Source organism: Micromonospora sediminimaris (genome assembly GCF_016863575.1).
Lineage (GTDB): Bacteria > Actinomycetota > Actinomycetes > Mycobacteriales > Micromonosporaceae > Micromonospora > Micromonospora sediminimaris.
In genome coordinates this window covers 1-91017 of sequence record NZ_BOPD01000029.1, presented here as the reverse complement: position 1 = coordinate 91017, position 91017 = coordinate 1, and the positions used below count along the sequence as shown (strand labels likewise).

Sequence of the window (91017 nt, the reverse complement as noted above, 5' to 3'; positions counted from 1 at the left end):
GGTGTCCACGGTCGCCGCCGCCGCGGGCGCCGCGTTCACCGCCACGAGCGCGCTCGCCGCCAGGGCCGCGGCGGCCGCCGCGGCCAGCCCCGACCGCCAACCGCGTCTGGGTGGAGAGGCGGGACGAGCCTCACCGATGGCCTTCATGGTCCACTCCTTCGATCGGGGTCACCCACGCGCAGCCGTGGATGCCCTGGGGATGTGCCGGCGTCAGGTGGTGGCGTCAGCACGTGGGGTGGTGCGAAAGGTCTGGTCACCGGCGCCACCGGTCAGCACGACGACGCGCCCACGGTCGCGGCTGGCCGGCGCGGGACCACGGCGGAGAATCCGGCTCCCGGCAGCCACAACACCCGCCCGTGAAGCGAAGTTAGCGTTAACGACGTCATACGTCAAACGACAGAGGTCTATCCCTTGCCAAGTGTTCGTGCCCCCGGTCCGGATCCGCGCAGAGCCGCGGAACGCCCCCGCCCACCGGGCCCGGTGGCGACTCCCGGGCCCGGACGACGGTCACGGCGTCCAGTACACGTGCGGGTTCACCCGCCCCGACCAGTCGAAGACGGCCATGTTGTCCCAGCCGTTGCCGGTTCCGTTGATGTCCGCCGGATCCCAGCCGTTGCCGCGTACGGCGTGCCAGGTCGGCTCCCAGTAGAAGACGCCTACCGCACCGGCGTTGCGTGCGGTGTTCTGCACCCAACTGAACTGCTGCGCCTGCCCGGACCAGGTGGCCGGGATGTTGTCGCAGCGCGCGGTGCCGGGGATCACGTTCGGCTGGTGGTCGGCGTCGGCAGTGGTGAACGGGTACGCGGTCTCGGCGATCACCACCGGTTTGCCGTAGCGGGCCTTCACGTCGGCGATGACGTTGTACAGGTTGGCCAGCGTGCCGTGCCACATGCAGTAGTAGGACAAGGCGGTGACGTCCCAGGTGACGCCCTGCGCCCGGATCCCGTCGTAGAACCAGCGGGCGTTGGCGTTGCTGTCCGCGTTCGCCGTGTGGATCCACACCTGGGTGCCGCCGTGGCACGCCTTGGTGGCCTGGTAGCCCCGTTTGAGCAGGCTCGCCAGCGGGGCGAAGTCATTGTTGACCACCTGCCCGGCGGGCCAGAGCATCCCCACGTTGATCTCGTTGCCGATCTGCACCGCGTCCGGCGTGGTGCCCTGCGCCTTCAGCGCGCTGCACACGTCGTAGGTGTAGTTGTAGACGTCGGCCTGCAACTGACTCAGCGAGTGGTTGGCCCATGCCGCCGGCGGATACTGCTTGCCCGGATCCGCCCAGGTGTCCGAGTAGTGGAAGTCGATCAGCAGCTTGAAGCCCTTGGCCTTGATCACCCTGGCCTGCTGAAGCACCTTGGCCTTGTTGTTGTAGCCACTGGCCGGGTTGTTCCAGATGCGCAGCCGCAGGTAGTTGACCCCCTTCGAGGCGAGGATGTCGTAGGGGTCGGCCTGAGCGCCGGAGGCGTTGTAGTAGCGGGCCCCGAGATCGAGGCTGCGTTGCAGCGAGGAGACGTCGGCACCGCGCATGGCGAGTGTGTTGGCCGCCTGCGCGGGAGCGGTCAGGGCCAGCGGGGCCGCGAGGACGACCACCGCCGCGAGGACCCGGAGGGACGGTTTCATGGTGCTCCTTCACATCCAGGGATGCGGTGCCCGACGGGTTCGGGCACGTCCGGCGGGACTGCCGGACGGTCTCGGTACCAGGTGAGGTGGTGATGGGTGTCGATGCATCAAGCCTGACCGTAAGAGTGACCCACGCCGGTGCCGCCGCACCAGCCCTGACCGTCGAGGCGTGATGGCGGCGCGGCGGTCAGGCGAGGAAGTGGCACAGGGCGGCGGTGAGGTCGTCGGGGTTCTCCTCGGCGACGTGGTGCCCGGACTCGATCGGGTGGCCGCGCAGATCGTCGGCCCAGGAACGCCAGACGGCGAGCGGGTCGCCGTAGAGATCCTCCAGATCGTCCCGGGTCGACCAGAGCAGCAGGGTGGGGCACCGGACCGTACGACCGGCCCGCCGGTCGGCCTCCTCGTGCGCCCGATCGACCCCGAGGCCGGCGCGGTAGTCCTCCAACATCGCCCGTACCGTCGCCGGGTCGTGGATGGCCTGCCGGAACTCTCGGTGGTTGTCGACTCCCATCCGGTCCGGTCGCGCCTTGTCGCCGTACCAGGCGTCGGGATCGGCGCCGATGGCCCGTTCCGGCTTGTCCGGCTGGGCGAAGAAGAACCAGTGATACCAGTTCCGGGCGAACGTCGCGTCGCACCTGGCGAGGGCCTCGCTGATGGGTACGCCGTCGATGACCACCAGTCGGCTGACGGTGTCGGGATGGTCGAGCGCCAGGCGCAGCGCCACGTAACAACCGCGATCGTGCCCGACGGCGGCGAACGTCGAGTGGCCGAGTGTGTGCATGAGTCGGACCATGTCCGCCGCGACCGCGCGCTTGGACTGCTGGGAGTGATCCGGCAGGATCCGCGCCTTGCCGGACTGGCCGTAGCCCCGCATGTCGGGGCAGACCACGGCGAACCCGCGATCCACCAGCCTCGGGGCGACCCGGTGCCAGGTCGATCCGGTACGCGGATGTCCGTGGACGAGTAGGACGGCGGGGCCGCGTCCGGCATGCCGGACGCGCAGTTCCACCTCGCCCACGTCGACCCGCTCGTCGGTGAAGCCGTCGAACATGTGCCTCCAGTACCCAGGTCGGCTCCGCGTCAACAGACGGACCGAGAGGCGGTATTACCCATTGATTATCTTGCATATATCGATCAGCTTCGGTATGAAAGCTTAGGAATCGTTCAGGTTCCGCTTCCTGGGAGGAGCGACGATGAAACCTGCCCTGCGCCGCCTACGTACGGTGACCGTCACACTCGCCACCTGCACACTCGGCCTGAGCCTGCTGTCGGCCCCCGCCGCGGCAGGCCCGGTACAGCCGGTCACGCCACTCTCGGACCGGGCACCCGAATCGGACCAGTTCTCGGCCGAGGGTGTGACGACCGTCGGTGAGCTGCGCACCGTCGACGGTTCGTTGTCGTACGCCCGCGCCGGCCGGACCCAGATCATTCAGCACCCCGGCGCCACGTACATCAAGGTGCACTTCAGCTCGCTGCGGCTGGCTCCCGGGGAGTACGTCACCGTGTCGAGCCCGGACGGCCGGGAAAGCTACCGGTACGACCGTCACCTGAACCGGGCGACCGGCGCGGACTACACCACCGACGGACGGCCGGGCTTCTGGGCGATGTCGGTGGAAGGCGACACGGCGGTGGTCACCTTGCACAGCAACCGCTCCTCCCGGGGCAGCGCCGCGACCATCGACCGGTTCTGGCGCGGCTACGACCGCACGGAGATCAGCCAGTACAACTTCTCCATCCAGTCGGTGTGCAGCACCGACGCCCGCCGCGACGTGGTCTGCTACCGGAGCAGCCACCCCACCGAGTACGCGCGCGGCAACGCGGTGGCCCGGCTGCTGATCAGCGGCGGCGGCATGTGCACCACCTGGCGGGTCGGCAACACCAACCGCATGCTCACCAACAAGCACTGCTTCTCGACCCAGGCCGCGGTCAGCGGGAGCGAGATGCAGTTCAACTACCAGTGCGCCACCTGCGGCGGCGCGAACCCCGGGCCCGGCACCAAGGTCAGTGGTGCAACGCTCTACCGGGTGAGCAGTGGTGGCTCCAGCCAGCTCGACTACGCCCTGTTCTCGGTGAACAACTTCGCTGCCATCCAGGGCTTCGGCACGCTCTACCTGGCGACGTCCGCCACCACCACCGGGACGCAGATGTACATCCCGGGGCACGGTGACGGCAGCCCGAAGCGTCTGTCCATCTTCGAGAACGCCCAGAACGGGGCGCGCTGCACCGTCCGCAACGCCAACTACAACACCTGGAACATCAGCTACAGCTGCGACACCTCCGGCGGCAACTCGGGCTCACCGGTGCTGAACAGCAGCCACCGGGTGATCGCCCTGCACCACCTCGGCGGCTGTCCGTCCAACCAGGGCGCCAAGGCGCACCTCATCTACAACGAGATCGCGAGTCTGATCGACAACGGCTGACCACGGCCGGTGGCGGCCCGGTGGCGGACCACGCGACCCCGGGCCGCCACCGGTCGCGCCAACCCTCGTGGGCCGCGTACCCGAGGCCGCCGTACCATCCGGTACATGACGATTGCCGTCGAACAGCACGTGGACGCCGAGGTCGCCACCTTCTGGCGGACAGTGAGCGACGTCGACCGCTGGGCCGAGTTGCTGCCCACCATCGACGAGATCAGGCGAATCGACGACGCCGGGCCGGTGGCGGTCGGCAGCCGCTTCCGGATCCGCCAGCCGGGGCTGAGCGCCGCCACGTACGAGATCACCGACTGGCGGCCCGGGGCCGGCTTCACCTGGGTGGCCCGTACGCCGGGGGTCCGGACCAGGGCGAGCCACGAGCTGCTGCCGGAGGGCTCCGCCACCCGCCTGCGGCTGAGCATCGACTGGGCCGGCCCGGCCGCCCGCCTGGTGGAGCTGCTGTACGGCAAGCGGACCCAGCGGCTCCTCACGCAGGAGGCGACGACCTTCGCCAGCCTCGCCGCAGGCAACGGGGGTGCCCGATGAATCCGGTCGAGCGCGTACCCACCCGCTGGGACGTCCTGGACGAGCGGTTCCGGACGGTGAGCGGTGACCACGTGGTGCAGCGGCTGTTCGACGGCGGACGGTGGCTGGAGGGGCCGGCGTACTCCCCCGCGTGGCGCTGCCTGCTGTTCAGCGACATCCCGAACGACCGGGTGCTGCGGTGGGACGAGATCACCGGGCGGTGCGACGTCTTCCAGACGCCCGCCGGTTACGCCAACGGCCGTACGATCGACCGCCTCGGCCGTGTCGTGACGTGCGAGCACGGCCACCGCCGGGTCACCCGTACCGAGCCGGACGGGTCGCTGACCGTGGTGGCGGACCGTTGGCAGGGCAAGCGGTTCAACAGCCCGAACGACGTCGTGGAGACCAGCGACGGTTCGTTGTGGTTCACCGACCCGAGCTACGGCATCGACAGCGACTACGAGGGGCACCGGGCGGATCCGGAGCTGGACGGCTGCCACGTCTACCGCTGCTCGCCCGACGGTCGGGTGGAACGGGTCGCCGACGACTTCCTGCGTCCCAACGGTCTGGCGTTTTCGGCCGACGAGCGTCGGCTGTTCATCGTCGACACCCGGCGTCGGCACCTCCGCCACTTCGACGTGGGCCCCGACGGGACGCTGCGGGACCGTGGCGTGCTCGCCGAATGCGACGCCGGGTCGTTCGACGGGATCCGACTCGACCGGGAGGGTCGGCTGTGGGTCGCCGCCCACGACGGGCTGCACTGCTTCGACCAGGACGGCACCCTGCTCGGAAAGCTCCGGCTACCCGAGATCTGCTCGAACCTCACCTTCGGTGGCCGTAAGCGCAACGTGCTGATCGTGACGGCCACCACCTCGGTCTACTCGCTCGTCCTCAATGTCACCGGCGCAGGCCCGACGACCGGTCCGGCCACCAGGTAGGCACACCGACGTCCGCTGGTCGGACCACCCGGACACCAGCCACCGGTGCGCTGCCGGCGGGGCCGGGAGGGTTCGGTGGCCACCGACCCGGGTATGGCACACCTGTTCGAGAGAGAGGGTGCCGACATGAGCGAAAAGCATGATCCGCAGGCCGCGGTGAAGGACCCGGACGAGTGGGTGACCGGCGACGAGCCGACGACGGCGGCGCAGGAGTCGTATCTGCGGACCCTGGCCCGCGAGGCGGGCGAGAGCGTGCCGGACGGCCTCAGCAAGGCCGAGGCGGCGAAGCTGATCGACCGGTTGCAGCAGCAGACCGGGCGGGGTGACCAGGGCTGATCCCCTGAGGCCACTTCCATCTTATCGACGGGTCAAGTCGCGCAAATCACCCTGGATGCCGATTTTGCGGTTCTGGCCGGTACATATTCTCGACCAGTCCCCGTGCAGCAGCCTCTGGCAGACCAGGGAGCGGTGTGTCCGAAACAGTGCGGCAGCTCGCCATTGAGCAGCAGGTGGTCGACAGGGTGTACGAGCGACTGGAGGTCATGCGTACGCAGGCGAGGGAACTGGAGTCCGAGGGTCGCGGTCGCGCCACGGCCGGCCCGCTGACCGGGCTGGTCGAGCGCGACGCGATGGTGCTGAGCGCGGCGGCCAGACTGTCCGACCTGGACGGTCAGGAGGAGGGCCTGGTCTTCGGCCGGCTGGACTTCGACGACGGCGACACCTACCGCATCGGCCGGCTGGGCGTACGCGACGAGAACCGGGAGCCGCTGGTGGTCGACTGGCGTGCGCCGGCCGCCGCGCCGTTCTACCGAGCCACCCCCGGTGAGCCACTGGGCGTGGTCCGCCGCCGGATCATCACCTGCGAAGGCCCCACGGTCGTCGGTGTGGACGACGAGGTGCTGTCCGGCGGCGAGGTCGACGGTGTGGTGGGCGAGGGTGCCCTGCTCGCGTCGCTCAGCCGGGAACGCGGTCCGCACATGCGCGATCTCGTCAGCACCATCCAGCGCGAGCAGGACGAGGCGATCCGCGCCCCGGCGCACGGCGTCACCGTCATCACCGGCGGCCCCGGCACCGGCAAGACCCAGGTCGCCCTGCACCGTGCCGCCTATCTGCTCTACACCGACCGGGGGAAGTTCGCCGACGGCCGGGTGCTGGTGGTCGGTCCGTCGACCGTGTTCACCGAGTACATCGGCCGGGTGCTGCCCGGTCTCGGTGAGGACAGCGTCCACCTGCGGGCGATCGGGGAGCTGTTCGACGGTGTGGTGGCGACCCGGCGTGACCGCGCCGAGGTCGCCAGGTCCAAGGGCGACCTGAAGATGGTGCGGGTGCTCACCGAACTGGCCTGGGACACTCCGCCGAACGCGCCACAACGGTTGGGCAGGCTCGACGCCGACGACCTGACGAAGGCCCGCCTGGAGGTGCGTCGACGGTGCGAGGCTCGGGGCATCAAGCCCAACCTCGCCCGTGCCGAGGCGGCGCAGGTGCTCTCGGACCTGCTCGGCGGCAGGGAGATCCCGGACGCCTTCCTGACGGCCTGGTGGCCGATGCTGACCCCGCAGGACGTGCTGCCCGCGCAGCACGGGCAGTGGTCGGTGGACGACGTCCCACTGCTCGACGAGCTAGCCGAGATCCTGGGCCCGCCGGTCACCACGGCGCCGACCAGGAGCGAGTGGCAGGTGCGGGAGTTGAGCAGTGGTCCCCGGCTGGCGGAGACCTTCGTGCTCAGCCTGAGCCTCAACGACGGTTGGCAGCTCTTCGCACCCGGACTGGCCACCCCGATCGCCGTCTCCGGCCAGTCCCTGGACAGCGGCAACGCCTGGGCGGCGCAGCGCTGGGCGGCGGCGATCATCCTGCGTGAGGGCCACACGGTGGTGGGCTGGGCAGACGGCTTCGACCCGTACGGCGAGGAGGGGCACGTGCCGGAGCTTGCCGAGCCGCTGCCGGTGGCCGTGCCCACCGAGCCCGTCGAGGACGTGTACCTGCATGTCATCCTCGACGAGGCCCAGGACCTGTCGCCGATGGAGTGTCGGATGATCGCCCGCCGAGCCGCGCACGCCTCGATGACGATCGTGGGCGACCTCGGTCAGGCGACCCATCCGCTGGCCGCCGGAAGCTGGCCTGAGCTGGTGCAGCAGCTCGGCAAACGCGAGGCTCGAATGCTCGATCTACCCACCGGCTATCGGGTGCCGCAGGTCATCGCCGACTTCGCCGCCCGGACGCTGGCGCCCGGGATCGCGCCGACCCGCTCCTTCCGACCCGGCGGCACCCTCACGATCCGCCAGGTGGACGACCTGCGGGCGGCCCTCGCGCAGGAAACCGGTGCGATCATCGCTCCGGACGCGATCGCCGACCAGCTCGGGGCGATCCCGGTCAGCCAGGTCAAGGGGCTGGAGTACGACCGGGTCGTGCTGGTGGAGCCCGCGGACATCGTCGCCGCCGAGCCGCGCGGCATGAACCGGCTCTACGTCGCCCTGACCCGGGCCGTCGCCGAACTGGTCATCCTGCACACCAAGCCACTGCCGGAGGCGCTCCGGTCGTGAGCGCCCGGTCGGCGTCGGTCACCCGTCGTGAGACGCCGCCGGTGGTCGCTGGACCGCCTCGGCGACGACCCGCCAGACCTGGGTGGCGAGCCAGTCGTTGAGCTGGTCCGGCCCGACCTCGTCCCGGTGGTCGAACCACCAGATGATGCCGGCGTCGACCATGCCCACAACGCTGGCCACCACGTACGCGGGCAGGTGCGCCGCGTACCCGGCGGCACGCAGGTTGGCGACGGCGGCTTCGGTGATTTCGGGAACGGCGTGCGCGGTGCCGAGACGGGCCCGGAACCGGTAGAGGTTGGGGTGGGCCACCGCCCAGCTCAGCACCTGGCCGACGATGCCGTGCACCACCTCCGGCGGGGTGCCCGGGGCGGTCAGCGACGGACGGATCCAGGCGCTCACCAGGCGGGCGGCGTGCCGGGCGACGGCCTGGTCGAGGTCGTCCTTGCTGGCGAAATGGCGGTAGACGTGCGGTCTGGGCAGCCCGGCCCGGTCGGCCACCGTGCCCAGCCCGATGTCGGTGCCGTGCTCCTCGATGACGCGGACCGCGGCCTCCACGATCGCCTGCCGTCGCCGGGCCCGCTCCTGCGGAATGCCGCCGGCACGGCGGGCGGCGATGGTGTCCCGTTTCACCGCCGCGTTACCCACCGGATCACTGTAGCGGGTCGGTAGCCTTGGTTGGGTACGAGCTGTACCCAACCAGCATCCTGCGAGGTAGCCATGCCCAGTCAAGCGCCCGGCCCCGTCGACCTCGCCCGCCTTCAGCAGGTGCTCGACGGACCGTGGGCCGAGGTCCGCAACGCGCACCGTCGGCATCTCGACGAACGCTTCCTCCCGGTGTACGGCGAGACCGGTGACCAGGCGCGTGAGCGGATCACCCGACTGCTCGGCGAGCTGCCCGTCAAGCTGGGTATCGCGTCGGCCTTTCCCACCCAGTACGGTGGCGGATCCGACGTCGGCGGCTCGATCATCGCCACCGAGATGCTGGCGCAGGTCGACCTCTCGCTGATGGTCAAGGCCGGCGTGCAGTGGGGTCTGTTCGGCGGCGCGGTCGCGGCTCTGGGCACCAGGCGTCACCACGACGCCTACCTTCGGGACATCATCTCCGGCCGGATCCTGGGCTGCTTCGCGATGACCGAGACCGGGCACGGCTCCGACGTCCAGCAGCTGCGCACCACCTGCACGTACGATCCCCGGACCCAGAGCTTCGACCTGCACACCCCGCACGAGGCGGCCCGCAAGGACTACATCGGCAACGCGGCCCGGGACGGGCGGATGGCGGTGGTCTTCGCGCAGCTGGTCACCAACGGGCGGCGGCACGGCGTACACGCGTGGCTGGTGCCGATCCGTGACGAGCGGGGCAACCCGCTGCCCGGCGTGACCATCGGCGACGCGGGGGCCAAGGCCGGCCTGCTCGGCGTGGACAACGGGCGACTCAGCTTCGACCACGTGACGGTGCCCCGCGACATGCTGCTGGACCGGTACGGCCAGGTCGCCGAGGACGGCACCTACTCCAGCCCGATCGAGAACGACTCCCGACGCTTCTTCACAATGCTGGGCACCCTGGTCCGTGGCCGGGTCAGCGTGGGTGGCGCCGCGTCGTCGGCCACCAAGTCGGCGTTGACCATCGCGGTCCGCTACGGCGACATCCGCCGCCAGTTCAGCACCCCCGACGCTGAGCGGGAGGTGCTGCTCAACGACTACCTGGCCCACCAGCGCAAGCTGCTACCCGCCCTGGCCACCTCGTACGCGCTGCACTTCGCCCAGGCCGAGCTGGTCGCCGCGGTGCACGAGGTGCAGGGCGGCGACGGCCCGGTCGACGAGCGCCGGCAGCGGGAGCTGGAATCCCGCGCCGCCGGGCTCAAGGCCGCGCAGACCTGGCACGCCGCCCGCACCATCCAGCTGTGTCGCGAGGCGTGTGGCGGCGCAGGTTACCTGGCCGAGAACCGGTTGCCGGGCCTGCGGGCCGACACCGACGTCTTCACCACCTTCGAGGGCGACAACACGGTCCTGCTGCAACTTGTCGCCAAGGGGCTGCTGACCGGCTACCGGGACGAGTTCGGCTCGCTGGACGGCTGGGGTCGCGCCTCCTTCGTCGCCGAGCAGGTCCGGGAGATGGTGCTCGAACGCACCGCCGCACGGTCGCTGATCCAGCAGCTGATCAGCGCCGTGCCGGGCCGCGACGAGGAGGTCGCCGTCACCGACCGGGGCTGGCAGCTGAAAATCTTCGACGACCGCGAGAAGCATCTGCTCGAAGGGGCGATCCGCCGCTTGCGTAACGGCGCTTCCAGCAAGCAGGACCGCCCGTTCGACATCTTCAACGACGTCCAGGACCACGTCCTCACCGCCGCCGCCGCGCACATCGACCGGATCACCCTGGAGGCGTTCGTCGCCGGCATCGAGGACACGGCGGACCCGGCGGTCCGGGCGCTGCTCTCCCGCGTCTGCGACCTGTACGCCCTCACCGTCATCGAGGCCCACAAGGGGTGGCTGCTGGAGCACGGCCGGCTCACACCGGCCCGCTCGAAGGCGATCACCGCCGTGGTGAACGGCCTGCTCAAGGAGCTGCGCCCACAGATGCGGACACTGGTGGACGGATTCGCCATCCCGGACATCTGGCTGCACGCCGCCATCCTGAGGGAGGAACCCGGTCGCCAGGAGACGATGACCGCCCACGACACCGCCTCCGCCTGAGGCGTGGCTGCTTAGATTTTGCGGGTAATCTATAACCCGACAGTTCGGTGGCCACGGTGAAGGTGGGCAGATGAGTCGGGCATCCAAGGCTGACGCACAGGCCAATCGGGCAGCGGCGGTGAAGGCCGCCTCGCGACTCTTCCGCGAACAGGGCGTACCGAACGTCAGCGTGGGCGACGTGATGCGGTCCGTCGGCCTGACCCAGGGCGGCTTCTACAAGCAGTTCGCATCGAAGGCGGCGCTCGTCGACGAGGCCGTACACCTGGGCTTCATCGACATGCTGCGCTATCTGTCGGACCTGCAGGACGGCTCCGCGGACCACGCGGCGGCATGGTCGTCGCTGCTGGACACGTACCTGTCGGTCGAGCACCGGGACGACCCGGGCGCGGGTTGCCCAGCGGCCGGATTCGCCGGTGATGTCGCGCACGACCCGAGGCCTCGTGAGACGTACGCGGCCGGCGTCCGGGAGATGGCCGGCTGGATCGCGCCGGGGAACGCCGGTCTGGCCGCACTGTCCACCATCGTCGGCGGCCTGCTCCTGGCCCGGGCCACGGCGGGCACGGAGGTGTCGGAGGAAATCCTGGGCGCGGTGCGCGAGGCCGCCTCTCCGCCGGCCGACTGAACACGCGAAGGCGGAGCCGTGGCAGTCGCCACGACTCCGCCCCGCACCGCTCAGCTGTCGGGACCGGTTGCCGCGGCGATCGCGGCGCGCACCTGCTGTGCGAAGCCCCGGACGGTGTAGTCGGCCGGAAGGCACTCAATTGCCCGAGGATCCTCGCGGTCGCGCCTCGACGCATCGCAGGCACACGTCAGGGTGAGACATCTCCCATTCAGTTCAAGCTTGAATCGAGTCTGGCTATCGTCGGATTCAAGCTTGAACCTCAGACTCATGGGAGTTGTCGTGACCCTGTTCCGACTGGATGCCAGCATCCGCACCCACGGCTCGGCGAGCCGCGAGATCGCGGACATCGTCGAGGCGGAGTGGCTCGCCACGCGCCCCGGTGACACGATCGAACGTCGCCACCTCGGCGTCGATCCCCTGCCCGCGACCGCCTGGGCCGCAGCGGTCACCGCCGGGACGACCGCGCCGGAGGAGCACACCACCGAGCAGCGCGAGGCCGTCGCCCTCGCCGCGACACTTGTGGACGAACTGCTCGCCGCCGACGCCATCCTGTTCGCCGTGCCGCTCTACAACTACGGCGTCTCACAGCACTTCAAGGCGTACGTCGACCTGGTGAGCACCGACCAGCGAGCGTTCGCCCAGCCGTTCCTGGCGGGCAAGCGGGTCGTGCTCGCGACGGTGCGTGGTGGGGCGTACGGCGGTGGCACGCCCCGGGAGGGTTGGGACCACGCGACGCCGTACCTGCGCCGCATCCTCGCCGACTGCTGGGGCGCCGACCTCACAGTGGTCGAGCGCGAGTTCACCCTCGTCGGCGTCAACCCCGCCCTTGACTCGTTCACCGACCAGGCCGCGCAGATGCACGCCGAGGCCCTGAAGGCCGCTCGGGAGGCCGGCCGCGCGCTCGGCGACCTGCCGGTCCCGGCCTGAGGGGGCGGGTGAGACAGGCCGGCGCGGGACGCCCCGCGCCGGTCCCCACCTCGCCCTCAACCATCCACGCGGCAGGAGGCGTTTACTTCTGCCGAGGGGGTGGCGATGAGCCAGACGTTCCACGAGTTCGTGGTGCACCGTTCACCGGCGCTGTCCCGGACCGCCTACCTGCTCACCGGCGACCACCAACTGGCCGAAGATCTTCTCCAGAGCGCACTCGCCCGAACGTACCGGCACTGGCGGCGGATCCGCGACGGTGACCCGGAGGCGTACGTGCGCCGGGTCATGTACCACCAGCAGGTCTCCTGGTGGCGGCGGCGTCGGTTCACCGAACGGCTGGAGGCCGACCCGGCGCCTGCGCAGGCCGGTCACCCGGACCCCAGCGACGCCGCCGCCCTCCGGGTGACGCTGGCCGCCGCGTTACGCCAGCTCACCCCCAGGCAGCGGGCCGTGCTCGTGCTGCGCTTCTACGAGGACCTGACCGAGGCGCAGGTGGCTGCCGTACTCGGCTGCTCGGTCGGGACGGTGAAACGGCATGGGCACGACGCGCTGGTCCGGCTTCGCGCGGTGGCTCCGGAACTTGTCGACCCGGTGCCGGAGAGGAGCGCGCGATGACCACGCGGCTACGGGACGTGCTGCACACCACGGCGGCGCAGGCTCCCGCGTACCAGGTGGAGCAGCGCGCTCTGGCGACGGCGCGCCGCACGCGACGGCGTCGAGCCACGGCGGTGGCCGCCGCGCTCGTGCTGGTGGTGCTCGGCGGGCTCGTACTGCCGGCAGCCCGTACCTCGCCGGTGGATCCGGCCGGACGAGACGAGCCAGGAGCGTTGCCGGACCGGATCGGCCTGCCGCCCGTCGGGAGCCTGCACGCCACGGACCGGCCCCGGACCGGTCCCGCCTCGGTGATCTTCACCGGGGAGGCCGGACGCCTGACCTACGACGACGAGTGCAGTCTCGTCACCGTGGTGGACGGCGACACCGACGCCTACCGGGTCGTCCGCAGCGGCTGGGAGATGACCGCCGGCACGGACGTGGTGCTCTCCCCACGGGGCCGGTGGATCGCCCACGACCCGCAGCGCGGCGATCCCCGGGTCGACATCATCGACCTGGTCACCGGTGCGACCCGTCAGCTGCGCAGCGGTGTGGCCGGGACGGTCGGCACGGAACCGGCCGCCTGGTCGCCGGACGGGATGTCACTCGTGGTCCGTGACTCGGTGCCGATCCACCTCGACCGCAGTGATCACCGGCGCCAGCTCAATCTGATCCGGCTGGACGACGGCAGCTCGGTCCGACTGGCCGAGGCGCCATCTGGCACGGTGCCGGGCGTGGTCGTCGCCTTCGCGCCCGGTGGGGACCGTCTCGCCTGGCAGACCGGGCGCGTGGTCACGGTCGCGCACATCGACGGCAGCGTGATCGCCTCGTTTCCGCTCGCGCCCGGTACCGAGCTGGCCGGCAAGGGGGCCTGGACGCCGGACGGGCGGTGGCTCACGGTGGCGCGGCGCGATGACGCGAGGTGGACGCTGCGCCGGATCGAGCCGGCCACGGGAGCCGACGGCGGGGCGTTGGGCACCGCCGGTGTCGACGACGTGGTCGGCCTCCAACTCCTCGGCTGGACGGCGACCGGCGTGCCCTGGGTGGTGTCCTACCTTCCCCATCCGCCCGAGGCAGCGACCTACACCAGGCCCTTCCCCAACGACGACCGCCCGGTGTACGGCAATATCGGCAGTGTTGAGGTGCTGTCGCTGCCGCCGGACGGTCAGCCGCCGACCCTCCTGCTCACCGCACCGCAGGAGGTCGTCTCCCTCGACATAGCGGCGGAGGTGATCCGCGCCGGCCGTACCCGTGCGGCGGATCCGCCGGGCGGCGTCGGCGGCCGGTTCTGGATCTGGACCGCCCTGATCGTCTTCGCGGTGGGCGGGATCGCGGCGTACCGGAGCCGCAAGCAGCTAGCCCTCTGGTGGGAGAACCGCCAGCTACGGCGGTGACGGAGGTGGCCGGCTCGCCCCGGCGAACCGGCCACCTCCGTCCCGATCGGTCAGAACAGCCAGGTCGGCAGCGCCGGGTCACTGCGCAGCGGCACCGGCGGCTGCGCGGCGGGGCCGGAGTCCTGGCTCGGCGCCCGGCCACGGGCCGACGTCGTGCCCGGCGGCGGGGCTGCGGCGCAACGGGTACCCTCCGCCGGCACCACCTGATCGATCAGGTACGCCTCGATGGCCTCGTCCGCGCAGCTCACGCGGCCGTACACGATGTGCCCCCAACCCTCGTAGGTAAGCAGTTCGGCATGGTCTGCGAACTGCTCGGCGGCACCGAGCGCCCAGTTGTAACCGGTCGCCGGGTCGTGCAGCGAGTTGACGAGCAGCAGTTGCGAATCGTTTGTCGGGTCGATCCGCCGCTGCGGGTTGTCCGCCGGAGTCGGCCAGCCCAGGCAGATCGCGCCGACCGACGCCCGGGGCGGGTCCGGTAGATCCGGCGCGACGCGCTGCGCATCGGCGAGAATCGACCGCCACCTGGTGACATCAGGTGCCTTCAGGTTCCAGTCCTGGCAGAGCACCGCCTGATACGCGAAGGCCACCACGGTCGGCGGCTCCTCGGCCGACTGCCGCGCCGCCGACGACGTCCCCGACGGCCGACCCGCGTCGACCCGCTCCAACTCGGCGGCGATCTCAAGCCAGTACGGCTGGTAGTTGAGGTTGCCCAGCACGAAGTTGACCAGATCCCGCTGGGTGATCTTGTAGGTGTGATCGTCCGGGTCCGGCAGCTCACCCCGGGCTGCGCGGTCGAGCAGCCGCTGCCAGAACTGGCGGATGTCCCGGCCGTAGAGGGCGCACTGCGGCAACCGGGCGCAGCCGGCCACGAACTCGTCGAACGAATCCTGCCCGGTGGCCGCCTGGGTGACGGCGAAACCACGCGCGTCCTGACTGTGATCCATCACGCTGTCGGCCACAATGGCGCGTACCCGGCTCGGATACATTTCCGCGTACTGCTGGGCCATCAGCGTGCCGTACGACATCCCGAGAAAATTCAGCTGGGCGTCACCGACCGCGGCGCGTATCGCATCGATGTCCTGGATCACCTGTAGCGTGTCCACGTGGTCGAATACCGGCCCGCTGTTGGCGCGGCAGTCATCGGCCAACGCGCGACTCGCGGACACCATCCGGGCAAATGCGCTGGACGTTTTGATCGGCTCGACCGGCAAATCGTTGATCTTGTCCAGCGTACACATGATCGGTGAACTGCGGGCCACCCCGCGCGGGTCGAATCCGACGATGTCGAAATGGCGGCGCAGCTCGTCACCGTAGGTGGCCCAGAGCGCCGAGTCGACGCCGGAGCCACCGGGCCCACCCGGATTCACGATCAGCGACCCGCGGCGCACCGTCGGGTCCGTTGCCGGCCGCTTGGCCAGCGCCAACTCGATTGTCGGCCCGTTCGGATCGGCCCAGTCGACCGGTACCTCCAGGGTGCCGCACAGGGCGCTGGCGTCCTGCTCACACGGCGTCCACTGCACGTCCCCGATCGGGGCCGCGGACGCGGACGACGCGGCAAGCGGTGCCAGCACCACCCCCACCGTGACCCCGGCGAGCAATCGCCGGATCAGTTTTCTGCGCATGCTCCCTCTCCCAGATCATTTTCCGGCTTTCCGCCGGCCGATGCTGAACGTAGCGACCGGGCCACGGTCCGGGGTTACCGAGAAATGTCGCCGGCAATACCATTTGGAACGCGACATGATTGATCGGAATGACCAGCTACGGCACCGTTGCCGTACGGCGCACGTGAATGGCGAGGTCACCGGCGAGACGGCGGTTGTCACAGGTCGCGAATCGGCAACCGGTCGACGGATGTCAACATGGTAGAGGTCACAAGCAGCCGCCGTGTTAGCGCTAACCCAGGAGGCATCCGACCGCAACGTCCGGTCAAATTGCGTGATGAATTGGAAACCCCGGATTCATGTGTCCAACCGCTGGGCGGCCGCACGGCCCCGAGCGCCGCGGCGTACGGTCGGCGTGGGCGCGGCAGAGCCGGCACCGGGGCCGGCTGGCCGATCGGCTCGGGAGGAACGAGTGATCCGGATTCTTCTCGCAGAGGACGTACGCATCCTGCGGGACACCCTGGCCGCGGTGCTGCGGCTTGAGGACGACCTGGCCGTGGTCACGACGGTCGCCAGGGGCGACGAGATCGTCCCGGCCGCGCTACAGCACCGCCCGGACGTCGCCGTGGTCGACATCGACCTACCCGGCGTCGACGGCCTGACTGCGGCGGCCGAACTGCACCAGCGCCTCCCGCAGTGCCGTACGTTGATCCTGACCGGGCTGGGCCGGCCCGGCAATCTCCGCCGGGCGGTCGCCGCCGGGGTGAGCGGCTTCATGGTCAAGGACGCCCCGGCGGAGCAGCTGATCGACGCGGTCCGGCGGGTGGCCGGCGGAGAACGGGTGGTGGAGTCACAGCTGGCGTTGGCGGCGCTGGAGGCGGCGGACAACCCGTTGACCGCCCGGGAGGCCGAGATCCTCACCCGGCACGCGGCCGGCGCGTCGGCGGCCGAGATCGCCGCCGACCTGCACCTGTCCCGTGGCACGGTGCGCAACTACCTGGCCTCGGCCGTCACCAAGCTGGGCGCGCGTAACCGGGTGGACGCCGCCCGCATCGCCACCGAGGCCGGCTGGCTGTAGCGGAACGGATCCGCACGTCAGGTCTCCGGCTCTGGAACGGACCCGCCGACAACAGGCGGCCGGTGGGCGGAGTCGCCAACGACGGGTGCCCGTTCACCGCGCTGCCGTGGTGGGACGCGCGGCAGCGGCAGCCAGGCCGTCAGCTCGAAGCGACCGCCGTGGACCCGAACGGAGAGCCGCCCGGCAAGGTCAGCGACCCGACCGGCCAGGTTGGACAGCCCGTGCCCGCCGGTGTCCGGTGGCGCGTCCGGCCCAGGTGGCCGCAGTTGCCCACGCTCGCCAGCGGTGCCCGGGAGGCCGTCGTTGGTGACCCGGAGGCGGACCGTGTCCCCGCTTACCTCGACCGTGATCTCGCACCCCCGTGCCGGTGCGTGCCGCACCACGTTGGTGACCGCTTCCCGCAGGAGCGTCGCAAGGACGGTGTCCAGTTGCTCGGGCAGCTGAGCCACCGACGGCTCGGCGCGCACGACGGCGTCCACACCGGCGGCGGCGAGCACCTCAGCCGCCGCAGCCAGTTCGACGCTGAGCGAGAGGACACGTTCGTCGGCGGTCACGGTCCGCAGGTCCGCCCGTGCCTGCCGGGCCAGCCGGGTCAACGCCTGCAACTCCGCGCGCGCCGCGGCGTCGTCGCGGCCGATCAGCCGCCGGGCCAGGTCACACTTGAGCGCGACCGCTGACAGGCCCATCCCCAGCAGGTCGTGGGTGTCCTGCGCGACCCGTATCCGCTCCCGCACGGCGGCCATCCGGGCGAGGTGCCGGCGTACGTCGTCGAGTTCCACCGCAAGGGCCGCCATGCGGGACAGCGCGTGGACGACCAGGCCGGTGGTCACCGTCACCAGGAGCGCGTAGACGAGGTCGGCGGTGTCCAGGTCGGGCAGAACGTGCGCGTGCACCGCGATCGACGCCTGGATCACCGTGAAGGTCAGCCAACCCCATGGGCGGGGCAGCAGCAGCAACGCCGAACCCGCAACGAAACCGCTCAGCCCGTGGATGGACGGGTGCATGGCCGGGACAAAGCCCAGGCAGGTGAGCAGCAACTGGCCGGTCAGCGTGTACGACCAGCCGCGCGGTCGGACACCGTCCCGCCACGCCGTGGAGTGGTAGAGCTGAAGCACCGCGAGCAGCACGATGGCGGCGACCGAAGCCGCCATGACGACGGTGCTCGCGGAGCTGGCCACGGCACTGACCGTGAACTCCGCCGCGAGGGCGGCCAGCACCAGGGCGAGGACGAGTCGGGCGAGCCGTGGTGCCAACGTCGGCTGGGTGGTGTGGTCGGCGGACGGGTCCGGCATGCTCGCCGGCCGGTCGTACGCCACCGCTGCCCGGATCTGGTCGAGTGCCTGCCGGGCGCTGCGCGCCGCCTCGTCGAGCCGTTCACGCGCCTCGTCCGACCTCCGGCTGCCGGTCGCGAGTGCGGCCCGGGCATGCGCCAGCACGGTGTCGAGCCGGTCACCGACGGCCACCCGCAGTCGCTCGGCCGCCCGCAGGCGTTCCCGGGCCACGGTCAGGGTCGCCAGCTCGGTCCGGGCGGTGTCCAGTTCGGTGACGATGCCGGCGAGCCGGACCAGTCCGAACAGGGCCATGCCGACGTAGACCGGTAGGACGAGGACCAGCGGGGTCTCCGAGAGGCCGGTGAGATGCGGCAGGCCGACGACGGCGAAGCGCAGCACACTCTCGGCCGCCACTGCGACGCCGAACAGCAGCCATGACATCGGCGTCGCCACCGTCAACAGCAGCAGCGCGCCCAGCAGACCGGACGTGCCGACCACCCAGTCACCCCCGAACAGCACGAACGGCAGGTAGGTCAGCAACGCCTGGGTGGTGAGCAGGAGCGCGCGGTGGCGCGCCCACCAGGGCCGGGTCGCCGGTACGGCGTACAGCAGCGGTAGCGCGAACGCCAGGATGGTCACCACGCCGGCGAGCGGACCCGCCCAGTGGACCGCGATCCCTGCGCCGACGGGCAGGGTCAGGCAGAGGAAGACAGTCGCGGACACCCACGAGTGCCGGTGGGCGTCCGGGGCCGGCCCCCGGTCCGCGTCCATTCCTGCTGGCACCTTCCTCCTCGCCGGTTCCTGGCCGGCTGCTGCCGTCTGCACGGTAGTCGCCACCGCCCGCCACCGAAACGAAGATGTGCCCGGCGCACCCTCCGGCCCGTGCGGATCGCACATTCAGCTCGTGCGCGGCGGCACTGGTCCGCCGCGTCCGCACCGCACGAGACTCGACCTACGGTCCGTCGTCAGCAGTTGCGGAGGTCAGCATGCGTAGCACGGGGAAGCTGGCGCCTCCCGGCCACCGCCGCGTGGTGCGGAGACTCACCCGAGGCGCGGTGGTGCTGCTCGCCTTCCTCGCCGTCCCGGCGGCCACCTTCGCCGCTGGCCTGCACACCTTCGACCGGGACCGGTACGCGCAACCCGACGCCGACGCGGCGGCGATCGCGGCGGCCGTTCCGCCGGCACACGACCCCGGTAAGCCCACCGCCGTGGTCGTCGTCGGCAACGACGGCGCCAACATCGCCGACACGCTCGTCCCGTACGAGGTTCTCGCCGCCAGTGGTGCGTTCAACGTCTACACCGTCGCGCCGGAACGTCGCCTCGTGCCGCTGCTCGGCGGGCTGGATCTCGTACCCGATCTCGACTTCGCGCAACTGGACCGGCGGCTGGGTGGTGCCGCGCCGGACGTCACAGTCGTACCGGAGATGCCGGCATCGGAGTCCAGCGACGCGCGGGTGACCGGGTGGCTGCGCGACAGCGCCCGGCGCGGGCTGCTGCTGGGGGTGTGCACCGGCGCGCGACTGCTCGCCGAGGCCGGTCTACTTGACGGCCGCGACGCGACCACGCACTGGTACCGGCTCGACGGTTTGCGGGAGCGCCATCCCGATGTGCGTTGGCAGCGCGGGTTCCGCTATCTCGACGACGGCGACGTCATCACCACCGGCGGTCTGTTGTCCTCAGTCGACGGCACGTTGCGGGCGGTGGAGCGGCTCGCGGGTACCGACATCGCCGCGACGGCCGCGACGGCGGTGGGTTGGCGGCACTACTCCCCCGGCAGCGCAGCCGCCCTGCCGAGGTCGCGGCTGACCGTCGGCGACGCGCTTCTGCACGTGCTCAACGTCGGCTTCCGCGCGCGGGAGACCACCCTGGGGGTGGTGCTCACCGATGGTGTGGGTGAGCTCGAACTGGCCTCGGCGTTCACCCCGTACGCCGAGGTCAAGGCCGCGCGGACAGTGGCGGTCGCGGCCGGGGACCGGATCCGTTCCCGGCACGGCCTGACCTTCGTCCCCCGGGCACAACTCGGCGACGCGGAACGCGTCGACCGGCTGCTCGTTCCCGGTGCCGACGCCGCCGCCGATCCGCCCGCCGCGCTCGTCGGGTTGGGCGACCGCGCCGACGTACCGGTGGCGTACCTGCATGAGCGGCCCGGCTTCGCGTTCGACCCGGCGCTGCGGGAACTGGCCCGCAGCATGGATGTGCCCACCGGACGGTGGACCGCCAAGATCCTGGAGTACCCCCGCTCGGATCTCCAGCTGTCCGGGCCGGGGTGGCCATGGTTGTTGACCCTGCGCCCGGTGCTCCTCGGCCTGGCGGGGCTGGCGGTCGCGCTGGCGGTCCTGCGATTGGCGCGGAAGCCCCGCGCCGCGCCTCCCCTGCCTGACATTGCAGACCGATGATTCGTCGCAGGTGGGCCTACACCCGACAGACAACTGGAGGTAGCAGCGGATGAGCACGACCGAGAGTCGCGGCCGGGTCAAGGCCGCCATCACCGTGTCGGTGGATGGCTACGTCACCGGTCCGGACGACCGTGAGGGCCAGGGGCTCGGGGTCGGCGGTGAGCGGCTGCGCTACTGGGTGATGGGCGGCCCGTGGACCTACGAGACCGACCATGAGCCCGGTGCAGGCATGAGCGACGCGGACCGCGCCTACTACGACGCACTGCTCGACGGGGCGACCGGCGGCCTGTCAACGAACTCGGCATCACCACCGCTCCGGTGACGCTCGGCCGAGGCAAGCGGCTCTTCGAGGGCTTCGACCGCGACCTCGAGATCCTCTCGGTCCACCAGTCGCCGTACGCCGTCCATGTCAGGTACGCGGTCCGACGCTGACCGTCGACCGTCTGTTGTGACCAGCGCTACCTACCCGAGAATGGAAACACCGGGAGACTCATCTACCACACCGACTGAGCAGCTAACCCGCCACAACGCCGCCCCTGGAGTCCGGTGTCGGATCTGCGAGGCGGATCATGCTACTGGGAGGTGGCGACGCATGATCCACGTCGGCGCCGTGCCTTCGCCGGTCACCGCGCCGGTACGCGGGTCGACCGCGCGCCAGCGGTGCTGGTGAGGTCGAACGATCACGTAACCCAACCTCTGGTAGAACGAGACGGCCGCCTCATCGTCAACGTCGACGTCGAGACTCATGGCGTCGGCGCCGCGCGCCGCACCTGCCGCTTCGCTGGCTGCGACAAGCGCCCTTCCTACCCCACGGCGACGGGCCGGCGCGACCACCGCCAGCCCGTACAGCCATGGGTTGGGGGTGTCGCAGCCGTCCCGCCACCGGACGCTCACCACCCCCACGACGCGGTCGGCGGCCACCGCGACGAGCATTGCCTCCTCGCCTCGCCCGGCGGCCTGGAGACGCACCTCGGCGCGGTCCTGCGAACCCGCCAATTCGCCCAGACCGTCCAGGTCGACGCGGTGGGCGGCACGGATCATCAGGTCGTCGAGCGGGCTCATTGCGGCGTCCCCAGTCGCGTCGGTAACGGGCTCGGCATCGTCGTCGGTGCCGCGTCCGGGCGGCAACACCGTCTCGGAGATCCTGTCACTCGTAGCGATGGGCCCGGGGGTGCCGCCGGGAGAAACCTAAAGCTATTAGGTTTTAATCTAAAGGGTGTAGGGTGTGGGTATGGCACGAGCGAACCTCACCCCGGCGGTCGTCATCGCCGCGGCGGCCCAGCTGGCGGACCGGGAAGGATTCGACGCGATCACCCTGTCGGCGCTGGCCCGCCATTTCGGCGTGCAGACAGCGAGCCTCTACTCGCATGTCCGTGACCGGTCCGCACTGCTCGACAGCGTCCAGGAACTGGCCCTCGGCGAGCTGGCCGACCGGATCGCGATCGCGATCGGCGGCCGCTCGCAGCGAGACGCGCTCACCGCTCTCGCCGACGCGCACCGCGACTACGCCCGTCAGTTCCCCGGCCGTTGGGCCGCCCTGCAACGTCCGGCGGCGGCGACCACCGTGCGGTCGGACGCCGCCGGCAGGCTGGTCGCGCTCACGCTGGCCATGCTCCGTGGCTACCAGCTGCCGGAGACCGAACTCGTGCATGCCACCCGGCTGCTCGGCGCGACAATCAACGGCTTCCTCGCACTTGAGGTGGCCGGCAGCTTCGGGCACCGCGAGCCCCCCGCCGACGCCTCCTGGCAACGGGCGCTGAGCGCGCTCGACACCGCATTCCGCTTCTGGCCCACCGAAGGGAACCACTGATGCCCGTCCCATCCGAACTCCTCCGTGGCGTCGCCGAGGTCGAGGCCACTCCGCGCGGCCTCCGGCCGCACCGGCTGCCGACCTGGGTACGGGAGCAGTTCCCGGACGGCCAGCTGCTCGCGATGGAGAGCCAGCCGTCCGGCGTACGCATCGTCTTCCGGACGGCGGCGAGCACGCTGGAACTGGTGACCCATCCGACCCGGGTCGCCTACCTGGGCGCCGACCGACCGCGTGGCCGCATCGACGTGTACGCCGACGGCGCACTCGCCGCCCGCGACACGCTGACCGGTGGCGACCGGATCGATGTCGATCTCACCGGCGGCCAGAGCGCCTGCCATCCCGGACAGGTGCACACGACCACCGTTTCCGGGCTGCCCGCCGGCCACCACCGGATCGAGATCTGGCTGCCGCACAACGAGAGCATCGAACTGGTCGACCTGCGGGCCGATGCCGCGATCGAGCCGGACGACGCCGCGTTGCCGCTGTGGGTACATCACGGCAGTTCCATCAGTCACGGTTCGAACGCCCTCGCGCCCAGCGAGATCTGGCCCGCTGTCGCCGCCCGCCGGGCCGGTGTCGAGCTGCGCAACCTCGGCCTGGGCGGCAGCGCGTTCGTCGACCCGTTCCTGGCCCGCGTGATCCGCGACGCCCCCGCCGACTACATCAGCGTCAAGCTCGGCATCAACGTGGTGAACCTCGACGGGATGCGGCTACGTACCTTCGTCCCCGCCGTCCACGGCTTCCTCGACACCATCCGCGACGGCCACCCCGACGTTCCGCTGCTGCTGATCTCGCCGCTGTTCTGCGGAATCCACGAAGACACCCCCGGCCCGGGGGCGTTCGACCCCGAGTCGATCGGCACCGACCAGGTGCGTTTCGTCGCGACCGGCACACCCGGGGACGTCGCGCTGGGACGCCTGACGCTCCAGGTCATCCGGCGCGAGTTGCGTTCGCTGGCCGACCGCCGCGCCGCCGACAAGAACCTGCACTACCTCGACGGCACCGCCCTGTACGGCCCGACCGACGCCACCGACCTTCCGCTACCGGACGGCCTGCACCCGAGCGCCGAAGCCCACCAGCGGATCGGCACCCGGTTCGCGGAGTACGCCTTCACCGGCACCGGCCCGTTCACCCGGACGGCAACCCCGGCGACCGCTACCTGAGACGCGCTCCTACTCCAGGTCGACGACCTGCTCCAGGGCGGCGCGGATCGTCTCGTCGGACACCGTGTCACCGGTGATCTCCACCTCGGCCACGATGCGGCCGTCCACTCGCTTACGCAGTATCAGGAAGCGACGCCGGTCGCGGTTGAGCCAGGCGTGGAACAGCGCGACGACGCTGCCCAGCGCCCCTCCCCCGCCGACCAGAATCGTGAGGTACTGCTCCCACCCCTTGGTGCCCGGTACGTCGGGGCCCTCGTCGTGCGAGATCAGACCCTGTTCGAGCAGATCCACGCGTAGATCTTCCACCGCGCTGAGTGCCGCTTCGTGGTCGTTCGCGACACCGGTCAGGCCGGGACTCACCACGATCGCCAAAGGACCCACCTCGCGCCTCCTCCGCATTACTGGCGAGCCGTACAGTAGACCACTGGTCGCGTTGTGGGCAGTCGGGAGCGAGAGTGTACAAAGCCCTCCTCATTTGCAATTCGGACTACGGCCGGTCCGGGACGCTGCCGTTCCTCCGTGGTCCCGAGAAGGACGGGAACCTGCTCGCCGCCGCCCTGACCGATCCCGACAGGGGCATGTTCACCGACGCGACAGTACGGCCCGAGCAGAACTTGACCTCGGCTCAGATGCAGCGCACCATCAACGAATTCTTCAGGTCCGCGAGTCCCGAGGACACTCTGCTGTTCTACTTCAGCGGGCATGGCCGCAGCGAGTTGCAGAAGCTCTACCTGTGCGGCGTCGACACCGAACGGGATCTCATCCCCGGCACGGCCGTCGGAAACGACACCATGAATGCGATCTTGCAGCAGTGCGTTGCCCGGACGAAGATCTTCATTCTCGACTGCTGTGACGGCGGCGCGTTCAAGGGCGACAACCTGGCCGAGCAGTTCGCGGGCCGCGGCCGGTTCGTGCTCACCGCTGCCGCCGCGACGGAGCTGGCCAAGGACGCCGAGCTCGACGGCCAGCCCAGTCCGTTCACCGCAGCCCTCGTGGACGGACTGTTGGGCGGGGCGTCTGTCGACAACGACGGCAACGTCACGCTGGCCACTCTCTACGACTATCTGCACGCCACGCTCACCAGTCCGCGGCCCGGCCAGAAGTTCGACGGATACGGTCGGATCGCGATCGCCCGCCGACCTGCGCCGGCCGTGGGAGAGGCTACGCCGCCGGCGGATCCGCAGCCGACCGATCCGACCGAGGAGGCCCTGTCGCTGCTGGAACGGCCGACCTCCGGCACGGCCGTGAACACCGAACAGCTGGCCCAGTTCCGCGCGAACCTGCGCCCCGACATCGCCGCGGAGATGCCACCCGCCCTCAACACCACTGAGTTCCTGCATCGGGCCCACCTGATGCGCAACGGGCGGCTGACCTACGCGGGAGCGCTGCTGTTCGGCGAGGATCCGACGGCCGTGGTGCCGACCGCCATGGTGACCTGCGTACATTTCAAGGGTTCGAACCGGGACGAGTGGTACGCGCGAGAGGAGTTGCGCCGGACGGTACCGGAGCAGATCGTGCAGGCGCGCAACTTCGTCGCCCAGCGGACGGCGCAGGGTGAGACGTTCACCGGCGACTCGATGACACCGGTGCCGGTCAACGACTACCCGATGATCGCGGTACGCGAGGTCATCGCGAATGCCCTCGCGCACCGCGACTACGAGCACCGGGGCATGTGCGTGCACGTTCGGGTCTTCGACGACCGGGTGGAGATCGTGAACCCAGGTTCCTGGCACGGGCCGGAGTTGCCGGACGGCGAAGCGATCCCGATCAGCCAACTACGCTCGGAATCCGACCGCCGCAACTTCCACTTCGCGCGGGTGTTGACCTGGATGCGACTGGTGGAGGGCGAGGGCTCGGGCATTCCCCGCGCCGTCGGCGAATGCCAGCGCATCGGCGCACCTGAGCCGACCGTGGTGCAGACCGGCGACCGCGTCATGGTGACGATCTATCCCCGGGCCCTCAAGACCACCACGAAGGTGTACGTCTCGTCGACCTTCCCGGATCTGACCGAGTGCCGCCGCGCGGTCCACACCGCCGCTCGGCGGCTCAATGTCGAAGACGTCGCGATGGAATCGTACGTCGCGGAGAGCCGTCCTCCCCTGGAGGCGTCGCTGCGGGCCGTTGCCCGCAGCGATCTCTACATCGGGCTGTTCGCGTGGCGGTACGGTTTCGTGCCGGCGGGCCACGACCAGTCGATCACCGAGTTGGAGTACCGGGAAGCGCTACGACTGGGCAAGCCGTGTCTGATCTTCCTCCTGGCTGACGACGCGCCGTGGCCGGCCACCATGGTCGACCGTGGCGAGGCGGGCGAGCGGATCGAGGCGCTGCGTACGGAGCTTCGAGGGCGCCATCTCATCGCGTTCTTCCGCGGTCCGGAGGATCTCGCAACCCAGATGACCGCCGCGCTGGCCAACTTCCTGGCGGGCACCCAGCCCCCTGAAGCCGACGACAAGGCCATCGCCGAGAGCCTGCGGGGATACTTCCTGCGGCTACGCCAGCGCTACGGTGGACTCGACCTGGAGGCGTTGTCCGGGCCGGGCTATCGACGGATCGACCTCGGGTCCGTGTTCGTCGAGCCGGTTGCCCGTGAGGAGGTCGGCCCCGGAGCGACGCCGTCAGCGGTGCCTCTGTTCGAGCTGCTGTCCGATCCAGGCCGCCGGACGGTGATGCTGCTCGGTGCCCCCGGCGCGGGCAAGTCGACGGTGGCGCAGTATCTGGCACTGGCACTGGCCGAACCGCATCGGGAGCCCCGACTCGCGTCGCTGCGCGGGCACGTTCCGCTGCTGGTTCCGCTCCGCTCCTACGCTGCGCCAGCCGGCGACGGTCGGCGGGAGGGCATTCTCGATCACCTCGACCACCTGCATCGCTCCGAGGGCCTCGGCCTGCCGCGCTCCGTGCTGCGCGTCCTGCTGGACGCCGGTCGGCCCATGATCTTCATATTCGACGGGCTGGACGAACTGTTCGATCCCCGCCAACGTGAGGCGGTGACGGGCCTCATCGCGGCATTCGCCGCCGAGTATCCCTCCGTCCGGATCGTGGTCACGTCGCGGCCGGTCGAGTACAGCCAGCGGATCCTGGCCGAGGCCGGGTTCCACCATCTCACCCTGGATCCCCTGAACGACGCCCAGATCGCAGATTTCCTGTCCAACTGGTATGCGGTGGAGACGCCGGACGACCCTGCCAAGGCGGAACCACACCGGAAACGTCTCCGGTCCGCGATCCGCGACAGCCCGGCCATCCGGGCTTTGGCCGGAAACCCGTTGCTGCTGACCGCCCTGCTCTCGCTGAGACTCCGGCCGGAGCAGCCCAGGAATCGATGGCAGCTCTACGACCACCTCACGGACGTCCTTCTCGACCGCTGGGACCAGCACCGCCACCTGAGCCCGACCCAGCACGCCGCAGCCTTCGTCGACGTCGCCGACAAGAAGCAGATGCTGGGACGCCTGGCGTACCTGATGCAGTCACAGGGCGCGACGCGCCTCGATCGAGATGAGCTTGACCGGGTCTTCGAGTCCTACCTGGAGGAGCGGTACGGCCTGTCACGTGTGCAGTCCCGGCAGGTGATCGGCGAGCTCATCGACGAGTTCCGCGTACGCGACTTCATGCTCGTCCGCTACGACGACAGTCGGTACGGCTTCACGCATCGCACCCTCCTGGAATGGTTCTGCGCGCGGGACATCGTCCGGCAGCACCATGAGGGGCAAGCGGAGTCGTTACTGGCCCTCTTCGCCGCGCACTGGGCCGACCAGTCGTGGTGGGAGGTGCTCCAGCTCGTCGCGGGAGCGGTGCCCCCGGCGCTGGCCGGGCGGCTGATCCAACTCCTCTCTACCGAGGTCAACCGGCCCTGGCCGGCCGACCGGTTCACCGAGCCGCCGTGGAATCTCGTGCTGGCCGTGCAGTGCCTCGCCCAACTGCGGATCGGACCCGCGGTGGCCCGGCCGGCGTACGCGCTCCTGCGCCAGCTCATCCTGCTCATCGAGCACGGCGTGTCCACCGGCGACGAAGCCACCGCCGTACTGATCGAGGACCGAATGCTGCCGGTGATCAGGACGCTGGGCACCGACTGGCCGGGCCGAGAGGCGTACCCGCGCTGGTACCGGCGACGTGGGTTCGAGCTGACCCGGGGCACCGCGTACGCCGAGGTCGCCGCGCGGCTCGCCACGCTTCTCGGCGCTCCGCGCGACGGCATCCAGGAGCTTCTCGACCCGCTGGCCGACGAAGGGGATCACCAGGCGCAGCTCGCACTGGTCGCCGGACTGGCCGAAACCGCGATCTCCGAGGCTGGGCTGCCGGTCGAGCGGGACCGCTTGACGGCCGGTCGGGCACGGCTGATCGGGTACGCCGTCAACAGCGCTGACCCGGCGGTGCGGCGTGTCGCGCTCGACGCGCTCGTCAGCGGCTACGGCGTCGACGACGCTCTGGTGAATCTGCTGCATCACCGGGCCCGCAGCGACGAGGACCCCCCGGTACGCGCCCTGGCGGTGCGGGCGCTCGGCCACCATGACGACGGGGACGTCCACGACACCCTTTGCGAGAGACTGGCCAAGGATGTCGCGCCTCCGGTGGTGGAGGCGGCGGCCATCGCGCTGCTTGACCAGCCCGGCAACGCCCCACTGGTCCGGCGGCAGTTGCTCGACCGGATCCATGAAGACGAGTCCGGGGCGGTGCGCAGCATTGCCGTCCGCCTGCTGAGCCGGCACTTTCCGGACGCGGGGCTGATGCTCGAACGTGTGCGTCACGACCCCGACCCGGACACCCGCCTCGCGGCGCTGGAGGCACTCGTGCGAACCACCGACCACAGTGCGGCGGTTCTCGACACAGCACGCGACGATCCGGCGCCAGCGGTACGGCTCGTCGCCGTCCACGCTCTCGCTAACGGCAGTCCGGCCGTCCTCGCGGACGCCGCCGAGGACCTGATCCGAGACGCGGACCCGGCTGTGCGACAGGCCGTCGTCAGTACTCTCGTCCGAACCGGCACCCGCGACCACCTCGCGCTCGAACGCATCCGCGAGGATCCGGACCCGCAGGTGATCCGCGAAGCGGCCACCGGCCTCTTCGGCTGGCAGTCCCCCGTGCGAAACGAGGTTGTCGCGGCGCTGCTGCAACGCGGCAGCCACGACGTTGACCCCGCTGTCCGAGCCGCAGCCGTCGAACTGCTCGCCAGCTCGCCCCTCCCGGCCGAGCAGTCGAGGGCGTTCCTCCTCGACCGGGTGAACGACCCGGATCCCACCGTCCTGGCGGCCGCCGCCGGCGCGCTGCTCGCGGCGGACGGCGGGCCCACGGTGGCACCGCTGCTTCGAACACGTGCTACCAGTGACGACCCGACCATCCGACGCGCCGTGGTCGAGCTGCTCAGCCGAGACTCGGAGGGCGACAGCGACACCCTCGCCCTGCTGGTGGAGCGGGCGAGCACCGACCCGGACGTCTCCGTCCGCCGTGTCGCCGCGGCAGGTCTCGTGGACAAGGGACGCGACCGCCCCCAGGTCGTCGACCTGTTCCGCGACCTTTTCACCGACGGCGATCCCGGCGTACGCCGCACAGCGGCCTGGGCACTGGCGCAGCACCACCCCACCGAGGAGTTCCGCGACCTGCTCGTGGACCAGGCCGCCCATCACCCCGACCCGGCTCTGCGGCGGCTCGCCGAACAGGCCCTCACCTGGCTGCCCGGCACCGAGATCGACGACCTACCCGACCGCACACCGAGCTATCCCGACCCCCGGTAGCCGCCTTCGTGGACCGATGCCGTGAAGCCGACCGGATGGACTCTGTCCGAGGCATCCTTTCGACCGGCGCGGGCCATCACCACTCGGGTAAGCCACTGGGACATGAACATGCGTACTCACTACTGCTGCTGTAGTACCCGAGCTTCGCTCAGAAGACCGGCTACACCGCGGATGTGGTAGGTGCTCATGAAGTCGTAGACGTCCAGCGCCTCGCCGAACTCGTCTTCGATCTTCGCAAGGACCTCGACCGCAACAATCGAGTCGCCGCCGAGGTCCAGAAAGTCGTCGTGCACGCCGATCCACTTGAGGTTCATGGTGCTGGTCCAGATCGACAGGAGCCGCTCTTCGACACCGTCGACCGGACCTTCGAACAGGGTGCACGTGCCGGCGATGACGGCGGACCGGACGTATTCGGTGTCGAGCGTGTTGCCGGCGAGCGGCATGGCGTCGACGAGCAGCACGCCGTCCAAACCACAGCCCGCACCGAGCCGGTCCCACACGTAGCCACGAAGCTCCGGCCCGCTTACGTACTGGGAAAACTCGACCACGCCGATCGTGACGTCCCGATCGTCGTGGCGGATCGTCGTCGCCCGGGCATCACGCACAGCCGGATGCCCCAGCAGGGTGGATGCGAGCTCTGCCAAGCCAACCATCAACCGCTCCTTCAGTAACGGCGGCAATCCGAGCCGTCGGCGCGGATTGACAACAGTCGCCAATGTGCCACGGATGCTTGAGCGGTCGCAGAGAAGAACCGGCAGAAGTTCCGGAAGTGGTTGACTGCCCTTGCTTCTTACCGCCAATCCTTGCCCGCACCGGCCGCGCGAACCACAATTCTCCCGAGGGTGGCGAACCTGCGACTGTTCGCTAATAGACGCCATATTGTCGCCAGCCAGGGGGTAATTGACGATGAACGAGATCAGCTATGCACAGTCGTCGCTCGTCGAAGAGGACAGGCCAAGCACCACTACGGAACGGGTCATCGCCGAGGTGTGGGCCGAGGTACTGAATCTCGACGAGGTCGGGCGACACGACAACTTCTTCGACCTCGGCGGCCATTCGGTGCTCGCGACGCAGGCCGTGGCAAGGTTGTGCGTCGCCCTGGACCGGCAGTTGCCGGAGCGGGCCCTGTTCGACTGGCCGACCGTCGCGACTCTGGCCTCGGCTCTGCCCGGCTACCCCGTCGCCGAACAGGTTGCGCCCATCAGGCGCCGGTGAGTGACGGGCCGGGGGCTTCCGGAGCGGAGCTGCCCCGCCGCACCCGCGGGTCGGACAAACCGATCAAGCCGGAACCACACGACATGACGGATCCTCACGACATCGAGCGACCAAACTATCGTTCAGAATTTACCGGGGTTTCGTCCGCGACAGGTCATCAGTAAGACGATCTGTAACCGGTCAAACCGCCTCCCGACGAATTGAGGTTACTCGCGGTATCCCTGCTCCGCGGCCCGCTCGAGTACGCCCGGTTGCCGCCTGAACGACTTCCGGAACAAACGTGATTGATGATCGTCGTTCCGTGATACCGTATGCTGGCCGACATGGTGCGAGTCGAGTTCCGGGTTCTCGGAACATTGGAAGCCGTGGTCGATGGTTCCCCCGTGCCGATAACCTCCCCGCGGCAGCGCATAGTGCTGGCCAATTTGCTGATGGCCGCCAACCATGTCGTGACCGTGGAAAAGCTGATCGGCGCAGTTTGGGACGATTCCCCGCCGCCCAGCGCGCGTGGTCAGATCCAGATCTGCATCTCCGCGTTGCGCCGGGCTCTCGGCAGTCCGGAGATCATCGACACCAGCCCACTCGGGTACTCCATCCGGGTGGCCCGTCAGCAGCTCGACTACCTCATGTTCGACGACGCTCTCGCCCGGGGCCGGTCCGCCGCAGCCAAAGGTCGGCTGGACGAGGCGCTTACGCAACTGGACCGCGCGATCGACATCTGGTCCGGACCGGCCTTGGGCGGAGTGCCGGGCCGGGCCGCCGAAGTTGTCTCCCACCGTCTGGAGGAACGGCGGATCATGGCGCTGGAGGACCGCGCCGAGATCCGTCTTGGCCTGGGCGGTCATCGGGAGTTGGTCGAGGAACTGGTCGCGTTGACCACGGAGTACCCACTGCGGGAGCGCCTGTGGGGATTCCGGATGCTCGCGCTGTATCGGTCCGGACGGCAGGCAGAAGCGCTGGCGACGTACCGTACGGCCCGCACCAACCTGGTGGGCGAGCTCGGCATCGAGCCGAGCCAGTACCTGCGCAAGCTGGAACGCGCGATCCTCAGCCAGGACAGCAGCATCAGCGGCGAAGTGGACGACAGCCGAACCGAGGCCGCCACGAGCGTGCACCGTCCGCAGGAGTTGCCCGCAGATCTGCCGGACTTCGTCGGCCACGCGGCGCTTATCGAAACCCTGACCGCCACGCTGACCAGCGAGGACACCAAGCAGGTGCCGATCGCGGTCATCACCGGCGCGCCGGGCTGCGGAAAGACCTCGCTGGCCCTGCACGTGGCCCATCTGTTACGCGCCAAGTTCGTCAACGGCAGCCTCTACGCCTGCCTCTACGGGAGCACCACGCAGCCACGCTCGACCGAAGCCGTACTCAGCGACCTCCTGCACGGACTCGGCGTCGCCCCGGCGGCGATCCCGGTCGCACCCGGCCAGCGGATCAACCTGCTACGGAGCCAGCTCGCGACGCGGCGGCTGTTGATCGTGCTGGACGATGTGGGCAACGAGGACCAGATCGCCGACCTGCTCCCCGGCGTGCCAGGCCCGGCGGTGCTGATCACCAGTCGCCGCCGGCTCGCCGGCATCCCGGGCGCCCGGGCCGTCGACGTGGACATGATGTCGGCCGAGGAGAGCCTCACCCTGCTCGGCCAGATCTGCGGGGAGCAGCGGGTCGCCGCGGCGCCCGAGGCTGCTGCGGAGCTGGCCGAGATGTGCGGTGGTCTGCCCCTGGCCGTGCGGATCGCCGGGGTCCGACTGGCTGCGCACCCGCACTGGGCCGTTGGCACCCTGCTGGACCGGCTGCGCGACGAACGGTCTCGGCTGGACGAACTCTCCCACGGTGACGTCGCGGTCCGCTCGCTGCTCGCTGACGTGTACGACTCCCTCACCGTGCCGGCGCAGACCCTGTTCTGGTTGCTCAGCGCGTTGGAGCTACACGAGTTCAGCGCCTGGACCGCGGCGGCCCTGCTGGACTGCGATTCGAGACAGGCCACGGCGCTTCTCGACGAGCTCGTGGACGTCCGGCTGCTGGAGGCCCAGCTTTCCGCGCTCACCAAGCAACCCCGCTACCGATTCCACGAGCTGGTGCGGGTGTTCGCGAGCGAGCACCGGCTGACGCAGGACGACCGGGAAACCTGCATAGCGGCGGTCACCCGATCGCTCGGTGCCCTGCTCGCCTTCGCCGAGGAGGCTCATCATCGGATCTACGGGGGACGGTTCGCGGTTCTGCACGGCACGGCACCCCGATGGGCCAGCGCGCGTGCCGAGTTCGACCGCTTTCTCGGCGATCCCACCGCCTGGTTCGACGAGGAGCGCATCACGCTGGAGGTGGCGATCCGCCAGGCGGCAGAGCTGGGGCTGGACGAACTGTGCTGGGAGTTGGCCACTGTATCGGTTGCCCTGTATGAACGGCGCGGCCTGTTCGCCGAGTGGCGTACGACCCACAACATCGCGCTGGAGGCCACCAGCAGGGCCGGCAATCGCCGGGGTGAGGCTGCCGTGTTGGCGTCGCTCGGCTCGCTCGGCGTAGCCCAACACGCCGAGGACGACGGCGAGAACCTGCTGCACGCGATGAGCTTGTTCGACGCGGTCGGCGATCAGGCCGGGGCGGCATTGACGCTGCGCAACCTTGCGCACCTGGACCGGATCCAGGGTCGACCCGACAGTGCGGTGCTGCGTTACGAGCAGGCGCTGGAGAAGTTCCGGGCAGTCGGCGACCTGGGCGCACAGGCCCACGTACTGAGTGGACTCGCGCGTAGCCACCTGGATCTCGCAGCCCCGGAGCGCGCCGAGATCCTGGCGAAGGAGTCACTCGCACTGGGTGAACAGCTGGGTAACCGTCGCCTTCAGGCCCAGGCGTTGTACCGGCTCGGTGAGGTGTTTGCCGACTCGAAGCAGTCGCTGGCCGCGAAGGCCGTCTTCCAGTCGGCTCTGGACCTCGCTCGGGCGCAGGACGACCGGATCGGCCAGTCCTACGCCCTGATCGGCCTCGGCGGGGCCATGTTGGAGCAGAACGAGTTCACCGCCGCCGAGATCCACTTCAGCGAGGCGGTCGAGATCTGCCGGATGACGCAGGAGCGGAATGTCCATGCCCACGCCCTGTTCGGCCTCGGCCGGGTGTACCTGGGCCGGAGTGAGTTCGACACCGCGGAACACTTCTTCGTGCAGGCCGCGAACGCGTTCGCGATGCAGGAGAACAATCCGTGGCACTCACGCTCCATCGACGAGCTGGGCGCGCTGCGTCGGGCCGCCGGCCGGCTGACCACGCAGAGCAACAAGAACGAGCCGGCCGGCGAGATGAAAACCTGACCGCGATCAGCCCCGCTGGCCGGCCAGCCGCCAACGTTCGAGCTTCCCGGCCGCCGAACGCGGCACCTGATCGACGAACGTGACCCGCGTCGGCACCTTGTAGTTGACCAGACCAGCCCGGCAGTGCGCCATCAGCTCACCGGTGCTGACCGAGGCTCCCGGCCGGCAGACGACGTAGGCGCCGACCGTAGCGCCCAGCACCTCGTCCTCGGCCGCCACCACCACGGCGTCCAGCACCGCGGGGTGCTCCAGCAACTGCGCCTCGACCTCGTTCGGGTAGACCTTCTCACCGCCCACGTTGATCACGTCGTGCCGACGGGGGGCGAGGAACAGATAGCCGTCCTCGTCGAGCCATCCGAAGTCGCCGACGCTGGCGAAACCGTCGGCCGTCGTTTCCAGCACCTGGCTGCCCAGGTAGGCGTCTCCTCTGGAGACCCGACCGGCGCGCATGAACACCTTGCCGGTCTGTCCCGGGCCCAGCCGGTTCCCGGCGTCGTCCCTGATGCTGATCTTCGTGAAGAATCCCCGGCCCACCGTGCCCGGCCGTTGTTGCCATTCGTCCCCACGCACCAGGGTGCCGCCGACGTTCTCGGTCGAGCTGTACACCTCGTACAGGTGTTGCGGCCCGACCAGCTCGATCCACCGCTTCTTGGTGAACGAGTCGCACGACGCGGCCGTGTGCATCACCGTACGCACACTGGCGAAGGACGCCGGATCGGGCTCGAGAAGCATCAGGATGGTGCGCATGTGTGCCGGGGTGAGCTGGATCCATTCCACCGCGTAGCGCTCGACCAGCTCCACCGTCCAGGCCGGCAGGAAGTACGGCGGCAGAATTGTGGTGTTGCCGTCGAGGAGCCCGTCCAGCAGCGTGGTGAACGGGGCCGCGTGGTGCAGCGGGCCGAGAATCAGCTGCCGCTGACCGGCGCGCCAGCCGGCGCGACGGCGCAGGGGCAACGGCACCTGGTGCGGATCGTAGCCGAGTGGTCCGGGCCGAATCGCGATCTTCGGCCGGCCGGAACTGCCGCCGGTGGGCAGCAGGTAGGCGATTCGGCTGGCCATCGCCGCCGGCGACCGCGCCGGTCGTCCCGCGCCGGCCTCGGCGTCGGCCTCTGCGGCGATGAGCTCGGCCCGTCCGTACGTCTGGCCGATGAAGTTGAGCAGCTTCTCCCGCTCGGGTACGGGCGAGGCCGGGTTCAGCGGCAGCAGTGGCAGTTCCGCGGAGAGGACGGCCACGATGTCGACCACCGACTGGATCGTGTTGTTCGCCTCGATCGCGACCACGCCCGGACCGGTCCCCCGAGCGGCGGCATCCACAAGCGCGTCCGCCCGCCGGCCGCTCCGCTCGGCCAACTCCCGCCACGTCAGTACCTGCTCGACGGAGTTCTCGTCGAAGCCGACGACCGCAGGCCGATCGGCTGACATCTCCGCGATATCGGTGATCCGCTGACGGATCGATACGCTCATTCGAGCCTCCCACAATCGAGTACGTCGTCATCCACCCGGCGGTCGGCGACCTGCCGGACGAGCCGGCCGAGGTGGACGAGACGCAGACCCACCCGGCAGACCTGGCCGGCGCACACGTGATGGACGCAGGTCGATGATGGCCCGCCCGGGTCGCCGTACGCAGAGAACAACCGGCAGAACAACGCACACGACCCGACCCCGAGTCGCTGCCGGTCCTTCTCTACTGCGCGGCGCGGAGCGCTCAATAGCGTTGCGCACATGGTCTCACCAGGGCACATCGACAGTGCCGCGCCGAGCATCCGGACGACGCGGACCCACCAGGCAACCGGAACCCGCGCGCCCCGGCGTCGGGCTCGATCGGTGACCCTGGTCCCGCGGCCGTCGGTGACCGTGCGGTTCAGTGGAACACGGTCGGCCGAGGGGCCCCTCAACATCGGCCAGTACAACATCCTGCAGTGGCTGCGTCGTGAGTCGGAGCAGTTCTTCGCGGCCGTCGCGGGGGAACTCGACGTTCCGGCCGCGACCGTTGTCGATGACGTCGCCCAGGCACTCGCGGTCCTGATCGAACGGCACGAAGGACTCCGTACGACCTACCTGGACGGCGCCGAGCCACAGCAGTTCGTGCAGGCCACCGGCGAGCTTGTCGTGGAGGTTTACGCGATCGAGGCCGCTGACCCACAGCTCGTCGACCGGGCCAGCCTGGCCCGGGACCTTACCCGGCGGTTGCGCGCCGCGGGCGCGTACCGCATCGGCGAACTGCCGGTCCGGGTCGCCCTCGCGGTGTCCTCCGGTGACGCGTCCACCAGCTCCGCCGAGGTGGTGCAGGCCGCGGTGATCGGCTGCTCGCATCTCGCGGTCGACTATCAGGCCATGGAGATCATCAAGCGGGAATTCGCCGACCTGATCCGTGACCGCGGTGCACGACCGGCCGGCGGACCACCGATCCAGCCGTTGGACCTGGCCGCCCTGGAACGTACGCCCAAGGCCCTGCGGCACGAGGAAACGGTTCTCAGCTACTGGAAAGAGCGGTTCTCCCGCATGCCGCAGTGCCTGTACCCGGTCCCGCGGGTCGCCGCCGGCACCGGGTCGGTCTCCGTCGAGATGACCTCCACCGCAGCCGGGATGGCGTTGCGGGCGGTGACGGCGCGCACCAGGACGAGTCGCGCCAGCGTCGTGCTGGCGGCGATCGGCGCGGTGCTCTCGCACCGGACCGGCGTCCGGGAACTCGTGCTCCCCACCCTGTCCGCCAATCGCTTCGAGCCGCACCTTCGGCAACACGTCGGCAGCCTCGCGCAGCTCGCGTCGATCACGCTCACGGTCAGTGACACCACCTTCGACCGGCTGGTCCGGCAGGCGTGGGCCGCTGTGGTCGACGCGAGCCGACACGGCCGTTACGACGTGGACCGGCAGAGTGCCATCGCCCGCCGGATCGAGCACGAGCGTGGCGTCGTGTTCGATTGCGAACCCCTGTTCAACAACCTTGTCATCGAGTCCGGTCGGGCCGCCGGCCGGGCCACGGCACCGGTACCCACGCCGGATGAGCTGGTCGCCGCGCGACGCACGACGCAGCTGCGGCGGCAGCCGATGCCCGCCGGGACCACGCTGATCCGCTTCGACCTCTACGGCACCGACGGGCAGTTGCGTCTCGGCTGCTGGAGCAGTGACACCGGCCGCATCCCCGACGACGAGGTCGAATCGCTGCTCCTGGCGGTCGAGAACCTGTTGATCGCGGCCGGATCCGCTGACCTCGGCGCCCGGGGGATCCGCGACTCGATTCCGCTCAGCCCGGTGCAGCGGGGCCCCGGCTGGCGGCTCGTGGACGGTTGCTGGATCGAGTTGGCCGAGGTGCAACGGTTGCTCGACGACAACCTGCCGTCGACAGGTGCCCGGATCTTCGCGGAGGTGGACGGCCTGCCGTTGGTCGCTCACCTGGCGCGGACCGAGGCCATCCGCACCCCCGAACAGGCCCACGCCGCCTGCCTGGCAGCGGTGAAGGCGTATCCGACGGCGATGACACCACGGCACTACGTCATCTGCGAACGCGTTCCGGACGACCCTGACGACCCGGCCGCCTGGCGCGACGTGTGCTCCCAGGGATCCGGTCGAACCGTCGGGACCGGCGACCCCGGGCCCTGCTGATCCGACCCGACCACCAGATGCAATGAAGGGAGCCGACGGTGACCACCAGCAACATCACGCCCGTACGCCTCACACCCGCGGTATCGAGCGACGAGTCGCCACTGCCCGCCGTGCTGACCGCGCCCAGCAGTGGCGTACCGGCCGAGAGTCAGATCGCCGAGATGCGGGAATCGGTCCGTCGGCAGCTGCGCACCAACGGCGCGGTCCTGCTACGTGGCTTCGACATCGGCAGCGTCAGCGGGTTCGAACGGGTCGTCCGGGCGGTGTCCGGTGCGCCGCTGTCCTACGCCGAGCGGTCGTCGCCGCGTAGCACCATCGAGGGCCAGGTCTACACCTCGACGGACTACCCACCGACCGAAGAAATCTTCCTGCACAACGAGAACTCGTACCAGGCGACCTGGCCGCTGACGCTGTTCTTCTACTGCATCACGCCGCCCGACACGCAGGGCGCCACGCCGCTGGCCGACACCCGCCGGATCCTACGGTCGATCGATCCGAGCGTGCTTGAGGAGTTCACCCGGCGCGGCTGGACCGTGGTACGCAACTTCACCGAGGGCTTCGGGGTGCCATGGCAGCAGGCGTTCAACACCACCGACCGGGCCGAGGTGGAGCGCTACTGCGCGCGTAGCGGTGTGGAGGTCCAGTGGGTCGGGACCAACGGCCTGCGTACGACGGCCCGCCGCCGGGCGGTGCACCAGCACCCGGTGACCGGCGAGACCGTCTGGTTCAACCACCTCACGTTCTTCCACGTGACCACGCTGCCCGAGGAGGACTGCGAGGGCCTGCGGGAGATGTTCGACGAGGCGGACCTGCCCACCAACACGTACTACGGCGACGGCGGGCGAATCCCCGACGAGGTCGTGGCGCACCTGCGCGACTGTTACCGAGCCGCCCAGCGCCGCTTCGACTGGGAGCGCGACGACGTACTGATCGTCGACAACATGCTCGCGGCTCACGCCCGTGAGCCGTTCACCGGACCACGAAAGATAGCCGTGGCGATGGCCGAACCATTTCCGGCTGCGTGAGGAAGGTGGCACCTGACCGACGGAGGGACACCGCTGCGGCGGCCCTCCGTCGGCCGGACCGGGAGAGACTGATCATCCCCACGGCGTGTCACCGGCGACAGCGACCACCGAGGTGGGCGACGAGACGATCAGGCGCGGACCGGAAACCTTTGAAACCAACAACTCGATACCCCTTGTCTGCTTCGGCTCTTGTGCCGGCTGCCGCCGACAGAAACGAAGCTATGGCCGGCCGTTTTCGGCTCCCCATCACGACGCTTTCCTCGCCGGCCGCTGCCTACCCGATCGGCGATAGCGGTGTGGAGGTGCCCGGGACGACGGTTGAGCAAGAATTGCCTACTCTCCGTCAACGAAGGCGACCCTCCTCATGGCCTCATGGTTGGACCAGCGGACCGCTCCGCATGTCGGCACCGCAGCGCTGATCTGCATACCCAGCGCCGGTAACGGCGACTTCCAGTTCGACCGGTGGCCCGACACCGTCGGCCCCTGGTGCGTCGTCCGCCCGCCCGTCGTGGGCGACCCGGACGGCGACGCACCGGGCACGCGGTCTTCGGCCCAGCCTCCGCCAGGGCTGCCGGAGCGGGCCGCGGAGCTCGTGGCGGACCTCAAGCGCCTAGGGATCGAGAAGTTCGCGTTGTTCGGCCACGAGGGTGCCGCGCTGCTCGGCTACCAGGTCGCGGTCGAGCTGGACCGGCGGGGCGCGCCGGCACCGCTGCGCCTGTTCGTGTCGGGCTGTCCCGCACCCCAGTACCTCCGCCGCTATGCCGGCGAGGCGCACACCGAACCGACCGACGACGAACTGACCGAGCGGGTGCTGGCGACCGCAGTGGCGATGGGCACCATTCCGCTGCCGTCGATCGTCGCGGCCGGCGTACGGGCGCTCCGGGCCGAACTGACCGCGTTGCGGGCCTATCAGGTGCCCCGTCCGGCGCCGCTGCGCTGTCCGCTGACCGCGATTCGGTGGCTGGACCAGGGCATCGAGGCGGAGGTGATGGCCGGCTGGTCGGCGTACGGAGACACCGATCTGGTGCAGTTGCCCGGGTCCGGATTGAGCTATTCGACCGAGCCGGCCGATCTGTTGCGGGTCATCGGTGACCGGGTGCCGGCCGGTGGCCGCACCTGAATGACACGTCCGCGGCTGCACGCCGGTGTGCAGCCGCGGACGAGGGGGGCTCAGATCAACCCGGTCGCTACCCCACAGGCCACCGCGTGGGCGCGGTTGCGGACCTGCAACCGCGCCATCATGTCGTAGATGACGTTCTTCACGGTGTGGTTGGAACACAGCAACGACCGGGCGATCATCGCGTTGTCCTGGCCCTCGGCCATCAACGCGAGCACCCTCGTCTGACGGGGCGTCAGCGGCGACCGGCCGGCCGCGCGGGACGTTTCGGCCTGGCTCGGCGTGCCGCTGCCACCGAGCACCCCGACCAGCACCTCGTGCGGCAACCGGACCTCCCCGTCCCGGGCGGCCCGCACGGCGGCGGCCAGTCGGCTCGGTGTGACGTCGGCGAAGCGGAGCATCACCAGGGTCCCCGAACGCAGTACGCGTACCACGTCCGTCGGTGAGAAGCGGTCCGCGACCAGCAGCGTCCGCTGTGTCGTGGGCCGCGACGGGCACGCCGTCAGCGCCTCGTGCACCGTGTCGACCGCCGTGACGACGACGGTGTCCGGTGATTCGTGCGGGTCGGGCACGGGTGTGACACCGGCACGCCGCAGCGCGGCCAGCACCTCGGCCCGGATGGTCGCGTTCGGGGCCACCACGTGTGCGGTCAAGGCCATCATGATCTTCTCCTGTTCGCCGTTCACAACATTCCGGCCCGCAGGGCGAAGGCCACCGCGTGGGCCCGGTTGCGCAGCCGGAATCGTCGCGTGATGTCGTGCACGACACTGGTCACGGTGCGCGTCGAGTAGCACAGTTCCTTGGCGATCTCGCCGGTCTCCCGGCCCTCGGCGATCAGCCGCAGCACCGCGCGCTCGCGGTCGCTGATGTTCGACGCCAGGGTGCCGGCCGGAGCGGCCGGCGCGGCGAGCAACCGGTCGAGCATGTCCGGCGAAACCGTGCAGTCCCCCTCACCGGCGGCCAGCACGGTGCGGGTGAGCCGCTCCGCGGTCGCCTCCCGGCGCCGAAGCAGGCCGCGGGCACCCGCCGCGATGGCTCGCAGCGCGTCAGCCGGCTCCACCTCGGGCACGACGAGCACCACCTCGGGCCGGTCCGCACCGGCGCGGACGGCCCGCACCGTATCCAGCGCGTCCTGGCCCAGTTGGTCGACCACCAGGACCGTGACCGCCGCCCTCTCCCGCGTCGTCACCACAGCGATGTCCGGGCACCCGAGCATCGCGCTCGTCACGCCCGCTTCCAGCACGGGGTCGGTCGCCATGACGTTGACCCACATCGGTTCGCCCATCACGCCTCCTTCTTCGTCACGCCGGGGCGTGGCGTGGCGTCGGAATGTCCTGGCCGGATGGTTCCGCGACGAACTAACTGGTCGCTGTCGAGTCGCTGTCGACTCGCTGTCGGCCGCCGGCACAACCTGATAGCGGAGCATCGACTCGCCATCGTCGCGCCAGCGCCGGTCGTCCTGCCCGCAACGCGACGGCCGGCTACATCGGCGGGCCGACCCGGGGCGGCAGCCTTCCCGCATGTCTGCCGATTCTTCTCTGCAGGCGGTCCGTGTTTCCGTGGCACATTTACAACCGTTGTGGATCCGTGCGGAGAACGTCGATTTCCGCCGTTGCGGTGAGAGCGGTTGATGAAGGCCGCCCGTCCTCTACCTGGACGGACACGGATCGGAACGAGCAAGGTTCGGTACCGAAAAATCGTCGGATCAGCAGGATGTGGGTGAACAAGTGATTAGTTCTGACGTCAGTGACATCGCCGCAGACCTCGCGGCGAACGCCACTCTCTTGGAGATCGCCGAGAATGTAGGGCTTTCGCCGCTACTCGATCGCGGAACCCCATTCACGCTGGCCGAGGCAACGACCGCGACGGGCGTTCCCGAAGATCGCGCTGCCCTCTTGCTGCGCGCCATGTCCGCCGCCGGGCTGCTGGAGCGCGACGCCGAGACCGGGCCGTTCACGCCCTGCGCGGAGCTCGCGGACCGGCGGTACGAGGCGGGCTACCTCTCCTGGTCGCTCAGCGCGAACCGGCCGTACATCGATCACGCGGAGCGGTTTCTGCGTGAGCCGGACGCGGCCGGCCGCCAGCACCAGCGCGACGGTCGACGGGTGGCGGTGTCGTCCCGCTGGATCGGCTCGCGCGGTTTCTATCCCGGGGTGTTGTCCGAGATCATCAGCCGCAAGCCCCGACACATCGTCGATCTCGGCTCCGGCGCGGGCGCGCTGCTGATCCGGCTGCTGACCGAGCTGCCCACCAGCACCGGCGTGGCGCTGGACCTCAGCGCGGGGGCGTGCGAGGAGGCCGAACGCGCCGGTCGCCACGCCCAGGTGGACGACCGGCTCACGGTGGTCAACCGGTCCGTCGAGACGCTCGTCGACGACCCCGCCCCACTCGACGGCGCGGACATCATCCACGCCGGCTTCGTCATGCACGATGTCGCTCAGCATCCCGAGGTCTTCGCGGGCGTCCTGCGGGCGTGCCGCGAGCATCTCGCCGACGGCGGCTGCCTAGTGGTCACCGACGCGGTGCCGTACGTGGACAGGCCGGGCGAGCGCGCCTTCAGCGCCCTGTTCAGCTACCTGCACGAGAGCTCGATGGACGTACGGCTGCCGACCGAGGACCGGTGGTGCGAACACTTCCGGCAGGCCGGTTTCTCCGAGGTGACCAGCACCGCCCTGGGGATGCCCGGCAGCCGCCTCTTCGTGGCCACGCGATGAGCCGGAACGGCGGAGCAGCGGCCCTCGCGGAGCACGACGCCGAGCGCATGGCCATGGCTCTGTACGAGGCTCGGAGCAACCGCGTGCCGATCGCTCCGTTCACCGATGCCTGCCCCACGCTCGACGCGGCCGGCGGATACGCCGTCCAGCGCCGGCTGACCGAACTGCTGATCGCTGACGGCGAACGGGTGATCGGTTACAAGGCCGGGCTCACCTCCGCCTCGATGCAGGAGATGTTCGGAGTCCACGCCCCGGACTACGGCCCGGTGTTCGCCTCGACCGTCCGCGCGGACGGTGCGAGCTTCGCCCGCGGCGAGTTCATCTCGCCGAAGGTGGAAGCCGAGATCGTCTTTCGGCTGGCGAGGCCGTTGACCGGTCCCGGCGTCACCGTGGAGCAGGCCCACGCGGCGATCGGCGAGGTCATTGCGGGTCTTGAGATCGTCGACTCCCGGATCACGGATTGGCGCATCCGGCTGGGCGACACCATCGCCGACCTCGCCTCGAACGGCGCGGCCGTGCTGGGACGTTCGATCCCGGCCAGCGCGGAGCTGGACTACCGGCGCGTGCGAATGGCCTTCCGCCGCAACGGGGAGTTGGTCGCGTCCGGTCAGGGCGCCGACGCCCTCGGCGACCCGGTGGCGGTGGTGGCGCTGCTGGCGAACCTGCTGGGCGAGAGTGGCGTCACGCTGGAGGCCGGCCAGTTGATCATGACCGGTGCCCTGCACGCCGTAGTCCCGTTGAGCCCCGGTGACACCTACACCGCCGAATTCGATCACCTGGGCTCGGTCACTCTGCACGTCACGAACACGTAGCCCCGACGCGGGTAGGAAGGCGATCCCCTCGATGAATTCAGAACGACGGCTGTCAGTTGGGGTGCTCGGCGCCGGGCTCATCGGCGTCGACCTGGCGGTGAAAGTCGAGCGGTCCGCCGCACTGGACCTTCGCCTCGTCGCCGGCCGGACGGCCGACAGCCCGGGCCTCAAGCGGGCCGCTCGGCTGGGGCTGCCGGTCGCCAGCCGGGGCCTGTCGTCCCTTGCCGACCTCGACGAACCGCTCGACGTGGTCTTCGACGCCACCAACGCCGGCTCGCACGCCGAGCACGCGGAGACGCTGACACCGCTCGGCACGCTGCTGATCGACCTCACACCCAGCCGGATCGGGCGGATGGTCGTCCCCACAGTCAACGGCGCGGAGGTCGCCGCGCACCGCGACCTGAACATGGTGAGCTGCGGTGGGCAGGCATCGGTGCCGATCGTACGAGCGATCACCCGAGCCCACCGCATCGACTACGTGGAGGTGGTCGCGACCGCGGCGACGCTCAGCGTCGGTCGCGGGACCAGGCTCAACCTCGACGAGTACGTCGAGACCACTCAGGACGCGCTCCGCGAGTTCACCGGTGTGGGGGACGTGAAGGCCATCCTCAACGTCAGCCCGGCTCGTCCTCCGGCGACCTTCAGGGTGGCCATGTCGCTGATCGGCGAGGGGCTGACCCACGAGTCGGTGCACCCGCTCGTGGCGTCCGCCGCCGCCGACGTCCGTGCCTTCGCCACCGGCTACACCGTGACGAGTTGCATCGTGAACGACAACAAGGCGTTCATCGCCGTGGAGGTGACCTCCGCAGGCGACCAGATTCCCGCCTACGCGGGCAACCTCGACATCATCAACTCGGCTGCGATCCGGGTCGCCGAGCGTTGTGCGGTGGAACGCCGACCGATCGAGGCCATGGAGGTCGTGTCATGAGCCAGCAAGCTGCGGAAAGTTCGCCGAGACAACCGATCCTGATCCACGACCCGACGCTGCGCGACGGGCACCACGCCGTCCGCCACCAGCTCGGGCGGGATCAACTCCGGGCGTACGCTGCCGCTGCCGACGCCGCCCGGGTACCCGTCGTCGAGGTGGGGCACGGCAACGGCCTGGGCGCCTCGTCCCTGCAAGCCGGCCGAGCCCTGCTCAGCGACGAGGCGATGCTGTCGGTGGTCCGGGACGCGTTGACCACCACCAAGCTCGGCGTCTTCATGCTGCCGGGCTGGGGCACCACCGAGAGCATCCGGCTGGCCGTCTCGTACGACGTCGACCTGGTCCGCATCGGCACCCACTGCACCGAGAGCGATCTGGCCGAACGGCACCTCGGGCTGCTGCGCGACGCGGGCGTCGACGCACACGGCGTGCTGCTGATGAGCCATATGGCCAGTCCCGAGCGCCTGGCCGAGGAGTGTGCGCGGCTCGTCGAGTTCGGTGCGACAGGCGTCGGCATCCTCGATTCCTCCGGCCACTACCTGCCGCAGGACGTGAGCACGCGGATCGCGGCCATCCGGTCCGCCGTCAGCGTGCCGGTGATCTTCCACGGGCACAACAACCTCGGTATGGCGGTGGCGAACTCCATCGCCGCCGCCGAGGCGGGCGCCACGATCCTGGATGCCTGCGCCCGGGGGTTCGGCGCGGGGGCCGGCAACACGCAGCTGGAAGTTCTCGTGCCCGTGCTCGAACGGCTGGGCTACGACACCGGCATCGATCTCTATCGGCTGCTGGACGCGGCGGACATCGCCGCACGGGAGCTGATGCCCGCGCCGCCCACCATCGACTCGATCGGTGTGGTGAGTGGTCTCGCCGGGGTGTTCTCCGGGTTCAAGAACCGGGTGCTGGACGTCGCCGCCCGGGAGGGCGTCGATCCCCGCGACGTCTTCTTCGAACTGGGCCGCCTACAGGCGGTGGCCGGGCAGGAGGACCTCATCGAGGACGTGGCGCTCGCGTTGCGTGCCGGGTCCACGGGTCAGCGTGAACGGACGGCAAGCCATGTTTGACCAACTCAAGACCATCCTGGTCGAGGATCTGCAGATGCGGACCGAGGATGTCGTGGCCACGGCCGATCGCGTCGAGGTCGGCCTCGACTCCCTCGCCGTGGTCGAGCTGTCGGACCTGCTCAGCAAGCGGTTGGACGTCCACGTCTCCGACTACGAGCTGCTGGAACTCGCGACGGTCGGTGACATCGCCGAGCTGGTCGCGGAGCGCTGTCGTGCGTGAGGCCGCGGGGCCGACCGCCGGAGCGTCCCGGACCGTCACCCGGTCCCTGTCGCGCAACGAGTCACCGCACGGCCCGTTGCCGGACATCGTCGCCGCGGTCGCGGCGAGCAGCCGGGACGTCAACCGCTATCCCGACCCGGCCTGCACCGACCTGACCGCGGCGCTCGCCCGGCGGCACGGTGTCGCACCGGATCGGGTGGCGATCGGCGCCGGATCCTGCGCGCTGCTCCAGGCGGTTTTCCAGCTCGCCGGGCCGGGTGCGACGGCCGTCTACGCCTGGCGTTCCTTCGAGTACTACCCGATCCTCGCCGGTCATCTGGGGATCCAGTCGGAGCGGGTGCCACTCGCCGACGACGTGCACGACCTCGCCGCCATGGCCGATCGCATCACCGCCACGACCCGGCTGGTCGTCATCTGCAACCCCAACAACCCCACGGGTACGCTGCTCGGCCTGGACCGGCTGCGCGCGTTCCTCGATCGCGTCCCGCCGACCTGCCTGGTCGCCCTCGACGAGGCGTACTTCGAGTACGTCGACGAGCCGATGGGAGCCGGTGGACTCGCGCTGTGCGACAGGTATCCCAACCTGGTGGTCCTGCGCACGTTCTCGAAGGCGTACGGCCTGGCGGGGCTCCGGGTCGGCTATCTCATCGGCGCGGCGCGCATCGTGGCGTCGCTGCGCGAGATGACGCTGCCCTTTGCGGTGAGCGCGCCAGCCCAGCACGCGGCGGTCGCCGCCCTCGCCCTTGAGGACGTGCTCCTGATGCGGGTCCGGCAGACGATCGCCGAGCGCACCCGGGTGCGGGCTGCGCTGCTGGCCGACGGCTTCGCGGTCCCGGCCAGCCAGGCGAACTTCCTGTGGCTCGGGCTCGGCGAGAACGCGGGCCCGTTCGGTAGTTGGTGTGCCCGGGCCGGAATCGAGCTGCGGGTCTTCGACGGGGAGGGCGTCCGGGTGTCGCTCGGTTCGCCCTCGGACAACGACGCGTTCCTCGCGGCGGTACACCGATGGCGCGTCCGCAACGCACCGGAACTACTCACGACTGGAGCGCTGAGATGATGCCCGAGAACACAGCCCTTCACCGGAAGGTGATCGTCGCGCCGGGAATGTGCAGCGGCGGCTCTCTGATCTTCGGGCGGATCGGCGACTGGACGTGGGAATCGGTGGCCGAGACCTGCCGCACCAACGTGCACGCCGCCCGCACCGCCGAAGGCGAACCGACCTACCTCTCGTTCTACTACTACCGGGTGCGGGGCGGGAAGGTCGTTCATCCGCACGGCCTGGCCTTCGGTGACGAGCTTGAGGTGACGTCGAGGGTCTTCCAGTTCGGCGGTGGCTCGGTGCTGACGTTGCATCGGCTCGCTCCCGCCGGCTCCGGCCTCGGCACCGCGTTCCTCGATCCGGCGGAGGTCTACGAGACGCCGGACCCGGAGTGCATGTACGCGGAGACGCTCAACCGGTGGATCGCGCGCGGCAATCCGGGCAGCAACCGAGTGCTGTCCGAAACCGTCCCCCACGGCTTCGACAACGCCGACCTGCCACGACTTCCCAACCAGTTCTCACCGCGTACGCTCGTCGGTCGCGCCCGCGGTGCGGGCAGCTTCCTCGCCCCGGCGCCGCCGGGATTCGCTGTCGCCGGGGGCGAGCTGTCCTTCGAGTACGCACTGGACGCCGTCCGGGACATCAACGGCGCCGGGCTGGTCTACTTCGCCTCGTACTTCTCGATCTTCGACACGGCGTTGTTGCGGCTGTGGCGTGGGCTCGGCCGCACCGAGCGGCAGTTCCTCCAGCGGCGGGTGATCGATCAGAAGGTGGGTTTCTTCGGCAACGCCGACCTGGGCTCGCTCTTCACCGTCACCGCCCGGCGGTGGCAGAACGTCGCCGACCCGCTCTCCGAGATCGCCGACCTGGAACTGCGCGACTCGGCCAGTGGTCGGCTGCTGGCCGTCGCGGCGATCGAGACGGAAACGCCGTCGACGCTGGCCTGAGGACGTCGACCCGACAGGTCGCGGGCCCCGGCCCGCACCCCACCGGCCACCTGATGGGCGCGGTTGCGAATTGGCAACCGCGCCCATCTGCGCGTAGCTGACGTTTCGTCACCGGGTGGGTCGCCCTCGCCGCAGTCAGCCCGGACGCGGGCACTGGGTGTGGGCCACGGGCACGGGCACGAGACACGGCCGCCGGCCGCCGGACGCCGGGTGCCGGACGCCGGGTGCCGGACGCCGGGCACGGCTGGCTCATCCGGGTGGGCCGCCCACGCCGGGGTGGGCCGCCCGCACCAGGTCGAACTGCAACGGGCCCAGGCAGTCGGCTTCCGGGACCGACCGCGGCGATCCCCTCAACACGGTGATGTCCGGGCCGACGTCGGCCCGGACATCACGCTCTCAGCGCATATCGGGTGAGCTGACCCACGCGGGGTGCTGCTGCCCGCTCCGGCCCGCCGCTGGCGGCGCGCCGGAGCGGGCTACCGAGCAGCTGCCGCCGCCGGCTCGGGCTCGGGCTCGGGCTGCGGGCTGGTCGGCGCCACCGGATCGAAGTGCCGCAGCGCCACCACCAGGTTGACCGCCGCGAGGGTGGACAGAGCCGCGAGGACGAGCAGGGTCGTCGTCACGCCGAAGCGGCCGATCGCCATCCCGCCGGCCAGGAAGCCCAGCGGGCCGGCGATGTTGCTGATGGTCATGACCGCCTGGATGACCTTCGCCCGGATGTCCGCCGCGAACCGGGTGGCCAGGATGCTGAAGAACGGGGCGTTGGACAACGGAAGCGCCGCACCGGACACCGCGAGCGCGGCGACCAGGACCGGCACCGGCACGTCGAACAGCAGCACCCACCAGGGCAGGACGAGCTGGAAGGCGGCCAGCCCGAAGACCATCGTCGGGGACAACCGGCTGCCGATCAGATAGCTGACCGCCGCCCCGGCGATCGCGCCGGCGCCGAAGCCGGAGAGCAGCAGCCCACCGACTCTGGCATCGCCGGCGAAGCGGGCGAACGCCAGCAGCGGCAGCGCGAGCATCAGCACCCGCATGAGGAAGCCGAAGCTGATGGTCGTGACCATCACCCGTCGCAGGAAGTCGTCCCGGAGCAATGCGCGTACCCCGGCCAGGATTCCCGAGTGGTCCGGGGTCTGCCGCTCCTGCGGAGCCGGCATCGCCGGCTCCGTCCGCCGCGTGCGCGGCACAAACCACCACAGCAGCAGACCCGACACCGCCGAGGTCACGGCGTCGAACAACAGCACCTTGTCCGCGCCGAGCGTCGCGATCAGCACGCCCGCTATGGCCGGGCCGGCCAACGCGGCGATGTTGAAGCACCCTTCCAGCACGCTGTTCGCCCGCATCAGCGCCTTCGGGTCCGGACCGGCGAGTTCGGTGGCCAGGTCGCGTTGCGCGGCGAAGTAGGGCACTCCGAGCACGCCGATCACCGCGACGATCGTCAGGAGCAGGGGAAAGCTGAGCAGACCCAATGCGGCCAGCGCAGGTATCGACCCGATGGCGACGAACTGCGCGAAGTCGATGACCACCATGGTTCGGCGTGCGCCGTACCGTTGGATGACCTCGCCGCCCGCGAATCCGAGCACCGCCATGGGAAGCACCGACACGGCGAAGACCAGACCCGCCCGCGGTGCCGAGCCGGTGCTCTCCAGCACCAGCCACGGCAGCGCGAGCGTCGTCATCTGGGTCCCGACGGCGGACCCGGCGCCGGCGGCGTACACCGCCGCGAGGGCCCGCCTGGTGGTGCCCGGTGCGGGAGACGGCGCGGTCGACATACCGTTCACCGTCGCCCGGCCGGCTTGTCGATCAGCCCCGTCAGGATGCCGGCGAGGTCCGCCACGTATTCCTTCATGACCGAGAAGTGCTCACCCTTCGCCCGGTGCACCCCCAGCCCGGCGGTCCGCTCGCGCCACCGTTGGAGGTAGTCGCCGTAACTCTGGCCGGAGCTGACGACCTCGTGCTCACCCTGCGCCAGCTCGTCACTGACGATCAGGTCCAGGTGACCGGCGTACGGGCGGTCCCGGTAGGACAGCACCATCTCCATCACCTCCTCCCACATCCGCGCGGCGGGCAGCCACATCGTTCCCGCGCCGCGTTCGGGGAGCGTGATCCCGTCGTTGCCGACGATGTCGTCCACGATGTGTTCGAGCAGCGCCAGCGTCTCCTGCCGGAGCACCGAGGTGTCCTCGTCCGGCGGTGCCGCGTCGAGCCGTTCCAGGTTCGTCACACACTGTTTGATCAGCGCGTACTCCGACCAGAGGTGCTCCTTCTGCCACGCGTCCTGCCCCGGGTCGAGCAGGATGAAGGTGACCTCCTCGCCTTCGGCCATCAGCCGGCTGGCCATCTCGGTGCTCACCCCGCTGCCGCCACACCAGCTGAAGATCCGGTACGGCCCCTGCGGGACCGCCTCCCGCAACTCCGCGAGGTAGCGGGTCGCCATCTCCTCGGTGGACGGCACCGAGCCGGTCGACGGGTCAGGGCCCGGCCACTCGAAGGCGACCACCGGCAGATTCGGATCAAGGTGCTCGGCCAGCCGCCGGTACCAGTGCGCGCTGCCGCCGCCGGGGTGCACACACACCAGTGGCGGTTGGTCGCCGGTCCGGCGCAGCCAGAGCAGCGCCGTGGCCGGCTGCCGCTCGCCGTCGATCGACGCGGCGAGCGCCGCGAGCGTGCGGTGCTCGACGAAGGTTCGCACGGTCGTCTCGATGTCGTGCCGGTCCCGCAGCATCGCGATCGCCCGCAAGGTCAACAGCGAGTGCCCGCCGAGGTCGAAGAAGTCGTCGTCACGGCCGACCCGGGGCAGGCGGAAGACCTCGGTCCAGACCTCGGCGACCGCCACTTCCGTGGGCGTACGTGGTGCGCTGTATTCCCGTACCGAGGTCGTCGCCGCCGGCCGGGGCAGCGCGGCCCGGTCGAGCTTTCCGTTGTTGTTCAGCGGGAGCCGGTCCAGGCGGACCCAGGCCGTCGGGACCAGGAAACCGGGCACCCGGCTGCGCATCACGTCACCGAGCCGGGCGGGGTCGGCCGGGCCGTCCTCGTCGAGCACCACGTACCCGACTAGCTGCTTGACCCCGTCCACGCCCTGGTACGCCGCCGCCGCGGCGGCCCGCACCGTGGGCAGCTCGGCGATCGCGGCCTCCACCTCGCCCAACTCGACGCGGTGCCCACGAATCTTCACCTGGTGGTCGCGCCGCCCGATGAAGTGGATCGTGCCGTCCGGATCCTGGCGGACCAGGTCCCCGGTGCGGTAGAGCCGGTTCCCCGGCGCGTGCCCGGACGGGTCCGGTACGAAGCGTTCGGCGGTCAGGTCCGGACGGCTCTGGTATCCGCGCGCGACGCCCGGACCACCCAGCAGCAGCTCACCCGGCACGCCGAACGGGACCGGGTCGAGGTTCTCGTCGACGACGTGCACGTAGGTGTGATGGATCGGCTTCCCGATCGGGATGACGTCGGTGAGCGCCGGCAGGGGGATCCGTGGGTGGACGGTGGCGAAGGTGGTGGTCTCGGTCGGGCCGTACCCGTTGCTGACCAGCACGCCGTGTTCCATCGCCTTACGCACCTGCAGCGGCGGCAGCACCTCGCCACCGACCACCACTTCCCGTACCCCGGCCAACGCCTGCGGCCGAACGTCCATCATGGTGTTGAAGAGGCCGGTGGGCAGGCACAGCACGGTCACCCCGTGTCGGCGCAGGAGTTCGTCGAGCCCGTCGGCGGTCGGCATTTCCGGGGAGACGACCAGCCGGGCCCCGTTGCACAGCGCACCCCAGACCTCGAACGTCGACGCGTCGAAGGCGAGCGTGCAGATCTGGAGCATGACCTGCTCGGCGTCCAGTCGCGCGTACTCCTGGCCGTGCACCAGCCGTACGACGCCGCGGTGCGGGACCAGCACGCCCTTCGGACGTCCGGTGGACCCCGACGTGTACGTGATGTAGGCGAGGTTCTCCGGTGACAGGGCCACCTGTGGCGCGGTGGTCGGCCGGCTGCCGTCCGACCACCAGTCGGAGTCCAGGTTCAGCGTGGTCAGTCCGGCACGCGCCACGAAACGGTGGGCGTGGGCCGGCCCGCTCACCAGCACCTGGGCGCCGGAATCGTCGAGGAGGTACTCGATGCGGCCGTCCGGGTACTTGGGGTCGAGCGGCAGGTAGCAGCCGCCGGCCTTGAGGATGCCGAGCAGCGCGACCACCGTGTCGATCCCGCGGTCCATGCAGACGGCGACGGGCGTTTCCAGGCCCACACCGTGCTCACGAAGCGCCCACGCCAGCTGGTTGGCCCGGGCGTCGAGTTCGCCGTAGGTCAGGCGCGAATCGCCGCACTCGAGTGCGACGGCGTCCGGCCGGGCCTGCGCCTGGGCCGTGAACAGGTCGGTGACGCACGCCTCGGGCAGGGCGGGCCAGTCCTGCTGCGGCTCGGTGAACCGGTGCGCCGGGGTCGAGCTGAGGTCGACCGGGTTCGCGCCGCCGTCGGCGATCATCGCGGTGAGCAGTTCGAGGAAGGTCTCGCCCAGGGCGGTCAGCCGCTCCTGGGTCGCCCAGCCGGCCCGGCACTCCAGTCGCAGCTCGCCCGGGAAGGTCAACGTGACCAGGGTGAACTCGTTGGGGCTGTCGTCGACGACCGCGCCGAACACGTCCTCCTGCGCGTCGAGCACGTGGAAGTCGAGGTAGGAGAAGATGCTGCTGATAAGCGGCGTACCGGCGCCCCAGGCACGCTGCATCGCGGGGATCGGGTAGCGCCGGTGCGGCCAGACGGCAAGCTCCTCGGCGAACACGGCGCGCACGAGGTCGCGCCAACGGGGCGTACGCAGATCCACCGCGAACGGCACGGTGTTGAGGTACATCCCCATCACCTCGTCGCCGCGCAGCAGTTCGGGCCGGCCGTTGACGACCAGACCACTGAAGAACCGCCGCTGGCCGGTGATGGCGCCGATCATCGCGAGGTGCGCGGTGTGCAGCACGGCCTTGAGCGAGGTCTGCGTCCGCGCGGCCAGCTCACGCAGCCCCGGCTCGAGATGCCGCCAGGACATCCGCAGCTCCGGCACCGCGCCGTGGCCGGCGGGGGCGGTGTCCGCCGGCAACGCGATCCGGTCGTACTCGTCGACCCGGCTCCGCCAGAACTGCTCGTCCGGCCCGGCCGACAGCGATCGCCGTTCCAACCTGACGAAGTCGGCGTACCGCCCGGGAGGCGGAGGCTTCAGCGCATCGGGGTCCGCGTCCCGGATCGCCCGGTAGGTGTCCCGCAGCTCGGCGATGAGGGAGTGGTGGCTCCAACCGTCCAGGATGGCGTGGCACTCGGTGTGGGTCAGCACCCACGTCCGCTCCCCGGTGCGGTGCACGTGCCAGCGCAGTTGCGGGGCGTGATCGATGGGCAGCATCGCCAGCTTCATCGTCTCCCGGTACCGCTCCAGGATGTCCTGCTGCTCAGCTTCCGCAAGCTCGCGTAGATCGTCGAAGCCCACCTCGACCCGCGCCTCAGCGTGGACGAGTTGCATCGGCTCGGTGTAGCCGGACGGGTGGAACGTGGTGCGCAGGATCTCGTGCCGGTCGACCAGCCATTGCGCGGCCTGCTGCAACGCGGCCAGCGAGAACGGGCCGTCGTCGGCGATGTCGAAGCTGGTGACGTTCTGGTACGCCGGGTGCGAGCCGTTGACCAGCATCTCGTACACCATGCCGGCCTGCACCTGACCCATCGGGTAGGCGTCCACCAGGCCGTCGGGGAGCCGGTCACGGTCGGCCGGGTCGAGTTGCTCGAACCGGCCGACCGGCGCCTCGTCCGCACCGGTCGCCGGCCGGTCGGCGAGCGTGGCCAGCTGCGCCGCGGTCTGGTGGGTGAAGATGTCCTGCACCGACAGGTTCAGCCCGCCCCGACGCAGGGTGCCGATCGCGCGGATGGCCCGGATCGAGTCACCCCCGACGTCGAAGAACCGGTCGTGCACACCGATCCGATCGATGCCCAGCGCCGCCGCGAGCGCCTCGGTGACGACGCCTTCGGCTTCGGTGCGGGGGGCGACGTACGCTCCGGCCGCCCAGGCGCGGCCAGGTGTCGGGGCCGGCAGCGCGCGCCGATCCGTCTTTCCGCTGGTGGTCAGGGGAAGCGCGGGCAGCAGCTGCCAGTGGCTCGGGATCATCGCCTCGGGCAGTCGACCGCGCAGGAACGACGCCACGTCGCTCACCTCGACGCCGGCGTCGGTGTCCCGGGCGACGAGGTAGCCGACGAGCTGGCCGTCGTGCACCGCCACGGCGACCGCGGACACTGCCGGGTGCTCCGCCGCCACCGCCTCGATCTCGCCGAGTTCGACCCGGTGCCCACGGATCTTCACCTGGTCGTCGAGCCGGCCGAGGTAGTCGATCCGGCCGTCCGGCAGGTAACGCGCGAGGTCGCCGGTGCGGTACAGCCGTCCTCCCCCGCCACCGGACGCCGCGAACGGGTCGGGAACGAACCGCTGTGCCGTGAGCTCCGGGCGGCTGAGGTAGCCGCGGGCCAACTGCACGCCGCCCAGCAGCAGCTCACCCGGCACTCCGATGGGGACCGGTCGCAGGTTCTCGTCGACAATGTAGGTACGCGTGTTGGCGATCGGCCGTCCGATGGTGACCGGCGTCCCGGGCAGGCACCGCACCGCGGTGACGTCGACGGCCGCCTCGGTCGGCCCGTAGAGGTTGTGCAGCTCGCAGCCGATCCGCTCGTGGACGGCGGCGACCAGGTCGGCGGGGAGCGCCTCGCCGCTACAGATCATCCGGCGCACCGACGGCAGCGGCCCGAACGACTCGGCCAGGAACACCCGCAGCATCGACGGTACGAAGTGCAGGGTGGTGACCTGCTCGGTGGCGATCAGGTCGGCCAGGTAGTGCGGGTCGCGGTGGCCGTCGGGGCGGGCGATCACCAGCGTCGCCCCGGTGATCAGCGGCCAGAAGAACTCCCACACCGAGACGTCGAAGCTGTACGGGGTCTTCTGCAGCACCCGGTCGGAGTCGTCCAGCCGGTAGGCGTCCTGCATCCAGCGCAGCCGGTTGACGATCGCGCGGTGGGTGACCACGACGCCCTTGGGCCGGCCGGTCGAGCCGGACGTGTAGATCACGTACGCGGGGTGGTCCGGCCCCGCCGGGGTCGGGCTCGCCGATGCCGGCCCGTTGCCGCTGATGGCCGATTCGCCATCGGTGAGCACGATTGTGACACCGGCGTCGGCGCACATGTAGTCCCGACGCTCGGCCGGGTGGTCCGGGTCCAGCGGCAGGTAGGCGCCGCCGGCCCTCTGGATCGCCAGCAGGGCCACCACCAGCTCGACACCGCGTCGGCGGCACACGCCGACGATCGACTCCGGCCCGACACCCGCGTCGACCAGGTACCGCGCCAGTCGGTCGACCCGCCGGTCCAGCTCGGCGTAGGAGACGTCCTCGCCCTCGAAGCGAAGGGCGACGGCGTCCGGGGTCCGGGCCACCTGCTGCGCGAACAGCTCCGGCAGGGTGCCGGTCGGGTACGCCACCTCGGTCTCGTTCCACGTCCGCAGCACCAGCTCCCGCTCCGCCGGTGGAGACTCGACGAGCTGGCTGACAGGTGCGTCCGGCGTGGCCGCGATGCTGCCGACGAGGGCGGTGAAGTGGCTCGCGAACCGCTCGACGGTGTCCCTGTCGAACAGCGCGGTGGCGTAGTTCAGGAAGCCGGTGAGGGTGCCGTCGGGCTGGTCGACGACGACCAGGGTCAGGTCGAACTTGGCGTCGCTCTCGCCGACCGGCAGTTCCTCGGCGCGCAGTTCGCCGACGCGGCGGGCCGTGGAGTCCCCGTTGGCCCAGAGGAACATGGTCGAGAACAGCGGGGTACGGGAGGCGTCGCGCACCGGGGCCAGCTCGTCGACCAGCCGTTCGAACGGGAGTTCCTGGTGGGCGTAGGCGCCGAGCGCCATCTCCTTCACCCGCCGGAGCACCTCGCGGAAGGACGGGTCGCCGGACAGGTCGGTGCGCAGCACCAGCGTGTTGAGGAACAGCCCGATCAGGTCCTGCACCTCGGCCCGGTCGCGACAGGCCACCGGGGTGCCGATCGTGATGTCGTTGCTCCGGCCGAACCGGCCCAGCGTGATCGCGTACACGGCCATCAGCACCATGAACGGCGTCGCGCCGGACTGGCGGGCGAGTTCGTGCAGGGCTCGGGCGTCCGACGCGGACACCGCGAACGGGACCAGGTCGCAGGCGCTGTCCCGGACCTGTGGACGGGGCCGGTCGAGCGGCAGTTCCAGCGCGGTGGCGCCGGCCAGCGCCTGCCGCCAGTAGTCGAGCTGACGGTCCAGCTTGGCACCGGACATCGCATCGCGCTGCCACGCGGCGAAGTCCGCGTACTGCACAGGTAGTGGCGCCAGCGGGGACGGCCCGCCGGTCAGCGCGGCGGTGTACAACCGGTCGAGTTCCCGCCACAGCACCTGCTCGGACCAGCCGTCGAAGGCGATGTGGTGCAGGGTCACCACCAGCGCGTGCTCCTCGTCGGCCAGCCGCGCGAGGGTTCCGGTCAGCACCGGGCCGGTCGCCAGGTCGACGGGTGCCCGGTCGTGGGTCATCCAGCCGGCGATCCGTTCGTCCTGCGCGGCGGGGTCGAGGCCACGCAGGTCCACCTCGTGCAGCGTGGCCGGCTGCGGAGGGTCGATCACCTGGCCCGGTTCACCGTCGACCACCACGTAGCGGGTACGCAGCACCTCGTGCCGGGCCACGATCGCGTCCAGCGCCGCTCGCAGCGCGCCGGGCTCCAGCGGCCCGAACAGGCGCAGGCCGGCACTGGCCAGATACTCCGTACCGCCCGGCCGGACCTGGTCGAGGATCCACAGCCGGCGCTGCGCGAACGACAGCGCGGGCGGCGTCTCCCGCGAGACCCGGGTGATCCCCTCGTCCGGCGCGGCGGTCGCGGCACCTACGAGCCTGCGCCGAAGCAGTTCCGCGCGCAGACCGGCTCGATCGATTGTCTCAGTCACAGGGCACCATCCTGGGAAAGCAGTTCGCTCATCTGGGCGTCGGTCAACTCGTCGAGTTCCGCCGTGATCAGGTCGGTCACCACCACCGCCAGCTCGGCCACGGTGGTCGCCTCGAACAGGCAGCGCAGCGGGACCTCCACGGCGAAGGTCGCCCGCAGCCGGGCCAGGACCCGGGTGGCCAGCAACGAGTGCCCACCGAGTCCGAAGAAGTCGTCATCGACGCCGACCCGGTCGACGCCGAGAATTTCCGACCAGATCCCGGCGATGGTCTCCTCCGCCGGGTCCCGTGGCGCCACGTACCCGCGGGCACCGTCGAGTTCGGACGGTTTCGGATCTGGCAGCGCCGCCCGGTCGACCTTCTTGCTCGGTGACAGCGGCAGGGCCGCGACGGTGACCCAGGCCGACGGGATCATGTACGAGGGCAGCGACTCCCGGAGGTACGCCCGCAGTTCGTCGAGGTCTGGTCCGGTGTCGTGGGGCCACTCCAGGTAGGCGACGAGCCGCTTGTCGCCGGGCCCGACGTCCCTCGCGACGACGGCGGCTGCGGACACCGCAGGGTGCCTGGCCAGCACGGCTTCGATCTCGGCGAGTTCGATCCGGAAACCACGGATCTTCACCTGGGTGTCGAGTCGGCCGAGGAAGTCGACAGCGCCGTCCGGCCGGAGCCGCACCAGATCGCCGGTGCGGTAGAGGCGCGCTCCCGGTTCGGTGGCGAACGGGTCGGGCACGAACCGCTCCGCGGTCAGCTCCGGCCGGTCGTGGTAGCCACGGGCCAGGCGAACGCCGCCGAGGTACAGCTCACCGGGCACCCCGACCGGAAGCGGACGCATCTCCGCGTCGAGCACGTACACCTGGGTACCGGCGGCCGCCCGGCCGATGTGCAGGGTGGCCGTGCTGCGCTCGTCGGCGAGATCGCCCGACACGGGGTTGAACATGCACGTGACGGTCGCCTCGGTCGGCCCGTAGGTGCAGAGGAACCGGCCGGGCAGGCCGGTCGCCGCCCAGCGTTGGGCGTCGTCGACGGTCACCACGTCCGAGCTGACGTTGATGGTCTTCATCGCGGTGAGCCGGTCCACGCCGGACTCCATCATCTCCCGGTAGTACGCCGGGGTGATCTCCATGACCGTCACGCCGTACTGCGCCAGCTTGGCCGGCAGCTCGTTCGGCGTCCAGAAGACCGGGTCGCTCACCACGATCGTGGCACCGGTGACCAGGGTGGCGCCGATCTGGTCCATCGCGACGTCGAAGGTGAGCGCCGAGAGCTGCACGACCCGTTCGCCCGGGCGGATGCCGTACTGGTCGGCGACCACCCGGCAGTGGTGCGCGTACGCCCGGTGCGAGATCATCACGCCCTTGGGGCGGCCGGTCGAACCGGACGTGTAGATGATGTACGCGAGGTTGTCCGGCACCGTGACGGTTGCCAGGTCGGTCGTTGGCCGGCCGCTCGCCCGGTCCCCGTCGTCGACGACCAGCACCGGCCGGTCGTGCCCGGCGAACCGGTCGGCGAACGTGCCGGTGGTGACCACCAGCTGCGCTCCGGCGTCGGCGAGCATGTAGCGCAGCCGCTCCGGCGGATGTTCCGGGTCGAACGGCGCGTACACGCCGCCGGCCTTGAGCACCGCCAGCAGCACCACGACCGGTGCGATCCCGCGCTGAAGGCACGAGCCGACGACGACCTCCGGGCCGACCCCCATCGCACGGAGCTGGTGCGCCAGCTCGTTGACCCGGGCGTTCAGCTCCGCGTAGCCGAGCCGCTCGGCGCCGAACACCACGGCGGTCGCGTCCGGGGTCCGGGCCGCCCACTGTTCGAACAGCTCCGGTACCGAGAGGTGCCGTTCGCCGGGCGGGTCGAGCAGGTCCAGCCGGTCCGCGTCAGGGTCCGCCCACTGGTGCACGATCGTGTGGCGTTCGTCGGCCGACAGCAGATCCAGCTCGCTGATCCGGGCCTGCGGGTCGGCGGTCACGCCGCCCAGCAGGCGTAGGTACTGGCCGGCGAGGCGTTCGATCGTCGAGCGGTCGAACAGCGCCGTGGCGTACTCGAACCAGCATTCCAGCCGGCCGTCCGGCTGCTCCATCACGGACAGGGTGAGGTCGAACTTGGCCACCGACAGGCCGCTGTCCAGGCCGGTCGCGGCGCAGCCGGCGAGGGTCGACGCCGCGTTGCCGGCGCCGGTGTGCTGTACCTCGAACATGATCTGGAACAGCGGGTTGCGGGACAGGTCGCGGTCCGGTTGCAAGGCGTCGACGAGGTGTTCGAACGGCACCTCCTGGTTGGCGAACGCCTCCAGGGCGCTCCGGCGGACCCGGTCGACCAGGTCGAGGAAGGTCGGGTTCCCGCCCACGTCGGCCCGGACCACGAGGTTGTTGACGAAGAAGCCGACCAGGTCCTCGGTCTCCGGCCGCGTCCGACCGGCGACCGGGGTGCCGATCGCGATGTCGGTGCGGCCGGTGTGGCGGCTCAGCAGCACGTCGAACGCGGCCAGCAGCACCATGAACATGGTTGCGCCGGTCTGGTTGCCCAGCTCGCGTACTGCCGCTCCGGTGGTCTGCGGAATGTCGACGATCAGCATGTCGCCGCGCAGGTCCCGCCCGGGCTGGCGGGGCCGGTCGGGGGTCAGCTCGACCGGCACGAGCCCGGCGAGCCGGTTTCGCCAGTGCTCGATCTGGTTGCCGATGGTGCCGTCGGCCTGCCGGTCGCGTTGCCAGGCGGCGAAGTCGGCGTACTGCACCGGAAGCGGCTGCGTCGACCACGGGGTACCGGCGCGCCCCGCCGCGTACGCCTCGTTCAGCTCGCGCAGGAAGATGCCAAGCGACCAGTTGTCGAAGGCGATGTGGTGCAGGGTGATCGCGATCAGGTGTTCGTCGGCCGCCGTGTGCACGACCGTGACCCGCAGCGGACGCTCGCGGGTGAGGTCGAACGGCCGGGCGCTCACCGCTTCGACGATCGTCCTGGCGCGCTGTGCGGCATCCGCGGTGCCGATCAGGTCCACGACGTCGAAGGGCACCGGGCCGGGGGGATCCACGAGTTGCAGCGGAACGCCGCTGTCCCCGACATAGCGGGTGCGCAGCACCTCGTGCCGGGCGCTGACCTGCTCGACCGCGCGGCGCAGCGTCGCGGTGTCGAGCGCTCCGGTGAGGTGGTACACCAAGGGAATCAGGTACTCCGCGCTGCCCGGTTCGAGCTGGTCCAGGAACCACAGTCGTTGCTGGCCGAACGAGGTCGGCAGGGCGCCGTCGCGGGATACGGGCACGATCTGCGGCTCGCTGTCGGGTGCCGTGCCCGCGTCGATCGCCGCGGCGACCCGCTCCACGGTCCGTCCTTCGAACAGGGTGGCCACCGTCAGCTCCAGCCCGAACCGGCGACGCAACCGGTGCGCGAGCCGGATCGCCAGCAGCGAATGCCCACCCAGCGCGAAGAAGTCGTCGGCGACGCCGACCCGCTCGGCCCCGGTCAGCTCGCCCATCAGCGTGGCGACGGCCCGCTCGGTCTCCGTCCGGGGAGCGACGTGACCGGGGGGCACGTCATCGGGCTCGGCGTGCTCCGGGTCGTCACCGGGCGGGCGGCTGCCGGGGTGCGGCAGCGCCGACCTGTCGACCTTTCCGTTGGGCAGCGACGGCAGCGCGGCCAGCGGGACGATGCTGGCGGGAACCATCGCGGCGGGCAGCCGGGTGCCGAGGAATCCGGACAACTCGTCGACCTCCACCGTCGTACCGGCGGCCGGCACCACGTAGCCCGCGAGTTCCAGGTCGCCGGTGACGGACCGGTAGGAAGTGACCACGGCCGCCGCGACGGACGGATGCGCCCGCAGCGCGGCCTCCACCTCACCGGGTTCGACACGTACGCCCCGCACCTTGACCTGCGCGTCGAGGCGGCCGACGAACTCCAGGACCCCGTCGTCGCGCCACCTGGCGAGGTCTCCGGTGCGGTACCACCGCTGGCCGGGCCGGTCGGCGAAGGGATTCGGGGTGAAGCGTTCGGCCGTAAGGTCGCCGCGCCCGGCGTAACCGCGGGCGAGGCCGACGCCGCCGATACACAACTCACCCGGTACGCCGATGGGCACGAGCCGACCGGCGGAATCCACCACGTACAGGTCGACGCCGGGCAGCGCGGCACCGATCGGAACCGTACCGTCGGTCTCGCCACGTGCGTAGCGCCACGCGGTCACGTCGATCGAGGACTCGGTCGGGCCGTAGGTGTTGTACACCTCCACCTCACGCACGCCGAGCAGTCGCTCGCACAGTTCGGTCGGCAGCGGCTCCCCGGCCGAGCAGACCAGCCGCAGCGCGTCGCAGGCGGCCAGCTCCGGCTCCTCGACCACGGTGCGTAGCACGGACGGGACGAGTTGCACCACGGTGACCCGGTACGCGGCCAGGGCACCAACCATCACTGCGGTGTCGCGGTGGGCGTCCTGCGGCGCCATCACCACTGAACCGCCGGACACCAGCGGCGCCAGGAACTCCCACATCGACGCGTCGAACCCGATGGTCGTCTTCTGCAGTACCCGGTCGGTACCGGTGAGCGCGAACTGGTCCACCGCCCACAGCACCCGGTTCCGGATCCCGCCGTGACTGATCACGACGCCCTTGGGGCGACCGGTGGAGCCGGACGTGTACATCACGTAGGCGGCGTTCGCGGCGTCGAGCGCCACCGGCGGCGGTGGCGTGGCGCGGGCGATGTCGTCCCACTGCTCGTCGAGCACCACCACCGGGGTCTGCTGCGGAATCCGCTGTCGCAGCGCCGTGTCGGTGAGCACCAGTTCGACGCCCGCATTCTCGATCATGAATTCGAGCCGCTCGTCGGGCAGGTCGGGTGCGAGCGGAACGTAGACCGCGCCGGCGGTGAGCGAGCCGAGCAGCGCGACCACGAGATCGGTACCGCGGTGCAGGGCGACGCCGACGGCGGTTTCCGCGCCGACTCCGCGGGTGCGCAGGAAGCTGGCCAGCTTGTCCGCCCTGGACCTCAGCTCGGCGTAGGTCAGCTCGGTGTCACCACAGATCACGGCCACCGCGTCCGGCGTGGCCTCGGCCTGTGCCCGGAACAGGTCCGGCAGCAGGGCGTCGGTCGCTGCGCGCGGTGCGGGGTGCCAGCCGAGCAACTGCTGCTGCTGCGCGGTCGTCACGGTCGGCACGTCGCGCAGCGGCTTCTCCGGCGCCGCCGCCAGGTTCTCCAGCAGCGCCACGTAGTTGTCGGCCATCCGCTCGATCCGGGCCCGGTCGAAGAGCGCCGTCGGATAGGTGATCCGGGCCACCCAGGATCCGTCCGGCTCCTCGGTCATCTGGAGCGACATGTCGAAGGTGGCACTGCGTACCGGGGTCGGCACCCAGTCGACCTCGATGCCGGGCAGACTCAGCGGCTCCCCCTGGCCGTTCAGGACCGCGAACCCGACCTGGAAGAGCGGGTTGCGGGCCAGGCCGCGATCCGGCGACAGTTCGGCGGCCAGGCGTTGCAGGGGCACGTCCTTGTGTTCGAAGGCGTCCAGGGCCGTCTCGCGGACCCGACCGAGCAACTCGACGAAGGTGGGATCGCCGGACAGGTCGGTCCGCAGCACCACCGTCTGCGCGAGCGAGCCGATCACCGACTCCAGCTCGACCCGGTTCCGTCCGCTTGTCGACACTCCGACACCGAAGTCGAGCTGATCCGCGTAACGGCTGATCAGGAGCTGGTAGGCGGCCAGGAACACCATGAACGGGGTCGCCCGGGCGGCACGTCCCACGGAGCTGATCCGGGCCGCCAACGGGGCCGGCACCGCGAACGCCACCACATCGCCGGCCGGCTCCCAGGCGGCGGGGCGCTGCCGGTCCGTGGGCAGTTCCAGCGACGGCAGTCCGGTCAGTCGCTCCCGCCAGTAGTCCAGGTGCCGGACGAAGGTCGCGTCGTTCGCGTCCCATCGGCTCCGCTGCCAGTCGGCGAAGTCGGCGTACTGGAGCTCCAGCGGTGCCAGCGGCGACTTCTCGCTAGCGGCGTGGGCCGCGTAGAGCACGCCCAGTTCCCGCGCCAGGATGCCCAGCGACGGGCCGTCGAAGGCGATGTGATGCACCACCAGCATCAAGATCGCGTCAGTGGGGGAAAGCTGCACGAGGGTCAGCCGCCACGGAGCTGATTCGCGCAGGTCGATCGGCGTGGTCACCGCCGCCTCGCCGATCTCGCGTACCCGTCGGTCCTGTTCCGCGGCGGGGTACCCGGTGAGGTCCACCACCCTGAGGTCGGCCGCCGCCGGCTCGTCGATGATCTGCACCGGCTGTCCGTCAACAGTCGAATAGCGGGTACGCAGAATCTCGTGCCGGGCGGCGATGTCGGTGAAGGCAGCGGTAAGCGCCGCCCGGTCCAGCGGCCCGCGCAGCCGGAATCCCCAGTGCAACAGGTACTCCTGGGTGCCGGACCGGACCTGGTCGAGAAACCACAGCTGCTCCTGCTCGAACGACAGTCGGAGCTGGTTGTCGGTTTCGAGGATGTCAGTCATGCGCACACCTGCTGCTTCGTCGGTAGGAAGTCATCCAATGTGGTGCCCAGGCCGCGGCCCGACGCCGCACGCCGGACCAGGTCGGCCACTGCCAGATCCAGGCAGCCGAGACCGAACGGGGAGAACACCGTCACGGCTTCGTCGCTCCTGACGTACCGCTCACCGGCCACCAGGACCTCGCCGAGCGAGGCGGCGATGAAGTCGCGGTGGCCGGCTTCCTGCTGGGCCAGATCCAGCGAGGTCGCGGCCCGGCACACGTGGTCCGCGTCGTCCACGATGTTCACGCTGGAACGGATCGAGTCGGTGGTGAGGTCACGCAGGGACAGGTGCAGCACCAGCGTTCCCGGGCGGCAGTGCTCGGTACCCAGGTGCGGGACGCTCGCCGTGGTCGCCAGGCACACCAGCTTGTGGCGGGCCATGGCGTCGGCCGCGTTCTCGGCCACGTCGATCTTCAACGTCGGCCAGACCGACCGCGCCTCGGCGGCGAAGGACTGCGCCCGTTCGGCGCTGAGGTCGTACAGGGTCACCGTGTCCAGCGTCGGCAGCACGGTGCGCAGATATCTCAGCACCTCGAAGTTGATCGGACCGCAGCCGACGAGCGTCACAGCCGATTCCGGGCTGGACGAGGAGAGCGTGGACGCCGCCAGGGCGGCGCTCGCGGCCGTACGCCCGGCCGAGATCGCCGACGCTTCGAGGATCGCCTCCGGTACGCCGGTGTGTACCGAGTTCAGGATCATCACGGCCGAGGCCCGGTGCATCCCCCGGTCGAGGTTGCCGGGAAAGGATGACACCCACTTCACCCCGCAGGTCGGCGTCTCACCGCCCAGATAGGCCGGCAGCGCGATGATCCGCTCGCGCTCTCCGTCGGGGAAACGGAGGAAAACCGACTGTGGTACCCGGGTACGGCCCAGCGCGTGCGACCGGTACGCCGCCTCCACCGCGGACACCACATCGCGCTCGCCTCCGTCGAGGACGGCACGGACCTCACCTGCGCCGAGAATCAACATGGCGCCACCTCCATGTCGGGCTTGGTCCACAGGTGCGACACGTCACCGAAGTACGTCATGACCCAGTCGTCGTCGTAAATGGTGTCGAGGTACCGCTCACCGCGGTCGGGAAAGACCATGGCGCAGGTGGCCCCGGGTCGGATCTGATCGCGCATCTGCTCCAGGCCCGCCACGACTGCGCCCGACGAGCCACCGACGAGAATCGCCTCGCGGGCGGCCAGCCGGCGACAGGCCACAATCGCGTCGAGATCATCGACTCGGACCACGATGTCGGCCAGATCGCTGCGGTACAGCTTCGGACGCACCGATGCGCCGTGGCCGGGAATCATCCGCCACCCGACCGCTGGGCCGAATATCGCACTGCCCAACGCGTCCACCGCCACGATGGTCACCGGCAGTTGGTGCGTCCGGATGTATTCGGCGCACCCCCGCAGGGTGCCGCAGGAACTCGTGGCACAGAACAGGTAGTCGATGTCCGGCAGCGCGCGCACGATCTCTCGTACCGTCGTACGGTGTGCCTGCGGGTTGAGCGGGTTCGAATACTGGTCCGGGCAGTACGCGTGATCGATCGTCGCGACGAGTTCACGCACCCGTCGGATACGGACGGGCAGGTACTCTCCGGTGGCCGGGTCGACATCGGTGACCACCTCGACCTGCGCGCCGAGCGCCCGCATGATGGCGATGTTGTCCTTGTTGGTGCGCGGGTCGACCACACAGATGAAGCGAATTCCGTAGTACCCGCAGACCTGCGCGAGCCCGATTCCGAGATTGCCGGAACTTGACTCGATCACCACCGATCTTCCGGGTACGAGCCGCCCGTCGCGTATGCGTTCTCGCAGCATCTCCAGCGCCGAGCGGTCCTTGATACTGCCGCCCGGATTGTGCGACTCCAACTTAGCGAACGTCCTGAACGGACTCTCGGGGTCGAGCTTCACCAGCTCGACTATCGGTGTCGCTCCGATGGTTGCCAGCACTCCTGACCCGGTGGGGGTTTGTTCGGTCATAGAGCCGCTCCTCGAATTGCATCCGCCGCGATGCGCCTACTACGAGATTCCTCCGCACCGTCGAGACAGCGCAGGGAAGAACATGCAGACTCACCGGTTGACGCCGGCAGCAGTTCTGCCGGAGGTTCTTCTGTTTTCTTCGTGCTGCTGCCGGCCGTGCCGTTTCCACCCGAAACAATGACGACCGCACGGCCGGCAGATCCGCGCCGTAGCGCGCCGGCCAGCGCTACCGCACCGCTTGGTTCCGCGCTGACACCGGCACGGCGAAGAACACCCAGCGCGTGGGTGATCGCCTCGTCGGTCACGCCGATCAGATCGTCGACCCGGTGCCGAATGATCGGCCAGGGAACCGCACCGGGTCGTTGCCCACGCAGGCCGTCGGCGATCGTCATGGACGGCGGCAGCTCGATCGGCGCACCCTGGGCGACGGAAACGGCGTAACGGCGGGCGGACATCGGCTCCACCCCGACGACCCGCACCCGCTGGGACAGCGCCGACGCCGCCAGGCAGACGCCGGCCAGCAGGCCACCACCGCCGGTCGGTACGAAGATCGTCGTGACGCCCGGCACCTGTTCGAGCACCTCAAGCCCGACCGTGCCGGCCCCGGCCACCACCAACTCGTCGTCGGAGGAAGGCACGAAGACCGCCCCGGTCGCCGCGGCGATGTCCGCGGCCCGACGGTCACGTTCGACCACGCCGCCGGTCACCTGGACCACGCTGGCGCCCAGCGCCCGGATCGTCCGGGCCTTGCCGTCGCTGGCCCCGGCGGCCATCACGATCGTCACCCTGATGCCCAACGCGGCACCGAGCATGGCGACGGCGATGCCGTGGTTACCGGAGGAACCCGCGACCACCTCGTCCGCGTACCGGGCAAGCATCGCGTTCGCCGCGCCCCTGATCTTGAACGAGCCGCCGCGCTGGCGGTGCTCGGCCTTGACCAGCACCCGCGAATCCAGCGCCAGCACCGGAGTGCGATCGACCAGGCCGGTGATCCGGTCGGCGGCCAGGCGTACATCCGCGAGGGTGGGCCCGACGCCTGTCGTCCTCATGGCCCGTCCACGGTGACCGCCCGGCGGTCGGTCTTGCCGCTGACCGTCGTCGGTAGGCGGTCGATCCGGGCGAACCGTCGCGGGATCATGTAGTGGGGCAACGTCATCGCCAGGTGGGCGCGCAGCGCTGCGTCCGTCACCTGCCCCGACGCCGCGGCGACGTGCGCGATGAGGAAGACCCGGCCGCCGGCATCGGTACCCGAGGTGACCACCGCGCCGGTGACGGCGGGATGGGCCAGCAGCGCGCCCTCGATCTCAGCCGGGTCGATCCGGTAACCCCGGACCTTGATCTGCCGGTCGATGCGGCCGAGATACACGAGGTCACCGTCGGGCAACCGACGCGCCAGATCCCCGGTGCGGTACATGCGCGCGCCGGGCGCGCCGTGTGGGTCCGGCAGGAACCGGTCCGCGGTCAAGCCCGGTCGGCCGCTGTAGCCGCGCGCGACTCCACATCCACCGATCCACACCTCGCCGACACCGCCGTTCGGCACGGCGTGCAGCTCGTCGTCGAGCAGATGCACGCTCACGCCGTCGATCGGTGTTCCGATCAGGTCGACAGTCGTGTCCGGGACCGCCGGCACGGCGAAGCGGGTCGAGGTCATCGTGGTCTCGGTGGGGCCGTACTGGTTGATCAGCCGTCCGGGCACCCGGTCCCGGCCACCGGCGACGAGGAACGGTCGCAGCGACTCACCGCTGGACACGGTCAACCGCAGGTCGGGCAGATCGCTGTGCCGCAGCGACGTCAGAAAGGTCGGGGTGGCCGACAGGATCGTGTTCACGCCCCACCTGCGGAGGGCCGCGACGAACTCACCGGCGCGCAACAGGGTGGAGCGCGGCGCGAGGACCACCTGCCCGCCCGCGACGAGCGGGGCGAACGTGTCGCGGATCGAGGCGTCGTACCCGAACGGCGCGAGTTGCAGCACCACGGTGTCCGGACCGAGTTGGTAGTCGGCGACGACGAACCGCAGGTAGTTGGTGACGCCACGGTGCTCCAGCAGTACCGCGTTCGGCGGCCCCGACGAACCGGAGGTGTGACTGACGTAGGCCAGCGATCGGGGCGACACCGGTCGCAGGGGCGCCGACGCGTCAGGCGCGTCGACGAATACGGTGGGGCCGTCGATGGCGAGGTCGTGCTGCCCGGCCCGGGCCGGTGTGGTGACCAGGAACCGGGCCTGGGCGGTGCGGACCATCGCCGCCAGTCGCTGGTCGGGCAGCTCGGTGTTGAGGGTGAGGAAGGCGCCGCCGGCCCGAAGCACGGCCGCCATCGCGATGACGGCCTCCGGGCCCCGGTCGACCATGACCGCGCAGACCTGCTCCGGTCCGACGCCCCGGGCCACCAGCGCCCGGGCCAGCCGGTCGGTCCGGGCGGCGAAGTCCTCGTAACACAGGGCGGTGTCCGGGGTGACGATCGCCGGTGCGTCGGGCCGGGTCGTGGCGTGGGTCAGGATGTCGTCGAGAAACGTGGTCACAGCCCCGCTCCGCCGCTCGGCCGGTCGGTGGCGCACCACTCCAGGACCGCCCGGGCGCTGTGGTACTTGTTCTCGGCCTGGGCGAAGGCGATGCTGTCGGGCCCGTCGAGCACCGCCCCGGTCACCTCCTCGCCCCGGTGCGCCGGCAGATCGTGCATGAAGACCGCGCCCGGACAGGCCGCCATCAGCGCCTCGTTGACCTGGAACGGGGCGAACTCGGTACGCCAGTCGGGCGTCGGCTTCGTCGAACCCGTCGTCTGCCAACGGGTGGTGTAGACGACGTCGACCGCTGGCAGGTCGGACACGTCGTGCCGCTGCTCGACACGTGCGCCGCTGCGCCGGGCGGACACCGCCGCCTGATCGAGGTAGCGCTGCTCCACGCCGTACTCGGCCGGGGTACGCAGGTGCAGCTCGGCGCCGGGATACCGGGACAGCGCGAGGGTCAACGCCGAGGCGGTGTTGTTCCCCTCCCCCACGTACAGCACCCGTACGCCCTCGACCCGGCCGAAGTGCCGGAGGATCGTGGTGAGGTCGGCGAGGGCCTGCGTCGGGTGTTCGACCGCGCTCATCGCGTTGATCACCGACATGCGCTTCTGGGCGGCGTACGCCCGCAGCTCGGACTCCGGACCGACCGTGCGGGCGACCAGGACGTCGAGCATGCCGGAGAGCACCGCGCCGGTGTCCTCCACCGACTCGCCGGTGGCCAGTTGCAGGTCGTTCGGGCCGTACGTGATCAGGCCGGCGCCGAGACGCAGCGCACCGGCGGAGAACGCGGTCCGGGTACGGGTGGAGGTCTTACGGAACAGCACGCCGACGACCGCCCCGGACAGGGGCTGGTCGGCTCCCGCGGAACCACGCGAGTACTCGGCGCCGCGCTGGACGAGCCAGCGCAGTTGGTCGTCGGAGAGGTCGTCGATGGAAATCAGGTGGCGTCGCTCGGTCATGCCGAGCCCCCTTCCAGGTGGCGATCGGCCGTGACCCCAGAGCCTGCGCGAGGTGCGGACCGTCGAACAGGGACGGAGTCGCACGACGCGTCTGCGTATTCGTCTCTATGGGCGGTACGCGTGGGCCCGGCAACATCGGGCTCAGCTATTCGGATCACCCGACCATGCCGGAGGGGTCATGACTGACGACGGTGTCTACCGCGTCGTGCGCAACGACGAGGAGCAGTACTCGATCTGGTGGGCAGACCGGGAGCTGCCGCTCGGCTGGACCGCCGAAGGGACGTCCGGGTCGAAGCAGGAGTGCCTGGATCACATCGGAAAGGTGTGGTCGGACATGCGGCCGCGAAGCCTGCGGGAGCAGATGGCCAGGGCCTGACGGCCGAAGTCCGCACCACACCACACCTCATGCCGCCCCGTCCCGCCGAACACGGCGTGCGGCGGGGCGGCAGCACAACGTCTCGCCGCCGAGGGCCGGCAGCTCAGCGCCGTGGACGCAGACAGCTACATCGACGCGACTCCGAAACCGTGGTGGACGGGCAGCTCCAACTCCGAGGGAGAAATCATGATCGCCCCGACAATTGAGTCCGAGGTCCGTAGTTACTGCCGAAGCTGGCCGGTCGTGTTCGACCACGGGCGTGGCAGCCGGATGTTCGCCGACGACGGCCGCGCCTACCTTGACTTCTTCGCCGGCGCCGGTGCCCTCAACTACGGCCACAACCATCCGACCCTCAAGCAGGCCCTGCTGGACTACCTGGAGCGGGACGGCGTCACCCACAGCCTCGACATGCTGACCGCCGCCAAGCAGGACTTCCTCACCGAGTTCGCATCCCAGGTGCTCGTTCCCCGTGGCCTGGACTACCGCGTGCAGTTCACCGGGCCCACCGGCACGAACAGCGTCGAGGCCGCCCTCAAACTCGCCCGCAAAGTGACCGGACGCCACACCGTCGTCGCCTTCACCGGCGCCTTCCACGGCATGTCACTCGGGTCACTGGCCCTCACCGGAAACGCCGCCCTGCGCGCCGGCGCCGGCGTTCCACTCGGAAACACCTGGCGCGTCCCGTACGACGGCTTCGCCGGTGGTCAGGTCTCCGGGCTCACCCTGCTCGACACCATGCTCGCCGACAGCAGCAGCGGAATGGACCTACCGGCCGCCGTCATCGTGGAGACCGTGCAGGGCGAAGGCGGCATCAACCCGGCCCGCGCGATCTGGCTCGCCGACCTCGCCGAGCTGTGCGCCCGTCGCAACGTGCTGCTGATCGTCGACGACATCCAGATGGGCTGCGGTCGCACCGGCCCGTTCTTCAGCTTCGAGCACGCCGGAATCACCCCCGACATCGTCTGCCTTTCCAAGTCCATAAGCGGGTACGGCCTGCCGATGTCCCTCACGCTCTTCCGCCCCGAACTCGACGTGTGGCAACCCGGCGAACACAACGGCACCTTCCGCGGCAACAACTTCGCCTTCGTCACGGCCGCCGCTGCGCTCAAGGAATTCTGGGTCGACAGCAAACTGGAGAAGCAGACAGCGGAACGGGACATCCTGCTGGAGGACTGGCTCGCGGAGCTCGCCGAGCGACACCCGGCGCACATCGCGACCTCCCGTGGCCGGGGCCTGGTGTGGGGCCTGGCCTTCCGGGAGCCGCACCTGGCCCGACGAGTCGCCCAGGAGGCGTTCTCCCGTGGGCTGCTGGTGGAGAGGTCCGGGTCCACCGACGAGGTGGTGAAGCTGATGCCGCCCCTGACCCTGACTGACGACGAACTGGCCGAGGGCCTCGGCATCCTGGAGCAGTCGGTGGCGGCAGCGGTCACCCGCTGAGCCGCACCCCCGCCGTACCCGGTGGGTCCCTTGCCGAACCCGAGATCCGGGCAACTTTCCTGTTGTTGCTGCCTCAGCCCGACCCCGAGGCAGCAGGAGCAGGGAAGTTGCCCCGGATCTGAGGCCATGCCGTCGCGGCCGTGCAGGTCGTGTCACCGCAGGAGCATCCGGTCAATCGGAGGCAGCGCTCCGGGGAGCCTGCCGTTGCACGAAGAGATCTGCCTCCAGCAGCCGGCCCGAGAGCCGACCCGCCTCGTAGATCTCGTCGGCGGTCATCCTCGGCACGATCTCGTGGGCTTCGTGTATGCCGTCACCGCTGCCGACATTGAGCATGGTGAGATACCACCGAAGTGCCTGGACGAGGTTGATCGGCCCGCCGAAGCCGTCGCGGTACCAGCAGGCTGCCGCGAACATGCTGCCCTTGTCACCGGACTCGGCGCCCCGCACGTACCACCTGAGCGCCTCCTCGTCCAGGTCACGCTCGCTGAGCCGGTCGCCTAGCAGCGGATACGCCTCGGAGATCCCGGCCTCCGCCGCGCGCCGCAGCCAGTGCACCGCCTCGGGCGAGCTACCGGACAGCACACCGAGGTTGAACGCGGCGAAGCCGTCGCCCGCGTCGGCGGCGGCCTGGTAGAGGGTGGCCGCCCGGACATCGTCCTGCTCCACTCCCAAGCCGTGCTGGACGAGGTAGCCGAGGCTGCGCTGGGCGATCGGATCGCCTTCCTGTGCCGGGACGGTCAGCAGCTCCGCACCACCCGCCGGATCATCGAGCTGGAAGGCGCGGATCACGCCGAGCATCGTGCGCGCCCGGCTGTCAACCCGGACCAGTTCCTGCAGCTTCGGCGCGAGCAGCTGTAGCTCCTGCTCGGCCACCTCGACGCCCGCCTTGGCGGCCAGCAGATACCAGGACGCCGCCTCCGGTAGGTCCCCCTTGTGATACCCGAACAGCGTCCCCAAGTCATGCAGCGCCCGTACCTCGCCATCCGCCGCTGCCGACCGCCACTGCCGCTCCGCCTCGTCCTCGTCGACCGCCACGCCCTGCCCAGTCGCGTACATCAGTCCGACCATCCGGCGAGCAGACACGTCACCCAGCTCAGCCGAACGCCGATACCACCGGAGCGCCACCGTGAGGTCCTGGGCGACACCCCGTCCAGTGGCATACAGGACGCCCAGATTGTGGGCCGCTTCAGCGTTGCCCAACTCGGCCGCCCGCTCGTACAACTGGCCGGCCTTCACCGGGTCCGTCGGCTCGCCCTGACCGTTACTGGCCAACTGGCCCAGCAGCAGCAACGCCCTGTCATCCGGGCCAGCCAACTCCAACTGCTCACGAGCTTCATCGAACGCCCGCCGCTGCACAGCGAGCACCCCGCGGTCGTACGCCGGCAGTCTCACGCCAAGCAGTGTAGGGAGACCGGAGAGGGCTCTCGTTCGGGGCAGCGAACGGGCCGGCACCTGTCGGGGTGTAAGCAGGCGGGATGCCGGGTACCTCGCGCCCAACCCCCACCCCTGCCCTGGAGGACCCCATGACCGTCGTACTCGCCGTTGTCTGCAGCGACGGGGTGGTGATCGGCGCGGACTCCCAGATCACCGAAAGCGACCGCGGTCTGAGCTTCCCCGCCCGGAAGCTGCACCCACTGGGCTCCTGCGCCGCCTGGGGTGGCAGCGGCGCGCGCGGAGTTCTCAACGACCTGCGTCCCCTCCTTGAGGATTCGGCCACCGCCATCCTCGAAGCACCCGACATCGGCGACGAGTTGCAGGAACGCGTCCTGCCCGTCTTCAAGAAGCACTACGAGAACTACATCCCGGACGTGCCCGGAGAGGACGGCGGGGGTGGGGTGTCTGCGTACCTGCTCGCGGCCGGCTACAGCCAGGGCGCGCCATGGATCGTGGAGATCAACCCAAACGGGCTCATCGGCCGTTACGAAGACGTGGGCTTCCACGCCATCGGCTCCGGCGCACCCATGGCCCAGCAGGCCGGCGCGCTGCTGTCCCACTTCCGGATGACCACGCGCACCGTCGAGTACGGCGTGGTGGGCGTGCTACGGGTGCTGGAGGCGCTGGATCGGACCTCGCCGTCGGTCGGCGGGCCGTTCAACGTCGCGTGCATCCGCGAGGAGGGCGCCGACCACCTCGACGAGAAGGAGATCGCCAAGGCCCTGAAGGGCGTCCAGCGCTGGTGCGACCTGGAACAGGAAGCGCTCGACCGGCTGTTCGACTGACGCTGGCGGGCGACGGCGACGACCGGCATGGTGACGGCCCGTCGGGTCTCCACCATGACATGGGAGGCGAGTTTCCGGCTCGGGCGGATCGCCGGCACACCGCGCACCTTAGGGGGTGCCGCGTCAGGTGGCGATCATGACGCGGTCGCCAAGCCGCAGTACGCCCTCGCGTTGGACAGCGCCGTAGGCGCCGACGCAGGTCAGTTTGCCCAGGTCGAAGACCGGAACCCGGTTGAGCCGTGCGGCTGTGCGTAGCACGGCTGGGTCGTCGGGCAGATCGGTGCCTTGGGCGAGGGTGGGCACCGCGCAGCGCGGGGTGGGTGCGACGATGCGGATCGCGGTCTGGGCGGCGACGGTCATGGTCTGGCCTTGCCAGGTGTTCTCCGCGAAGGGTGCGGGGTCGTCCAAGCGCACCACGATGTTCGGGCGGAACCGTCGCGGGTCCATTCGACCACCGGGGTGCCGCCGAGCCAGGGCGTCCAGGGTGGCGGTGGTGATCACGTGGACGGCGGCGAAGTCGACGAAGGTGTTGCCGGGGGTGCCGGCCGCGAGGCTGCTGTGGGTCACCGTTCCGGCGCCGGGCTCGGTCTGCGGGGTCAGCCGTTCCATGCTCGCGTCTTGCGGGAGGCTGTCGGTCAGCCGTACGGGTCGTCCCAGGGCTCGCGACAGCGCGGAGTTGGCGGTGGGTGCGCCGGTGTGGATCTGCTCGCCGTCCGGGCCGGTGACGACCACCCGGCCGTCCGGCTCGTGACGGGCGGTCATCGAGAGCAGGGCGTGCCACCTGCGAGGGTTCTTCGCGCTGGCGACCAGACCGGTCTCCTCGTCGATCAGGGCACAGCGGCGGTCGCCCACGACGCCCGAAGCGTCCAGGCGCGCCTCGATGAGACGCTCGCCGCACATTGACTTGACCGGGTACCGACCCAGCCACACCACTTCCCCCATGATCACCCCCAAGTCCGCGCTGTCCAAGATATCCGCGACCGCTCCCGTAGCGAGGTGGGCGAGGAGGAGTTGGTCGCGGTCGCGCACCGCAAGAGCGCCTTTCCCAGGCCCCACCGCACATCTGGCCGAGGTGGTTCGCGCACGGCCTGACGCGGCCAGTCATCGTGACCGTGGGCAGCGGCTTCGATCCAACATCATCCGGTGGCTGTCCTGCAGACGAGATCGCAGTGCGCGCAGGTACCCAGCCCTCGGGAAGAACACAAAGCCGCGCGCTCATGCCGAAAGTAGTGCGTTTGCAGCGACTTGCTGTGGTTAGTCTTACTGGTCGCCCTCATGACGCTCGCTTGCTCGGACTACGAGCTCGCGAAGACCCCGGATAATCTCGATCGCGCTGATTTCTCGGCAGGGGGCAAGACCGGGTGGGAGGGCGTTCGGCTATCAGTGCTCCCAGCACACCGCCGCCTGGCTGGCAGGCCCGCCCCGCTCCGGACGGCAGCCAAATTCCGTTCGCGCTGATACTCCTCAACGTCGTCGACGGCGCGATCACCGGGATCGTTACCTACCTCCGAGGGGTCACCGGCGATCCGTACGGCCGGCTCGGGTGATCCGGCCCAGCCACTCGCCGAGCAGTGCCCGTTCGGCCTCGGTGAGGACGGTGGCGTCGTCGAGAGTGGCGTGTAGGGAGACCGCGGCATTGATGAGCCCGGTGTGAGGTGCCGCGGTGGTGGCATCGCTGGTGACGGTGGCGAGTACCGATTCGCGGGCCATGGTGGACAGGCTGAGGTCGCGGTCGTGCGGCGGCATGGCGATCAGGGTGAGCGTCACGCCCTTGCCGGTGGAGTGGATGAGTTGTGCCGCGCGTTCCTCGGTGACCGTGAGGCGGCCGGCCTGGGCGATGCGTCTCACCAGGTGGGCGAGGATTTCGGCGGCTTGTCTGGCGGCCGTGGGTTCGTGGCCGGGGCGGGCTTCGCCGAAGATGAGGGCGTAGAACCAGGGCTGGGCAAGGCCGAAGCCGACGTGCAGGTCCCAGCCGGCGCGCAGGTCCTCGACAGGGTCGTCGGTCTCTTCGAGCGCTGTCTTGTCCGCCAGGTAGGTGGCGAGGCCGAAGTTGCCGGTGGCGTCCAGCAGGCCCTGCATGTCACCGAAGAGGCGGTAGATGGCGGGAGCCTGGACGCCGGCCGCCGTGCACACCGCGCGCGTGGAGACGGCGTCGCGCCCACCCTCGGACAGCAGCTTCGCTGCGGCCTCGATGATGCGCTCTCGCGTGGATGTGCCCGCCACGGCCGTAATGTACAACGACTTCCCCCTGCTCCCGCGCGTGGATCCGTCGCTGCCGACGCGTCATGACCGTCTCCGGTATCGGTGCTATCACTATAGCGTTATCGGTGTTATGGTAGCAGCATTAACGCCAAGTCGTTAAAGACGATACTAAGAAGTGTGGTCATGTCCGTTGTCCTGGTCACCGGAGCCGCCACCGGAATCGGTAACCTCGCCGCTGCGGCACTCGCGCGGGCGGGGCACACGGTGTACGCCACCATGCGTGATGTCGAGGGCCGCAACGCCGATCACGCTGCGACGGCGCGCGACCGAGCGCGGCAGGAGCGGCTCGACCTGCACGTCATCGATCTCGATGTGACGTCACAGGAGTCCGCCAACGCGGCTGTGCGCACCGTGGTGGAGCGGCACGGCGGCCTGGACGTCGTGATCAACAACGCTGGGCACCTGTACGTGGGCTACGTCGAGGCGTTCACGGACGACGACGTCATGCACCTCATCGACGTCAACGCCATCGGCGCGCACCGGGTCAACCGCGCGGTGCTGCCCCACTTCCGCGAGCGGCGGGCCGGAGTACTGATGTACGTCGGCAGCACCATCCCCGTCACAACCCCACCGTTCCTCGGCCCCTACGTGGTGTCCAAGGCCGCCATGGACGCGCTGGCCGTGGTCACCGCCTACGAGGCCAACGCCTTCGGTATCGAGACGGTCATCGTGATGCCGGGTGCAATCACGGAGGGCACCGAGCACTTCCCGAACGCCAGCCGCGCCACCGATCAGCACGTGGCCGCCGCCTACTCCGCGCTCGACCCGCTCGTCGAACGCAACGAGCACGCCACCGCCACGCTGCTCAAGCACCCGCTGATGGGTGCGGCAGGTGTCACCGAGGAGATCGTGCGGGTGCTCGGGCTGCCGTTCGGCGCCAAGCCCTTTCGCACCGTCATCGACGACGCCCACGCCGGTGTGGAGCGCGTCAATGACATCGCGTTCGAAACCCGCGCGGAGTTCGTCCGCCGGCTGGGCTTCGCCGAGCTGCTGGCACCGGCCCGGTTCTGACCACATTCACCGGCACCGTTCAACTGAGGAAAGGAACACCATCATGTCCACGAACCAGAACCGGGTGGCCGTCGTGACCGGCGGGTCCCGGGGGATCGGCCGGGCCGTCGCGGAACGACTGGCCGCGGACGGCCAGCACGTGGTGATCGCGTACGCCGGTAACGACGTCGAGGCCAAGTCTGCGGTCGCAGCGATCGAGAAGGCCGGTGGCCGGGCCGGCGCCATCCAGGCGGACGTGGCCGACGAGAAGGCGGTGAGCAGGCTGTTCGACACCGCGGAGCAGTGGTTCGGCCGCGTCGATGTGGTTGTCAACGCCGCCGGGATCATGATTTTGCGGCCGGTCGCTCAGCTCGACCTCAACGAGTTCGACCGCATGCACCGGACGAACGTCCGTGGCACCTTCGTCGTCGCCCGCGAGGCCGTCGGCCGGTTACGCGAAGGCGGCGCAATTATCACGTTCTCCACCTCCGTGACCCGGCTCAACCTGCCCACCTACGCCGCGTACGCCGCCAGCAAAGCCGCCGTCGAGGCGCTCGTCCCGATCCTGGCCAAGGAAATGCGTGGCCGCGACATCACCGTCAACGCCGTCGCGCCCGGCCCCACCGCGACCGCACTGTTCCTCGACGGCAAGAGCGAGGACCTCATCGAGCACATCGCCAGCCAGAATCCGATGCAGCGGCTCGGCCGCCCCGAGGACATCGCCGAGGTGACCTCCCTGCTCGCCGGACCGGGGCGCTGGATCAACGGACAGACCATCTACGTCAACGGCGGCGCCGCGTGACGCCGAGTCCCACGCGCCATACCCGAGACACAGGAGGAAAGACTCATGGCTGAGCACACCGTCCCCCCGTCCGCCCATCCGACAGCAGCGACCACGAAGTCGCGTAGCAGGTTCGTGCGATTTACTCTCGTGGCCGCCGTCGTCGCCGCCAGCGCAGCGTTGCTCAGCGAGGGGCTGGGGCTGCACGCCTGGGCGATGTTCGTCGGCTGGATCGTCTGGTTCACCCGGCCCACCTCCGCCACCCTGGGGCTGCACTCGATGGTCAGCCTGTGGGCAGGCCTGCTGCTGGCCGTCGCGGGGCACGTCATCGTCGGCGTCCTGGCCCCGGCCATCGGGCAGGCCGCGCTTCCGGTCGCTGTGTTCGTGCTGGCCTGCGTCGCGGTCGGTATGCGCACCACACCCGTCCTCGACAACATGCTCGCTTGGTTCCTCGGCCTCGTCGCGTTCTTCGCCCTGCATCCGGACAACGTGCTGACCGGCGTCCTCACACTCGTGGCCGCCAGCGCCATCGGCGCCGGCGCGGGCTACGCCTGCCAGCGCCTGCAGCGGCGATTCGCCTCCTGATCGAGGCACACCGGAACGCGGGGAGGAGAAAGCATGTCCAGATCAACGCTCGCACGGTCGTCACTGGTCATCAGCATGGCCGTGGCGCTTGCCCTGCCCGCCTGCTCATCCGACCCGGCGGCCGAACCAACCGCCGGCCCCGAACGGTCGCCCGGCCGCAGCAGCGGCCCGGTAGCGACACTCGGTACACCCACCGAACTCGTCACCGGACTCCGAGCGCCGTGGGGTCTCACCTTCCTGCCAGACGGTTCCGCACTGGTCTCCGAGCGGATCACCGGCGAGATCCGCCGCGTGCCGGCCGGCGGCGGGACGGCGCAGACGGTCGGCGTCGTACCCGACGTCGTGGCCAGTTCCGAAGGCGGCCTGCTCGGCATCGTCGCATCCCGGACCTTCACCACCGACCGGACAGTTTACGCCTCGGTCTCCGGAGAGCGGGAGAACTCGATCGTCGCGCTGCGCATCGCCGACGACTTCCACTCGATCAGACGGGAACGGGTGCTGCTCAACGGCATCCAGACCGCCGACCGCCACCACGGCGGCCGGATCGCGATCGGGCCGGACGGCAACCTGTGGATCGGCACCGGCGACGCGTTCGACCCTCGGAACGCCGCCGACGACACCACGCTCAACGGCAAGATCCTGCGCATCCGCCCGGACGGCTCGATCCCGCCGGACAACCCGTCACCGGACTCACCCATCTACTCCTCCGGACACCGCAACGTCCAAGGCATCGCGTTCGGGCCGGACGGCGCGGCGTACGCGTCGGAGCTGGGCCACCGGACCTGGGACGAAATCAACGTGCTGCGGCCGGGCCGGGACTACGGCTGGCCCGAGACCGAAGGCATCCATGGAAGCACCGGAGAACGGCCGATCCTCACCATGCACCCCGACGACGCCTCACCGTCCGGCGTGGCCCACGCCGCCGGCTCACTGTGGATCGCGGCGCTAGGCGGCCAGCGACTCTGGCAACTGCCGGTCACTGCAGGCGCCCCCGCGGGCAACGCGGTCCAGCACTTCGAGGGCGACTACGGCCGTATCCGTACCGTCGAAGTCGCCCCCGACGGAGCCCTCTGGCTGACGACCTCCAACACCGACCGCGCGACCTGGGGCGGCACCGAAGCGCGGCCCGGCGACGACCGCATCCTGCGGGTCGAGGTCCGACAGGGCTGACCGGTCCGCTCGGGCTACTGAGGGTCGGCTCGGGTGGGCTCCGGTATCAGCTGGTCACGGCGCGAGGGGGTTGAGGTTATACCCCCGATAGACGCGACCTTCTCCGGTGGCGGCGATCGCGGTCTTCTGGGTGCGGGGCGTCCTCGACGGCCCTCGCGAGGTGGCCGTCGAGGGCCAGCAGGATCGGCGCACCCGGCTGCCGTCCGTCGTCCACGTGCTGGCGTTGGGCACGCTTCTGATGATCATGGCGACGCCTTCCGACGGCGCTGGCGGCCGGGGCGTTCACGACGTCGACACGGCGGAAGAACGAGCAATGGAGGTAGGGACATGACGAGCAAGACGCTGACAGTGCCGGCGGTGGCGCTGGGCACGTGGGCCTGGGGAGACAGCGGCGAGGCGGGCGACGGCTATTTTGGCAGCCAGCTGTCTGCGTCGGCCTGCGAGAGGTCGTCGAGAAGGCGCAATCGAGCGGGTTCACCATGTGGGACACCGCGATGGTGTACGGCATGGGTCGCTCGGAGACGGTTCTCGCTCAGGCGCTAAAGGGGTATGCCCGCAGCGAATACCAGCTGTCTACAAAGTTTACCCCGCAGGTCGCGGGCGACGGCGACGATCCGGTCGCGGACATGCTGGAGCAGAGCCTCGACCGAATGGGCACAGGCTTTGTGGATCTGTACTGGATCCACAACCCTGCCGACGTGGCCCGTTGGACGCCGCTTCTGATTCCACTGCTGCAGAGCAGCAGGATCAGGCATATCGGCGTCTCGAACCACACCACAACATGAACGAGATCGCTCTTGCCGATTAGATCCTCGGCGGGGCCGGCTTCCGTGTGGAGGCAGTCCAGAACCACTACAGTCTCCTGTACCGGAGTTCTCAGCGCTCGGGCATTCTTCGTCACTGCCGCGAGCACGACGTGCGGTTCTTTCCTAAATGGTCCTTGAGCAAGGGGCGCTGACCGGCAGGTACAGCCATAGGTTGCCGGATGGCAGCAGAAGGGCGGGAGTGTGCAACGGCATCCTGCCTCAGCTGCAGGAGCTGACGGACCGGATGCGGACGATCGGCGCGGACCGAGGCGCGTCCGCCGCCGATGTCGCCACCGCATGAGCCATCGCCAAGGGGACCACCCCGATCATCGGGGTCAGAAGGCAAGTTACATCGACGGGTTGGTCCGAGCTCGCGGCATCGAGCTCGCCGACGAGGAGATCGCGGAGCTGGAGGCGCTGGCGGATGCCGCGGACGTCGACACGCGCGGCTTCTGGGAGCACGAGATGTAGCAGTCGCCCGACCTCGCGCCCCCGTCTTCGCGAAGGACGCGTGGCGGCAATAGCTCGCCGCCGCGTGCGCGACCCACGCCGGGTTGGGCCCGGCCAGCCTGGTGCTCTACGACGTGTCGACGCTGTACTTCGAGACCGACGCCGGCGACGGGTTCCGCGAACCCGGCTTCTCCAAGGAACGCCGTCTGGACACGCAGATCACCATCGGGCTGCTGACCGACGCGGCCGGGTTCCCGTTGATGGTCAACGCATTCGAGGGCAACACCGCCGAGACGACCACGATGGTGCCGATCATCCAGGCGTTCGTGGCCGCCCACCCAACTGCCGACGTGACGGTCGTGGCCGACGCCGGCATGATCTAGGCGACCAACCAGCAGGCGATCGAGGCCGCCGGGTTGTAATTCATTCTCGGCGCCCGCATCGCCGACGTGCCCTACCTCGTCACCGCCTGGCGCACGAAGCACCCGACGAGGAGATCCCTGACGGGCAGGTGTTCACCCAGCTGTTCACCCAGTTCTGGGCCGGGCTCAGCGGGCAGCGCCGCGACCAGGTCATCCACTACCAGTACCGGGCCGACTGGGCCTGCCGAACGCTACGCGGGATCGACGAGCAGATCGCCAAGGCGGAGAGGCCGTTGCCGGCAAGGCCACCATCAAGCGCAACCGGTTCGTCCACCTGGCCGGCGGCACCCGCACCATCAACCGGGCCTCGGAGGCCAAGGCCGAGCCGTGGCGGGCTGAAGGGCTACGTCACCAACCTCGCCACCTGCCCGGACGGCACCCCGGTCACGGCGCAGTTCGTCATCGACGCCTACCACCGACTGGTCCAGATCGAGAAGTCGTTTCGGATGTCCAAGCACGACCTGCAAGCCCCGCCGATCTACCACCGGCAACGTGACTCCACCGACGCGCACCTGACCATCATGTTCTCTGCACTCGCGGTCAGCCACTGAATCGAAGACCGCACCGGCTGGTCAATCCGCAAGTTCGTCCGCACCGCCCGCCGCTACCGGACCATCGAAATCCAAGCCGGCGCGCACACCGTCACCGCCGTCGACCCAGCAGCCAGCGACGCGGAGAAGATAACGGACGGAATCCGCTTTCCGGGTTCGCCCGGACTGCGTCTAAGCTGCTCGCGGCGTACGGATCTGCCGCCGATGGTGTGATGGTCGCCGATCGGAGGCGCCAGATTTCAGGCGCGCTCGAAGGTGAGGTCGAAGTCTTTCCGCCAGGACTTGCCGGTGTCCTCGGACGCCTCCCAGCGGCCGAGGATCCGGTCCTTGTCGACGTTGGCGATGAACCGCTGGTGGAAGTCCGGGTCCTCACGGGTCATCGTCCAGTGTTCGCCGTCGAAGGTCATGGCGAACTCGCGACAGACGCCGCGGTCGTCTTCATAGAGCGCGACGAACCGATCGTTCGCGTCGCTGCGTCCGAGGACGAGACTCATCTCGGAACGCGTCTGGCCGCCCCCGCCGAACTGCGACCGCACGACCAGTAGTGACTCCCCGAGCCACTCGATCCTGGTGATGCCCGGCACCTCGGCGCCTGGCGGTTCGAGGAAGAAGGCATCCGAAATCTTCGTCGCCCATTCGCCGACGAGCCCGCCCAGCTTCGCCATCTCGGTATTGCGCATCGTTTCATCCCATCGGTCCGACGTACGTGATGCGTCGGCGCCCAAGGCCAGCGCCGGCCCGCGGAAGCGAAACACCACCGTGCTGGACCGATCAAGACCGGTGACCAGCACGGTCCGCTCGCGGCGGCGTAACTCGCGGAAGGTGCTGATGCCACAGCCGACGTCCACAGTCGTCTCGGCCCCAGGCAGCGCCGCAGGCCAAGGACCATCGTATGCGACGCGGGACCGGTGCGCGGACTCCACAGCAGCAGGGGCAAGACCTCGGACGCGGCTGTTCAGCAGCAGTGCCTCGCGCTGACCGATGGTCGCATGCCGTCGGATCACTCACATGTCGCGATCGTTCGTCACCTTGAGGGGACGTTCATCCTTGCGAGCCGACGGCGTGATGATGTGGCCTCCCCTGCTCAGCGAACTGTCGCCCGCAGCGCTTCTTCGTACTGGAGGCGATCGAAGGTGACGGGAAGCAGTTCCTGGTAGCCCCAATCACGATGCCCGGTGCGATAGCCAGACCAGTTGACCGTGTCCTCAGCAACCGTGACCATCGCGGTAAACGGCCAGCAGCCCCAGTCACCGCAGGTACACCCCAGTAACACGGTGTCGCCGTCACCGAACCAGCTCAGCACCGGATCACCGAGATAGTGCCGACTCGGCCAGCGCACGCTGTCGCCCAGCAGCCCCGCATAGCTGCCCGCGAGGTTGGGTTTCCCTTCTCGCCGCGCAAAGGGCAGCTCAGCTGTGCGAACCATGTCAGGTAGGGATATGTCATTAAGGTACGGAACGAGTGTCGGGAACATCCCGACGCCGAGCTCCTGCTCGATGGTACGGAATTCGATACGTTCCACGAGCCCAAGGCTAGAATCCTGTGCCCTGACGTGGTCGGGCGCCCCGTGTCATTACTGCCCCGGGTCGTTGCTAGCACGGCGGGCAGGGCACGGTTCCGCAGCGGATCGCACGCACACATGCCGCCTCCCGAGCGCGCCGCTTGCCAGGGTCTCATCGCTGCCTGCACTGGCCGGTGGACCGGATGACGCCAGCTACCGCCTTCCCGTCAAGTAGCCGATGTGCGTGGGTGAGCCGCAGGTTTCAGGTTGCGGTAGACGCTGGCTTGAGACGCTTTCGCTCGACAACGCTTGTTGCCGTCACCACACTCAGCGGCGGCACGTCCTTCGCGACAACGGCGCCCGCGCCGACGACCGAGCCCCGACCGATTGTCACTCCAGGGGTGACCGTGACCGCGGCACCGATCCACACATCATCCTCGATGACGATGGGCGCGTGCGTGATGAAGTCGTACCGCTCGTGGAGCTCGACGGGATGTCCGGCCGTGCTCAGAGTCACTCGGGGACCAATCAGGACGCGGTCACCGATGGTGATACCCCCGTAGTCGAGAAAGAAGCATCCCTGGTTGATGAACACGCGCTCTCCAAACGATGCTCCAAGCCCGTAGTCGCAGTAGAACGGAGGCAGGATGGACAGCGAGTCAGGGATCGGTTTACCGAAGATCTCGGTCAGCACCGTCCTGCGTGCATCGAGGTCGTCAAACGGCAGCACGTTGAGGCGCGAGGTCAGGTTCATGACGAGCTGTACGCGCTGCCCGAAGGCTCGGGACTCGGGCGTCCGTGTTCGTAGCCGTTCCTCGTTGCGCACGAGACGATCCTGGCACGGCGAGTCAGAGACTGCGTGACGACCCAGGCAGGGAATACATCACTCCATGATCGTTGGCTCCTCATCAAACGTCCGGATTTAGCCGCAGACCGGGCGTCACGGAGCGCAGCCGCTGCCCATGGGCAGGCGCGAGGACACGCCCGAGAAGGGTGCGACAATCGTTCAGTGTTGGGGCGGTCAGTGCGTTCGTTGCGCCACGAACACGTACTCCCGCCCAGGACGGTCTGGGGCGTCGCGGACGTCGATCGTGGTAAAACCACTGGTCACCAGGGTCTCCTCAACCTCTGCTTGACTGCGGAACCTGAGGGTGGAGTCCGACTCCACCGAGAAGCCGTCAGAGGCGAAGGTGTACGTGTACCGGAAGGAGACATATGGCAGCGCCACCCTGGTGACTTCCATACGCCGTTCGACCTCACCGATGCCAGGAAGATTTCGGGTGGCCGGGTCAGTGTCGACGACCCATTCCTCCCAGGCACGGCGCTGCGGGCGTCTCGTCTCGAACACGAGGTGGCCGCCGTCGCGTAGCGCGCCATGAATGCCCTGGAGTGTCGCGCTCCAGTCATCGTCGTCAAGGAAGACTTGAGCCACGTTGCCGGTCATCAGCGCGATGTCAGCTGACAGCGCGGGGAGCGTCGTGGCATCCCCGTGGAGCCAGGTGACCGATGCGGCGCCGGGTTTGGATACCGCCGCGTCCAGGGAGGCAGCGGCGGGATCAACGCCGGTTACATGTCGTCCACTTCTCGCCAGCAGGATGGCCAGGGATCCCGTACCGCATCCGATGTCGAGCACGTGCCGGGCGTCGAACTCGTCGACGATGCGAAGATATGCGTCGAGGTCTGCGCGGTCGCCATCGAACGCATCATAGACAGGCGCGAGGCGCGGGTGGGTAAAGATCGCGTCGGGCATGGCACAGAACCGTAGCGATAAGGAACGTCCGCGACCAGCAATAATCGACGCGGTTGCGATACCGCTCATGCCGCACCAAACGCGGCGGCCTGATGTACTACGTTACCGCTTCTGTGCTCGGTAAGCCCGGAGCAGCGCGGTAATCTTGGCGTAGTTGCGGGCGCCGTTCAGCTCATTGATCAACTCGTCTGGGCAGAGCTCATAGAGTTCGCCCCACCACCGGCGAGCCCGGTTGTCCCAGATCCGGTAGCCGCCATCAACGCCCCTCGCCACGTACCTTCGCCTCGCCACCGGTGGCAAGGTATCAATGTCGTTACCCGACTGCATGCGGTTTGCGGCTATCCAGTTCGGCACGCTCATCTGGCCGCTGAGAACGCGCGCTCGGCCTTGTCTCCACCCGCACCGGGCTCTCCCTCCGACACCCGCTGTAGTCACCCTCGGGGACGTAGCGGGCCTTGGCCGCAGCGACACCGGATCTCCCGGGAGGTAAGCAGCAAGCTCAGAGTTCAATCATCAACCCGGCGAAGACCCCTGGCGCGACAGTTTGTCCAGGTCACGCTTGCAGAACCGGTGGTGTTCCCATTCCTCGTTGAGCACAGTGCCGAGGCATTGCCGCACTGTCCGCCCCTTGGCGTACGGGGGCCATCTGTCGTCGTCCGGGACCGGCGCGGTCTTCGCGAGCTGATCAGGCGTGACTTCGGCCAGCCATGTCTCGATCTCTGAAGCCTGCCGGACTCGTACCGCGAGCACCTCGTCGAGGCTCGGTTGGGCTGACGGATCGAGCCCATCCTCCTGGCCCGAGACCAACGGTGGACCCAGTCCCATGGCCGTGAACGGCTCGGTGAGCCCGAGCACGCAGCGTCGGAACCAAGAGTCGTGCACGAAGACAAGGTGGCGCAGGGTGTCGACCATCGACCACTCGCCGTCGACGCCGCGATGTTCGCTGTCCTCGGGCATGGACCGAACCCGCTCGGTAGTCCTCGCCCAATCGTCGCGCAGTTGCTGCCAGGCATCTCGCAGGTCGTCCGGCTGATCGGAGCGGATCAGCAGCCGTACCGGGTGACGACGGTCGAGTTCCGCCTCGACGTACGACATCACTTCGACCCCGTTGACCACAAGATTGGTGACCAGGCCGTCGATCTCGGTGCCCTGCATGACCACGCCGACCATCCGCGCTCTACTCAGGTCGCACTCGCGGAACTCAGCTCCGGTCAGGTCCTCATCCTGGAAGCGTCGCATACAAACAGGCTAGGTCGTACCGCACACGCAACGCCCGGATCTGGCCGCCGATCGTGCGTGCTCTCCCCCTGTGGTGGGCTTCGCCGTCAGTAGCAGCCGGAGCTTCCGGCGAGGTGCGGACCTTACGATTGCTCTGGCGGCCGCACGTGCGGAGCCAGGCGGTTGTCGCGCCAGTAGCGGTAGACCCAGTCCGGGTACCACCTCAACCGACGGCCATCACCGCGGGCATCGAGGAACTGCTCGCCATGCCAGCGGACGTACGAGCGCGGGCAGCGGCGGGCCCGGGGCTGAATGTCCGCCGCCGGCCAGGCTTGCCCGTGCCGCCGTCCGGGCGTCACGGTACGTGCCGGCGTGCAGTTCCAGTCCGGCCGATCTGAGGGCGACGGTTGACCGCTTGGGCCGAAGGGCGCCGGCGTAGCAATTGCGCAACCGGTGTGGCAGGACACCTCAGCGCAGCGTCGACTGCCGCTGGATCAGCTCGAAGTCGACGACCATCCTCCGGGGCGCCGGCTGCTCCTCTCGCGGCACGCCGTCGAACTGGAGCTGGATCCGCTCTTCCAACAAGGCGACTGCCTGGTGTGCGATCACGTCGCGTCCGGGGTCGATGGTGCTCAGCGGAGGTCGGGAGTAGTTCGCTTCGTCGATGTTGTCGAAGCCGATCAGCAGGACGTCCTCGGGAACCCGTAGGCCGCGGTCCTGAAAGGCGGCGAGCGCACCCAGCGCGAGTGTGTCGGCGAACGCCACAACCGCGTCGGGTTTGACACCGCTGTCAAGGATGCGAGCGATCGTCGTGGCGCCGGTGGAGTGGAAGTAGTCGGGTACACCGATGATCGCTCGTGGGTCGACGTCGAACCCTCGTGACTGGAGGGCGTCCCGGAAGCCCTGGAACCGCAGGGTTCCGCTGCTCGGCGACGGGTCGTCCTTGACTCCGAGGGGAACTACCGTGGTCGCACCCCGGCCCAGCACGTGCTCGGTCGCCGCACGTGCTCCCTCGACGTTGCTCATCGTGACGTGGTCGAGGCCGCCATCGAACACCCGCTCGCCCAGGAGCACGAGGGGGAAGTCGACGTCGAACAGCGGAAGGTCTTTCTCGCCCAGCGCGAGCGGGGAGTACAGCACGCCGTCGAAGCGTGACCGGTAGCTGCCGTCCAGTACCCGCAACTCGCGGTCGCGCTCGGCGTTGGTCTGCTCGATGAAGACGGTCAGACCTCGCCTGGATGCCTCTCGCATGACGGCGTCCGCAAGTTCGGCGAAGTACACAACGCGCAGCGACGGCAGCACCAGAGCGATCGCCCCGGTCCGGCCTCGGCTCAGGTTCCGCGCCGACACATTCACGTGGTAGCCCAGCTCACGGATCGCGTCGTCCACCCGCTCGCGGGTTTCCGGACGCACGTACTGATAGCCGTTGAGGATGTTGGACACCGTCTTGATCGACACCCCGGCGAGTCGGGCGACGTCGCGCATCGTCGCCGACCTGTTGGTCTTGCGTGCCACAGCCCCTCCCGCCGCCCGTCGATCCGTCGGCCAGGGTATAAGACTGCACCATTCACAACCCCAGACGCAGCGGCCGGCCCGCCCGATCCGGGGCGCGCCGGCCGCGTGACGCGAGGTCAGTTGATGGTCAGGGCGATGGCGTGAACGGGGCCGCGGACCGGGTCGATCTGCAACTCGTAGGCACCCGGGGAGAGCCCGCTGGTGTCCCAGTGGAAGACGTACTGGTTTCTTGCGGCGCTGTAGCGCGCGGTGTTGTCCGCCCTCTTCTGGACGGGTGTGGCCGGGACGCGGTTGCCGGCCACGCCGTCGGTCTTCTTCACGAGGTAGAGGCGCGGCCGCGCGTCGGTGACCGTCTCGCCGTCTGCGCCGGTCAGGGTGAACTTGACCGGGACGGCGCGTCCGGCTTTGACGATGTCGGAGCCGTCGCCGGCCAGGGGTGGCCGCACCCCGCCGAACCGGTGCTCGGGCGCGAAGATCCGCGGCACGAAGTCGATCAGATTCGCCATCCAGATGTCGAAGCCATGTGGTCCGACCCAGGTGCCGGCGTACTCGTACTCGATGCCCTGGGAGGTCAGCCACTGCATCGTGTTCTGGGTGAACGTGTACGTGAAGTCGATGTCACCGGAGTACAGCCGTGCCAGCTTGGTGCTTTCGTTGACCGCCTGTACGTCGACGCCGCTGGGGTAGGAGAACAGGAACCCCGAGAAGACACCGACGTAGGCGAACTCGCCCGGGTGGCCGAGCCAGGTGCCGAGGGTGTTCATGCCTCCCCACGACAGACCTGCGAGCGCCTGCTCATCCGGATCAGTCGAGATGTTGTACTTTTCCGCAGCGGTTGGCATCACGTGCTGGTTGAGGTCGGTCCAGAAGTCGACGCCGTTCTGGTCGGGCATGACCACAACCATCGGCACCATTGTCCCGTTGAGGTAGCTGTTGTCGAGAATCTGCTTGGCACGCCCGGTTTCGAGCCAACTGCCGTAGTTCTGGCCCCCGCCGTGGTACAGGTACAGCACCGGGTAGGCAGCTTCGCGGTCAGCATCGTAGCCAGGCGGCGTCCAGACGTACGCGTAGCGCTCTGCGCCCTGGCCTCCGTCGTAGGTCATCAGCGAGACCGTGCCGCCCCGGCCTTCGGGGACATCGGCCAGCATCGCGTCGGACTTACCCGGCACGAAAAGCTGCGACTCCATCACGTGGGTGTTGACGGTGTCGGCCGGGTCCTTCATGTCGACGCCGTCGACCACGTACCGGTAGTAGTAGTAGCCGTCGAGCGGTCCAACCGTGATTCGCCAGCGGCCGTCGGGCTGCTTCTCCATCGGGATCCGGAACCATTGGCCATTCGGAGCCCAGTTGCCCCAGATCGTGACGTCCTTGGCGCCAGCCCACTGGGTGCCGGTCTCGAACGTGACGATGCCGTGCCGGTCGATGTGCGGGATCGTGATCGACCCGGCCGCAGGGGGCTCGTACGGCCTGGTCAGCGCGCGGTGTCCCTTGCTGGCGCCGTGGCGGACGCCCTTTTGTCCGAAGAGCCGAGCGGCGAAGTCTCGCAGGTTCTCCCGCCACGCGTCCCAGGTGGCGCCGTCGTCGGGGTTGACGCCGTCGAACTCGAACCTCACTCGGGACTTCTTCAGGTCCAACAGCAGGTCATAGTTGTCGTTGTAGGACGGATCGAGCGTGTTGCCGACGTACACCCGGAGCAGTTTGGTGCCCTTGTTGATCGCCTTGGCCTCCGCCTTGGTGATCGGGCCGTCGACAGAGCCGGAGAAGGAGCCGACGTAGGCGAACGCGCCGGGATCGCTGCGGAGGATGCTGATCGCCTGCTCGGCACCCGTGGCGACACCGGCCAGCGCCTGACTCCTGGGCCGGGACGAGATGTTGTAGCCGGCCCGTGCTGCGGGGACGACGGCGTCGAGCAACTCGGCGCGGGGGTCGGCGGAATTGGCGTCAGCCATCACGACCACCATCGGCTTGGCGTCCCTGCCTGCGACCAGGTTGTCGAGGATCTGCTTCGCCCGGCCAAGTTCCAGCCACTCACGAGCTGTCTGACCCTCGCTGCTCAGCAGGTACAGGACCGGGTACGCCTCGGCCCGGGCCGAGTCGTAGCCGGGCGGCGTCCACACCAAGGCGGTACGGTCCTCCGCCGCTGTCGCGCTCGGGTAGAACAGTTCCTCCACCGTCCCGCCCGCGGCGATGTCGTCCATCCACGCGACCGACTCACCGGGCACGAAGAAGGTGTTCCAGTTTGGCTTCGACGTCACCGCCACCGGGCTGCCAGGCTGGCGGAAGGACACCTTCGACCTGTCCTGCATCGTCGCGGTGTACTGGTAGTAGTACAGCCCGGGATCGAGCGGACCGACGTTCGCGGCGTAGTCCGAGCCGCTCGGGTCGAGCGCGAGCGCCGACCAGGTGCCGCTCGGGCCGATGTTCGCCTCCAGTTCGAGCGTTGCCGGCGTTCCGCCGACAATGCTGCTGGCCTGCGACTGCGGCACCTTGAAGTAGTGATAGACGTCGTCGTTCGAATGCCACGTGTCGGTCGCGGCAGCCGCCGGGGCGGCCGCGATGACTGACACCACCAAAGCCGCGGCTGCGACAAGGCTGGTCATTCGGGGGCCACTGCTGTGTGACATCGCGTTGCTGCTCCTCTCAGAGCGTCAAGGCCTCCCGCATCGAAGGCATGCGCCTCACCATCGAGATCGGCCACCGAAACCTCGCCGACAGCCGCGACAGTCCACATCCACACCAGCGCACTACTTTTCCTACACCGGTGTAGAGCGGATAGCAAGAGACACCTGTCGATGGTCGGCAATACTGGGACGAACCAGTGGCCTCTTCAGTGTGAACTCTCGGCAGGCCGGTCGGACCGGGCTCGATGCGAGGTCATCCGGCCTGGTTACGCCCGTTCCGGTCGGGTCCGGTCGGCACGGTTGCTGTACTTCGCTGCTGTACTTCCGACGGCTGCCGGGTCCAGCCGATGAAGCGTAAGTTCTAGGCGCTTCGTCCGGGGGAGTTCGTCGGCAATCCGCAGCCTCGCGCAGCTGTCGACGCTCAGCCGTCGACCAACGTCCTTGTCTCGGCTCGTTGCTGTCAGCTACCCGCGCCACGGAGTGCACGTCAGCCAGCGAGCGCCGCCGATCGTGACAGCCACTCCCGGGCCAACATCGCGAACACGAACCGGTCGGCCCACTCACCGCGAAACAAGTAGCTCTCGACGTGCCGCGCCTCGCACCGCATCCCCAGTCTGGTCATCAGCCGGGCCGACGCCTCGTTGCCGGCGTGGCACCGACCGTAGACGCGGTGCAGGCCGAACTCCTCAAAACCCCATCCCAGCAGCGCCCCCACCGCCTCGGTGGCCAGCCCTTGACCTGAGAACTCCGGATTGAAGACGTACCCAATCTCAGCGGTCTGGTCGGCCCGGCTCCGCCAGACCAGCTCGACAGTGCCAGTCACTCGTCCGTTCGCCTCGGCAGCCAAGCTCAAGACGTCACCCTCGACACGCAGCCCGTCCTCACCGGTCATCGCCGCCACCGACTTCTGCGACTGTTCACGGCTGCGCGGCTCGCTGCCGAGCATCCAGCGGCACACGTCGGGCCGGCGCTGGTACGCATACACGTCCTCCAGGTCAGCCATCGTGACCGGCCGGAGGGTAAGCCGGCGGGCGCGAATTGGGGTGAACACGGCCGCAGCGTACGGGATCCGGCCCGCGGCAACTGAATAGCTGGTCAGACGTTGAAGCGGACTCAAGAGCTCCGGCGCACCCTGTTCGTGATCGCCGCGGTGGTGCACTCTACTGGTAAGTCAGCGGCAGATACCGCTCCCGGCCGCTCTGCTCAGTCGTCTGCGTGAACCCGGCCGCCTCCAGGATCGCAGCGAACTTAGCCCGTCTGCGTCGACGAATGGAGACCAAAAATAGGGTGACAGACATCAGCGCCGCCCAGGTGACGGCAGCGACGCCCGCGGCGGTGGTGGGGGACGTCCCTCCTAGCCCGAGCCACACACCGAGGATCGCGCACAGCACGGTGAGGACGACATAGAGGAACCACGTTCGCTGCTTGTCGTCGTTCCAGCCCTCGAGGTCGTAGCTGATACGGGCCTTGAACAGATCCAGCACGTCGGCAGGCACGGGGGGCAGCGCGCCCCCGGTGGAAGCATCCGGGTACTGCACTCGGTTCCGCGCGGCCCTTTCGCGGGCCTGCGGACGGGGATCGGGTACGAAGAACAGCTGCGGTCCGCTGCGGTGTCGCTGCCGTGTGTCCGTGTACGCGTAACCAAATTGCTCGGCAACAGCGGCCATATGGGCGAGTGAGCGCAACGTGGCCACCCGCTCCACCTCCACCGGCTGCCCGCCGGCCATCTTCCGCAACATTTTCCGCACGTGCCGCTGTCCCACCAGCGATCCCCCATCACATCGTTGATCAGACTTGCACAGCCTCTCGCCCGGGAAGGCCGGAGGTCCATCCACCAGTGCCACGGTCCCGGTTGGGCTAAGCCACCGTAGCGGGTTCGAGAGGTGCGAAAGTTCCTGGAGTCCGCACGTGCCGACGAGGATCCCCTCTAGGCCGCGTACGCCCTGGTCCTCGTCACCGGCCTGCGTAAAGGTGAAGCCCTCGGTCTCACCTGGGCAGACGTCGACCTCGACGCCGGGGAGCTGACCATCGGCCGGCAGCTGCAACGCGTACGCGGGCAGCGCCTGCACCGCGACACCAAGTCCCAGGCGTCCGACGCCACCCTGCCGCTGCCCGACATCTGCTTAGCCGCTCTCAAGCTCAGATAGCAACAACGCGACGAGGTACGAGCAGCCGGCGGCAAGGCATGGCACGAAACGGACCTCGTATCC

At 69.5% G+C, this 91017-nt stretch carries 68 protein-coding genes and 3 pseudogenes; 39 read left to right on the top strand and 32 right to left on the bottom strand.

The window, feature by feature from the left end; genetic code table 11:
- Positions 1–507: 507 nt before the first annotated feature.
- Together Vse01_RS22495 and Vse01_RS22490 are read right to left on the bottom strand one after the other, a co-directional pair.
- On the bottom strand, positions 508–1611 hold the full coding sequence (locus Vse01_RS22495) for a glycoside hydrolase family 53 protein (RefSeq protein WP_093403021.1): 1104 nt from the start codon (positions 1609–1611) through the stop codon (positions 508–510).
- A gap of 187 nt (positions 1612–1798) precedes the next feature.
- Positions 1799–2662 carry an alpha/beta fold hydrolase gene (locus Vse01_RS22490; protein WP_093403020.1) on the bottom strand — a complete coding sequence of 288 codons (864 nt, stop codon included), beginning with the start codon at positions 2660–2662 and terminating at the stop codon, positions 1799–1801.
- 142 nt (positions 2663–2804) lie between these two features.
- On the opposite strand from Vse01_RS22490, the gene Vse01_RS22485 reads away from it, so the two are divergent.
- From Vse01_RS22485 to Vse01_RS22465, 5 genes are all read left to right on the top strand, one after another.
- Complete coding sequence (locus tag Vse01_RS22485; protein WP_093403018.1) at positions 2805–4031, top strand: trypsin-like serine peptidase; 1227 nt, start codon at positions 2805–2807, stop codon at positions 4029–4031.
- Between the two features lie 105 nt (positions 4032–4136).
- Positions 4137–4571 (top strand): SRPBCC family protein, encoded by a 435-nt coding sequence (locus Vse01_RS22480; RefSeq protein WP_139233121.1) that lies wholly within the window; start codon positions 4137–4139, stop codon positions 4569–4571.
- Positions 4568–5488, top strand: a complete 921-nt coding sequence (locus Vse01_RS22475; RefSeq protein WP_093403015.1) for an SMP-30/gluconolactonase/LRE family protein — start codon at positions 4568–4570, stop codon at positions 5486–5488. The genes Vse01_RS22480 and Vse01_RS22475 overlap by 4 nt, the downstream gene beginning before the upstream one ends.
- 126 nt (positions 5489–5614) lie before the next feature.
- Positions 5615–5824 carry a DUF3072 domain-containing protein gene (locus tag Vse01_RS22470; RefSeq protein WP_093403222.1) on the top strand — a complete coding sequence of 70 codons (210 nt, stop codon included), beginning with the start codon at positions 5615–5617 and terminating at the stop codon, positions 5822–5824.
- Between the two features lie 134 nt (positions 5825–5958).
- Positions 5959–8028 carry a HelD family protein gene (locus tag Vse01_RS22465; RefSeq protein ID WP_093403014.1) on the top strand — a complete coding sequence of 690 codons (2070 nt, stop codon included), beginning with the start codon at positions 5959–5961 and terminating at the stop codon, positions 8026–8028.
- An 18-nt stretch (positions 8029–8046) separates the two neighbouring features.
- On the opposite strand, the gene Vse01_RS22460 is transcribed toward Vse01_RS22465, so the two are convergent.
- Positions 8047–8673, bottom strand: a complete 627-nt coding sequence (locus Vse01_RS22460; RefSeq protein ID WP_170863380.1) for a TetR/AcrR family transcriptional regulator — start codon at positions 8671–8673, stop codon at positions 8047–8049.
- Positions 8674–8745: 72 nt separating this feature from the next.
- Here Vse01_RS22460 and Vse01_RS22455 point away from each other — a divergent pair, with 72 nt between their 5' ends.
- The 5 genes from Vse01_RS22455 (at position 8746) to Vse01_RS22435 (ending at position 14253) form a co-directional block, all read left to right on the top strand.
- Positions 8746–10719 (top strand): acyl-CoA dehydrogenase family protein, encoded by a 1974-nt coding sequence (locus Vse01_RS22455; protein WP_093403012.1) that lies wholly within the window; start codon positions 8746–8748, stop codon positions 10717–10719.
- Between the two features lie 70 nt (positions 10720–10789).
- Entirely contained in the window at positions 10790–11341 is a 552-nt protein-coding gene (locus Vse01_RS22450) for a TetR/AcrR family transcriptional regulator (protein ID WP_093403010.1), read from the top strand.
- 267 nt (positions 11342–11608) lie between these two features.
- Positions 11609–12268 (top strand): FMN-dependent NADH-azoreductase, encoded by a 660-nt coding sequence (locus tag Vse01_RS22445; protein ID WP_232511161.1) that lies wholly within the window; start codon positions 11609–11611, stop codon positions 12266–12268.
- Positions 12269–12373: 105 nt separating this feature from the next.
- Entirely contained in the window at positions 12374–12883 is a 510-nt protein-coding gene (locus tag Vse01_RS22440) for a SigE family RNA polymerase sigma factor (RefSeq protein WP_093403009.1), read from the top strand.
- The gene (locus tag Vse01_RS22435) at positions 12880–14253 is read left to right on the top strand and encodes a TolB family protein (protein WP_093403007.1); all 1374 of its coding nucleotides are present in this window, start codon (positions 12880–12882) and stop codon (positions 14251–14253) included. The genes Vse01_RS22440 and Vse01_RS22435 overlap by 4 nt, the downstream gene beginning before the upstream one ends.
- A 50-nt stretch (positions 14254–14303) precedes the next feature.
- Here the strand turns inward: Vse01_RS22435 and Vse01_RS22430 are convergent, their stop codons facing one another.
- Positions 14304–15875 (bottom strand): alpha/beta hydrolase, encoded by a 1572-nt coding sequence (locus Vse01_RS22430; RefSeq protein WP_093403006.1) that lies wholly within the window; start codon positions 15873–15875, stop codon positions 14304–14306.
- A gap of 451 nt (positions 15876–16326) precedes the next feature.
- Here Vse01_RS22430 and Vse01_RS22425 point away from each other — a divergent pair, with 451 nt between their 5' ends.
- The gene (locus Vse01_RS22425; protein ID WP_093403004.1) at positions 16327–16932 is read left to right on the top strand and encodes a response regulator transcription factor; all 606 of its coding nucleotides are present in this window, start codon (positions 16327–16329) and stop codon (positions 16930–16932) included.
- Positions 16933–16949: 17 nt separating this feature from the next.
- On the opposite strand, the gene Vse01_RS22420 is transcribed toward Vse01_RS22425, so the two are convergent.
- Positions 16950–18986 (bottom strand): sensor histidine kinase, encoded by a 2037-nt coding sequence (locus Vse01_RS22420; RefSeq protein ID WP_170863379.1) that lies wholly within the window; start codon positions 18984–18986, stop codon positions 16950–16952.
- A 203-nt stretch (positions 18987–19189) separates the two neighbouring features.
- Here Vse01_RS22420 and Vse01_RS22415 point away from each other — a divergent pair, with 203 nt between their 5' ends.
- Both Vse01_RS22415 and Vse01_RS22410 read left to right on the top strand, forming a co-directional pair.
- Positions 19190–20599 (top strand): DJ-1/PfpI family protein, encoded by a 1410-nt coding sequence (locus Vse01_RS22415; RefSeq protein WP_093403001.1) that lies wholly within the window; start codon positions 19190–19192, stop codon positions 20597–20599.
- Between the two features lie 49 nt (positions 20600–20648).
- Entirely contained in the window at positions 20649–20921 is a 273-nt protein-coding gene (locus tag Vse01_RS22410) for a hypothetical protein (RefSeq protein WP_232511160.1), read from the top strand.
- A gap of 245 nt (positions 20922–21166) precedes the next feature.
- On the opposite strand, the gene Vse01_RS22405 is transcribed toward Vse01_RS22410, so the two are convergent.
- A complete protein-coding gene (locus tag Vse01_RS22405) occupies positions 21167–21661 on the bottom strand; it encodes a GNAT family N-acetyltransferase (RefSeq protein WP_093403000.1) in 495 nt (164 codons plus the stop codon).
- A gap of 169 nt (positions 21662–21830) precedes the next feature.
- Here Vse01_RS22405 and Vse01_RS22400 point away from each other — a divergent pair, with 169 nt between their 5' ends.
- Positions 21831–22409, top strand: a complete 579-nt coding sequence (locus Vse01_RS22400; RefSeq protein WP_093402998.1) for a TetR/AcrR family transcriptional regulator — start codon at positions 21831–21833, stop codon at positions 22407–22409.
- Positions 22409–23572: a GDSL-type esterase/lipase family protein gene (locus Vse01_RS22395; protein ID WP_093402997.1), complete on the top strand. Its 1164-nt coding sequence runs from the start codon at positions 22409–22411 to the stop codon at positions 23570–23572. The genes Vse01_RS22400 and Vse01_RS22395 overlap by 1 nt, the downstream gene beginning before the upstream one ends.
- A 9-nt stretch (positions 23573–23581) precedes the next feature.
- Here Vse01_RS22395 and Vse01_RS22390 read toward each other — a convergent pair whose 3' ends face one another.
- Positions 23582–23953: an effector-associated constant component EACC1 gene (locus Vse01_RS22390; RefSeq protein ID WP_170863378.1), complete on the bottom strand. Its 372-nt coding sequence runs from the start codon at positions 23951–23953 to the stop codon at positions 23582–23584.
- A 74-nt stretch (positions 23954–24027) separates the two neighbouring features.
- On the opposite strand from Vse01_RS22390, the gene Vse01_RS22385 reads away from it, so the two are divergent.
- Positions 24028–29295: a caspase, EACC1-associated type gene (locus Vse01_RS22385; protein ID WP_170863377.1), complete on the top strand. Its 5268-nt coding sequence runs from the start codon at positions 24028–24030 to the stop codon at positions 29293–29295.
- Between the two features lie 119 nt (positions 29296–29414).
- Here Vse01_RS22385 and Vse01_RS22380 read toward each other — a convergent pair whose 3' ends face one another.
- The gene (locus Vse01_RS22380) at positions 29415–29948 is read right to left on the bottom strand and encodes a phosphopantetheine-binding protein (RefSeq protein WP_170863376.1); all 534 of its coding nucleotides are present in this window, start codon (positions 29946–29948) and stop codon (positions 29415–29417) included.
- Between the two features lie 253 nt (positions 29949–30201).
- On the opposite strand from Vse01_RS22380, the gene Vse01_RS22375 reads away from it, so the two are divergent.
- Together Vse01_RS22375 and Vse01_RS22370 are read left to right on the top strand one after the other, a co-directional pair.
- A complete protein-coding gene (locus tag Vse01_RS22375; protein ID WP_093402991.1) occupies positions 30202–30510 on the top strand; it encodes a phosphopantetheine-binding protein in 309 nt (102 codons plus the stop codon).
- Positions 30511–30833: 323 nt separating this feature from the next.
- Positions 30834–33812, top strand: coding sequence for an AfsR/SARP family transcriptional regulator (locus Vse01_RS22370; RefSeq protein WP_170863375.1), 2979 nt, complete (start codon positions 30834–30836; stop codon positions 33810–33812).
- A gap of 6 nt (positions 33813–33818) precedes the next feature.
- Here the strand turns inward: Vse01_RS22370 and Vse01_RS22365 are convergent, their stop codons facing one another.
- Positions 33819–35276 (bottom strand): class I adenylate-forming enzyme family protein, encoded by a 1458-nt coding sequence (locus Vse01_RS22365; RefSeq protein WP_093402988.1) that lies wholly within the window; start codon positions 35274–35276, stop codon positions 33819–33821.
- Positions 35277–35636: 360 nt separating this feature from the next.
- On the opposite strand from Vse01_RS22365, the gene Vse01_RS22360 reads away from it, so the two are divergent.
- The 3 genes from Vse01_RS22360 (at position 35637) to Vse01_RS22350 (ending at position 39560) form a co-directional block, all read left to right on the top strand.
- Positions 35637–37415: a condensation domain-containing protein gene (locus Vse01_RS22360; RefSeq protein ID WP_170863374.1), complete on the top strand. Its 1779-nt coding sequence runs from the start codon at positions 35637–35639 to the stop codon at positions 37413–37415.
- 101 nt (positions 37416–37516) lie between these two features.
- Entirely contained in the window at positions 37517–38440 is a 924-nt protein-coding gene (locus Vse01_RS22355; protein ID WP_444980323.1) for a TauD/TfdA family dioxygenase, read from the top strand.
- Positions 38441–38804: 364 nt separating this feature from the next.
- Positions 38805–39560, top strand: coding sequence for a thioesterase II family protein (locus Vse01_RS22350; protein ID WP_093402985.1), 756 nt, complete (start codon positions 38805–38807; stop codon positions 39558–39560).
- Positions 39561–39610: 50 nt separating this feature from the next.
- Here Vse01_RS22350 and Vse01_RS22345 read toward each other — a convergent pair whose 3' ends face one another.
- Positions 39611–40219 (bottom strand): helix-turn-helix transcriptional regulator, encoded by a 609-nt coding sequence (locus Vse01_RS22345; protein WP_232511159.1) that lies wholly within the window; start codon positions 40217–40219, stop codon positions 39611–39613.
- Positions 40220–40239: 20 nt separating this feature from the next.
- Positions 40240–40842 (bottom strand): helix-turn-helix transcriptional regulator, encoded by a 603-nt coding sequence (locus tag Vse01_RS22340; protein ID WP_093402983.1) that lies wholly within the window; start codon positions 40840–40842, stop codon positions 40240–40242.
- Positions 40843–41464: 622 nt separating this feature from the next.
- Between Vse01_RS22340 and Vse01_RS22335 the strand changes: the two genes are divergently transcribed.
- From Vse01_RS22335 to Vse01_RS22310, 7 genes are read left to right on the top strand one after another with little or no spacing between them, the layout of a single operon-like run.
- A complete protein-coding gene (locus tag Vse01_RS22335) occupies positions 41465–42271 on the top strand; it encodes a class I SAM-dependent methyltransferase (RefSeq protein ID WP_093402982.1) in 807 nt (268 codons plus the stop codon).
- Positions 42268–43083: a 2-keto-4-pentenoate hydratase gene (locus tag Vse01_RS22330; RefSeq protein WP_239104302.1), complete on the top strand. Its 816-nt coding sequence runs from the start codon at positions 42268–42270 to the stop codon at positions 43081–43083. The genes Vse01_RS22335 and Vse01_RS22330 overlap by 4 nt, the downstream gene beginning before the upstream one ends.
- Before the next feature lie 31 nt (positions 43084–43114).
- Complete coding sequence (locus Vse01_RS22325; RefSeq protein WP_093402979.1) at positions 43115–44011, top strand: acetaldehyde dehydrogenase (acetylating); 897 nt, start codon at positions 43115–43117, stop codon at positions 44009–44011.
- Positions 44008–45072, top strand: a complete 1065-nt coding sequence (dmpG, locus tag Vse01_RS22320; protein WP_093402977.1) for a 4-hydroxy-2-oxovalerate aldolase — start codon at positions 44008–44010, stop codon at positions 45070–45072. The genes Vse01_RS22325 and dmpG overlap by 4 nt, the downstream gene beginning before the upstream one ends.
- Positions 45065–45292 (top strand): acyl carrier protein, encoded by a 228-nt coding sequence (locus Vse01_RS29460; RefSeq protein ID WP_232511157.1) that lies wholly within the window; start codon positions 45065–45067, stop codon positions 45290–45292. The genes dmpG and Vse01_RS29460 overlap by 8 nt, the downstream gene beginning before the upstream one ends.
- Positions 45285–46346, top strand: a complete 1062-nt coding sequence (locus tag Vse01_RS22315; protein ID WP_232511156.1) for a histidinol-phosphate transaminase — start codon at positions 45285–45287, stop codon at positions 46344–46346. The genes Vse01_RS29460 and Vse01_RS22315 overlap by 8 nt, the downstream gene beginning before the upstream one ends.
- Entirely contained in the window at positions 46346–47275 is a 930-nt protein-coding gene (locus Vse01_RS22310) for an LnmK family bifunctional acyltransferase/decarboxylase (RefSeq protein WP_239104299.1), read from the top strand. The genes Vse01_RS22315 and Vse01_RS22310 overlap by 1 nt, the downstream gene beginning before the upstream one ends.
- Positions 47276–47751: 476 nt before the next feature.
- On the opposite strand, the gene Vse01_RS22305 is transcribed toward Vse01_RS22310, so the two are convergent.
- The 8 genes and pseudogenes from Vse01_RS22305 to Vse01_RS22270 all read right to left on the bottom strand — a co-directional run bounded on the left by Vse01_RS22305 (position 47752) and on the right by Vse01_RS22270 (position 68153).
- A complete protein-coding gene (locus tag Vse01_RS22305; protein ID WP_093402973.1) occupies positions 47752–49050 on the bottom strand; it encodes an MFS transporter in 1299 nt (432 codons plus the stop codon).
- A 5-nt stretch (positions 49051–49055) separates the two neighbouring features.
- Positions 49056–56219, bottom strand: a complete 7164-nt coding sequence (locus tag Vse01_RS22300) for a non-ribosomal peptide synthetase (protein ID WP_093402971.1) — start codon at positions 56217–56219, stop codon at positions 49056–49058.
- The gene (locus tag Vse01_RS22295; RefSeq protein ID WP_093402970.1) at positions 56216–62680 is read right to left on the bottom strand and encodes a non-ribosomal peptide synthetase; all 6465 of its coding nucleotides are present in this window, start codon (positions 62678–62680) and stop codon (positions 56216–56218) included. Before Vse01_RS22295 ends, Vse01_RS22300 begins: the two co-directional genes overlap by 4 nt.
- Positions 62677–63687 (bottom strand): 2,3-diaminopropionate biosynthesis protein SbnB, encoded by a 1011-nt coding sequence (sbnB, locus tag Vse01_RS22290; protein WP_093402968.1) that lies wholly within the window; start codon positions 63685–63687, stop codon positions 62677–62679. Before sbnB ends, Vse01_RS22295 begins: the two co-directional genes overlap by 4 nt.
- Entirely contained in the window at positions 63681–64691 is a 1011-nt protein-coding gene (gene sbnA, locus Vse01_RS22285) for a 2,3-diaminopropionate biosynthesis protein SbnA (RefSeq protein ID WP_093402967.1), read from the bottom strand. Before sbnA ends, sbnB begins: the two co-directional genes overlap by 7 nt.
- Before the next feature lie 113 nt (positions 64692–64804).
- Positions 64805–65740 (bottom strand): annotated as a pseudogene (locus Vse01_RS22280) (threonine ammonia-lyase); the annotation flags it as partial.
- Positions 65737–67209 carry an amino acid adenylation domain-containing protein gene (locus Vse01_RS22275; RefSeq protein WP_093403214.1) on the bottom strand — a complete coding sequence of 491 codons (1473 nt, stop codon included), beginning with the start codon at positions 67207–67209 and terminating at the stop codon, positions 65737–65739. The pseudogene Vse01_RS22280 and the gene Vse01_RS22275, both read right to left, overlap by 4 nt.
- Positions 67206–68153: an ornithine carbamoyltransferase gene (locus Vse01_RS22270; protein WP_093402964.1), complete on the bottom strand. Its 948-nt coding sequence runs from the start codon at positions 68151–68153 to the stop codon at positions 67206–67208. Before Vse01_RS22270 ends, Vse01_RS22275 begins: the two co-directional genes overlap by 4 nt.
- Before the next feature lie 178 nt (positions 68154–68331).
- Here Vse01_RS22270 and Vse01_RS22265 point away from each other — a divergent pair, with 178 nt between their 5' ends.
- Together Vse01_RS22265 and ectB are read left to right on the top strand one after the other, a co-directional pair.
- On the top strand, positions 68332–68529 hold the full coding sequence (locus tag Vse01_RS22265; RefSeq protein WP_093402962.1) for an MbtH family protein: 198 nt from the start codon (positions 68332–68334) through the stop codon (positions 68527–68529).
- 186 nt (positions 68530–68715) lie between these two features.
- Complete coding sequence (gene ectB / locus Vse01_RS22260; RefSeq protein WP_093403212.1) at positions 68716–69966, top strand: diaminobutyrate--2-oxoglutarate transaminase; 1251 nt, start codon at positions 68716–68718, stop codon at positions 69964–69966.
- A 171-nt stretch (positions 69967–70137) separates the two neighbouring features.
- On the opposite strand, the gene Vse01_RS22255 is transcribed toward ectB, so the two are convergent.
- A complete protein-coding gene (locus Vse01_RS22255) occupies positions 70138–71358 on the bottom strand; it encodes a tetratricopeptide repeat protein (protein ID WP_170863373.1) in 1221 nt (406 codons plus the stop codon).
- Between the two features lie 131 nt (positions 71359–71489).
- On the opposite strand from Vse01_RS22255, the gene Vse01_RS22250 reads away from it, so the two are divergent.
- Positions 71490–72185, top strand: coding sequence for a proteasome protein (locus tag Vse01_RS22250; protein WP_093402959.1), 696 nt, complete (start codon positions 71490–71492; stop codon positions 72183–72185).
- Between the two features lie 123 nt (positions 72186–72308).
- On the opposite strand, the gene Vse01_RS22245 is transcribed toward Vse01_RS22250, so the two are convergent.
- Both Vse01_RS22245 and Vse01_RS22240 read right to left on the bottom strand, forming a co-directional pair.
- A complete protein-coding gene (locus tag Vse01_RS22245) occupies positions 72309–73127 on the bottom strand; it encodes an MOSC domain-containing protein (RefSeq protein ID WP_139233118.1) in 819 nt (272 codons plus the stop codon).
- Between the two features lie 573 nt (positions 73128–73700).
- Complete coding sequence (locus tag Vse01_RS22240) at positions 73701–74408, bottom strand: TetR/AcrR family transcriptional regulator (RefSeq protein WP_093402955.1); 708 nt, start codon at positions 74406–74408, stop codon at positions 73701–73703.
- A gap of 162 nt (positions 74409–74570) precedes the next feature.
- On the opposite strand from Vse01_RS22240, the gene Vse01_RS22235 reads away from it, so the two are divergent.
- The 7 genes and pseudogenes from Vse01_RS22235 to Vse01_RS29455 form a co-directional block, all read left to right on the top strand.
- Positions 74571–75458 (top strand): SDR family NAD(P)-dependent oxidoreductase, encoded by an 888-nt coding sequence (locus tag Vse01_RS22235; RefSeq protein ID WP_093402953.1) that lies wholly within the window; start codon positions 74571–74573, stop codon positions 75456–75458.
- A 43-nt stretch (positions 75459–75501) separates the two neighbouring features.
- Entirely contained in the window at positions 75502–76239 is a 738-nt protein-coding gene (locus tag Vse01_RS22230) for an SDR family oxidoreductase (RefSeq protein ID WP_093402951.1), read from the top strand.
- 114 nt (positions 76240–76353) lie between these two features.
- Complete coding sequence (locus Vse01_RS22225; protein ID WP_170863372.1) at positions 76354–76803, top strand: DUF1097 domain-containing protein; 450 nt, start codon at positions 76354–76356, stop codon at positions 76801–76803.
- A 33-nt stretch (positions 76804–76836) separates the two neighbouring features.
- Entirely contained in the window at positions 76837–77973 is a 1137-nt protein-coding gene (locus Vse01_RS22220) for a PQQ-dependent sugar dehydrogenase (protein ID WP_093402948.1), read from the top strand.
- Between the two features lie 106 nt (positions 77974–78079).
- Positions 78080–78304, top strand: coding sequence for a hypothetical protein (locus Vse01_RS22215; protein WP_093402946.1), 225 nt, complete (start codon positions 78080–78082; stop codon positions 78302–78304).
- A 40-nt stretch (positions 78305–78344) separates the two neighbouring features.
- Complete coding sequence (locus Vse01_RS22210; RefSeq protein ID WP_275415522.1) at positions 78345–78758, top strand: aldo/keto reductase; 414 nt, start codon at positions 78345–78347, stop codon at positions 78756–78758.
- Between the two features lie 491 nt (positions 78759–79249).
- Positions 79250–80415, top strand: a pseudogene (locus tag Vse01_RS29455) (IS1634 family transposase); the annotation flags it as partial.
- A 26-nt stretch (positions 80416–80441) separates the two neighbouring features.
- On the opposite strand, the gene Vse01_RS22195 reads toward Vse01_RS29455, so the two are convergent.
- From Vse01_RS22195 to Vse01_RS29855, 10 genes are all read right to left on the bottom strand, one after another.
- Entirely contained in the window at positions 80442–81050 is a 609-nt protein-coding gene (locus Vse01_RS22195) for a hypothetical protein (RefSeq protein ID WP_093402945.1), read from the bottom strand.
- A gap of 236 nt (positions 81051–81286) precedes the next feature.
- The gene (locus Vse01_RS22190; RefSeq protein WP_198413154.1) at positions 81287–81724 is read right to left on the bottom strand and encodes a hypothetical protein; all 438 of its coding nucleotides are present in this window, start codon (positions 81722–81724) and stop codon (positions 81287–81289) included.
- Positions 81725–81965: 241 nt separating this feature from the next.
- Positions 81966–82529: a sugar O-acetyltransferase gene (locus tag Vse01_RS22185; protein ID WP_093402944.1), complete on the bottom strand. Its 564-nt coding sequence runs from the start codon at positions 82527–82529 to the stop codon at positions 81966–81968.
- Positions 82530–82724: 195 nt separating this feature from the next.
- Complete coding sequence (locus Vse01_RS22180; RefSeq protein WP_093402942.1) at positions 82725–83453, bottom strand: class I SAM-dependent methyltransferase; 729 nt, start codon at positions 83451–83453, stop codon at positions 82725–82727.
- Positions 83454–83555: 102 nt separating this feature from the next.
- Entirely contained in the window at positions 83556–83744 is a 189-nt protein-coding gene (locus Vse01_RS22175; RefSeq protein WP_093402940.1) for a hypothetical protein, read from the bottom strand.
- A 222-nt stretch (positions 83745–83966) separates the two neighbouring features.
- Positions 83967–84692, bottom strand: coding sequence for a DinB family protein (locus Vse01_RS22170; protein ID WP_093402939.1), 726 nt, complete (start codon positions 84690–84692; stop codon positions 83967–83969).
- A 447-nt stretch (positions 84693–85139) separates the two neighbouring features.
- Positions 85140–86186 carry a LacI family DNA-binding transcriptional regulator gene (locus tag Vse01_RS22165; RefSeq protein WP_232511154.1) on the bottom strand — a complete coding sequence of 349 codons (1047 nt, stop codon included), beginning with the start codon at positions 86184–86186 and terminating at the stop codon, positions 85140–85142.
- Positions 86187–86302: 116 nt separating this feature from the next.
- On the bottom strand, positions 86303–88786 hold the full coding sequence (locus Vse01_RS22160; RefSeq protein WP_170863371.1) for an alpha/beta hydrolase-fold protein: 2484 nt from the start codon (positions 88784–88786) through the stop codon (positions 86303–86305).
- A gap of 508 nt (positions 88787–89294) precedes the next feature.
- Positions 89295–89858, bottom strand: a complete 564-nt coding sequence (locus Vse01_RS22155; RefSeq protein WP_275415521.1) for a GNAT family N-acetyltransferase — start codon at positions 89856–89858, stop codon at positions 89295–89297.
- Between the two features lie 109 nt (positions 89859–89967).
- The gene (locus Vse01_RS29855) at positions 89968–90570 is read right to left on the bottom strand and encodes a hypothetical protein (RefSeq protein WP_139233117.1); all 603 of its coding nucleotides are present in this window, start codon (positions 90568–90570) and stop codon (positions 89968–89970) included.
- A 117-nt stretch (positions 90571–90687) separates the two neighbouring features.
- On the opposite strand from Vse01_RS29855, the pseudogene Vse01_RS29850 reads away from it, so the two are divergent.
- Positions 90688–91017 (top strand): annotated as a pseudogene (locus Vse01_RS29850) (tyrosine-type recombinase/integrase); the annotation flags it as partial.

Excerpts from the sequence above, each read along its gene's own strand:
- Vse01_RS22245 (WP_139233118.1), bottom strand. The coding sequence starts at position 73,127 with ATGGGGGAAGTGGTGTGGCTGGGTCGGTACCCGGTCAAGTCAATGTGC.
- Vse01_RS22480 (WP_139233121.1), top strand. The coding sequence starts at position 4,137 with ATGACGATTGCCGTCGAACAGCACGTGGACGCCGAGGTCGCCACCTTC.
- Vse01_RS22340 (WP_093402983.1), bottom strand. The coding sequence starts at position 40,842 with ATGGGCGAACCGATGTGGGTCAACGTCATGGCGACCGACCCCGTGCTG.
- sbnA (WP_093402967.1), bottom strand. The coding sequence starts at position 64,691 with ATGACCGAACAAACCCCCACCGGGTCAGGAGTGCTGGCAACCATCGGA.
- Vse01_RS22310 (WP_239104299.1), top strand. The coding sequence starts at position 46,346 with ATGCCCGAGAACACAGCCCTTCACCGGAAGGTGATCGTCGCGCCGGGA.
- Vse01_RS22180 (WP_093402942.1), bottom strand. The coding sequence starts at position 83,453 with ATGCCCGACGCGATCTTTACCCACCCGCGCCTCGCGCCTGTCTATGAT.
- Vse01_RS22440 (WP_093403009.1), top strand. The coding sequence starts at position 12,374 with ATGAGCCAGACGTTCCACGAGTTCGTGGTGCACCGTTCACCGGCGCTG.
- Vse01_RS22235 (WP_093402953.1), top strand. The coding sequence starts at position 74,571 with ATGTCCGTTGTCCTGGTCACCGGAGCCGCCACCGGAATCGGTAACCTC.
- sbnB (WP_093402968.1), bottom strand. The coding sequence starts at position 63,687 with ATGTTGATTCTCGGCGCAGGTGAGGTCCGTGCCGTCCTCGACGGAGGC.
- Vse01_RS22450 (WP_093403010.1), top strand. The coding sequence starts at position 10,790 with ATGAGTCGGGCATCCAAGGCTGACGCACAGGCCAATCGGGCAGCGGCG.
- Vse01_RS22270 (WP_093402964.1), bottom strand. The coding sequence starts at position 68,153 with ATGACCGAGCGACGCCACCTGATTTCCATCGACGACCTCTCCGACGAC.
- Vse01_RS22170 (WP_093402939.1), bottom strand. The coding sequence starts at position 84,692 with ATGCGACGCTTCCAGGATGAGGACCTGACCGGAGCTGAGTTCCGCGAG.
- Vse01_RS22415 (WP_093403001.1), top strand. The coding sequence starts at position 19,190 with ATGCGTAGCACGGGGAAGCTGGCGCCTCCCGGCCACCGCCGCGTGGTG.
- Vse01_RS22395 (WP_093402997.1), top strand. The coding sequence starts at position 22,409 with ATGCCCGTCCCATCCGAACTCCTCCGTGGCGTCGCCGAGGTCGAGGCC.
- Vse01_RS22230 (WP_093402951.1), top strand. The coding sequence starts at position 75,502 with ATGTCCACGAACCAGAACCGGGTGGCCGTCGTGACCGGCGGGTCCCGG.
- Vse01_RS22455 (WP_093403012.1), top strand. The coding sequence starts at position 8,746 with ATGCCCAGTCAAGCGCCCGGCCCCGTCGACCTCGCCCGCCTTCAGCAG.
- Vse01_RS22495 (WP_093403021.1), bottom strand. The coding sequence starts at position 1,611 with ATGAAACCGTCCCTCCGGGTCCTCGCGGCGGTGGTCGTCCTCGCGGCC.
- Vse01_RS22350 (WP_093402985.1), top strand. The coding sequence starts at position 38,805 with ATGGCCTCATGGTTGGACCAGCGGACCGCTCCGCATGTCGGCACCGCA.
- Vse01_RS22160 (WP_170863371.1), bottom strand. The coding sequence starts at position 88,786 with ATGACCAGCCTTGTCGCAGCCGCGGCTTTGGTGGTGTCAGTCATCGCG.
- Vse01_RS22370 (WP_170863375.1), top strand. The coding sequence starts at position 30,834 with ATGGTGCGAGTCGAGTTCCGGGTTCTCGGAACATTGGAAGCCGTGGTC.
- Vse01_RS22250 (WP_093402959.1), top strand. The coding sequence starts at position 71,490 with ATGACCGTCGTACTCGCCGTTGTCTGCAGCGACGGGGTGGTGATCGGC.
- Vse01_RS22345 (WP_232511159.1), bottom strand. The coding sequence starts at position 40,219 with ATGATGGCCTTGACCGCACACGTGGTGGCCCCGAACGCGACCATCCGG.
- ectB (WP_093403212.1), top strand. The coding sequence starts at position 68,716 with ATGATCGCCCCGACAATTGAGTCCGAGGTCCGTAGTTACTGCCGAAGC.
- Vse01_RS22335 (WP_093402982.1), top strand. The coding sequence starts at position 41,465 with ATGTCCGCCGCCGGGCTGCTGGAGCGCGACGCCGAGACCGGGCCGTTC.
- Vse01_RS22265 (WP_093402962.1), top strand. The coding sequence starts at position 68,332 with ATGACTGACGACGGTGTCTACCGCGTCGTGCGCAACGACGAGGAGCAG.
- Vse01_RS22410 (WP_232511160.1), top strand. The coding sequence starts at position 20,649 with ATGAGCACGACCGAGAGTCGCGGCCGGGTCAAGGCCGCCATCACCGTG.
- Vse01_RS22365 (WP_093402988.1), bottom strand. The coding sequence starts at position 35,276 with ATGAGCGTATCGATCCGTCAGCGGATCACCGATATCGCGGAGATGTCA.
- Vse01_RS22295 (WP_093402970.1), bottom strand. The coding sequence starts at position 62,680 with ATGACTGACATCCTCGAAACCGACAACCAGCTCCGACTGTCGTTCGAG.
- Vse01_RS22330 (WP_239104302.1), top strand. The coding sequence starts at position 42,268 with ATGAGCCGGAACGGCGGAGCAGCGGCCCTCGCGGAGCACGACGCCGAG.
- Vse01_RS22490 (WP_093403020.1), bottom strand. The coding sequence starts at position 2,662 with ATGTTCGACGGCTTCACCGACGAGCGGGTCGACGTGGGCGAGGTGGAA.
- Vse01_RS22380 (WP_170863376.1), bottom strand. The coding sequence starts at position 29,948 with ATGGTTGGCTTGGCAGAGCTCGCATCCACCCTGCTGGGGCATCCGGCT.
- Vse01_RS22305 (WP_093402973.1), bottom strand. The coding sequence starts at position 49,050 with ATGTCGACCGCGCCGTCTCCCGCACCGGGCACCACCAGGCGGGCCCTC.
- Vse01_RS22405 (WP_093403000.1), bottom strand. The coding sequence starts at position 21,661 with ATGAGCCCGCTCGACGACCTGATGATCCGTGCCGCCCACCGCGTCGAC.
- Vse01_RS22445 (WP_232511161.1), top strand. The coding sequence starts at position 11,609 with ATGGGAGTTGTCGTGACCCTGTTCCGACTGGATGCCAGCATCCGCACC.
- Vse01_RS22400 (WP_093402998.1), top strand. The coding sequence starts at position 21,831 with ATGGCACGAGCGAACCTCACCCCGGCGGTCGTCATCGCCGCGGCGGCC.
- dmpG (WP_093402977.1), top strand. The coding sequence starts at position 44,008 with ATGAGCCAGCAAGCTGCGGAAAGTTCGCCGAGACAACCGATCCTGATC.
- Vse01_RS22220 (WP_093402948.1), top strand. The coding sequence starts at position 76,837 with ATGTCCAGATCAACGCTCGCACGGTCGTCACTGGTCATCAGCATGGCC.
- Vse01_RS22485 (WP_093403018.1), top strand. The coding sequence starts at position 2,805 with ATGAAACCTGCCCTGCGCCGCCTACGTACGGTGACCGTCACACTCGCC.
- Vse01_RS29460 (WP_232511157.1), top strand. The coding sequence starts at position 45,065 with ATGTTTGACCAACTCAAGACCATCCTGGTCGAGGATCTGCAGATGCGG.
- Vse01_RS22430 (WP_093403006.1), bottom strand. The coding sequence starts at position 15,875 with ATGCGCAGAAAACTGATCCGGCGATTGCTCGCCGGGGTCACGGTGGGG.
- Vse01_RS22470 (WP_093403222.1), top strand. The coding sequence starts at position 5,615 with ATGAGCGAAAAGCATGATCCGCAGGCCGCGGTGAAGGACCCGGACGAG.
- Vse01_RS22325 (WP_093402979.1), top strand. The coding sequence starts at position 43,115 with ATGAATTCAGAACGACGGCTGTCAGTTGGGGTGCTCGGCGCCGGGCTC.
- Vse01_RS22375 (WP_093402991.1), top strand. The coding sequence starts at position 30,202 with ATGAACGAGATCAGCTATGCACAGTCGTCGCTCGTCGAAGAGGACAGG.
- Vse01_RS22475 (WP_093403015.1), top strand. The coding sequence starts at position 4,568 with ATGAATCCGGTCGAGCGCGTACCCACCCGCTGGGACGTCCTGGACGAG.
- Vse01_RS22435 (WP_093403007.1), top strand. The coding sequence starts at position 12,880 with ATGACCACGCGGCTACGGGACGTGCTGCACACCACGGCGGCGCAGGCT.